Raw genomic sequence first — 90,664 nt, 5'->3', positions numbered from 1 at the left:
TGAACGCCGCCCTCACCCTCCCGCATCACAACGGCCGCACCGAAGGCGTCAACACCCGCACGAAGAGGATCATGCGCCAGATGCACGGCCGGGCCGGGTTCGACCTTCTGCGCCACCGCATCCTGCTTCAGTGATGATCACTTAATGCCACCACCGATTACGGGCCAGAGCCGATCACTGGACGGACCCCGGTACGGGTCGCCGAGCTGCCCGGGCACCCGTTCTTCCTGGCCACGCTGTTCCAGCCGGAGTTGGCCGGTGACGGCAGCCGCGCACCCGGTGATCTCGGCCTTCGCCGCCGCCGTCGCCCGCCACGCCGGCCGCGACGAGGCGGCCTACGCGGGCACGGCCTGACCGCCCTGACGGAAGGTCCGCACGACAGCGGGCTTGTCTTGCGGCGCCCGCCCGAGACTCACTCGTTCAGGGTGGCCACGTCATACCGGGCATGGGATGCTCCCGTGACGAATGCCCAGTAGCGGTCGCCGTAGGACCAGTGCCACCACTCCGTGGGATAGTTCACGAAACCTGTCGCCGTCATGGCGGCGACCAGGACCCGCCGATTGCGCCTCGCCTCCGCCGTGATCCCCGGCGACTCCGTGTGGCACTCCTCGCCGTACTCCGGAGGCGAGGCGTTGACCTCCGTGCCCATCGGCAGCTCTGTTCCGTCCGCGGTGCACAGCGTGACGTCGACCGCTCCGCCGACCACGTGCGGTGCGACCTCGGGCGGTGCGACGTATTTGCCCACCTCGTGGCGCAGCCGCTCCGGCGTCCACCCCGGATGTGTGCGCCGCGTCCTGGCCAGGCAGTCGGCGAAATAGCGTTCCTGCAGCGCGTACGGCCGGTATCCCTCCACGAGGAGCAACCGAAGTTCCCGCGGGAGCTGAGTCTGCGCGGCCGTCAGGCGGTCGACGACGCCGAGCCGGACGTGTGCGTAGGCGCCTTCGGGGTCGGCCAGTCGCGGGTCAACCCGGATGACCTTCTCTTCCCGAAGGTCGACGAGGGGCTCGTCGCACTCCTTCACCGGCATCGCGGCAATTCGCGGGTCGGACAGAAGCACATGCTGCGCCATAGGGCTCTCCATGGGCGATCGGCGAGGTGAGAAGAAAGGTCCTCGCAGCATGGACCAGGCCGCCACAAAACCGCTGTAATCGCCTCTACAGCGATAACTCGCCGTACTCCCGGGAGCCGTGCAGCCGGAATGTCTCCATGGCCTCGGCCTTGGTCTTCTCGGCGGCGGCGAGGTCGCCGAGGGCCTCGTACACCTTGGCCAGGTCGCGGAGGGTGCGCGCGCGGAACAGGGTGGTGCGCAGGCGCTCCCAGATCCGCAGCGCCTCCTCCAGACAGTCCTTGGACTGGTACAGCCGGCCCTCGGCCAGGTGCAACTCGCCGATCGTGCGCAGTGTGCAGGCCTCGCCGAAGGAGTCATGGAGCGTACGCAGGGCCTGCAGGGTTTCCTGCAGCAGCCGCCTGGCCTCGTCGCACCTGCCCTGACGCAGGAGTGCCTTGGCCAGCGCGCGGACGCAGTACGCCTCCAGCATCCGGTCGTCGGCCGCTTGGAAGATGGCCAGCGCGCGCCTGGCGAGGTCCTCGGCCTGGGCCCATTCGCCTCTGGCGCGGTGGTACAACGACATGCTGCGCAGCGTCAGTCCCTGGCCGCGGCGCGCGCCGGCGGCGGTGAACAGTGACAGCGCCTCCTCGAGATCGGCCCACGCGGCGGGGTAGTCCCCGGTTTCCAGGCGCACGGTGCCGGCCAATCGCCTGACGTGGGCCAGCGCCGGGGCGTCGTCCAGGCCGGCCACCAACTCCTGCGCCCTGTCGAGGAAGTGCAGCGCCTCGGGCAGGTATCCCTGCTCCCGGCAGGCGGCGCCGAGCGACGCGAGGATGGCGCCCTCACCGCGGACGTCCTTGGCCGCCCGGAACATCGACAGCGCCTGGCTGAGGTACGCACGCGACTCGGCGTACCTGTCCAGCTCGTAGTGCAGCTGCCCCAGCCCGGCCAGCAGGGTCGCCTCGCCGAGGGCGTTGTCCATGCGACGGGCCGCCGACAGCGCCGCCTCGTGAGTCCTGTGCCAGCTCGCGAACGGGTCGTCGAAGACGTACTGGTGCCCTCCGAAGGCCGTGCACGACAGCGCGGCGGTCAGTTCGACGGCGAGTTCGTCCAGATTCATCGTCGCCGCGAGCTCGACGCCGGCGGTCAGGGAGTCCTGCTCGCCGCGTAACCAGGCGTGCGGATCGGCCACCACCGACCGTGCTACCTCAGGGTCCACCGGACAGGCCAGCCGGTAGGAGGCACGCACCGAGATCAGGTAGGGAGGCGCGGTCTCGTTGATCCGCTCGACCAGCCATATCCATCCGCCCAGGATCCTGGCGACGACGGCGTTGCGCGATTCCGTGTCGTCCTCCGCCAGGGCACGCTCCTTGGCGAACAGGCGGATCAGGTCGTGCATCCGGTAACGGAGCTGTCCTGTCGGGTCCACGCCCTCGACGTCGACGAGGGAGACGTCCACGAGATGTTCCAGGATGCGTTCGGCCTCGTCCAGGTGCGTCTCCAGGGCGGAGGCGGTCACCCAGGCGGGGAAGGACGGCAGGCCCATCAGGCCGAGGCGGCGCAGCGCCGTACGAGCCTGGGGCGGCAGCAGCGCGTAGCTCAGACTGATGCCGGCCCGCACCTGCTGATCTCCGACGGTCAGCTCGTCCAGCCTGCGCCGCTCGTCGGCCAGTCGGTTGAGCAGCCACGCCAGCGGCCACTGGCGGCGTGAGGCCAGCCTGGCGCCCGCGATGCGGATGGCCAGTGGAAGCCGGCCGCACAGCTTGACGATGGCGTCGGCGGCCTGGTGGTCACCCGCCACCCTGTCCTGGCCCACGATTCGCGAGAACATGTCGATCGCCGTGTCGGGGGGAAGGACGCCGAGTTCGACGAATGTGGCCCCCGCGAGACCCACGAGCCGGTTGCGTGAGGTGACGAGGACCGCGCAGCCGGATCCGCCGGGCAGCAGCGGCCGCACCTGCGCCTCGGTCGCGGCGTCCTCCAGGACCACCAGCTTGCGCTGGGTCGCCAGCAGCGTACGGTAGCGGCCGATCCGCTCCTCCAGCGTCGCAGGCAGCCGTGTCGTGGCAGGATCGAGCTCCTGCAGCAGCCGGCCCAGGACCTCCTCGGGACCGGCCGGGGCGTCGGTCGTGCCGCGCAGCTCGAGGTGGAGCTGGCCGTCGGGGAAGTGCTCCGCGACCTCGTGGGCGACCCGCAGGGCGAGGGCCGACTTGCCCATGCCGCCGGCGCCGGAGATCACGCAGATCGGCATCGCCTCCGGCCGGGTCAGCGTCGCGCGCAACATCGCGATCTCCTCTTCCCTGCCGAGGAAGTCGGGTGGCGGCGGGGGCAATTGCCGAGGTCTTCTGCCTCGGACAGGGGCCAGTAGGGCGGGATCCGATCGCAGGATCGCCTCGTGCGCCTGCCTGAGCTCGGGCCCCGGCTCGATGCCGAGCTCCTCGATCAGGACCTGCCTGCCCTCGCGGTACACGGCGAGCGCGTCCGCCTGCCGGTCCGCACGGTAGAGCGCCACCATGAGGTCGCGGCGCAGCCGTTCCCGGGCGGGATGGAGCGCCACCAGCTCGGCCAGCTCGTCGAGGAGCTGTTCGCCCTGGCCCATCGCCAGCTCGGTGGCGATCCGCTCCTCGACGACAGTGACTTTGAGCTCGTCCAGCCGCATGGCCTCAGCACGCAGGAAGGAATCGCCGATCCCGCCGAGCGCCGGTCCCCGCCAGAGCGCCAGGGCGGCGCGGAAGCCCTCGCGTGCCTCCAGATGACGGCTCTCCCGTAAGGCCTGCCGTCCCGACGCCACGAGCCGCTCGAAGACCTGCAGGTCCAGCGCATCGGCAGGCACCTCGGCGAGATACCCGACGCGGTGCGAGACGATCACGTCGGTCGCGCCCGCGCCTGCCAGCGACCGGCGCAGCGATGCGACGTAGGTCTGCAGGACGGCCCGTGCGGTGGTGGGCGGGTTCTCGCCCCAAACCGCCTCGATGAGCCGCTCGACCGGCACGATCCGGCCGGGATCGAGCAGCAGCGCGGTCAACAGGGCACGCGGCTTGGCCCCTCCCAGCCGTACCTGCTGTCCCCCGTTCCATACCTCGACCGGGCCGAGAAGCCGGAACTGCATACGTCCTCCCCAAGGACGAGGGGCCTCATCGCACCGAGACTAAAGGTCATTTATAGGGCGCACCAGGCTCAAGTGGCACTTACAGCGAACTTGGATCGGGGCGGCCCACTCTCTCGGTGTCCGATCACGAACGACTCCGAGAGATGAGGAATCACCATGGCTGAGATTCGCGGCACAGGCAGGCGGCTCGCTGCGGGACTGGCCGCCACGACGGTCGTGGCCGCCGGCCTCACGGCTGTCACGGCCTCTCCGGCCTTCGCGGTGAGCAGGTCCACGATCGTCTCCGCCGCTCAGGGCGAGCTGAACAACGGCACCCGAAATCACGAGAGTCCGGCGGGCAGCGGATGCAACTACTACACGGGCTTCTTCCGCACTTGGAAGTCGCCGGCCGGTTGCCCCAGCTCGAGCGGGGTGCAGTGGCGCAACAGCGAATGGTGTGCCGACTTCGCCAAGTACGTCTGGCGCAAGGCGGGCGTGCCGCACGCCGACGTCGCCGAGACGAGCGGCGGCGTCCTCACCGGATGGGCCAGCTCGTTCAAGGACTACGGAAACAGACACGGGACCTGGCATACCCGGGGAAGCGGCTACACCCCGCAGCCGGGCGACGCCATCGTCTTCGACTGGAACCAGAACGGCGACATCGACCACGTCGGCATCGTCAAGAGCGCCACCGGCACCACGGTTCACACGATCGAGGGCAACAGCGGCGACAAGATCCAGGCCAAGTCGTACTCCCGGACCGACGCCGACATCGTCGGCTACAGCGCCCCGGTCAACGCCACGTCCGGCCCGGAGGTGCCACCGGCAGGCCGGGACTCGGTGGGTTACTACAACCCGGCCGACGGCAGCTTCCACCTCACCAACGACCTGGGCGAAAGTACGGGTTCTTCGGACCACGCCTGGGACACCGCCCTGGAGGCCATTCCCAACGCTGTCATCCTGACGGGCGACTGGAACGGCGAGGGCAAGGACTCCACTGGTTACTACAACCCGTCCGACGGCACCTTCCACCTCAGCGACACCCTCGGACAGGGCGGCTCCTCCCAGCACGCCTGGGACACCGCCCTGGAGAGCATTCCCAACGCTGTCATCCTGACGGGCGACTGGAACGGTGACGGCAAGGACTCCACTGGTTACTACAACCCGTCCGACGGCACCTTCCACCTCAGCGACACCCTCGGACAGGGCGGCTCCTCCCAGCACGCCTGGGACACCGCCCTGGAGAGCATTCCCAACGCTGTCATCCTGACGGGCGACTGGAACGGTGACGGCAAGGACTCCACTGGTTACTACAACCCGTCCGACGGCACCTTCCACCTCAGCGACACCCTCGGACAGGGCGGCTCCTCCCAGCACGCCTGGGACACCGCCCTCGAAACCGTTCCTGGCGCGCAGGTCCTGACCGGCGACTGGAACGGCGACGGCAAGGACTCCACCGGCTACTACGACACTCGCGACGGCACCTTCCACCTGAGCAACGCCCTGGGAGAGGGCCCCTCCAACTACGCCTGGGGCACCTCGCTGGAGACCGTCCCCAACCTCGTCATCCTCACCGGCGACTGGAACGGCGCCTGAGCGTCATGACGATCAAGACCTCGGCAGCCGCATCCGTCGCGATCGCACTGACGCGGCTGCCGAGTCCTACGCCCCAACCGGCATCAAGCTCATCGCACCAGGACATCGTCCTCTGATTCCCCGTGGAGCTCCTCATGAAGCATCGATTCCTCCTTCGCGCTGCCCTCACCGCCGTGACGCTCACCGCGGCGGCCGGACTGTCCGTCGCCCCCGCCCACGCCGACCCCTTACCGCCGGCCGGTGACGTGACCGCGGCCTACCCCGTGGCGCCCTGCGACCCCAAGGGCGTCACTTCCTCGGACAACGCCCTGGCCACCACGCTCAACGGGAAGTTGACCAAGAAAATGCGCGGATACATGACCGGCTACCAGGTCTCCTGCGCCCGCAGGATCGTCGAAACCATCCACGGCCTGGGCATGCACCCGCGGGCGGCGGTCATAGCCATCACCACGGTCATCATCGAGTCGAGCATTCAGAACATCACCCAGGAGGTCGATCACGACAGCCTCGGCCTGTACCAGCAACGCGCCTCCTGGGGAAGCAGAGCGCAGCGGCTCGACCCCGTGTGGGCCACGAAGGCGTTCATCAGCAAGATGAAGCGGGAGTACCCGAACAACGCCTGGATGAACGCACCCATCGGAGAGGTGTGCCAGTCCGTCCAGGTATCGGCCTATCCGGACCGCTACCAGCCGCAGGCCGGCGACGCGCAGATCATCGTCGACCACCTGCGGCAGCCGACGACGAACGGCCGGGACTCAGTGGGCTACTACAACCCGTCCGACGGCAGCTTCCATCTCTCCAACGAGCTGGGCGAAAGTACGGGTTCTTCGGACCACGCCTGGGACACCGCCCTGGAGGCCGTTCCCAATGCCGTCGTCCTGACCGGTGACTGGAACGGCGAGGGCAAGGACTCCACGGGTTACTACAACCCGGCGGACGGCACGTTCCACCTGAGCAACGCGCTGGGGCAGGGCTCCTCCAACTACGCCTGGGACACCGGGCTGGAGGCCATTCCCGACGCTGTCGTTCTGACGGGCGACTGGAACGGTGACGGCAAGGACTCCACGGGTTACTACAACCCGTCCGACGGCACCTTCCATCTGAGCGACACCCTGGGGCAGGGCGGCTCCTCCCAGCACGCCTGGGACACCGCCCTGGAGACCATTCCCAACGCGGTCGTCCTGACCGGTGACTGGAACGGTGACGGCAAGGACTCCACGGGTTACTACAACCCGTCCGACGGCACCTTCCATCTGAGCGACACCCTGGGGCAGGGCGGCTCCTCCCAGCACGCCTGGGACACCGCCCTGGAGACCATTCCCAACGCTGTCATCCTGACCGGTGACTGGAACGGTGACGGCAAGGACTCCACCGGTTACTACAACCCGTCCGACGGCAGCTTCCACCTGAGCAACAGCCTGGGAGGGGGCTCCTCCTCCGACTACGCCTGGGACACCGGGCTGGAGGCCGTCCCCGATGCTGTCGTCCTGACCGGCGACTGGAACGGCGCCTGACGGAGCGGTTGGCAACGCAGAGCGATGTGGCGACCGGGAATCCATCCCGGTCGCCGGCGCTCGTACGCGACGTTCTCCCTGCGGGCGTGGGCGCGATGTGCCGGGGGTGCCGGTAAGAACGCTGTTATGAGCCCCGAACGGGCTGATCTGGGCTGGTGAGAGGCAGGAAGCAGGCTGGTCACAGGCCAAACTCGTACACCACTCCCGTGGACGCAGAAGACCATGGATCGCAACAGCGTCCACTCCCAAAGCGATGCAAGTGCCGTCAGGATGGCCGCGAGGTCGGCGCGAAGTGCCCCAGGCTGCGCCGCAAGGACGGCTCGTGGAACCCCAACCACGGGACTTGGTACGGCAAGGAAGAGTTGCCGGCCGGACCTGACGGGAAGCGCGTCTATCTGCGCGTGGGCGGTTTCAAGACCGAGGCCGACCTGACCGCCTTCTACGAGAAGGCGGGGCGGTTGCTCGACATCCCCGACACAGGCCCGGAGGGTCACGAGGCGCGCATGGAGATCCTGGAGATGATCCGGGCGGCGCACCGCAAGAAGGCGTCGCTGCCGGACTATGACGAGCTGCACCGCAAGTACCGGGCTGGCCAGCCGTTGCAGGCGATGACGTTCGGCGAGTACTGGAAGACATGGAGAGAGCGGCGGAAGCGTCTGAAGGACATCCGCGAGTCCACGCTGCTCAGCTACACCTCCCACTACGAGACGTACATCCGTGAAGTGCTGGAGGACGTGCGGATGGACAAGCTGTTCGTGCCCACGGTCGAGCAGGTGTTCACCCGCATCGACGAGAAGAACGCCGAACTGCTGGCCGCCCGCGAATCCGACGACCCCGAAGTGCGCGCGTCGGTGCGTGGCAAGCGGCCGACCGGGCCCGTGACCAAGCAACGCATCAGGGCGACGCTCCGCACTGTGCTGGCCTCTGCCGAGCGGGAGCACGTCGTCTCGTTCAACGCTGCGGCGCTGGTGAAGATCGATCCCGGCAAGAAGGCGAAAGGCGTCGTGTGGACGCGGGCCCGGGAGGAGGCGTTCAATGCCGCGTACGAGAAGCGGCTCAAGGCGGAACGCGAGGCGGCATTCCAGCCCAAGAAGCGGCTGGAAAGGTTCAAGATTTGGCTGGCGACACCGCGCCCATCACCAGTGATGGTGTGGACGCCCGCCCAGCTCGGCACCTTCCTGGACTTTGCCGTCGGGGACCGGCTGTACGCCCTGTATCACTTGATCGCGTTCCGAGGCCTGCGCCGCGGCGAGGCCTGTGGTACCCGCTGGGTCGACGGTGAGTTGGATGAGGGCCTGCTGGCCACGGTCAAGCAGCTCACCAACGTCGGCGGGGAGGTGAAGGAGGGATCGCCGAAGACGGAGTCGTCGGACGCGGTGGTCGCGCTGGACAAGGTCACGGTCGCCGTCTTGCGGGCGCACAAGGCGCGGCAGAACGAGGAGCGGCTGGCGTGGGGGTCGGCGTGGACGGACACCGGCCGGATCTTCACGCGGGAGGACGGCCGCGAGCTGACGCCTGACTGGGTCAGCGAGCATTTCGAGCGACTGACGTTCGCCGCCGGTCTGCGGCCGATCCGGCTGCACGACCTACGCCACGGCGCGGCCACACTCTCCCTGGCGGTCGGCAACGACATGAAGACGACGTCGGCGATGCTGCGGCACTCGAGCGTGTCGATCACGGCCGATCTTTACGCGACGGTGCTGCCGGAAGTGGCACGGGAAGCGGCCGAAGCGAGTGCCGCTCTGGTGCCTCGGGCGGTCGCCGTAGGGGAGGCGTCCGAAACTGGCGGTCTCCCTTCGGTCTCCGTTTTGGAGGATCGCCGCCTCACGGATTCGGTGGGATCAGGGAATCCGCAGGTACATCCTGAGGTGGAAGAGTAGGGCGGGTGGGACTTGAACCCACGACCCACGGATTATGAGTCGGTTCGATTGGTACCGCTAAGTGTCGCGAGGTGACGTTTCTGATCGCTCTGTCCGCGATCATCCCCCATCATCGTGTCGGGAAGTGGTGGTTGATGTCGCGCTGTATCGCGTACGCGCGAGCAACCACCGAGCAACCACGCGTTCTTGACCATCGGCAAAATGCGCTATTTGTCCACTCCTTTGCAGGCTGCGCAGGGCCAGAACTCCGTGATGAGGCTTGAGCTTCACGGCGTTCGCGCACAGGAGCAACCATCGAGCAGCCACCAGCCACCAGCCAGCGCGGTGTTTGCGAGCCAGGTGAACCGGGCCGGGTTTCTCGGAGGCCACCTCCAACAACGAACTCGGCGCGGTTCATGGACGGTGCTCTGGCAAGATGAGAATGACGTCCGTGCCCTCCGACTTGTTCTGGCTCACGACCGGGTCGTCCGCCACGATCTCGCAAGGTACGTTGCCCTCTGCCATCGTGATCCGCACCGACACGTATGCGAACCCGACCCGCGGGATCTCATAGCAACCCCCGGCTCGCAGCGTCGCGTCGGCGGTCCGTAGCGCCACGTTCCCGACGTATGCCGTGCCGCCGATCCGGTTCCTTCCGCAAGCGGGTCAGCACCACGCTCCTCGACAACGCAGCGGCTACGGTATGGCGGGCGACACGATCGCATCCCGACATGGTCGGGCGGGCCGTCATGAAAGGTGGCGTTCCACAAACAAACCACCGGCCGTCCCCTGTGCGGGATTTCCGGAAAGATCCTCACAGTAAGTGACTTCCGAATTACGGTGTGGCCATGGGAAGTCGCGCACAATAGCCATCATGCAGACGGCACCTTCGGGCTCTACTACTCGCAATGGGGCGTCTACCAGCTCGAACTCGACCTCCTGCCCGGCCCTGAACCCGCAACCCGGTTCGCCCGCCGCCAGCGCGAGGTGAGTTCATGGATGTGGGAGGGTGAATGCGAAGGTGCATGTCTGATCGACCATGACGAACGGCGACTGCTGCTGTTCTGTCACTGCGGCGCCGATCAGAGCTACCGGCTCGCGGCCTTGGCGACGCTCGCCCGTACCTGGCCGGGCTGGCGGGTGGAATGGGCCTATGACGGCCTTCAGCAGCTCAAGGTGGCAGCCGGCCACGCCACCGACCTCGCCGTGACAGGCTCTGCGAATCCGCAGGCGGGCGAAGAATGGTGCAACGTGCTGGTCACCGTGACCCACCAAGGTCGGACACGGGCCCTCCTCGTCGACTCGGCCGAATCGGTCATCCGCAGCGGGGCGAGAAGCCTGGACGACCACCGCTCTGTCTGGCCGACGATCACTTCCTGCCCCGGCAAGGTCGCGGCCGGTGTCCACCTCGACCTTGATGACCGGACCGCCGGGGTCTGGACCTCCTCCACGTTGCGCGGTGCCCTGCAGAACGTGGGGCAGGGGTGGCCTGGCTGGCACTGGTCGAACTGGGAGGACAGGTCAGCCGAGCAGGCGCGCCGGGTCGCCGGAGCCCTCACCGTGCCGGAGCCGGACCTCGCGGAAGGTCTGCGTGCTCTCGCGGCGGAGTTCGACAAGCATCAGGACGTGGACTTCGCCACCAAGTCGGCCTCCCTCCTGCTCGCCTTCACCGACCTTCTGTTCGCCGGTCAGCGGCACGACCGCAGCCCGATCAATGGCACGAGTGACCCTGCGAATGCGCATGCCGGCGAGGTCACCGCGTACAGGACCAGGCCGATCAGCATCGGTCCGCGGCGTCCGTACCGGTCGCTGAGCTGGCCCGCGATCAGCTGCCCGGCGGCCAGCCCGATCATGCACGCGGTGACGGTGAGCTCCGTCCGAGCCGTTGCCGCTCGAATATTGAGTTACGTGCCTTGAGTTGCGGCTATCGGCGTGGCGATGTCCGGGGGACATTGCCGGCGGGGCTGGTGCGGCCGGTGCCCGTTGTGGTGGACCAGGTACTCGCGGAGCACGAAGGTCAAGTGGCGTTCGTTGAGGATCAGGCTGGTCCAGGAGGTCACGGCGCAGGGTGCCGATGACCCGCTCGCAGATGGCGTTCATCCTCGGCGTCCGCAGTAGCGTGGTGATGACCCGCGGATCAAGAAATGCAGCTCAGCGATGCGATCGCCCAGGTCCGTAATCAGGTTGCGGGCTTGCTGCACCGTCCATGCCCCGGACGGGGTGCGCGGTCACTCCGGCCAAGTGCAGCCGTCGGGTGCCGTGCTCGATGAAGACCAGCACATACAGCCGCTTTTAGTATGACCGTCTCGACCGCTAGGAAGTCGCGGGCGATGATTGCGTGGGCCTGGGCGGTCAGGAACTGCCGCCACGTCGGTCCGGCCCGGCGGGGCGCCGGATCGACACCGGCGGCGTGCGGGATCTCCCACACGGTGGAGGCCGCTATCACGTAGCCCAGGCGCGCCAGCTCACCGTGGATTCTCCGGTGCCTTCAGGTCGGGTTCTGCTGCGCCATCCGCACGATCAGTGCTTTGACCGGCCGACGAGTGCAAGGGCGTCCCGGGTGTCGTCTGTCGGTGAAGGTCCACTTACGCCTCACGAGGGTGCGATGCCAGCGTAAGATCGTCGCCGGGGTGACCGGGAACACCTCCGGCTACTGGCGACGGCGGATCAGCCGCGACAATGCCGGCGCAGGACGGTATCCGGCCGGACGAGAAGCCGCAGTCGGTGCAGAATCTCGCGGGGCAGCGAGGCCAGGAGAGCGGCAAGAGAGGCCCGGTCCTCGGGGGCGAATCTCACCCTGGTGTCGGCGACGAGTTGCCGTTCGAGGACGGTGATCAATCGTCGGCAGGCGCAGAGTTCGCGTACCTCGGCGATGAGCGGCACCTTGCGAGCTCGCTTGCCCTTGGTGCCCTTGTCGGCCAGGCCGCCGGGGCTTCGTGTGGTGTGCCTGCGCACGATCCAGGTCGCGCTCGGCGCGCGCCTACAGGCCTACGTCGAAAGCGGCCGTATCCGCCTGGTGACCGGCTTCTTCACTCACGCCATCGAACGCGACGGCGCACAGGTACGGATGATCAGCCGCCCGGACATGTACTTGGCGCTCACCCAGTTCTACGCGGTGGCGCTCTGCCCGCACGTCATGCACAGCGCCTACGGCGACCGCCTCGACGCCGACTTCACGAAACAGCTCATCACCACGGGCGTTGACATGTTCCTGACTTACTACCGCGCAAAGCCGCTGGATTAGGACACCACTCCGCCTCCCCGGGCGTCACGTCCTGAATGCGGGCCTGAATCCTCCACACGTCGCCGAAGGCCGACGAGCCGAGCCCGCTTTTTAGTTCAGGAGCTTTGGAAGCAGCGCGGCCAAGGGCAGGGAAGGGTTGAATTCGGCCTCATGGCTTTCCGGGAGCCTTGCCCTGAAACTTTCAATATGTTTCCAGGCTGAACGATGCGATACGTGCCAGCAAAACGGCATGGGAGCGCCGCCCGTCACGTCAGAGGAGCGAGCCGCGCCTTGACGGGACCTGCATGCCTCGTATTTGCTCCGTCGCATCACCACCCATCGGCAGGAACGGGCGCGGCAAAGCGATGTAAACGATGACACGGTTTTCCGTCATGCCCTCCAATCACGCCAGTTCCGCACGGATGAGAGGACTGATCCAGCTCATGTTAACGCTAACCGAGGCCCTGGCGCCGCCCTCTCGGCGGTGCGACAGGCAGGTGAGTGACGTTGCGACGTAAATCCGTCTTCGCCGCTGTCACGGTCGCGGCGCTTCTCGTGGTGGCCACCGGTGGTACGGCGCTGAGCAGCAGCGAGACCACGTCACGCACGGCGAGCGCCGCCGCGGCGACGCCAGGATGCGGCAAGACTCCAACGCTCAGAAGTGGCACGCACTCGATTCAGAGCAGCGGCCGCACTCGTTCCTTCATCTTGAGAATTCCCGACAACTACAACAACAACAACCCCTACCGGTTGATCTTCGGCTTCCACTGGCTCAACGGCACCGCCAACGACGTCGACACGGGCGGGAGCAGCGGATTCACCTGGTCTTACTACGGGCTCAGGCAACTGGCGAACAACACCGCGATCTTCGTTGCCCCCCAGGGCCTGAACAACGGCTGGGCCAACTCCGGCGGCGAAGACCTGACCTTCGTCGACGACATGCTCAGGCTGATCGAAGCAGACCTGTGCGTCGACACCACGCAGCGGTTCGCCGGAGGCTTCAGCTACGGCGGCGGCATGAGCTACGCCCTGGCCTGCGCCCGGGCGACGGTCTTCCGCGCCGTCGCGGTCTACGCCGGCGCACAACTCAGCGGATGCAGCGGCGGCACCCAGCCCATCGCCTACATCGGGCTACACGGCCTCAGGGACAACGTCCTCAACATCTCTCAGGGCCGGTCGCTGCGCGACAGGTTCGTCAGGAACAACGGATGCACTCCCCAAAACCCCCCCGAGCCGGCACAGGGCAGTCTGACGCACATCGTCACCGCCTACTCGGGATGCCGATCCGGGTACCCGGTCGTATGGGCGGCGTTCGACAGCGGTCACACCCCGGGGCCAGTGGATGGGTCCACCGCCGACGACGGCGCACGGACCTGGACCAAGGAAGTGGTGTGGAACTTCTTCAACCAGTTCCAGAGCACGAACGACACCACTCCGCCGACCGCTCCGGGCACTCCCGCCGTCTCCAACGTGACCGCTACCAGCGCCACCCTGACCTGGACGGCATCCACCGACCAGGGCGGCTCCGGCTTGGCCGGTTATAACGTCTACCGCGTTTCGGGCGCCACCGACCCGCTGCTCGGCCAGTCCACCGCCAACTCGATCACCCTGACGGGGCTGACCGCCAACACCCAATACCAGGTCTACGTACGCGCACGGGACGGCGCGGGCAACCTGTCGGCCAACTCCGCGTTCGTCACGTTCACCACGACCTCCACCGGCGGCGACACCACACCACCCACCGCCCCGGCCGGGCTGGCGGCCTCCGGCACCACCGCCGGCAGCACCAATCTGTCCTGGACCGCTTCCACTGACGAGGTCGGGGTGACCGGCTACGACATCCTGCGCGCACCCGGGACCACCGGCGGCACCTTCGCCCAGATCGGCACCTCGGCCACGACCTCGTTCGGCGACACGGGCCTGACCCCGAGCACCACCTACCGCTACCAGGTCCGCGCGCGGGATGCCGCCGGCAACCTCTCGCCGGTGTCCAACACGGTCCAGGTCACCACCAGCGGCGGCACCACCGGAACGTGCACGGCCACGCCGACCGTGCAGAGCCAGTGGGGTACCGGCTATGTGATCCAGCCGCTGACCGTCACCAACACCAGCACCTCGACGATCACCAGCTGGACGGTCACCTTCACGCTCCCGGCCGGGCACGCGCTGACCGGCTCGTGGAACGCCACCGTCACCACCAGCGGGCAGACCGTCACGGCCAAGAGCGTGAGCTTCAACGGCACGTTGGCCCCCGGAGCCGGCACCACCAGCTTCGGCTTCCAGGCCAGCCGTCCCAACGGCAACACGGCTCTGCCATCCGGATACACCTGCACCAGCGCGTAACCTCGCGACCGGATATCGGCCCAGCCCTCGGCGAACGTCTGGGTGGGGCTGGTCCGCACCCGTTCTTCCTCACCGCTGCTGACAGTGCTGGCGCGCTGGTGACGGGCGCGGCCGGGGAAGGCGTCCCGATCGCCGTCGAAGCCGAGGGGGACGCCTTCCCCGGCCGCGCCGCGACGTTCAGCGAACAGCGCGTCGACCTCGGCGCGGTATCCGTGCCCGCATGCGAGAAGGCCACCCGCGGTGAAAGCGGACGGCCTTCTGGGAGGCAGGAGCCTCAGCTGTAGGAGTAGGACTGCGCGCTGCAGCCGGTGATGTAGGGCCCGGGGTAGACCTGCTGGGTGGAGCAGCCCCAGGTGGCGGTCAGGGTCGTGGCCGAGGAGGGAATGCTGATCGCCGGTCCGTTGGTCCAGCCGACCTGGTCATACTGGTGACCGCCACTGCAGATGGCCGACACGCTCACCGAGGTGCTGCCGCCGGGCAGGCTGATCGTGAACGACCACGTGTGATTCGCCGGGTTCGCGACCATCGAGCTGTAGGGCATCGTCACGCCGTACGAAGGAGGCGCGGAGCCGACCGAGACGTACGAGGCGTACCAGTCGCGGGTGTCGCCGGAGTAGTTGACGTTGAGGCAGTCCACCGTGGCGTTGAGCGTCAGGGTTGAGGCGGCGGCGGGCTGCTGGATGGTCACGACCATCGCGGCGGTGGTGGCCAGCATCACGCCGACCGCCAGTGCCCGGCGGATCAGGCTGCGAGCGAACATGGGGTCCCTTTCTTCGCGCCGTTGACTGTGGAGATTTCGCCAGAGTTGCCGGTCGGCAGGTACGGGTGATGGCGATCGGCGTGGTGCCCACACGCTGGGAGAAGCCGGGCGCTCTGCCGTCGAGGCCGGCGAATCCGTATCCCATGACGTGGTGGTCGCCGGGCACGCACGACATCATGGTGCTTTTATCGGCGTAAGCCACATTGTTCTGGTGGGTCTCGGTGGAACCCGGATAGTACCGTTCCGCTACAAGGAGAGATATCCGCCGATGTACAGAACTTCCTGGTTGCAGTCGACACGAGGGCGCGCATTCTGTGAAAAGATTTTCCATCTCTCCCTGCCGCCGGTCGTAATCCAGAGCGTGCGGCCGCGCGCCTGAGACGCCGCGGGATATGCCTTCTCGAGGGGAGGATCACACAATGGCCACGGACTGGACAGCCCCATATAAAGGACCGCTCTCCGAAACAAGCGGTGAATCACGGTTTCCGTACGGCCCGTAAAAGGGCGACGATCTCGCCCCACGGGTCAACAGGCTGGTCGCAGACCATGTGACGCCGTGCGATGCGGCGGTCGTACCCGCGTCATCACAGTCGTCCGCGCGGCGGTGTTAGTGAAACTTTCAACACGGGGACGCCTGGCGGCGAGCTGTCGAAGCTCGCCGTCCGGGAGATGCTGAACGCCGCGGGGATCGACCCGTACGGCCCGAACGGGTCCGTCTGGCCCATGAGAACCGTAGGATCCGGTGCTGTCAGTCGACGACCGTGCCGCCGGTGAGGTTGACGATCGCCCCGCTGATCGCGTTGCCCCGGTCGGAGGCGACGAAGACGACCGTGCCGGCGATCTCGGCGACGGTGGGGGCCGCCTGTTGAACGTTCGGTCGGTCATGCGGGTGTGGAGCTCCTCGACGGTGAGCCGTAGGCGGCGGCGCGCAGCCGTACACCTCCGCGAGCTGCGCGGTCTCGGGCATGCCCGCCGTGTTGAGGCACGCGACCCGTACGCCCTGTGGCCCGAGCTCCGTGGCCAGCCCCGGGTCAGCGACTCGACCGCTGCCCACGCCGGGGCCATGCCTTCCATGAGGGGAGTGCCGAGTCACCGAATCCAGTACGTCCACGGTGGCGGCGTCGGCGACGCCACCCGAGGCCCGGATCCTTCCTGCGACCGTCTCCGGCGCGGCGCTGGTACGTCCGGCGAGGAAGACGTGCGCTCCCTGGGCGGCTGCGCGAGGCCGGAGTCGTACGGAACGACCCGCACGGCCGCCAGCGCTACGGCAGGTAGCGGTCGACGACTGCTCGCGCCTGAGGCGTTTCCAGCACCTCATGGATGCGTGCGGATCGGTCGAATCTCATCGGGTCACACCTTGTCTTCGGAAAGCAGTGCCAGCTCGGTGATCAGCGAGTTGCTAGGCGCGTTGTGGCGTCGTCATCTGCGCGTGCACCTGCGCCACGAGCCGCTCGACGGTCTCGGGAGCGATCCGTCCGCCGCTGTAGAGCGCCATCTGCTGGAGGGACATGCCGAACGCCGGCGCGAGCGTCTCCTCGTCGGCCCCCTGGAGCAGGCCACGGAGCAGGTCGCCGCCGACCGGGTGCTCGAGCCACTCCAGGACGGTGTTGTCGCCGGAGAGCGGAGCCGCTGTGCGGAGCGCGGCGGCACGCGCGGCCGCGCTGCGCGCCGCCGTCTCGGGGTCGACCGGGATCACCGACACCGAGCTGGTGAGAGCACGGTCCGCGCCCGGGTGGTGAACGCCGCCGGTGAGCGTGACCGACGTGCGCAGGTGAATCTGCGCGGACGACCCGCCGATGAAGAATTTGATCTTCCCGGGATCGACGAGCCAGCCCTCCTCGGGATCCCACAGCGCGAACATGCTCGCGGGCACCGTCGCGGTGACCCGCACCGCGGCACCGGCCTCCAGCGAGACCCGCCGGAAGGCGACCAGCTTGCGGCGGGGCCGCACGCTGCGTGCGATCACATCCTGGCCGTACACCTGGACGACCTCGTCACCGGCTCGATCCCCGACGTTCGCCACCGTGAACGACAGCTCGATCTCGCCGTCGGTCGGCACTTCCGGCCGGCTGATGTCGATGTCACGGTAGGCGAAGGTCGTGTAGCTCAGCCCATGCCCGAACGGGAACGTGGCCCCCGCGCGTCCCTCGACGTAGGCGGGAGTCTGCGCCGCTCGCCAGTAGGGCAGGGGCGCGCTACCAGCTAAGTCGAGGAACGAGACGGGCAGCCGCCCGGCGGGGTTGACGTCGCCGAAGAGCACGGCGGCCACGGCACTGCCGGCCTCCTCTCCGCCGAACCAGCTCGTCACGATGGCGGGTACGGAGTCGGTCATCCACCGCAGCGAGTAGGGGCGGCCGTGGCTGAGCACGACGACGGTCGGCGTGCCCGTGGCCGCGACCGCCTCGACCAGCTCTCGCTGCACGCCGGGCAGCTCGCACGTGGCGCTGTCCAGGCCCTCACCGACGGTGCCGAAAGCGTTGATGCCTGCCTGGTCTCCGACAACGACCACCGCGACCTGCGCGGACCTCGCCGCTTCGACGGCTGCGGGGATGCCCGAGCGGTCCTCGTTCTGGATGGGACATCCGGGCTCGTACAGCACCGTCGCCCCGGGGGCCCGGTCGCGGATCCCGTCGAGGAAGGTGACCACCGGGACGGACTCCACCATCAGGCGGGCCCGGTCCGCTCCCGTCGAGCCGCCGAATTCGGCGGCCTCGTCCGCGCGGGCCGTCGGGTCTGCAGCGAGCGCGAACCGCTTGGCCATGCTGTCGAGCACCGGGTAGCTGTAGTTGCCGAGTTGCCCCAGTAGACGGTCGGCGTTCGGGCCGATAACCGCGATCGTGGCGATGCCCGGATCGAGCGGAAGGAGGGGAACGCCGTTGACAGGCTCGTTACGGAGCAGGACGACCGACCGCTCGGCGATCTCACGGGCCAGGCCGCGCGTCTGCGCGGAGTCGAGAGTCTCCGGCACCGTGTCCAGATCGGCATAGGGCCGCTCGAACAGCCCCAGCTCGAACTTCGTCCGCAGGACCGTGCTCACCGCCAGGTCCAGGTCGGCCATCGGCAGGAGCCCGGACTCGACCGCCTCGATCAGATGGCCGGTCGCCAGCCGGGGGACGAGGTCCAGGTGCACCCCGGCGCGCACGGCCTGGGCGCTGGCGGCGGCGTCGCTGTGCGCGGTGCCGTGCTTGGTGTAGAGCTGGTTGACGGCGCCGAGGTCGGAGATGACCAGCCCGTCGAAGCCCAGCTCGTCGCGGAGCAGGCCGGTGAGGTGCGCGCGCGAACCGGTCACCGGAACGCCGTCGATGTCGACGTACGTCGGCATGATGCCGCGTGCCCTACCGTCGCGGATCACCATCTCGAACGGGACCGCATGCACCTCGCGCAGCTCACGCGGGCCGATCGAGACCGAGTCGGTGTTACGGCCGCCGGCGCTGGCGCTGTAGCCGAGGAAGTGCTTCACCGTGGCGACGAGCGGCGTCCCGGCATCGGCCTCCTGCATGCCGCGGACGAACGCGGTGGCCATCAAGCCGACGAGGTACGGCTCTTCTCCGTAGGTCTCCTCCACCCGCCCCCAGCGTGGGTCCCGCGCCGTGTCGGCCAGCGGCGACAGCGCCTGCCGGACGCCGGTGCGCGCCATCTGCGTCCCGATCGCGGTGCCCATCCGCTCGATCAGCTCCGGGTCCCAGGTGGCTGCTTGGGCGATCGCATCGGGGTACATGGTCGCGCCCTGGATCTTCAGCCCCACCAGAGCTTCCTCGGCGACGAGAACGGGAATGCCCAGCCGCGTGTCCTCGACGTGCTTGCGCTGCAGTTCGTTGACCGCCGCGGCACTCTCGCGCGGGGACCTTTCGAGGGTCGCCAGCGCTGCGACGACGGCCCCCCATCCGGTAGGCGGCGGGTCGTGGACGTCGATCGCCGGTGCGGTGGGCGCGGCGAGTTGCGCGGCCTTCTCCTCGAGGGTCATCCGGCCGAGCAGATCCGCGACCCGGTCGGCGACCGGCAGCGAAGCGTCACGGTAGGGCGGTTCGGAATGCAAGATGAATGTCCTTTCAGTGCGTACGTGAGGTCGCGGCCAGCTCTTGCAGCCGTTCGACGGGCAGGTCGAGGCCGGAGATGTTGATGAACTGGCGCATGGTCATCGACCTGACCATCGCCATGTGCTCCTCGGAGATCGTCGCGTCCGCGAATCCGAGCGCTTCCAGGGTGGGCGCCGAAATGACAGGGTGTTCGAGCCAGGCGCCGATGGTGGAGTCGAGCGTGACCTGCCGGGTGACGATCTCACCGGCCAGTTCGACGCTCGTCGTCACCTCGACCGTGTGCGCGTCCGGGCCGACCTGTATTTCGTACGTGCCCGGTGCGACGACCCACGCGCCGGCGTCGATGTCCCAGTACGCGAACGCCCGCCGGCCGAGCTCGAACCGGACGGTTTCTCTCTGCCCGGGGCTGAGATTGATCTTCGTGAACGCTCGTAGCTCCCGTACGGGGCGCCGCACCGGGCCGGCCGTGGTCGCCACGTACACCTGTACGACGTGCTTGCCCTCCCGCCCGCCGGTGTTCTCCACCTCGACCTCAACCGTGACGCTGTCCGGACCAGTGGCCCGTGCCGACACCGCGCGGGTGACGAAGCTCGTGTACGACAGCCCGTGGCCGAACGGGTACCGGACCGGGGTGCCGAACGTGCTGAACTGCCGGTAGCCGACGTAGATCCCCTCGCCATAGCGGACGTGACCCTGTTCGCCAGGGAAGTTCAGCGAGCTGGCGTGGTCGTGCAGACGCACCGGAATCGTCTCCGCGAGGTGGCCCGAGGGGCTGCGCAGACCGAACAGCAGATCGGCGATCGCGCGCCCGCCACCCTGCCCCAGGACGAAGGCCTCGAGCACGGCGTCGACGTCGTCGTGCCACGGCTCGAGCGAGACGACACCGCCGTTGGACAGCACCACGACCGTCCGCGGGGCGACGCCGGCGACGGCGCGGATCAGCTCGACCTGCTCGGCGGGCAGGTCGAGCGAGTCGCGATCCACGCCTTCGGACTCCCAGCGCTCGCTGAGCCCGGCGAAGACGACGGCGACGTCGCACTGCCGGGCCGCCGCCACTGCTTCGGCGAGGAGCTCCGGCGAGCCGGACGCGTCCAGGCGATATCCGGCGGCGTAGGCAACGGCCGATCCGTGTGCCGCGGCCACCGCCCGGATCTCCTCCACCGGGATATCGACCCGGTAAGCGTTCACGTGCGCGCTGCCCCCGCCCTGGATGCGCGGGCGCTCGGCCAGCTCACCCAGCACGGCGATCCGGGCACCGCCCGTCAAGGGCAGAGTGTCGTGCTCGTTGCGGAGCAGGACGGCACATTCGGCGGCCAGCTCGCGGGCCAATGCATGGTGGGCATCAAGGTCGACCTGGGCCGTGCCTCCGGCGCGCCGGGCATCAAGCACTGCGATGCGGCGCACGCTCACCTCGACGACGGACTCGTCGAGGTCGCCGGCGCGGACGGCTTGGAGCACCTCGTGGTCGCGGCCCGCGTCGCCTCCCGGCATTTCGAGGTCGAGGCCGGCTCGCAGTGCGGCGACGCGGTCGACGACGGCGTTCCAGTCGGAGACGACCGCACCCTTGAAACCCCACTCCTCGCGGAGCAGGTCCGTCAGCAGCCAGCGGTTCTCGCAGGCGAAGACACCGTTGATCTTGTTGTAGGCCGCCATGACGGTGGCCGGTCCGGCTTCGCGCACCACGTGCTCGAACGCCGGCAGGTAGATCTCCCGCAGGGTGCGCGGATCGACGTCCGCGCTGATCGTCTGCCGGTTAGTCTCCTGGTTGTTGGCGGCGAAGTGCTTGACCGACACGCCGGGTCCCTGCGCCTGTAGGTGCCGGACGAACGCCGCTGCGAGCGCTCCGGACAGGCACGGGTCCTCCGAGTAGTACTCGAAGTTGCGTCCGCACAGCGGGGAGCGCTTGATGTTGACTCCGGGCCCGAGCACGAGGTGGACCCCTTGGGCGACCGCCTCCCGGCCGATGGCGGCGCCGACGCGCGCGGCGACGTCGACGTCCCAGCTGGTTCCGACGGCGACCGCCGGAGGAAAGCAGGTGGCCGGGTCGCTGTCGTACATGGCCAGGTGGTCGTGCTCTCCGGACTGTTTGCGAAGTCCGTGGGGCCCGTCCGCCATGGTGACGCCGTCGATGCCTGCCTCCGGCAGGCTCTGGGTGGTCCAGAAGTCACGGCCGGACAGCAGGGCAACTTTCTTCTCCAGCGGGATGCCGTCGAGGGCAGCGGGGTGCTGCTCGTGTGTCACAGGTACTCCAGGAATCGAGAATCAGCGCACGCTGCGGATCTTTGCCGCGGTCACCACGGCACCGAGGCCGAGGACCGCGCCTGACAAGAACAGGACACCGTAGTTCCCGCCGCCGCCGAGCCGCAGGATCACGGAGGCGATCAGCGGGGCGAGGACGCCCGCCAGGGTGCCCGAGAGGTAGTAGATGTTCATGTACTTGCCCGCCTTGTCCTTCTCGGGCATGACGTCCGAGGCGAGGGCGAGGTCGACCGAGTTGAACGCTCCGGTGCCCGCCGACAGCAGGATCCCGCCGACGGCGAAGAGCAGCATCGAGGGTGCGCTCGCGGCGACCGCGAGGCCGGCCACGATGAGCCCGGCGGCGAGGTAGATGAACGGCTTGCGCCGCTTGAACCGGTCGGAGAGCGTCCCGCCGGCAATGGAGGAGCCGACCAGCGCCAGCAGGCTGAGCCCGCCGACGGCCGCGAGCTGACGTCCCGCCTGTTCGGGGGTGAAGCCCAGACGATCCTGCAGGAGGTACAGCTGGTAGGTGCTGAAGAACGTGGACCCGAAGGACAGGCAGAATTTCCCCAGCCAGACCAGCGCGAAGTCAGAGTGCTTGAGGGGGTTGAACCAGATGTTCCTGAACACGTCGAGGATCGATCCGACCTGCGCGTCCTCGGGCGCCGGGCGATCGGGGACCACCACCAGGTATAGCAGCGCCGCGAGGCTGAGGACGGCCACCGGGGTCAGGAACAGCACATAGATGTTTCCGGTCAGAAAGCTGCCGAGCAGCGTCGCTCCGACGCCCGCGACCGCGGCGGTCACTCCACCGAGCGCCCCTACGGTGCCGCGCTGTTCCGCCGGCACCTGTTCGGCGAGGAAGGGGTTGATGGCGGTGCCGATCGCGGCGTTGGCCAGTCCCACGACCACATAGCCGGCCAGCATGACCGTGATCGTAGGGGCGATGGCGATGATCAGCGCGCCCAGAGCCGACAGGATGAGACCCGCCACCAGGAAGGGGCGCCGTCGCCCCCATCCCAGCCGGGTCCCGTCGCTCAGCACGCCCGAGGGCAGGGTCACGACGAGGCTGATCAGGCCGCCGACGCCGAGGACGAAGCCCAGGCTCGCATCCTTGTTCGCCGGGTCGATCAGTTGCACCTTGTAGGCGAGGCTGAACAGAGCCGGCAGCAGCAACGTCAGCTGGAAGCCGAACATCGTCAGCGCGTAGATCGCGATGGTCCAGACACCGACACGGGGCGGGTTCTCCGGGAGCGCGGCGCTCGCGATGAGCTCCTCGTGACCGGCGAGGACTGCCTCGGCGGCGGCTTGCGGCGGTTCGGCAGGGGGAGTGGGAGCGGTCACGATGCCTCCATGGGCGAACGGGGTGGGGCTAGGACGTCAGCGCGTTGGCCTGGGCGATCTGTCCGAGCCAGTGAAGGCTGGGCTTGGGCCGGCGTTCGAAGGTTTCCCGGTCCACGGCGATGAGCCCGAAGGTGGGTTCCCAGCGGCCCCATTCGAAGTTGTCGAGCAAGCTCCAGTGCAGATATCCCCGCACGTCGGCGCCCTCGCTGATGGTTTCGTGCAGCGCCGTGAGCGCGCCCTGAGTGTAGGCGATGCGCCGGGAGTCGTCGGAGGTGGCGATGCCGTTCTCCGTGACGACGATGGGGACGTCGCCGACGACGTCGCGGGTGTGCCGCACGGCGATGCCGAGCGCGTCGGGCCGGTAGGCCCAGCCCATGATGGTGTTGTCCGGGTGGTCGGGGTGCGGGACGACGCCGTTGTCGTCCACGAGCTGGCTGGTGTAGGACTGCACACCGACGAAGTCGTCGCCGCGGGCAGGCTCGAGGTACATGTCTTCCCAGATGTGCTGCACCTCGGCGTGCTTGCTCTCACAGCCGGGGGCGGGCAGGAACGCCTGGTTGGCGACCGTCCAGCCGACCTTGGCACCGGTCGCGGCGCGGACCAGTGGCGCGGCGGCGCGGTGGGCGGCGATGAGGGCCTGTCCGATCTCGGCGTCGGGCAGGGCGCCGACGAACTGGTACTCCTTGCCTTCCGCGAGGCGTCGCTGCTGGCCGTGGTTGACGGCGACGATGTTCGGCTCGTTGATCGTGCAGACCCACGCGACGCCGTCGAGAATGGTGCAGGCCTGCTCGACATAACGGCAGAACGCGTCAACGGCGCCGTCGCCGAGCCACGCCCCGCGCTCGCCGAACCAGATCGGATGGGTGAAATGGTGCAGCGTGACCACAGGGGTGAGACCCAGCCCGAGAGCCGTGTCGATCATGCGGCGGTAGTGGGCGAGTTCGGCTCGGGAGAACCTGCCGGGACTCGGCTCGATCCGGGACCACTCGATGCTGAACCGGTAGGCGTTGCAGCCCGCATCGGCCAGTAGGCGCATGTCTTCCTGGTAGCGGTGATAGCTGTCCGCCGCGTCCCCGCTGAATTGCACCCCGTGGTCCGCGGCGGCGTGCTCCAGCTGCCACCAGTCGTTGTTGAGGTTGTTGCCTTCGATCTGGTGAGCCGCGGTGGAGGCTCCCCACAAGAAGCCGTCCGGAAAGGATCGCGACATTGAGTTTCTCCGTGTGCAGGTACTGACCAGCCACCGTGCATTTCTGCAGGGAGGCGGCGTGTGCTGGTGGTGACGTCAGCCGAACGGTGACGACATCGTCGGTGGCGCTTGGCGCCGATGCGACTCAAGGGGGTCGTCCGGCTTCGAAGTGCCCGTGGAGTTGTCCGCGTGACTCGTCGAGCAAGTCCTCATCCGCTGGGTCGAGGACGGGCCGTCGTGGTTACTTCAGTGTTTCCGTCTGCTTTCGCGTGCAAGCTTGCCGGTTACCGTAGCTTCCTCAACATTCACGCACAAGTACTTGCGCGCGAAAGTTACCCTGCCTACAGTGGGGGCCTCGTCCGCCCGGCAGGCGGAGGCGCGTGGGACGCGGGGCATGCGTCAGGGACGCCGAGCCGCGCCGGCCATGCGTGGCGACGCTCGCACCCACTCAAGGAGACTTCCGTTGAAACGCCTGCCCATGAGCGCCTTGCGCCGGGCCCCCGACATCGTTCTCGATGGCATGTGGGAGTTCCGTCTCCTGCCGTATGAGCAGGAGTGGAAGCGGGTCCAGGTGCCGGACCTGTGGACCATGAGGGAGAAGGCCGACCCGCCCCACTACCTCAACATCGCGATGCCGTTCGACGAGGTGCCCCCCGCCGTCCCAGAAGCCAACCCGACCGGTGTCTACCGGCGAACGGTGGATCTGACGCCATCTGCGGGACGCCGGATGATCCTGCACGTCGGTGCGGCCGAAGGTCACCTGAGCGTCACCGTCAACGGCCATACCGTCGGCACCAGCACCGACTCACACCTGGCGGCCGAATTCGACATCACCGACGTCGTGACGGCGGGCTCCAACACGATCGAGCTCAAGGTGGCCAAATGGTCAGAGGCCACCTATCTGGAGGACCAGGACCACTGGTGGCAATCCGGCCTGTCCCGGACGGTGTTCCTGTACTCCGTGCCGCAGGTGCATGTGGCCGACGTCGCCGTCGTCGCGGACTACGAGGCGGAGCACGGAAGCCTACGCGTGACGGTGGCCACGCCCGGGCTGGACCATCTCCACGAGACCGACTGGTCGGCGCGCATTTCGGTGCTCGGCCGGACACAGACGCGCAGGATCACCCCGCGTGTTGTCGAACCGGCCTTCGCACCGCCGTTGACCGATCGCACCAAGCGGCCCGAGCCGCTGGGCGTTGCCGACGGTGTCATGGATCTGCTCAGCTTGCGCGCGGCCGGCGCCCCCATACCCGCGGAACTGCGCCCGGTGGCTGAGCATGTGATGCCCTTCGGGAAGAAGGCGGGCACCGCGGTGTTCACCCTCGACGCGCTCGACGTGCGTCCGTGGACCGCGGAGACGCCGCATCTTGAGGAGCTGCTGGTCCAGTTGATCTCTCCTGAGGGCGAGGTGGCGGATACGGCACGGCTGCGGATCGGCTTTCGCCGGGTGCGCATCGAGGGGCGTGATCTGCTGGTCAACGGTGAGCGTGTGCTCATCCAGGGTGTCAACCGCCACGATGTGGATCCGCGTACCGGCCGCATCGTCTCCCGGGATCTGATGCTCGCGGAGCTGTCCCTGCTCAAGCGATTCAACGTCAACGCGATCCGCACCTCGCACTATCCCAACGACCCGGACTTCCTCGACCTGTGCGACGAGATCGGCTTCTACGTCATCGACGAAGCCGACATCGAGGGGCATGCCTTTACCGCGACGCTCGCCCACGACCCGCGCTACCTGCCCGAGTTCGTGGAGCGGGTCTCGCGGATGGTGCTGCGCGACCGCAACCATCCCTGCGTGATCGTCTGGTCGCTCGGCAACGAGACCGGTTACGGCCCCAACCACGACGCCGCCGCCGCATGGGTGCGCGGCACGGATCCGACCCGGCCGCTGCACTACGAAGGCGCGATCGCGCGCGACTGGCACGCTGGTCACGCGGCCACCGACCTGGTGTGCCCGATGTACCCCTCGTTCGAGGCGCTGGCGGCGTTCTCGACCGACCCGAGGGCCGACCGGCCGGTCATCGTGTGCGAGTACGCCTACTCCCAAGGCAACTCGACCGGCGGCCTGGCCGAGTACTGGCGGCTGTTCGAGAGCCTGCCGGGCCTGCAGGGCGGCTTCATCTGGGAGTTCAAGGACCACGCGCTCGACCCCGACGGTGACGGCCGCTACCGCTACGGCGGCGACTTCGGCGACGAGCCCAACGACGGCATCACGCTCCTCAACGGAGTCGTCTTCCCCGACCTCACCCCCAAGCCGGCACTGTACGAGGCACGCGGCCTGTTCAGCCCGATCCGCATCACCTCGAGCGCCGAGGAGGCCAGGGCCGGGACGCTGCGCATCCGCAACCGGCAGACCTTCGCCGGCCTCGACGCCTACGAGCTGCGACTCCAGGTGGAAACCGAGGCCGGTCCGACAGGCGCGGTCACGCTCGCCACACCACCCACGACCCCGGGCGCCGAGACCGCAATCGAGTTGCCCGATACCACCCGCGCCCTGCTCAGCACCGCCCTGGCCCTCACCGTGACCGTGCACACGAGACAGGACGCCGTGTGGGCGCCGGCGGGAACGGAAATCTCCGCCCATCAGGTCACCATGCCCCGCCCGCTGCCGCACCTTCCCCGCGGCACCGGCACCAGCCCCGCCGAAGTACGTCACCCGCTGCTGCGCCGGGCACCGCAGCTGTCGCTCTGGCGGGCCCTCACCGACAACGACCAGTCGTTCGCCCTGGACAACCGGTTCGTCCGCAGCGGCTTCTTCCACCTCACCCCCATCGACGTCCGCGCCGACGGGGCCACGACGACCATCCGCTACCGCGCCGCCTTCGGGGACGAAGTCGTGCACACCCGCACCGTCACCGTGCTGGAGGAGGGCGACTACCTCCTGGACGAGCACGTGACGCTGCCCGGCACCGGTGCCGACGGGCTGCGGGTGGGCATGGAGTTCGAGCTCGCCGACGGCTTCGACCGAGCCCGCTGGGTCGGGCTGGGGCCCTGGGAGAACTACCCCGATCGGCGGGACTCCGCCCTGCTCGCCGCATGGGAGAGCCCGATCGACGAGCTCGCCGTGCCCTACCTGAAGCCGCAGGAGAACGGCACCCGCGGGGAGGTCACCGAACTGCGGCTGTCCGGCCCCGCCGGAACCGTGCGGACCCTGCACGCGACACCCCTGCACATGAACGTGAGCCGTCACTCGGTCAGCGAGCTGGAGACAGCCGGCCACTGGTGGGAACTGCGGCCGAGCGCCAAAACCATCGTCCACCTCGACATCGCCCACCGCGGTGTCGGCACCGGGCTGCTGGGCCCCGACACCCGGCCCGCGCACCGGCTGTCAGAGCCTGAATACCGCTGGCAGTGGCGCCTGACGCTCTCAGCGGCCGACCGAGACGACGCCGAGCCCTCACCTCCGGCCTACGTGAGATCATGAGAAAGACTTACGCGTGCAAGCCCTGCCCTCCTCAAAGGTGAAGCTCCCGTGACGCAACGCAAAAAGCGAGTCACCGCAACCGACGTGGCCCGCTCGCTGGGATTGTCCCGCGCCACTGTGGGCTATGTGCTGAACAACACCCCCGGGCAGAGCATCCCCCCCGCCACCCGCGAGCGGGTCATGGCCGAGGCCGCTCGCCTGGGCTACCGGCCGCACCGGGCAGCCCAGGCCCTCGCCAGCGGACGCAGCATGATCATCCTGCTGGTGCTGCCCGACTGGCCGATGGAACACAGCCTGCGCCTGACCCTGGAGACCGCCTCCCACGTCCTCGACGAGGCCGGCTACGCCCTGGTGACCTACACCCGCCACGAAGGAGGTCAAGCCCGGCCCCTGTGGGAGTTGCTCAACCCGGACGTCGTCATCGCCTGGACGGCCATCAGCGCCGCCGAGCGCACCTCCATGCAGGCCAGCGGCATCACCAAGATCCTGCCGGTGCTGCAGCAGGAGCAGGCCGTACTGTCCTCACCCACGCTCACCGCAGGCACGCACCTGCAGATCGCGCACCTGTACGAGCAAGGTCACCGGCGGCTCGCCTTTGCCACCAGCGTCAACGAGCGCTTCTCCCTGCTGGCCCAAGGACGGGCGGCAGCGGCACGAGAGGAAGCCGACCGGCTCGGCGCCGAACTGCTCGACCTGCGACCCGTCGATCACCGCGACGGCAGCGTCGTCCGAGCCGTACGGGAATGGCATGCGCAAGGCATCACCGCCGTCGCCGCCTTCAACGACGACATCGCCGCGATGACCGTGGCCGCCGCGCAGCGGGCCGGGCTGTCCGTCCCCGACGATCTGGCGGTCATCGGTCACGACGACACGCCCATGGCCGGCATGCTCTACCCGTCCCTGTCCAGCGTCAGCATCGACAACGTCGGTCAGGGGCACTACCTCGCCAACCAGGCCCTGCACGCGGCCGAGTATCGCCCCCTGCCCGAAGCGCCGCCAGACCTGCACGCCGCCATCGTGGTCCGCGAATCCACCCGGCGGTAATCCGCATCCCTCGTCCCCTTGGGGACGACAGAGCGGCCTCGCGACAGAGGCCGCCCAGGAGCCACATCATGACGACAACCCCCATCATCGCCGGGTTCCACCCCGACCCGACCATCTGCCGTGCGGGAGACACCTACTACATCGCCAACTCCAGCTTCGAGTACGCGCCGGGAGTGCCGATCCACCGCAGCACCGACCTGGTGACCTGGACGCCGGTGACCAACGCGCTGCAACGTCCCGACCAGTTGACCGTCCACGCCGCCCCGGCGAGCACAGGAATCTACGCACCGACGCTTCGCCACCACGAGGGAAAGTTCTGGCTGGTCACCACGAACGTGGTGGAGATCCACCGCGGCCAGCTGATCGTCTCCGCCGATGATCCCGCCGGTCCCTGGTCGGAGCCGGTCCAGGTGGACGGCGCTATCGGAATCGATCCCGACCTCGCGTGGGACGAGGACGGCACATGCCACCTCACCTGGGCGTCGTCCGGACCCGAGCTGACCGGCATCACCAGCGCGCCGATCGACCCCGCGACGGGCAAGATGATCGCTCCGCCGAGGGTGCTCTGGACCGGCACCGGGCTGGCCTATCCGGAGGGCCCCCACCTCTACCGACGTGACGGCTGGTGGTACCTCATGCTCGCGGAAGGCGGCACGGAACGGGGGCACGCGGTCACCATCGCACGTTCCCGCTCTCTGCATGAGCCCTTCGAGGCGGCGCCCGCCAACCCGATCCTCACCCATCGCAGCACGAGTCACCGCGTGCAGAACACCGGCCATGCCGACCTCGTCCAACTGGCCGACGGCTCCTGGGCGATGGTGTACCTCGGGGTACGTCCCCGCGGCCAGAGCCCGATGTTCCATGTCAACGGCCGCGAGACGTTCATCGCGGGCGTGGAATGGATCGACGGCTGGCCGGTGGTCGATGAGGAACGCTTCACGCCCGATCCGCCGGACCACTCGTTCGTCGATCGGTTCGACTCGCCTGACCTCGACCCGCGCTGGGTGTCGCCGAACGTGTTCCCGCACACGTTCGCCAGGTGGCAGGCGCCCGGCCGCCTGGTGCTGACAGCACCTGCCGAAGGCGAGCCGCGGCCGGTGCTGGCGGCACGAGCACGCGATCTCGAGTGGACCGCGGAGGCCCGGCTCGACACCTCCCGGGGCAGCGGGCGCCTGCTCGTCGGCATCGACGGTTCCCACTGGTACGGGCTGACGGCCGACGCCGGGACGGTGGAGGCCACGCTCGTCATCGGACCTGCGAGCACGACCGTCGCGCGGGTGCCGGTTCCCCCGGGCGACGGCGTGAGGCTGCGCATCTCGGTCCGGGAGCCCGCGGCGGCCGGCCTCATGCCGCCGCCGCAGCCCGACATCGTGGAGCTGGAGGTCCTGGCCGCTGACGGGACGCCGCAGGTCCTCGGCGCTTTCGACGGACGCTACCTGTCAACGGAAGTCGCCGGCGGCTTCACCGGTCGCACGTTCGGTGTCGAGCCGGTCGCCGGCGAGGTCGTGCTCCACCAGGTCTCCTACCGCGCCCACACCTGACGGGCGGCTCGCGCCCCAGCACATCGGCCCCGCGCCCGCCCTCCATCACCACCGCACCCTGTCTTTCACACCTGTCCGCTGAGGAGCTTTCCCCATGTCGTTCGTCACAGCGCCGTTCCCCGCCGAAGCGCCCTACTTCCGGCGCGAGTTCACCTCCGGCGGGCCGCCGGACCACGCCCGGCTCCAGGTGACCGCCCTGGGCATCGTCGAGCCGTACCTCAACGGCACCCGCGTGGGCGATGAAGTGCTGGCGCCCGGCTGGACCTCCTACCGGCACCGGCTCCAGGTCAGCACCTATGGCGTCACCCCGCTGATCCGCTCGGGCGCCAACGCCCTGGGTGCGATCGTCGGCGAGGGCTGGGCCGCCGGACGCCTCGGCTACGAGGGCAAGAGCCACCACTACACGCAGCGGCCCGCCCTGTACATACGGCTGGAACTCACCTACGGCGAGCACACGGTCATCGTCACCACCGACGAGCAGTGGACGGCCGGCACCGGCGCGGTGCTGGCCGCAAGCCTGTATGACGGCGAAGACTACGACGCACGCCGTGAACCGGACGGCTGGAACCTGCCCGGGTTCACCGGCGCCTGGTCGCCGGTGGAACTCCTCGACTGGGACCTCGGCGCACTCGTACCCACGGTCGCCACCCCGATCCGCCGGGTCGAAGAGCTGACCCCGGTGGAGACGTTCGTCAAGGACGGCAGGACGATCGTCGACTTCGGCCAGAACATCTCCGGCTGGATACGGCTGACCACCACCGGTGAGGCGGGGCAGAGCGTGACGATCCGCCACGCGGAGCTCCTGCGAGACGGTGCCCTCGACACCGAAACCCTGCGCACGGCCCGATCCACCGATCGCTACACCCTGCGCGGCGGCGGCCAGGAAGTCTGGGAGCCGCGCTTCACCTTCCACGGCTTCCGCTACGCCGAGATCGACGGCCCGTTCGACGAGGTCAAAGCCGTGGTGGTGCACAGCGACATGCGCCGGACCGGCTGGCTCGACACCTCCCACGACCTGCTCAACCGCCTGCACGCGAACGCGGTCTGGTCGATGCGGGGCAACTTCGTCGGCGTGCCGACCGACTGCCCGCAACGCGACGAACGGCTCGGCTGGACCGGCGACCTCAATGCCTTCGCTCCCACCGCGACCTTCCTGTACGACGTTCGCGACGTTCTCGGCTCCTGGCTGGAAGACCTCGCCGCCGAGCAGCGGGAGAAGGGCTACGTGCCCTGGGTGGTGCCGGACGTGCTGTCCACCCCTTCCTCTCCTACCGCCCTGTGGAGCGACGTGGCGGTCAGCCTGCCCTGGGTCCTGTACCAGGAGTACGGCGACGAGGAGATCCTGCGGCGCTGCTACGACTCCATGGCCGCCTTCATCCGCGACGTCGAGACCAGGCTCGACGACAAGGGGCTGTGGAGCAGCGGCTTCCAGTTCGGCGACTGGCTCGACCCCGACGCGCCCCCGGAGAACGCCGGAGGCGGCAAGACCGACCGGCATCTGGTGGCCGCCGCCTACCTGGCCAAGACCACACGCGAGATGGCCGACACCGCCCGGATCCTGGGCACCGCCGATGCCGCACACTTCGCGTCGCTGGCCGAAAGGACGCGGGAGGCATTCCGCGCCGAATACGTCACCAAGAACGGCCGCGTCGCCGGCGAGACCGCCACCGCCTACGCGCTGGCCATCTGTTTCGACCTGCTCGACCCCGCCCAGGAAGCGCACGCCGGCACCCGCCTGGCCCAACTGGTAGCCAAGGCCGGATTCAAGATCTCCACCGGCTTCGCCGGGACCCCGCTGATCCTGCCCGCCCTCAGCCGGACCGGTCACCTGGAGGAGGCGTACCTCATGCTCCTGGAGACCGGCTGCCCCTCCTTCCTGTATCCGGTCACCATGGGCGCGACCACGATCTGGGAGCGCTGGGACGCCGTCCGCCCCGACGGCAGCCTCAACTCCACCGGCATGACCTCGCTCAACCACTACGCCCTCGGCGCGGTCTGCGACTGGCTGCACAAGACCGTCGGCGGGCTGACCCCGCTCGAACCCGGCTACCGGCGCATGCGCATCGCCCCCCAGCCCGGAGGCGGTCTCACCCACACCACCCTCACCCACACGACTCCCCACGGCGAGGTCCGCATCGGCTGGCGCGTCACCGACCGGTTCACCCTCGACGTGAGGATTCCCGACGGCACCGATGCCCTGGTCGAGCTGCCCGACGGCCAGACCGCCGAGATCACCGGCGGCAGCCACTCCTTCGACTGCGAACTGCCCGGCCGGGACGGCCCCCGCGAGCCGTACACCATGGACACCCCCTTGAAGACGCTCGCCGGCAACCTGGCGGTGTGGCGGGCGCTGACGGAGGTGTTCGCCAAGCACTTCCCCGGCATCCCCCTCGACGGCACCGCCCCCGAGGCGGCCGCATATTCGCTCAACCAGATCGTGGGCTTCGTCCCCGGTGCGTCCGAAGAGCTGAGGAACGACCTGGAGACCGTGCTGGAAGGTTCGCGGTGAGTTCCCAATCAGTGGAACACCCGCGTCCGCTGCCGCCCACCGGCCGGTGTACTGACCTTCGCCGGGACTCGCCACTTGTCAGGAGGAACCATGGCCCTACAAGGCCAGCGCTTCGCGTTCACCAAGATCCTCGTCGGCGACGTCGAAGCCGAGGTGGGCTTCTACTCGGCGGTCCTGGGCCTGGTCACCAAGCACCGGCTGTCCGCCGGAGAAGGTGAGGAGGTGATCCTGTGCGCCGAGGGCCACGAGGAGCCTTCCCTCATCCTGCTCCACCGCCCGCACCAGGCACGCCCCGAGCCCGGTGAAGCCGTGCTCGGCTTCGTCGTCGACGACGTCGAGCAAGCGGTGCGGGCGGCGGAAGGCGCCGGGGGAGTCGTGCGGGTCACGCCCAGGGTCGTGCCGCAGGCCGGCGTGACCGTCGCGCAGGTGGAAGACCCCGACGGACACCTGGTGGAACTGCTCCAGCACCAATGACCGGCCGGTGCGACGACGAACAGGGCCGAGCGTCCAAGAACGCAGAGGAAAGGGAAGACATGATGTTCGATCTGTCGGGCCGCACCGCGTTGGTGACTGGAGCCGGTCAGAACGCCGGTGCGGGCATCGCCCGCGCGCTGGCCGCGCAGGGCGCCGCCGTGGCGGTCAACGATCTGGTGCCGGAGCGCGCCGAAGCGGTGAGCAAGGAGATCACCTCCGCAGGCGGACGCGCCGTGCCCGTCGTCTTCGACGTCACCGACCTGGAGGCGGTGCGGGACGGCGTCGGGCGGGCCCGCGCGGAGTTCGGCCGTCATCTCGACATCCTGGTCCACAACGCGGGCATCCCCGCCGACTTCGGGCAGGGACCGTTCCGCACGCTGGCGCCGGACCGGTGGCGGGCGCCGGTGGAGATCAACCTGTTCGGGGCCATGAACTGCGTGTTGGCCGTCGCCGACGACATGTGCGAGGCGGGCTGGGGGCGGATCGTGCAGATCTCCTCCGGAGCGGCGCGCACCGGCTCGGCGGCGGGCATCTCGCTGTACGGGGCGGCCAAGAGCGGGGTGGAGGGCTTCATCCGGCACCTGTCCCAGGAGTTCGCCCCGTTCGGCGTGACCGCCAACTCTCTCGCGCTCGGACTGCAGCGCAACGCCGCCGGAGACAGCACGGAAGAATTCGCCAAGCGGATCCCGACCCGCAGGCTCGGCACTCCGGAGGACGTCGGAGCGGCCGTCGTCTATCTCGCCTCGCCGGAGGCCTCCTGGATGACCGGCCAGACCCTCAACCTCAACGGCGGCAGCGTCACGAGCTGAACCCCGCGGCGCGTGCGGGGCGGCTCAACCCCTACGGTGGAGGGGATCGTGAGGAGTGCCATGCCGTCCAGGAAGACCGTCGCACCTGCCGCCGGCCAGGTGGTGGCCCGGGTGGTCGACGAGATCACGCAGATGATCGTGTCGGGGGAGTTGCTGCCCGGCCAGCAGATCCGGCAGGAGCACATGGCGGCCGCCCTCGGGGTCAGCCGGCTGCCGGTGCGCGAGGCACTGCGCCAGCTCGCCGCGGACGGCCTGGTGGTGCACGAGCAACACGTCGGCTTCGCCGTGACCCGGCTGAGCCGATCGGAGTTCGACCAGGTGTATCTCATGCGCAGGCTGCTGGAGACGGAGGTGATCCGCAGCCTGCCCCAGCCCGGCACCGACGAGCTCGACCACATCGCGGCCCTGGCCGAGGAGGTCGAGCGCGCCGCCGCCGAGACCGACCTGCCGCGCATGCGCATCCTCAACACCCGGTTCCACTTCGCGATCTTCGACTTGAGCGAGCTGAACCTCGTCGTGGGCCAGATCAAGCGCATCTGGACGTGGGCGCTGCCCTATCACGCGGTCTACCTCCACGACGAGGCGGGACGGGCGCGGATCCTGGCCGAGCACCGGGAGATGGTCGCCGCGCTCGGTGCCGGAGACGTGGAGCGGCTGGTGGAGCTGATGGACACGCATCGGGCGGGATCGGCGGACCAGCTGAGCCTGATGCTGGCCCCAGGCGTGGCACGCTGACCGTCCGCTCAACGGAACATCGTCCCCTTTGGCGGGCTCCGACCCCATAGCGTGAACCGGACCGAAGGAGGAGTCCGGTTGACGACGAGCATCCATCTTCCCCCGCACCGCCTCAGCGAAGCCGCGCGACGGCTTCGCGACGACGTCCGGAGCTTTCTGGACGGCGAGCTGGCGGCAGGCACCTTCGTCCCGCGCTGCGACGCGTGGATGTCGGTGGCCGATCCCGCCTTCAGCCGCCGCCTGGGCGCGCGCGGCTGGATCGGCATGACGCTGCCGAGCGCCTACGGCGGCCATGACCGCTCCCCGCTGGAGCGGTTCGTGGTGACCGAGGAGCTGCTGGCCGCGGGCGCGCCCGTCGCCGCGCACTGGATCGCCGACCGCCAGATGGCGCCGTCCATCCTGCGGCACGGCAGCCCCTCGCAGCGCGAGCGCTATCTGCCGGCGATCGCCCGCGGCGAGTGCTATTTCGCCATCGGGATGAGCGAGCCCGACGCCGGCTCCGACCTGGCGTCCGTACGCACCCGCGCCCGGCAGGTCGACGGCGGCTGGGAGATCACCGGCACGAAGGTGTGGACGACCGGGGCGCACTTCGCCCACGCGATCGTCGTCCTGGCCCGCACGGACGGCTCGCCGGCGGACCGGCACGCGGGGCTGTCGCAGTTCATCGTGGACCTGCCGGCACCGGGCGTCGAGATCCGGCCGATCCGCACGATCGACGGGGAGCACCACTTCAACGAGGTGATCTTCGATGCGGCCGTCGTCGCCGAGGACAGCCTGCTGGGCGAGCGCGGCGCGGGCTGGCGGCAGGTCACCGCCGAGCTGGCGCACGAACGGTCCGGGCCGGAACGCTACATGAGCACGGTGCCGCTCCTGCGAGTGTGGGCGGAGCACGTGCGGCAGCAGGGCGACGCGTCCGCCGAGCGAGAGCTGGGCGGGCTGACGGCACGCGCCTGGACCCTGCGCCAGATGTCGCTGTCGGTGGCGGCGGCCCTGGCCGAGGAGCGGCCGCCGGAGATCGCCGCCGCGCTGGTGAAGGATCTCGGATCCCGCTTCGAAGCCGACGTGGTGGAGACCGTGCGGAGGCTGGCAGGCATCGAACCCCGCAAGAACGGATCGGGCCTGGAAGGACTGCTCGCCGAGGCGTTCCTGCACTCCCCGGCGTTCACCCTGCGCGGCGGAAGCAACGAGATCCTGCGCTCGGTCGTGGCACGCGGACTGGGGGTCAGATGAACGACGATCTGCGCACGGAGATCCGCGCCGCGGTGACCGCCATCCTGGACCGGCGGGGCGAGGACCGTACCGGCAGGGCGTGGAAGGAACTGAGCGAGGGCGGATTCCACCTCATCGGCGTTCCCGAGGAGGCCGGCGGCAGCGGGGGCGGTCTTGGCGAGCTGGCGGTGGTGGTGGATGTCGCGGCCTTCCAGGCCGTGCCTGTGCCGGTGGCGGAGACCGCTTTCCTCGCCGGCTGGCTGCTGGCCCGCGCCGGGCTGTCCGTGCCCGCGGGCATGACCGTCGCCTCGCTCGACGAGGCGCGCGGGCACCGGCAGGACGGTGTGCTACGGCTGTCGGGGCGCCTGCGCGTGCCGTGGGCCCGGCACGCCGGCCACATCGTCACGATGGCGCGCTGCGCGGAGGAGAACCTGGTCGCCGTCATCCCCGGCGATGCAGGGGCGGAGCTGGTGACGGCGGAGAACCTGGCGGGCGAGCCGCGCGACCTGCTGGTCCTGGACGGAGTGGCGGCAGCCGCGTCCGCCGCCGCGCCGCCCGGCCTGGACGCCACCGCGCTGCTGAGGCGGGGCGCGCTGGCCAGGTCCGTCCAGCTCGCGGCGGCGGCCCGCGCGGTGCTGGTCTCCGCCCGCCGCCACGTCACCGAACGCGAGCAGTTCGGCCGCCCGCTGGCCCGCTTCCAAGCGGTGCAGCAGCACCTGGCGGCGCTGGCCGCGCAGGTCACCGCGATGCAGGTGAGCGCGCAGGCCGCCGTGGCCGCGGTCGAGCACGAGGACGCGGACGCCGCCGTGGCCGTCGCCGCGGCGAAGGCGACCACCTCGGCCGGCGCGCGGCAGGTCGCCGCGATCGGCCATCAGCTGCACGGCGCGCTCGGCTACTCCAGCGAGCACCACCTCGGAGCGGTGACCACGCGGTTGTGGGCTTGGCGCGAGGAGTTCGGCAACGAGAGCCACTGGCACGACCACCTGGCCACCGCCCTTCACGACCGCGCCTGGTGGCCACTGCTGACCGGGGACGCCAGGTGAGCGGCGCCGCCCGCGGCGTACGGGTGCTCGACCTCAGCCGGGTCCTGGCCGGGCCGCTGTGCGCGCAGATGCTCGCCGACCACGGCGCGGAGGTGGTCAAAGTGGAGGCGCCCGCCGGCGACGAGACCCGCCGGTGGGGCCCGCCGTTCGTCGACGAGGCCGAGACGACCAGCGCCTACTACCAGGGCCTCAACCGCAACAAGGCCAACGTCGTGCTCGATCTGCGCACGCCGCCGGGCCGTGAGGTGCTGCACGATCTCATCGCCCGGGCGGACGTGGTCGTGGAGAACTTCAAGGCGGGCACGATGGAGGGATGGGGGCTGGGGTATGAGTCCCGGCTCGCGCGGGAGTTCCCCTGGCTGGTCTACTGCCGCATCACCGGTTACGGCGTCGACGGCCCGCTCGGCGGCCTGCCCGGCTACGACGCCGTGCTGCAGGCATACGGCGGGCTGATGAGCCTGAACGGCGAACGCGACGGCGACCCGCTGCGCGTGGGGGTGCCCATCGTGGACCTCACCGCCGCGCACCAGGCGTTCGCGGGCGTGCTGCTGGCGTTGCTGGAACGCGCCGACAGCGGGCGGGGCCAGCTCGTGGACGTGACGCTGTTCGACGCGGTCCTGTCGATCCTCCACCCGCACTCCGCCACCTACCTGCAGTCCGGGCAGGTGCCCGAACGGACCGGGGCCGCGCACCCGACCGTGGCGCCCTACCAGGTGTTCCGGACGAAGGGGCAGGGCCGCCTGTTCGTCGCCGCCGCCAGCGACGCCCAGTTCGCCGCGCTCACCGAGGTGCTCGGACGCCCGCACCTGGCCGGCGATCCGCGCTTCCGGCGCAACAAGGACCGGGTCAGCCGCCGGGCGGAGCTGCTGGCGGAACTGGAGCCGCTCTTCCTGCGCCGCGATGCTGGCGACCTCGCCGAAGAGCTGGCGGCGCGCGGCGTGCCGGCGAGCCCGGTGCACGACCTCGACGGCGCGCTGTCCGCGCCGCACACCCGCCACCGCGCCATGGTCGTCCAGGACGGGACGTACCGCGGGATCGGGGTGCCGATCAAGCTGAGCCGGTCGGCGGCGGCGCCGCCGCGTGCCCCCGCGGCGGCAGGGGCCGACACCCGCCGCGTCCTGACCGGGCTGGGCTACAGCCCGGAGCGGATCTCGGCGCTGGGCCGTTCGGGGGCCTTCGGGCCGTACTCACCCTGACGAGGCCCGGGCGGCGGCGACCGTGCGGACGCCGTCGAGCACCATGCGGAAGGCCTCCCGCAGCAGATCGGCGACGTCCTGGCCGGAGTCGGAGGTGATCCACCGCATGAAGACATGCCGGGTGGCCTGCACCACGAGGTAGGCGGGCAGCGAGCGTTCCAGCGGGCGCTCGCCCCACCCGAGGCGCTTGCCGAGGAACTCCGCCACAGCCTCGGACAGCTCCTCGTCGACCTCCATCCAGCGCAGCCGGTACTGCGGGCTGGCGGCCATCACCGCCAGGAAACGGCGCTCGGAAGGACCGACGGTCTCCTCCTCGAGCGCCGACATCCACACCCCGACCAGCACCTCGATGAGATCCCCTTCGCAGGGTGCCTCCCGCAGAGCCCTGATGACCAGCTGCGAGCTGTGGCGGAACAGCGGCCGGACGACGTCCTCCTTCACCGGGAAGTGGCGGTAGAACGTGCGGGTGGCGATGCCCGCCGCCTCGGCGATGCGCTCGACCGTCGCCGAGGTGTCGCCGTCGGAGACGAAGATCTCGGCCGCCTTGCGAGCGATCGTCATGCGCAGTTCTTCAGTACGCCGCTCCGTCAAGCTCTGCCGGATGGGCTTGGTCATGGGCAACACCTCACAGCCTCCCAGTCTCCCAGAGGCCCGGCACCATCCCGATCCGCATTTCGTATGCGGAAACTGGATCCAATGTGTTTACACCGCTGCAACCGGGTCGTAAGCTCACGAGGTGTCAGTTTGTGCCATGCAGGCACAATGTGCAACCGGCGATGCGGCCGGGGAGGCGGAGCATGACCACGGCACAGAGCCCTGGCTCACCCATCACCATGATCGACAGGGTGGCGTCCCTGCTGCAGGTCTTCGACGGTCACCCTCGGCTCACCCTGGCGCAGATCGCGCGGCAGGCCGACCTGCCGCGTTCCTCGGCGCACCGGATCCTGCAACGGCTGGTGGAGCTCGGCTGGGTGGAACGGCAGGGCTACCAGTACCGCCTGGGCCTGCGCATGTTCGAGCTGGGCAGCAAGGTCGTCCAGCGCGAGCGCCTGCACCAGGCGTGCCTTCCGTTCATGTACGCCCTGCACCGCTCCACCGGCTTGACGGTGCACCTCAGCACGCTGATGTCGGGCGAGGTCCTGCATCTGGAGCGCATCGGCGACTGGCCGGAGAGAGGGGAGACCTGGCGTCCCGGCGGCCGCCAGCCCGCCGTGCACTCGGCCGCGGGCCGCGCCATCCTCGCACACCTCACCGAAGCCGACTGGCCGGACCTCACCTTCCCCCCTCCGGCCACCGTGTACGGCGTCCGCACCCGCACCCAGCTGCGACGCGACCTGGAACGCGTGCGCGACCGCGGCGGCGTCGCCGTCGACGTCCAGGGCTCCACCGCGGGCATCACCGCGGTGGCGGCCTCCATCGGCCCATCCGGCGGCAGCCTGCGCGCGGCCCTGTCGCTGTGCGGGCCCGCCGAGACGATGCCGGTCCAGGAAGCCGGCGACGCCGTGCGCATCGCCGCCATGGACATCTGGTACGCCGCCTCCGGCCTGACCCGCCGCCCCGCGCGTGTCCCAGCGATCACCCGCGCCTGCTGAAACCCCCCATGCGAAGGAACCACCGACCCATGACGCTGATATCCCCGGACCAGCCCACCTACGTCCTGGCACCGGTGACCGACGTCGACCGCCAGGCCCTCGACGCGGCCATCGACGTCGCCGAGCCGGGCGCCCTGCTGATGGCGCTGGTCCACCACAGCGGGGACACCGCTCTCCTCGACGAGTTCAGGGCCAGACTCGACCAGGAGCGAAGCCGCACCCAGGCGATCATGGGGGGGTACCCCGCGACGGTCGCGGCCGAGGTGCGCGAGCGCGCCCGGCACCTGCTCGCAGGACCGCTGATCCCCCGGATCGCCGTACCCGACGACGCGCTGTTCCGCCGGATGGCCGAGCTGTGCGTGGACGACACCGTCGGCGAGGAGTACGTCCCCCACCTGCGCGAGCAGGGCGGCTTCGAGCCCGCCCGCCGGGTCGTTCCGGCCACCCGCAAGCCGCCGGCCGGCTTCACCGTCGCGATCATCGGCTGCGGCATGATCGGCCTGAACGCCGCGATCGAACTCGGTCAGGCGGGCTTCCGCTACCAGGTGTTCGAAGAACGCGACGACCTCGGCGGAACGTGGTCGCGCAACACCTATCCGGGCGCGGCCGTCGACACGCCGAGCCACTTCTACTCCTACTCCTTCGAGCTCAACCCGGGCTGGTCGAAGTACTACCCGACAGGACCGGAGTACCTGCAGTACCTGCACCACGTGGCCGGCAAGTACGGCCTCTACCCACACATCACCTTCTCGGCCAAGGTGCTCGGCTGCCGCTGGCAGGAGGACGACCAGATCTGGGAGATCACCGTCCGGCACAAGGACGGCTCGGTGCGCACGCATCAGGCCAACGCCGTGGTCACCGCGACAGGCGTGCTCAACGTGGCGGCCATCCCCGACATCGACGGTATCGACACCTTCGACGGTGAGACGATGCACACCGCCGAGTGGCGCCATGACGTGGACCTCAGCGGAAAACGGGTGGTCGTCCTGGGCACCGGCTGCACGTCGGTCCAGGTGGTGGCCGCGATCGCCGAGCAGGTGAAGTCTCTGGACGTCGTGATGCGCCAGCCGCACTGGGTCATCCCCGAGCGCAAGGTCGCCGCCGACGTGCCCGAGGGCATGAGGTGGGCGCTGGAGCACATCCCCTATTTCCACCAGTGGTTCCGGGTCAAGACCTACTGGTGGGCCGCCGACAAAGGCTATTCCATCCCGCGCATCGACGAGGAGTGGTACGCCACGCACGTCTCCTCGTCCCCGGCCAACGACATGGTGATGCGGGTCTGCCTGGACTACCTCGACCGGTCCTTCGCCGACCGTCCCGATCTGAAGGAGATGCTGACGCCGGACTTCCCGCCGTTCGCCAAGCGGATCGTCAAGGACCCCGGCTTCTTCGAAGCCGTCAAGCGCGACAACGTGTCGCTGCACCGCGGCTCGTTGCGGCAGATCCGCCCGGACGGCGTGGTGACGACGGAGGGCGAGTTCATCGCCGCCGACGTCATCATCTGGGCCACCGGCTTCAGGCTCGAATACCTCGGCTTCCTCGACGTCGTCGGCCGCGGCGGCGTCAGACTGGCCGAGGAATGGGCCGAGGAGAACCCGAGAGCGTACCTCGGCATCACCGTGCCGGGCTTTCCCAACTTCTTCGTCACGGCGGGCCCGAACGCCGCGCCCAATCACGGCGGCGGCCACAACGTCACCAGCGAGGAGCACGTCCACTACATCGTGGAGAGCCTGCAGTACCTCGTCGAGAACGGCCACACCGCGATGGAACCGACGCGGGAGGCGACCGAGGACTACAACCGGCGCGTCGATGAGGAGCTGGACAAGACCGTCTGGAAACACGGCGGCACGGCGAACGGGTACTACCGCAACAAGGCCGGACGCGCCTGGGTGGCCTGCCCGTGGCGGCTGGTCGACTACTGGGCCATGCTGCGCGCGCCGGAGCCAGGCGACTACGTGTTCACCTCCTCGCCCGGAAGGCCCGGAAGGCGCGCAAGGCCCGGAAGCTGATCGTCATGCGCGAGGGGTGCGGGGCACCCCGCACCCCTCGCGTGGTCACTCCCCGCGGAACACCGGTGGCCGGCGCTCCAGGCTCGCCGCGATGCCTTCGGCGCAGTCTTCGGTCGCCCACAGCCGCGCCTGCTCGGCCAGCTCATGCTCCAGCGCTTCGGCGACCCGGCGCGCGAGACCGGCCCGCAGCGTCGAGCGGATCGACCGCACCGCCAGCGGGGCCGCCGACGCCAGCTTGTGGGCCCAGGCCAGCGCGTGCTCGCGCGGCCGGCCGGGCTCGGCGAGCCGATCGGCCAGGCCGATGCGATGTGCCTCCTGGCCGCGCACCGGCCGGGCGCTCAGCAGCATGTCGGCCGCCGCCTGCCGGCCGACGATCTCCGGCAGCGTCACGCTCAGCCCGAACCCCTGATGAAAGCCCAGCATCGCGAAGTTCGCGACGAACCGGGTGTGCTCATCGGCGACCCGGAAGTCGGCCGCGCAGGCCAGCCCCAGCCCTCCGCCCACGGCGGCGCCCTGAACCGCGGCGATGATCGGGGTCCGGATCTCGAACAACTGCGCCGCCCGCCGGTACAGGCGCTGCGCCACGGCGACCCGGTCGCCGTCGAAGGCGCCGCCCGTCCCAAAGTCGGCGCCGGCGCAGAAGTGCCTACCCTCGGAGGTCAGGACGAGCACCCGGCAGTCCGCGCTGCCGTCCAGTTCGCGGGCGGCGTCCACGAGCAGCCCGATGAGCTGCTCGTCGAAGTAGTTGGCGGGCGGCCGGCGCATCTCCAGGAGCCCGACCCCGTTCTCCACCGTGACCGACAGATCCTCGCTGTCTGCTCGCACGAGCGGCCTCCGCAACGTCGGGGATGAGTACGCCTCCCACCCTGCCCGACGCCGGTCGCCGCCTCCGCCGAAGCGTCCGCTCAGTGGACGTCCGCCCTCAAGACGGCGGGCACCAAGAGGACAGTACCTCTCCATGACCTCCGACATCGCCAACCTCCTGCACGCGTTCGCCCGCCTGGCCGACGAAGGAACCCCGCACGACCTCGGCACCCTGCTCACCGACGACGTCGAGTGGACGATGGCCGGAGCGCGCTGGCGCGGACGCGAGCAGACCGTCGCCGGGCTGACCCGGATGCGCGAGCTCGGCCACGCCGGCCCCGACTCGGGCAACCGGCACGTGATCACCAATCTGGAGGTGCACACCACCGGCGACCGCGCCACGGCGCTGTCGTACTTCCTGCTCGTGTCCGCCGGCCCGCCCGCGGCGATCGTCGCCATCGGCTCCTACCGCGACGAGCTCACCCGCGGCGGGGACGGCCGCTGGCTGCTGGCACGCCGCGAGGTGACGACCTGAGACGCACAAGCCGTCCACTCACCGGAACACCGTCCCGCAACGGCGTCGCCTCCGCCCTAGCGTCGGGTCACCAGCCCGCAAGCGACGCCGCTCACCGCAGGGGGACAGCACATGACCACCACCGATCCTCGCCTCAGCAAGGCTCTTGATCGCGCGCTTGACCTGGGGGAGATCGGCATCGCCGTGGCCGCCTACCACCGCGGCGAGCTGATCGCCGACGCGGTCGCCGGAGTCACCGACACCGCCACCGGCGCGCCCGTCGACGAGCGCACCCTGTTCCCGGTGTTCTCGGTGACCAAGGGCGTCACCGCGACCGCGCTCCACCTGCAGGCCGAGCGCGGGCTGGTCGACCTGCACGCGCCGATCGCCCGGTACTGGCCGGAGTTCGCCACGGGCGGCAAGCAGGCCATCACGGTCGAGCAGGCACTGTCGCACCGGGCGGGCATCCCGCAGATGCCCGAAGGCGTCACCCCGGAGCTGCTGGCCGACTGGGAGTGGATGACGGACCGGATCGCCGCCTTCACCCCGCTGTACGAGCCGGGCACGACCAGCGCCTACCACGTCCTGGTGTGGGGCTGGATCGTCGGCGAGGTCGTACGCCGCACCGATCCGGCGCACCGGCCCTTCGACGTCTTCGTCGCCGAGGAGATCTGCGCGCCGCTCGGCGTCACCGACTTCCACCTCGGCGTCCCCGATGACGACCTCGCACGGGTGGCCACCCTGTACGGCGGCAACACGTTCGCGATCTCCGACGAGCACAACATCAGCCCCCAGGCCGTCTTCCCCGGCTCCGACGTGCACAACCAGCCGGCCATGCAACAGGCCGTGGACCCCGGGGCGGGCGCGATCGCCACCGCGAACGCGGTCGCCAGGATCTTCGCGATGCTCGCCGAAGGCGGGCAGCTCGACGGCGTCCGGCTGCTGTCGCCCGACCGGGTCGCCACATTCACCCGCCCACGCACGGACCCGCACGCACCCGACCAGGTGCTGACCATCCCGGTGTGGTTCGGCGCGAACGGGTTCTGGCTCGGCGGCGAGCCGGGCGCCTCCGACCCGCTCGTGGGCGATCACCGCTCCGTCATCTACAGCCCCGGCGCGGGCGGCTCCGTCGCCTGGGCCGACCTGCGCGACCGGCTCGCGGTCGCGATCTGCCACAACAACATGGACGCCCCGGTGAGCGCGGGACCCGGCAGCACCTTCGAGCCCGTGGTGCGCGCCATCCGCGAGATCGTCGCCGAGCGTGAAGGGAGCCTGCGATGAGCACGCCCAAGGACCTGTTCGGCGGCGGCGTTGCCGTCATCACCGGCGCCGGTGCGGGCATCGGCGCCGGCCTGGCCCGGTACGCCGCCCGCGAGCTCGGCATGACGGTCGTGCTCGCCGACGTCGACGCCGCCGCGATCGCCGCTCTGCGCGCCGAACTGGAGCAGCACGGCGCCCGAGCCCTCGACGTCGTCTGCGACGTGCGCGACCCCGACGCCGTCGAGCGCCTGGCCGCGACCGCCTTCCGAGACGCCGGTCCCGTCAGGCTCCTGGTCAACAACGCCGGCGTCGAACAGTTCGGCTACCTGTGGGACACCCCCGTCGCCAACTGGGAACGCCTGGTGTCGATCAACATCAGCGGCGTCTTCCACGGCATCAAGGCGTTCCTGCCGCGCATGATGGCCGAGCCCGGCCGCTCGTGGGTGTGGAACCTGTCGTCCATCGGCGGGGTCAGCGCCGCCCCGCTGCAGGCGCCGTACATCATGAGCAAGCACGCCGTCCTGGCGCTCACCGAATGCCTGCGCCAGGAGGTCGAGCTCGCCGGCCACGGACATCACGTCCACGTCCAGGCGGTCCTGCCCGGCGCCGTGGCCTCGAACATCTTCGAGTCCGCCGGCGCCGTCGAGGACGGAGACGTCGCCGCCGCCGAGGACCACCGCGCGGCCATGCTGCAGATCAAGGCCCAGGCGATGGACCCGTTCGACGCCGCCCGGGTGTTCTTCGACCAGGCCGCCGCGGACGAGTTCTACCTGCTGTCGCAGCCCTTCGTCGCCGACGCCATGGCCGAGCGCGCCGACACCCTGACCCGCCGCCGCGCCCCGCGCCTGCCGCAGGGCGAGTTCACCGTCCCCGCCTCATGACCTCGCCCGCCGAACTGGACCCGGACGCCGCCGCGATCGCCGCCGCCCTGGCCGGCGTGCCGCCCATGCGCGAGCGCGGCCTGGCCGCGATCCGCCACGCCATGAAGACGATGCCGCTGCCCGCGGACCTGCCCGTCATGGCCGTCACCCAGGACCATCTGATCGACGGGCCGTGGGGGGAGATCCCGCTGCGCGTCCACCGCCCCACCCTCGACGAGCGCGCGCCGGTGCTCGTCTACTTCCACGGGGGCGGCATGTGCCTGGGCTCCAACCACTCCTTCGAGCCGCTGGCCAGGCACCTGGCCCAGCACAGCGGCGCCACGGTGGTGTCGGTCGGATACCACCTCGCGCCCGAGTCGCCGCCCCCCGCCCAGTTCGACGACGCCTACACCGCCACCGTCTGGACCGCCGAACACGCCGCCGACCTGCACATCGACCCGGACAGGCTGGCCGTCGTCGGCGACAGCGCGGGCGGCACCCTCGCGGCGGCGGTCGCCCTGGCCGCGCGGGACCGGGGCGGACCGGCGATCAGCTGCCAGGTGCTCGCCTATCCCGGTATCGACCGGGACCTGGCCGCCCGGTCGATGTCGCAGTACGCGCAGGCGCCGATTCTCAGCCGGGACGATGTCCTGTTCCTCAACGAGAACGCCGACGCCGGACGGGGCCACCCGGACAGCCCCTACCGCATCCCCGCCTACGCCGCCGACCTGAGCGGGCTGCCCCCGGCCATCGTGGTGACGGCCGCGTGCGACCCGATCAGGGACTGGGGCGAGCGTTACGCCCGCCGGCTGCGCGAGGCCGGCGTCCAGACCACCCACACCCGCTACCCCGGCACCTATCACGGCTTCCTCGCCCAATCGGACCACCTCGCCCGAGGCCGGCTCGCCGTCGCCGAGATCGGCGCGCTGCTGCGCGCCAAGTTCGCCCACCCGCTGCCCTTCTGACCTAGGAGAACCCGTGGCCGATCCGTTCGCCGACGCCCGCGTGCTGGCCGCCAAACAGCTGTCGAGCGGCTACACCTGGGCCGAATGCCCGCGCTGGCGCGACGGCGCGCTGTGGTTCAGCGACATGTACGCGCACCGCATCGTCCGCCTGGACGACGACGGCACCCCGCACATCGTGCTGGACCTGTCGCGGCGCACGTCCGTCAACGGCACCGAGGTCATCCCCGGCGGGTTCGGCTGGCTGCCCGACGGCAGGCTGATCGTCACCTCCATGCACGAGCGGCTCGTCCTGGCCTTCGACGGCGAGCAGGTCACCGTCCACGCCGACCTGCGGAAGCTGGCGAGCGGTCCGATCAACGACATGGTCGTGGACGGCGACGGCCGCGCCTACGTCACCCAGCTCGGCTTCGAGCTGTTCCAGGGGGAGGAGCCGCGCGACTCGCCGCTGCTGGTCGTGGAGCCCGCCGGCACCGCACACGCTCTTACCGACCTGGGCGGCATGTCCGGCGCGAACGGCATCGCGATCATCGCCGACGGCAGCCGGGTGCTGACCGCCGAGGCGTTCGCCAACCGCATCACCGTGCTGGACCGCGACAAGTACGGCCGCCTGACCGGCCGGCGCGTCTTCGCCGAGACGCCCTCCTTGCCGGACGGCATCTGCCTGGACGACGACGGCGGGGTCTGGGCCGGAATGCCCGGAGTGGCCGTCGCGCGCTTCGCCGAAGGTGGCGCCATCACCGACGTGGTGCCCTTCGACCCCGCCGAGGCCCTGCCGCCCGCCTGCGTGCTCGGCGGCGCCGACCGGCGCACCCTGTACATCTGCGCCGGCCTGGACGTCATGGACTGGGAGGAGTCCCGGCGCAACCGCCGCGGCACCATCTGGCAGGTCCCGGTCCAGGCGAGCGGCGGGGCGAACCGCCCATGACCGAGAAGGGATCCACTGTGGACCTGCTTTCCTTCCATGACCGCGTCGTCGTCGTGACCGGCGCGGGGCGCGGCATCGGCCGGGCGCACGCCCTGCTGCTGGCCGCCCGCGGCGCCGCCGTCGTCGTCGCCGACCTCGGCGCCCGCGTGGACGGCTCCGGCGTGCAGGGCGACGACCCGGCCGCCGACGTCGCCGCCGAGATCCGCGCCGCCGGCGGGCGGGCCGTCGCCTGCCGCGCCGACGTCGCCACCGAGGACGGCGCCGCCGCCGTGGTCGAAGCCGCCCTGGCCGCGTACGGCCGGCTCGACGCGGTGGTGAACAACGCCGGCATCGTCCGGACCGGGCACTTCGACGAGATCCCGATCGAGGAGTACCGGCGCCACCTCGACGTGCACTTCTTCGGCTCGCTGTACCTCTGCCGCGCCGCCTGGCCGCACCTGATCGCCTCCGGCACCGGCCGGGTGGTCAACACGGTCTCCGCCGCGATGCTCGGCAACCCGCTGATGACCCACTACGGCAGCTCCAAGGGGGCCGTCTTCGCCCTCACCCGCAACCTCGCCATCGAGGGCGCCCCGCACGGCGTGCTGGTCAACGCCCTGGCGCCCGGAGCCGGCACCCGCATGGCCGAGAACTCGGCCGACTCGCTGTCTCCCGACGTCATGCAGTACCTGCGCACCCAGCTCCTGCCCGAGCACGTGGCCCCCGTGGCCGCCTACCTCACCCACCCCTCCTGCCGGGTGAGCGGCGAGGTCTTCAACGCCGCGGGCGGCACCGTCAACCGGCTCGCCGTCGTCACCACCGAGGGCATCCACGAGCCCGGCCTGACCATCGAGACGGTGGCCGAAAGGTTCGACGACATCATGGCCCTCACCCCCGAGGCGCGCCCGGAGACCGTCACCGCACCACAGCCCCATTCTGCCTGAATTCCGACGGAGAGATGATGACCACCCACATCGAGTTCCCCTTCGCGCCCCGGCCCCCGGCCGAGGCCGTGGAACACCTGCGGCGCCTCATGGCCGACCGCCCCATGACCAAGGTCACCATGCCGTACGGCGGCGACGTCTGGATCGTGCACCGCAACCGGGCGGCCCGGCAGATCCTCAGCGACCGGCGCTTCGTCCGGGAACCGTTCCGCACGGGGGAGCGGGAGGTGCCGTTCTTCGTGCCCTTCCCCGACTTCCTGCGCACGACGCTGCAGTTCGAGGACCCACCCCAGCACACCAGGCTGCGCAGGCTGGTGCAGAAGGCGATCTCGCCGCGGCGCGTGCGCGACATGCGCGACTCGGCGGTCGCTTTCGCAGGCGAGCTGATCGACGGCATGATCGCGCGGGGCGGCGTGCGTAACCTCGTCGCCGAGTACGCGGTACCGCTGCCCATCGAGATGCTCAGCTCGCTGCTGGGCGTGCCCTCGTCGGATCGGGAGAAGTTCGAGCGGTGGAGCTCCTCCACCCTGTCGGTGGCCGGGAAGTCCGAGCAGGAGATCGCCGCCGACATGGGCGAGCTGGCCGCGTACATGACCGGCCTGATTGCCAAGCGGCGGGCCGAACCCCGCGACGACCTGCTCAGCTCCCTGGCCCACGCCCACGAGCGCGACGAGACGCTCACCGACGCCGAGATCTTGCCCATCGCGTTCCTGCTCATCGTCGGGGGCTTCGACAACACCGCCAACTTCCTGACCACCGGCGTGCTGTCGCTGCTGCGCTCCGACGAGCAACGGGAGCTGTTCCTGACCGACCCCGACGGCCTGGCACCCACGGCCGCCGAAGAGGTGCTGCGCCACGGCAACTTCATGATGGGCGGCCCCGTAGGAGGCGGAGGCGGCCTGGTGCCGTTCGTCGCGACCGAGGACGTGGTCATCGACGGGCAGCTGATCGCCGCCGGGGAAGCGGTCAGCCTGGACCCGGGCGCCGCCAACCACGACCCCGACGTCGTACCGGACCCGGGCCGCTTCGACATCACCAGGACCGACAACCCGCACCTGATGCTCAGCTACGGCATGCACCACTGCCTTGGCGCGCCGCTGGCCCGCATGGAGCTGCAGGTCGGGCTGGCCGAGATCTTCAAGCGGCTGCCACAACTGCGGCTGGCGGGCGAGCCCGTGGTCCGCCACGACGTGCTGACCCAGCCGATGACCGACCTGCCCGTCACCTGGTGAACGCAAGGAACAGCGCATTGCCGAAAGTGTTCTACACCCAGCCCGACGGCCGCCAGGACGTGATCGAAGCGGCCGCCGGTGACTCGGTCATGCAGACCGCCGTCCGCAATGGCGTCTCTGGCATCGTCGGGCAGTGCGGCGGCTCGCTGTCGTGCGCGACCTGCCACGTCTTCCTGGCCGAGGAGAACGCGGACGACTTCGCCCCCGTCGGCGACGACGAGGACGAGATGCTCGACTGCGCCGCCACCGAACGCCAGGACAACTCCCGCCTGTCCTGCCAGCTCATCCTGCGCGAGGGCCACGAGGTCCACGTGACCATCCCGGAAACCCAGCTGTGAACCTGCTCATCGTGGGCGCCGGCCAAGCCGGCGTGCAACTCGCCGGCAGCGCCCGGGACCTGGGCTGGGAAGGCCCTATCACCCTCGTCGGCCAGGAACCGCACGCCCCCTACGCTCGGCCCCCGCTGTCGAAGGCGTTCCTCAAAGGCGAGGCCCCGCTCGCATCACTCGCGCTGCGCAGCGCCGCCTTCTACGCGGACAAACGCATCGATCTGGTGACCGGGGAGCACATCGACCGGATCGACCTCGCCGGCGACGGCACGGGCATGGCCACCTCCGCCACCGGCCACCGCTGGAGGTTCGACCGGCTGGTGCTGGCCACCGGCGCGCGCCCCCGCCGCCTGCCGATCGAGGGCGCGGGCCTCGACGGCGTGCTGTCGCTCCGCGACGTCCGCGACGCACAGGCCCTCGCCGGGCGCCTGGCCACCGCTACCGCCGTGGTCGTCATCGGCGGCGGCTTCATCGGCCTGGAGGTGGCCGCCACCACCGCCGCGGCCGGCATCCCGGCGACCGTGGTCGAAGCCGCGCCCGCCCTAATGAACCGCGTCGTCAGCACGGCCACGGCCGACATCGTCGCGACCGCGCACCGCACCGCCGGCATACAGGTCCGCACTGGGCTGCGCCCCGTCCGCCTGCGCGGCACGGACGGGGCGGTCGCCGCGGTGGAACTGGACGATGGCGAGGAACTGCCCGCGGACCTCGTCGTGGTCGGCGTGGGCGCCCAGCCCCGCGACGAACTGGCGCGCGCCGCCGGGCTGCGCTGCGACGACGGCATCGTTGTGGACGCCCGCTCCCTGGCCTCCGACGGCCACACCATCGCCATAGGCGACTGCGCGAACCTCCCCGACCCGTCCCCCTGGTCGCACGACGCTCCACGGCTGCGGCTGGAGAGCGTCGACAACGCCGTCGAGCAGGCCACCTCGGCCGCCGCCACGCTGGCCGGACTGGACCGCCCCTACCGCGGCGTCCCCTGGTTCTGGTCCGACCAAGGAAAGCTCAAGCTGCAGATCGCCGGACTGGCCCGCCCGGACGACGAGATCGTCCTCCGCCCCGGCCGCCGCCCGGGACAGCACACGGCGCTGCGCTACCGCGGCGCGCAGCTGGTCGCCGCCGAATGCGTCAACAGCCCCGCCGACTTCCTCGCGATGCGCCGGGCCCTCAGCGAGGGCATCTCCCTGCCACGGACGACGGCCACGGACACCGATATGTCACTGAAAGAACACTTCGCCATCGCACGGTCCGCCGACCTGAAGGAGTCGCAATGCCCATGACCGGCCAGTACGAACCGAGCCCGGCCGGCTGGGTCGCCCTGCAGGTGGAGCTCTACGAGCGCACCGGTGGCGCGGAGGGTGCACATCAATGATGAGATCAGCTCCGAAATGGCCTATCGGCAAGCAGGGGTCGACGAAATCACACGTCTTCTCGAGGAATTCGGCGAAGATCTCATGCGGTTGGCCAAATGGGACCCTGAACCCATGCAGAGGCTCTACCGAGAGCAGAACCGTTGGCGCCAGGCTGTCCGTGGCGTGGAAGGCAAGTTACAGCGTCTCGTCAAACAGCGAGAGGCAGACCGGGTAGACGGAGACGGAGGACAGGTCCTTTCCATCGAAGCAGGACGACACCGCTCGAAAGGAAAGACATGAGAGGTACGGTGTCCCCCAGGAGCCGCGTCCTAATCCGATAGCTGCTGGTTCGGATCCTGCGGGGCTGCGTTTCTCCGCCTCAGCCTCAGAAACTCCCGCCGCGCCTGTGCGCTGGGACGACATGGGATAGATGCGGGGTGTGGCTCGGTCACGCGGTGATCTCATCTGCGAGCACGGCTGCGCCGGTCAGCATTGGCCGGGCTGTCTGCGCTGCCGCTAGTGGGGCTACCAGCAGGACGGAATGCATGCATTGGTGCTGAGCACGATACTGGTGTGCTGTGAACGTCCGCGGGCCCCCTTTCGTGTGTATTCCCGTCTTCGTCCTCAAGTTCTCTCACGGTGCTGTGTTGTCGAGGCGATCAGGAACTGTGTCCTGACTGCCGTACTTACTTTGCGTGGGCGTTCATTTGCCCAAGTCTTGGTTCGTCGCGTTGTCTCAACTCTGGACTCTGAGCCGGTATTTACAAGGGTGACAGGAGCAGGTTGGCTTCCGCCCGGCGCGGCAGTCGTGACCAGGGGATATCGCTTGACGGGTGCCATGAAGGTGGGCGTCGATACGGCCGCCCGGCCTCACAGCACGCCCGTTGGGGCGTCTTGTGGGTGGCGGGCGATGGACAGAGGCGCAGCTCGACGAGAAAGGCTAGCCACGACGATGAACGGCACCATGTACAAGACCTGTTCCTGTCGGGATGTGGCGAGCGGGAAGAAGCTCGGCAAGAGCTGCCCGAAGCTACGCCGCCCTGGAGGGAAGGGGGAGCGGTGGAGTCCCACGCACGGCACGTGGGCTTACCAGCAGGAGCTGCCCGCGCACGCGGACGGGCGGCGGCGCAACCCGCTGCGCCGCCAAGGCTTCGCTGCGGTGGAGGAGGTGGAGGCGGAGCTGGAGCACGCCTGCGCGCTGCTGGCGCTGGATGAGGATCCGCATGTCCGGCGGAAGATCACCGACCTGATGCTGGCCGTCCTCAAGGACACCAAAGTGCTCCCGCCGGTGGAGGAGGTGCGGCGCAAGGTCCGTACCCATCAGGATCTGAACCCGGCCGTGACGGTCGCGGAGTGGATGGCCGAGTTCCTGCGCCGCAAGCGGAAGATCGATCAGACCACGCGCCGCTCCTATGAGGCGCACATCCGGCTGTACTTCACTCCCTACCTGGGTGACATCCGGCTGGACCGGCTGCGGGTCTCTGACATCGCGGGCATGTTCGACGCGATCGAGGAGTTCAACGATGTCATCGTCACCGCCCGCGCCAGCGACGATCCTGACGAGCGGGCCAAGGTGCGGTACCGGCGGCCGGTCGGGCCGAGCACCATGCACCGCATCCGTGCGACCCTGCGGCATGCGCTGAACATCGCGATCAAGCAGGACCGGCTGATCGATTTCAACCCCGCCGCGGTGGTCGAATTGCCGGATGCGGACAAAGGCGCTGGTGTGGACCGACGAGCGGGTCGCCGCCTGGAACCAGGATCTGCATCAACGGCTGGCCGCCGAACAGCAGCGACGCGGCGGCCGGGTCAACCCGATCAACGTTTACATCTCCACCCCGCGGCCCTCACCCGTCATGGTGTGGACCCCGGCACACACCTCGGCCTTCCTCGCCCAGGCGGCCGGTCATCGGCTGGCGGTGTTGTATCGGTTGATCGCTCTACGGGGGCTGCGCCGGGGCGAGGCGGTGGGGTTGCGGTGGAAGGACATCGACCTGAACGCCGGGACGGCGGGGGTGCACTGGCAGATCACTCAGCTGGGTTGGGAGACCATCCAGGGCAAGCCCAAGACCGAGGCCAGCGATCGGACTATCGCCCTGGACGCCGACACCGTCACCGCACTGCGCGGTCACCGTAAGGCGCAGGCCGCCGAGCGGCTGGCCGCAGGGGAGGTATGGCAGGACAGCGGCTTCGTCTTCACCGACGAGATCGGCCGCCCGCTTCATCCGCAGCACGTCAGCGATCAGTCCTACCTGCTGTCTTACGAGGCGGGTCTACCGCCGGTGCGGCTGCACGACCTCCGGCATGGGGCTGCGTCACTGACGGAGTCGACCTGAAGGTCGTGCAGGAGACGCTCGGGCATGTCTCCTCCGCGTTCACGCGTGACACCTACACCAGCGTCTATCCGGAGGTGGCCTGCGCGGCGGCCGAGTCCACCGCCGCGCTCATCAGCGCCGTGCCGGACACCGGTCACGCTCGCTTGATCACTTTGCCTGCTCGCGTCTGAGCATTCAGTAGTCCACATGGGGCCCGCAGCGCGAGCTGCGGGCCTCGTCTTTCTGGGGAGAGAGACCAGCGGATGAAAAGTCTGCTCGGTCACAAGGCGAGGGCGGGGGGAACATGCTCAGGAACCAGCAGTTGACCACACCGGTGCTGTGGTTTGGGGGAGCGGGCCGTGCAGGCGTTCCGGCTTGATCTTCTCTTGATGGCCGCTGAGGTCTGTCGTGACGACAGCGGTCTAAATGATCTACCGGGTTGCACAACCCGCGCCGCCGAGCAATCAGCGAGCAACCAACCATGATCAAAAACGAGCTCCGAGGCCGGCGAGAACCGAGAAACCCCAGGTCGAACGCGGTGTTGGTGAGTAGGGCGGGTGGGACTTGAACCCACGACCCACGGATTATGAGTCCGATGCTCTGACCGGCTGAGCTACCGCCCCTGGATTCAGTTGTCTGACATGCGGCGCGGCTCCAGCAGGTCTTGCCACGCCTCATGCATGGCTAAGGCTAGAGCATCGGATCCGGTAGTGCGTGCCGCCGAGCGGGAGACGGGTCTCCGCGGACATCATTCCATGCTTTGCGGCGTTGTTGGAGCCTGAGTCGATCATATCCATCGGCCCCCTGCCAGGGGAAAACAGGTGTGGTGGGGGGCGGTGGATTTGCTCTGTGGGGAGGAGGGGCGGCGGGGCGGGGGCGATATGAGCATTCGTGAGGCCGGGGCGCTGAGGGCGTCCCGGCCTGGTCTCGTGCATCGTCAGGCGCCGGTCTCGTTGCTTCGTCAGGCGCCGCCTGCGGGGATCGTCATGGGCGGTTCAGGCCCAGCGTGTACGAGCCCGACCCGCTGTACGCGTGCACCCGGTACCGGTAGTACCCGGCGGTGCCGTTGTAGCTGATCGTTTCGTCGGGGTTCGGGCTGTCGCCCCGGGCCACCACGGACCAGGATGAGCCGTTCCACTTCTGCAGGTAGACGTCGAAGTCCGCGCCCGCGGGGCCGTCCAGGCAGGCCGCGTGCGTGCCGGAAACCGTCGCCTGGTAGTAGCTGCCGTTCGGCTGGTACGCACTGGCGTTCGAGGTCAGCGAGCCGTTGTACGTCTCCTCGTAGCTCTGGCAGCCGGTCGGCGGTGGGTCGGTGCCGCCTGCCGTGACCAGGGTCAGGCCGCCTGTCGAGAGGATCTCGCCGACGGGCTGGAAGTACGTGGTGCCGCCGACGGTGCAGTTGCCCGAGCCGCCTGAGGTCATGCCCTGGGCCTGGTCGCTCGAGATGAACGAGCCGCCCGAGTCGCCGCCCTCGGCGCACACCGTGGTTCGCGTCAGGCCCGTCACCGTGCCCTCCGGGTAGTTGACGGTGGCGTTCAGCGCGGTGACGGTGCCGCAGTGCCACTGCGTGGTCGAGCCGGAGCGGCACACCGAGCCCTGGGGCTGGGTGACGGTCGCGCCGCGTACCGGGAGGATTCCGGCGCTGTAGCCGTTCACGACGCCGGGGGCGGTCCACTGGGAGTTGGTGGCGACCCACGCGTAGTCATTGCCGGGGAACGACGAGATCTGGACGGTGCCCTGTGCCACGCGGTTGTAGCCGGTCGTGGTCACGCCCGTGCCGCCGCAGTGGCCGGCGGTGGTGAAGCCGAGCTGGGTGCCGCGTCTGGCCGCGAAGCCGATCGAGCAGCGGTAGCCCTCCGAGGTGTAGTACGCGTCCCCGCCCCGGATGTCATAGAACAGCCGTGGGCGCTCGGCCGACGGCTCGATCTTCACGGCCGCCGCGTCCACGCCGCCGGCGGCGATCCAGGAGCGAGCCGCCTCCGGGTCGCTCGCCGCGACGACGACCGCATTGTCCTGGGGCGAGATGGCCCAGCTGTGGACGGCGGCGGGCGGCGCGGTGCGGTCGAGGCTGTCCTTGACGGCGGAGAGCTGGGCGAACGACCGCGGCACGATGCGGGCCACGGCGCCCGTGCGGGTGATCTCGCCCACGTCGGCCGGGTCGACGCTGGCCACGACGAAGGTGCTCTCGGCGCCCTCGTACCAGACCCCGGCGAAGCGGTCGCCGAGCCTCTTGCGCAGGCCGGGCGCGGCGGAGTTGCCGCGGGCCTCGTTCGCCAGGCGGTTGATCGCCTGGTCCTTGGTGATGCCGAGATCGCGCTGCACGGCGTCCACCACGCCGGACGGCGGTTTCGCGGACGAGGAAGACGCGGATGAAGACGCGGATGAAGACGCGGTCGAAGGCACGGTACGCGTCGCGGGTGGCGCGGATGAGACGGCAGGGGTCGCCGTCACGACTAACGCGCCGATCGCGGTCGCGATCAGCACAGGGGTTCGGAGCATGGTGGTCTCCTCGCTGCTGGGGGTGCCGTCACGGTAACGGCGCGACCCGGCGCGGAGGAGTACTACTTTGCCCCTATCGCCGTGTTATGGCGCGGTGCCGTAGCCCGGATTCCGTACCAGCCAGTCCTGGTAGACCGGGCTGCGGCCGACCGCATCCAGGTGGGCCTCCTTGGCCTGCGTCACCACCCACGCGGCGTCGGGGGCGGTGGGGTGGCGGCCGAGGAGCTGCCGCCACCGCAGCGGCGCGCCGGCCAGCGGGACCATGACCAGGCCCTGGGCGGCCTGGTGGGTGGCCTGGCAGAGCACCACCGCCCGGCCGACCTGCGCGAGGTGCGTGCACGTCGGCACGTCGGTCTCGTAGATCGTCCCCGGCGTGAACCCGGCGCGGGCGCACGCCATCGCGAAGCAGTCGGCGAAACACCCGTCGCCGGGCGTCACCGCCCACTGCTCGCCGGCGAGATCGGCCAGCTCCACCTCCTTCTCCTTGGCGGCGGGATGGGCCTCGGCGACCAGGCAGAATACGGGGTCGAGGCTGATCGTCTCCCAGACCAGCGCGCCGGTGGGAGTGCCGGAGTCACCGCAGGCGCCGGTCAGCACGTAGTCGAGGCGGCCGAGCTCGACCATGCTGGTCAGCTCGTGGGACGACCAGGAGGTGTACGTGCTGACCGGCCGCACCGCGGCGAGCCGGTCGACCAGCCCTCCGAGGATCGGGCCGTTGGTGGCGCCGATGCGGTAGCCGGGGGAGGGGGCGTTGGCGAATCGCACGGCTTCCTCCTGCAGTTCTTTGGCAGCGGGGAGGAGCACCCGTGCCCGGGCGAGCACGAGTTCGCCGAGGCGGGTGGGCCTGGCGCCGTGGCGGTCGCGCTCGAACAGAGTGCCGCCGAGCACCCTCTCGATGCGCTTGAGCTGGGCGGTGAGGGCCGGTTGTGCCAGCCCGAGCAGGGAGGCGGCCTTGCTCACACTTCCCGCGTCCGCGACCGCGCGGACGATCCTGAGGTGCCTGAGCTCGAGGTCCATAACGGGAAGGTAAAGCTCGGGCATCTTACACACAATCCCTACATGTCAGGAAATGTGACAGATATTGTCGAGGCGCTCTGGGGTAGGGGAAGCCTCATGACGACGATGGGAATTGATCCAGCCCAGCTCAGCGACGAAGACGTGATACGCGAGCTGCGGCAGCTGCACGCCACCCGGAGTGACACCTTCTTCCACGGCTCGGACGACGCCCTGGCGCGGCACACCTCACGGACCAACGAGCTCGAGTCCGAATACCTGCGCCGCTACCCGGACCGCGACGTCGACCCCTCCCGGCTGAGAGAGGGAGCGAGGCAGCGCTGATGTCCGAGGGCCACGATGCCCACGAGGTCCACGATGTGCAGGCGTTGTCGGACGTCGACATCCACGTGTACGAGGCCGTCGCCGCCCAGGCGGTCGAGTCGGGGAGCGCCGGTCTCGAAGGGCTGGTCCGGGCGTCGGGGCTGGCCGAGGACGAGCTGCGGGGAAGCCTCGCGACGCTGATCGGGCACGGGTACGTCGTCCCCAAGGGCGACGGGTACGGGCTCGGGCCGCACACCTTCGAGGTCGAGTACTGAATGCGCCTGGATCCGTCCGGTCGGCCGGGCGGCGCCTGGAGGGTGATCGGTTCCGTCAGCCGGACAGTGCTCGGAGTACGGCGGCCTGCTCCGCCGTGACCCCCGCCGCCCGTTGCCGGGCCGCCTCTCCAGGCGTGAACCCCGCCGCGCACCAGGCTGCCACTTCCTCCAACGGGACGGTTCCCCACCAGGCGGCCATGACCTCGACGGCGCACCGCCGGGTACGAGCCGCCTCCGCCGCCGTGAATCCCAGCGCCCGGAAAACCCGGGCGTCCCCCTGGTCCACCCGCCGCCGCGCCCATTCGGCCGCCTCGGCGCCGTCCCACCCGGCGTCGGCGTAGGTGCGTGCCACGTCGGCCGGTACGCCGGAACGCAGGAGCCGGCGCATCGTGTCCGCCCAGGCGGGGGCGGACAGTTCGGCGGGCTCGGACGCGGTCGGCCCGGTGAGCGGGGACCGGCCTGACGACCGGGGGTGGGGCGGTCCGGGACGCGGCCCCAGGCGGGACAGCCCTGGCAGGCGGGCCAGGTGGGTGGTCCAGGAGAGGCGGTGAGGACGCTCACCGGCCAGGTGCCTGCGGGCCGCGTCGTGCGGGGCGACCCCCATCTCATGCCAGCGCACCGCCTCCGCCGGCGTCATCCCTGCCCGTTGCCAGGCGATGACCGTCTCGGGGCCGGCGGCGGCGGTGCGCCACAACCGCGCGTCGGCGGGTGACGTCACCCCGGCCTCGCGCCACGCGGCGGCCTCGCCGGGGGTGAAACCGGCCGCCCGCCAGCGCCGCATCTCGCCCTGTGTGAAACCATCCCACTCCATCACGTATCCCTCCCTGTCCGCCCGGCTGAGGACGCCGCCCTGCCAGGTCGCGTCGCATGAGATTCCGGCGGGGCGTCGCCGTGTCGGGTTCTGCCATGCGGGTGTTCGGCCGGGCCCGTCGTGTCGGGTTCCGCCACGTGGGGGTTCCATCGGGCCCGTCTGCCGGGTTTCGGAACGCGGGCGTTCCGTGGGCGTTTGGCGCGTGTGCGTTCCGGCGGGGCGCCGTGTCGGTCCCGGTTGCCCGCGCGTCCGCCCGGAGCGCTGTGTCCGCGCCCGTCACGCCGCGGCCTCCGTCGGCGGAGGCGGTACGCGGATCGTGCTCGCCCACCGGGGCGCCGAGCCGCGGTCGCCGAACAGGCACACCACCACGGCCTGCTGCCGGGGACGGCGGTCGGGCCACGGCGTGTCGCCGTCGGTCAGGACGATCACCAGATCGGCCCCGGCCGCCGCCTTCAGTCCCTCACGCAGGTCCGTGCCGCCGCCTCCGGCCAGCTCGACCTCGCTGGCCCGGCGTACGCGCTGGACGGGGTACGCCTGGGTGTCGCAACAGATCGCCTCGATCCAGCGGTGACCGGCCGCGCGCAGCAGGCCGTCCAGCTCGGCGAGGGCCTGGCCGAGCACGTCGCGCGCGATGCTGCCCGAGGTGTCGATCACGACCGCGACCCGCGGGACCGGGCGTACCAGGGCGGGCAGGACGATCGACGGTGCGGCGGCCGCGCGCCTGGACGGGCGGCGGTAGCTGTAGTCCACCCGGCCCGCCGCCTGGGCCAGGCCCCTCCTGACCAGGGCCGCCAGGCGGGTCCGCCAGTCCACCTCAGGGCGGAGCGTGGCTTCGGCCCAGCGCCGCCAGCCGCCCGGCGCGGTGCCTCGCGAGTCGATCGCGGCGGCGACGGCGCGGGCGAGGAGCTCGCGTTCCAGTGCCGTCATCGCGCTCGGCCCGGTGAACGGGGCCCGGCCGCACGCCTGCACGTGGGGTGGCACGTCGATGAGGTCGAGCAGGTCCGCGTACCGCTCGGCCAGCAGGCCGGCGGGCAGGCCCAGCGTCTCGGGGGAGACGGCGTCGGCGGGGCCGCCGTCGAGGTCGTCGTTGACCTCGGCGTCGGCGGCGCGGTCCCAGCGCAGCCGCAGGCCCGGATCGCGATACGGCTCCGCGCGGGCGTGGTGGCCCCGCAGCAGGTGTCCTACCTGGTGGATCAGCCACCAGCCGAGCTCGGGGACGGGCGTTTCGCGTACTGCGTCCGGGTTCAGGTGCACGTTCCAGTGCTCGTCGGCGGGGAGGCGGGGCGGGGCCGTGTCGTGGACGAGCGGCGTGAGGGCGAAGAGCGCCTTGGTGAGGTACGGGGCGTGTCCCGCCGCCCAGAGCCGGGCCGCCGCGAAGCGCTCGGCGGTGGTGTCCTGGCGATCTGTCATGGCATGAGTCCGGCGGAGCGGAGGATCGGGGCCAGGTCCAGCACCGCGGTGGGGAGGGCGGCGCCGTGCGGCCGGCGGGCGGCGAGGTCACGGGCCGCAGTGGCCGCCACGTCCGGGGTTCGCCCGGCCACCCGGGCGATGAGCGTCCACGCGCGCTGCCACGTGTCAGTGCCGCCGTCGGCGGTCACGTGCGCCACCACGGCGGCGAGGACGGCGTGCATCCGGTCCACCCGGTCGGGGAGCGGCGCGGCGGCCGGGTCGGCGAGGAGGGTCTCGGGATCGGGCAGGTCCAAGTCGCGCAGCCAGGACAGCAGCTCGAACCCGGCCGCCTCGCCGACCGCACCGACCACCAACTCGGCCCGCACCCGCTCGCGCCTGGAGCGGCTGACCTCCGGCACGGGTGGAGGCTCGTGGGTGGTGCAGGCCAGTGCCGTGGCGGCCAGGTCCCAGGTGCGGGGGCTGGGCCAGGCGCGGGCCGGACCATCCGGTACGGCGAGCACCAGTTCCGGACGTACCCGGAGGAAGGCGCCCACCAGCGCCCGTGCCCGCCCCACCTCCGCCGCGGACGGCACGGACCATCCGGCAGGGTCGGGCACCGGGAAGCCGCCCGCGAACCCCTCGGCCACCGACGCCGCGCTGAACTTCCAGTCCAGGTGGATCAGCCGGTTGGCCAGCGGCGCCGACAGGTCCCAGCCGTCCGCGGCTTGTTCCGGTGGGTTCGCGGCGGCCACGATCCGCACCGACGGCGGCAGCACGAGGTCGCCGACCGTACGCTCCAGCACCACCCGCAGCATCGCGGCCTGGACGGCGGGCGGCGCGGTGGTGAGCTCGTCCAGGAACAGGATGCCCGTCCCGGTCGCGGCCAGCCGCTCGGCCCAGCGCGGCGGCGCGAGCCACGTGCCCCCGTCGCGCAGCACCGGCAGCCCGGCGAAGTCGCTCGGCTCCCTGATCGAGCCGACCACGACCTCCACCGGCAGTCCGAGCCGCCGGCCGAGCGCCAGCACGGCCGACGTCTTGCCGGTGCCCGGCGGCCCCCACAGGATGACCGGCAGGTTCGCCGCCACCGCCACGGACAACGCGTCCACGAAAGCCTCCTCGCGTCAACCAAAATTGACCCCCAGGGGTCAACGTAGGTTGACGTGAGACGGAATGTCAAATCACCGGACGCGCCGGATCTCAGGTCTCCAGGACCTCGTCCGCCCCGATCTGCCGCACGAACGCGTGCTTGGCGGCCCGCGCCGTGCCGATCACGTACGCGCCGCTCGGCTTGGCGAGCTGCACGGCCAGGTGGCCGATGCCCCCGGCGGCGCCGTGGACGAGCACCCGCTGCCCCGCCGCGACGTCCTCGAACGCCTCCAGGCGATCAGCGCCGGCATCGGCAGCGCCGCGGCCGGCACGTGATCGACCCCGCCGGCTTGCGGGCGAACTGCCGCGGCCTGACCACCACGTACCCGCCGTACAGCGGGAAGCCGACCACGCCCGAGACCTCGCAGCCGGGGGTCAGCGGGAGATCGACGTAGTCGGGCGGGTAGGGGACCCGCCGCAGCTTAACCCTGGGCACGCTGGAGCACGACGGCGTGGTCTCCCGCACGGTCTACCCGGCGCTCCCGCCCAGGGTGGACTACGCGCTGACCGAGCTCGGCCGCAGCGCCATCGGCGTGTTGCGGGCCATCGGGGAATGGGCGGGCGAGCACGCCGACGAGGCCGTCGCCGCGCGCGAGACGTACGGCAGGAAGGACCAGGAGCCGGTCAGAGCCGTCTGAGGCGGGCCCACAACACGAACGTGCCGCCGAACACCGCCATGACCAGCCCGGTCCACAGGTTCACGACGCTCCCGAGCACTCCGGCGATGATCAGGATCACGCCGTACACCAGGAACAAGCCGCCGATCACCAGGCGAATGTCGCTCACAGGATCACTCCGTACAGCACAGTGGCCAGGATCAGGGCGCCCACGCCGAGCAGCACGGGCGAGCGGTACCACCTCGCGTCCCCGGCCAGCGCGTCGTCCTCCAGCTCGACGCCGCTGAGCCCGTACACGAGCCCGCGCAGCTCCGCCTCCGGCTTCTGGGTGGTGACCAGCGTGACCGCCACGGACACCACCACGTCCACGGCGAACGCCAGGCCCGCGCCCCAGAAGCTGGCGTTCAGCTCGGTGCCGAAGTCCACGTACCCGGCCTTGTACGAGAGGTACGACACGAACGCCGCGAGCGTGCCGGCCAGCAGCCCCCAGAAACCGGCCCACGGCGTCATGCGCCGCCAGAACAGTCCGATGATGAAGGTCGCGAACAACGGCGCGTTGAAGAACGAGAAGAGGGCCTGCAGGTAGTTCATGATGTTGGAGTAGCCGGCCGCGATGAACGCCGTCCCGATCCCCAGCGCCACGCCCACGACGGTCGCGATCCGGCCCACCCGCACGTAGTAGTGGTCGTCCCGGTCCTTGACCAGGTGCGCCTGCCAGATGTCGTTGGTGAACACGGTGTTGAACCCGCTGATGTTCGCCGCCATCCCGGCCATGAACGACGCCAGCAGCCCGGTCACCGCGATCCCCAGCACGCCGTTCGGCAGCAGGTCGCGCATGAGCAGCGGGATCGCGTTGTTGTACGCCTGGGTACGGCCCAGGTCGCCGAACAGCACCAGCGCGATCATGCCCGGCAGCACCGTCACCAGCGGGATGAACAGCTTCGGGTACGCGGCGATGATCGGCGTCAGCCGGGCCGCGTTCGTGTTCCTGGCCGACAGGGCCCGCTGCACCTCGGCGAAGTTCGTGGTCCAGTAGCCGAACGACAACACGAAGCCCAGCCCGAACACGATGCCGATCCAGTGCGCCTGCATGGGGTTGTCGCCCGTGCCCATCCCGGCCCACGTGTGCAGGCCGCCCTCGCCGAGCGCGCTCTGCCGTACCCGGTCGAACAGGCCGGTGATGCCGCCCACCTTCATCAGCCCGAGCACGGTCAGCGGGATCAGGCCCGCGAGGATCACGAAGAACTGCAGGACCTCGTTGTAGATGGCCGAGGAGAGCCCGCCGAGCGTGATGTACGACAGCACGATCACCGCCGAGATCACCACCGACACCGGCAGCGGCCAGCCCAGCAGCGCCTCCAGGACCAGCGCCAGCGCGTACAGGTTCACCCCGGCGATGAGGATCTGCGCGATCGCGAACGTGACCGCGTTCAGCAACTGCGTGGCCCCGTTGAAGCGCCTGCGCAGGAACTCGGGCACACTGCGCACCTTGGAGCGGTAGTAGAAGGGCATCATCACGATGCCGAGGAACACCATCGCCGGGACCGCGCCGATCCAGTAGTAGTGCACGGTCATCGCCCCGTACTGGGCGCCGTTGGCCGCCATGCCGAGGATCTCGATCGCGCCCAGGTTCGCCGACACGAAGGCCAGGCCGGTGACCCATGCCGGAAGGCCGCGTCCGGCCAGGAAGAAGTCGAGGCTGGAGGTGATCCGTCGGCGCGCGGCGAAGCCGATGGCGAGCACGGTGGCGAAGTAAATGGCTATGAGGACGTAGTCCAGAAGATTCACGTCGAGCCGCACGGAGAGCCGCTACCCGGAGAAGTCACGACTTCACATGGAAGGCGTAATGTCGTGATTGTGGACGTCGCCGATCTGAGCCCCGCGCAGGCCCGGGAGCGCTTCCGCGGAGGTGAGCGGGTGCCCACCGCCGGCTGGTGCCGGGGCTGGACGCAGGCCAATCTGATCGCCGTGCCCGCTCGCCTCCGGTACGACCTGCTGCTGTTCGCCCACCACAACCCCCAGGCGTGCCCGGTGCTCGACGTGGGCGAGCCGGGCGCCTGGTCCACCGCGCTCTTCGCCGGTGACCTGCGGACCGACCTGCCGGGATATCGGCTCTACCGCGACGGCGCACCGGTGGCCGACCTTGACGAGGTGGTGGAGGAGTGGCGCGAGGACCTCGTGCCGTTCCTCATCGGCTGCAGCTTCACCTTCGAGCGCGCCCTGCTCGCGGCCGGGGTGCCGGTGCGGCACCTGGAGCTGGGGACGAACGTGCCGATGTACGTCACCGACGTCCCCTGCGAGTCCTCCGGCAGCCTGTCGGGGCCGCTGGTCGTGTCGATGCGGCCGGTGCCCGACGAGCTGGTGAAGACCGCGGTCGAGGTGAGCGGCCGCTACCCGCGGGTGCACGGGGCGCCGGTGCACGTCGGCGACCCCGCCGCGATCGGGATCCGCGACCTGGCCCGGCCGGACTTCGGCGACCCGATGGAGGTGCGGCCGGGGGAGGTGCCGCTGTTCTGGGCGTGCGGGGTGACGCCGCAGGCGGCGGTGATGGCCAGCGGCGTCGAGTACGCCATCGGCCACCTGCCGGGCCACATGGCGATCCTCGACGTCAGGGACGAGGACTACCGGGTGGACTGAGGCGGGATGCCCGCCGCCGTGAGCTGCCCGCCGACCGGCGGCGCGCCGCGCCGGTTGTCGATCTCCAGATGCGGTACGACCGGCGGCTCGTCCACCCTGATGTTCCTCAGGTAGTCGTCGAACGCCGCCAGCTTGCCCGCGTCCCGCCCGTACCCCCTCGCCACGAGCCGCTCTCGCAGGGTCGGGCCGTCGGAGCGGACCCAGATCAGCCGCACCGGCTCCCCGCCCAGCTCCGCCACCCACTCCGCCCACCTGGCGGCGTCGTGGACCTGGGTGGTGAACGGGCCGTCGAGCATCACCGGGCAGCCGTGATCGCGGATCCGCCGGGCGAGCCTGGTCAGGCCCGCGTATTCGTGCACCTTGATGTACCGGTCGTACCAGGGGCCCTCGCGTTCGCCGACCGGCCGGCCGTGGGCTCTGAGGACCTCGGCCACGAAGTCGCCGTACACGGTGTCCTTGTCGAGCAGCGCCGGCACGGGGGAGAGGCGGGCCAGCAGCTCGGCCGCGACCGTGGACTTGCCCGCCCCCGGCGGCCCGCTGATCACCCACACCGTGCTCATGGGATGACAGTATGGTCGGCGCCTACGCGGATTTGCGTACGCGGGTGCCTCGTCTCGGCGGACGACCGCGGGCGCCGGGCCGGTCAGACTCCTTGCCCATGCTGACCGTGTTCACCCGGGCCTTCCGCGCGCCGGTGCTGCGCAAGAAACTGCTGTTCACGCTCGCGCTCATCGCGCTGTTCCGGCTGGGTCAGGTCCTGCCGGCGCCGGGGGTGGACGTGGTGGCGGTGCGGGCCTGCGTGGGGTCGGCCCAGGGCGGGCTCTTCGACCTCGCGCAGATGCTCAGCGGGGGCGCGATGCTGCAGCTGTCGGTGTTCGCGCTCGGCGTCATGCCGTACATCACCGCGAGCATCGTGATGCAGCTCTTCGCCGTGCTGGTGCCCCGCCTGGACGCGCTCAGGAAGGAGGGGCAGCGCGGTCAGGCGAAGATCACCCAGTACACGCGGTACCTGACCGTCGCGCTGGCCCTGCTCAACGCCGGCACCGTCATCGCCCTGGCCCGCACCGGGCAGCTGCTGCCCGGCTGCGCCCGGCCGCTGCTGCGCGACGACGGCCTGCTGCCGGTGATCGTGATCGTGCTGACCATGGTGGCGGGGGCCTGCGCGGTCATGTGGCTGGGCGAGCTGATCACCGAGCGGGGGATCGGCAACGGCATGTCCATCCTCATGTTCACCCAGGTCGTGGCGGTCTTCCCGGGCTACATGTCGAGGATCTTCGTGCTGACGCCGGTCGGCGCCGTGGCGATGACGGTGGCCGGGTTGTTCCTGGTGGCGGCCGTGGTGTTCGTGGAGCAGGCGCAGCGGCGGGTGCCCGTGCAGTACGCCAAGCACATGATCGGGCAGCGCATGTACGGGGGGAGGAGCACGTACATCCCGATGAAGGTCAACCAGGCGGGCATCGTGCCGGTCATCTTCACCACGTCCCTGCTCTACCTGCCGACGCTGGTCGCGCCGCTGCTCGGGGACGAGGCCGGGGCGTGGGTGCAGCAGAACCTCGCCACGGGGACGCATCCGCTCTACATGGCCGTGTACGTGTCGCTGACCGTGGCCTTCGCCTACTTCTACGTGTCGATCACCTTCAATCCGGTGGAGGTGGCCGACGGCATCCGGCGCTACGGCGGGTTCGTGCCCGGCCTGCGGCCCGGGCGGCCGACCGCCGAGTATCTGGCGTACGTGCTGTCCAGGCTGACCGCGTCCGGGGCGGCGTACCTGGCGGTGCTGGCGTTGCTGCCGCTGGTGGCCTTCGCGATCCTGCGGGACCCCGGCACCCAGCAGAACTTCCCGTTCGGCGGGACCAGTGTGCTGATCATGGTGGGGGTCGGTCTCGACACCGTCAAGCAGATCGAGGCCCAGCTGCAGCAGGGCCACTACGAGGGCTTCCTGCGGAAGGGCCGGTCATGAGGGGAGGGCCAGGCCGGCGCGCATGGCGAACACCACCAGCTGCGCACGGTCCCTGGCGCGCAGCTTCACCATGGCGCGGCTCACGTGGGTCCGCACGGTGTCGGGGCTGATCACCAGCTCCTTGGCGATCTCCTCGTTGGACCTGCCGGTGGCCACCCACGCCACCATCTCGCGCTCCCGGGGCGTGAGCGTCTCGATGCCCTCGACCGGCTCCGTGCCGTGCCGGCCGAACAGGCCGATGACCTTCCTGGTGATCGCCGGCGACAGCAGGGCCTCGCCGGCGGCGACCACGCGGACCGCGTTGGCCAGCTCGTCGGGGGCGCTGTCCTTGAGCACGAAGCCGCTGGCACCGGCCTGGAGGGCGGCGAAGACGTACTCGTCCATGGCGAACGTCGTCACCACCACGATCCTGGTGCCGCGCAGCTCCGGGTCCTCGGCGATCGCCCGCAGGGTGGCCAGGCCGTCCATGCCGGGCATGCGGATGTCGAGGAGCAGCACGTCCGGCTTGGCCTGCCGGATCAGCGTGAGGGCCGCGCTGCCGTCGCCCGCCTCGCCCACACACTCCATGCCGGGCTCCCGCTCCAGCAACGCCCTGAGCCCCATGCGCACGACCGCCTGATCGTCCGCGATGGCCACCCGGATCACGCGGCCTCGGCTTTCGTCCCCACTCACCGCTCCCACCTCATCCCCACGCCCGCCACCGGCCACTCCGCGCCCGCTCTCACGGCCGTCCCGCCACCCGCCGCTCCGCGCCCGCCCCCGCCACTCGCCGCATCGCGTCCGTTCCCACGCTCGCACCTCGGGTCGCCGGTTTCGTGCGGGCTTGTGCGGGCTTGTGCGGGCTTGTGCGGGCTCTCGCATTCTGCGACCGTTGGCCGGTGGCGCGTCGCGATCGCGGCCGTGGGTTGCCGGTTTTTCGCGCGCTCGCGAGGGCGCGGTTCGCGGCTGCGGCCGGTGGTGCTGCGTGCTCTTTCTCACCGATGCCGCTCCATGGCGGGTCGGCAGCGGTCGCGGAGGCCGGTGCGTCGGCAACCGACGGCTTGGTGTTCGCCGTGCCGTCTGGTTCTCCCGACGGTCCCGGCGATCCGCCGGGCGTGGTCACGCCGAGACCTGCGGGAACCTGGCGATCACCTGGAAGCCGCCGCCCTCGCGTGGCCCGGCGGCGAAGTGGCCGCCCGCCTGGGTGACCCGCGCCCGCATCCCCGAGAGTCCCCGGCCCTCGGCCGCGCCCGTCCAGCCGACGCCCCGGTCGGACACCTCCAGCACGAACGCGCACGGATCGTTCGCCACCCGGACGAGCGCCCTGGTCGGGCCCGCGTGGCGCAGGACGTTGGTGAGCGACTCGCGCACCACCCGGTAGACGGCGCCCTGCAGGTGGGCGGGAACGGAGAGGTCGGCGGGCTCGACGTCCACCGGCAGGCCCGCGGTCCGGACGCCGTCGATCAGGCTCGTCAGGTCGCCGCCGGGCGGGTCGATCCCGTCGAGTGCCGCCCGCAGCTGGGCCAGCGCGGTCGTGCTGGTCTCCTTGATCGCCCGCAGCGAGGCCCGCGCCTGCTCGGGGTCGTCGTCCAGGGTGACGAGCGCGATCCCGGCCTGCATGGCGATGGCCGCAAGCCCGTGCCCGGCGGCGTCGTGCACCTCACCGGCGATCCTGGCCCGCTCCAAGGCGACGGCGTCCGCCTCGGCCGCCGCGCGCCCGTCCTCGGCCGGGGGAGCCGTGACGGCGCCCAACCCGCCGCCGAGCGATCCCGCAGCACGCGGCCCCGCCCACACCGCACCGTCAGCCGGCGCCCCGTGCAGCCCCGCCCCGCCACGGTCGAGCGCCGTTCCGCGCAGTCCTGCCACCGCCGGCCCGGCGCCGTCGGTCCCCGCCCCGTGCAGGCCTGTGCGCGCCGTCCACGGACCGTCGGCCGCCGTGCTGCCGGGTCCTGACCGTGTCGGCGTCGTGCCGCCTGAGCCGGACGAGCCCAGGGCGGCTCCGGAGGCCCGGTCGCGCGGTTCACCGAAGGGGGCGTCCCGCAGAGCAGCGGGGCGCAGCGCTCTCAGGGGGGCGGCCTGCGCGGTGGGGATGCCCCATGTCACGCGATCCGGGTCGCCGTGCGGCGCCTCCGCGGCCGGCGCACTCAGCGGCGGCGGTGGCTCGGCGTCGGCGGCCGCAGCCGCGGCGGCCGCGCGGGCCTGGGCGAGGCCGCTGAACGACCACGGGACGGCCAGCCAGCCGGCCCACGCCAGCATGACGACGACCGGGACGTCGCCTAACCGGGCCAGGCGCGACAGAGCGGCGAGCGGCCTGCGCAGGCGGCCGCGCCGGTGCGTGTGCTCCGTCTCCATCCCCCACCCGGCCAAGGCTCGTCGTAGCCCCGATCCTATCGAGTTTCACACCTTCCGGTTCGACGCCGGCCCATCCAGCCCCCAAGAGATGATCTTGTTGGGGGTGATCCGGATGAGCTCGCCGGAGAAGCCCCGGAACGGCGGCTCCTGCCCCGTCAGCGCCTGCGCCGTACCCCGGATCTCCACGCCCCGCACCACCCACGTGCTCACCGAGGCGAGATCGTCCACCACGAACGCCACCGTGCTCCCCGCCTGCACATTCCTGAACTTCTTGGACTTGCCCAGCTCGTGCCCGCCGATGTCGATCGTGCCGGTCTCGGCGTCGACGAAGAAACCGGTCGGGCTGTTCTGGACCTGGCCCTCGGGCGAGACGGTGGCGAGGCGGCCGAGCCGCTGCGTGGCCAGGTAGTTCAGTTCTTCTCGCGTGAAAGTCATGAGGTCAGCGTGCAACCTCAAGTTATGTTGAGGTCAACCCTCGTCAGCCGGAGCCGGACGTCAGCCACCGCAGCGGGTTGTCGCGGGTGATGAGGCGGATCGTCTCCTCGCTCGTCCCGGCGTCGCGCAGGCGGGGCAGCAGCGCGTTGAACAGGTGGACGTAGCCAGGCCCGCCGTACTTGCGGACCTGCGCGATCCGGCTCAGCCCGGTGCTGATCAGCAGCCGCTCGGCGTGGCCGTCCTCGATGAGGCCGAGCGCGATCCTGGCCGCCTGATCGACGCCCAGTCCGAGGATCCCCAGGCTCACGTACGCCCCCGCCTCGGCGATCTTGCGTGCTGCGCCGACGTCGGTCCCCGCGTAGCCGACGGCCACCCGCGGCCCAGGCAGGTTCTGGCCGAGGAGGATCTCCAGCAGGGCCAGAGCGTTCTTTCCGTGGGTGGCGACCGGCAGGCGGGACCGGAGTGAGGCGTGCGCGGCGGCGATCAGGCAGCGCTCCTCGAACGGTGTGGGTTCGGGCCCCCAGCAGCCGACCTCGCCGATCACGCCGGGGAACACGCCGGTGCCGTCCACGCCGTTGGAGATCTCGTACATCAGCCTGCCGGTGAGCGCGTCCACGTCGTCGTCGCGCACGTCCGTGAACGGCTCGGCGAAGAGCCCGGTCGACGCGATCACCGGTACCCGGCTGCCCGCCGCGACGCAGGCCAGGGCGGCGGCGTCGCGGCCCATGCCCATGCAGGTGAGGTCCACCACAAGGCCGAGGTCGCCGCTCTGGCGCAGCTCGCGCAGCTCGGCGGTGACGGTCGCCTCCTCGTCGAGCCAGCGGTGCGGGTCGGAGTCGATGCCGACCGCCCAGCGCATGTCGGTACGCAGGTGCTCGTGGGGGAGGACGGCGCCGGTGACGGCGGCGGCATGTACAGGGCCGGTGACGGTGCGGAGTAGGACCTCGGGCATAGCAGACATTAACCGATGTTTGCCGTAAGGCCCCAACCAGGTTGGAAATTTTACGCTTCGTGGGGTTTGGTGGTTTGCTAGTCGGCTGCAAGTGGTAGGCGTGGCGGAGTCGTATCCTGGGGGGCACACCGACTGGCGGGGGGAATTGTGCAGATTAAGAACTCCGACACCGGCGACGCCGACGTGATCAAGGAGGAGGCCGCCGACCAGTCGCCCATGCCCGAACGCCGTGAGGGCATCCACGGATGGCTCGACGGCATCAGGTCCACCCGCACGGGCGCGCTCACGCTGAAGATCGTGGTCGGCGTGATCGGCACGCTCATGGTGGTGGGCGGGCTCATCATGGTGCCGTTCCCCGGGCCGGGCTGGCTGGTGGTGTTCGCCGGGCTGGCGGTGCTGGCGACGGAGTTCCACTGGGCGCACAAGCTGCTCGAGTTCGGCAAGCGCACGCTGCACGCCTGGACGCAGTGGTACAAACGGCAGGGATGGGGCGTCCGCATCGTCGTGCTCATCGTGACCCTGGCCGCCGCCGCCGTGATCGTCTACTTCGGCCTGCGCACGCTCGGCTTCGACGTCATCGCGATCGCCACGCGTTACATCTAGACCCGGTCGGTATGGCCGCCCGAATCGGGCGGACGGCTGTCTATCGTGCGGAGCGTGATCGCCGCCACCGCCATCGCGCTGTCTCTGACCCTGTCCCTGACCCTGTCCGCCCCGGCCGCGGCCCGGGCAGATGTCCCGCTCCCGGGCACAGGTGGCATGAAATATCAGGAAAAAACCGGCGATCCCGTACGGCTCACCGCGTACGGCCTCGGCACCGGCCGCGCCTACCTCAGAGCCGCCAAGGGCGCCGCCTTCGCCTGGGAGAAGGGCCTGTCCGAAGTGTCCGTCGCGCCCGGCGGCCGGCTGGCGGCAGGCGTGCCGACGGGATACCGGTCCGGCTACGACGCCCTCGTCGTCACCGACCGCACCACCGGCACGTCCACCAGGATCCGCACGGTCAAGAAGCCGCTGACCGCCTCCTACGCCTCCTGGTCCCGCGACGGCACGAAGGTCGCGCTCACGGTGGAGCAGAAGGTGAGCGGGAAGTGGCGGGTGCTCGGCTTCACGGTCGTGGACGTGGCCGCCAAGAAGGCCCGCACGGTGCGGGTCTCCGGACTGAGCGCGCAGGCGGGGTTCTGGTGGAGCCCCGACGGCAACCTCGTCTCCCGGCACGGCACGGGCCTGCGATTCCACCGGCCTTCCGACGGCGCGGTCGTGCGCACGCTGCCGGGCGTCGGCCTGCCGACCGGCCCCGAGGACGCGTTCTCGCCCTCGGGCAGGCGCCTGGCGACGTGGTGCCCGTCGCGGCTCAGGGAGCGGCTCTGCCTGGTGGACCCCATCGCCGGCAGGATCGCCCAGCGGGTGGACGTACGGCCCGAGGCCGTCTTCGGCTGGTGGGACGAGAGCCACGTCATCGCCGTCATGGCGCACCGGGGCGCCTACCGGCTGTCGGTCGTCGATCTGAAAGGCGAGGTCACCCGGGTGCTCGCGAGCGTGCCGGCCCGGACGTGGGCCGCGGAGCTGTGGCTCTCCTTCACCCGGACGTCATAGGTAGAGGCCGGTGCCGTGGTCGGTCTCCTGCGTGGCCACCGCGTGCAGGTCGCGCTCGCGCATCACCAGGTAGACCTGCGCGTGCACCTCCACCTCGAACTGGTCCTCAGGGTTGAACAGCACCTTGTCGCCCACCTTGACCGAGCGCACGTTCGTGCCCACGCCGCACACCTCGCCCCAAGCCAGCCGGTTGGCCATCTTGACCGTCGCCGGGATGACGATGCCGGAGCCGCTGCGCCGCTCCTCCGCCTCCTGCTCCAGCTTGATCATGACCCGGTCGTGCAGCATCTGAATCTCGAACTTGGGCTGTTCCACAGGCTCAAGTCTACGAGTCACGGCACCCGCCGACTCCCGGTATGCGCGATCATGGCAGTCTGAGCTCGGCGAACACCGGCCGGTGGTCGGTGCCGTCCAGCGACAGCACCTCGAACGCGCGCACGGCCATCCGCGAGTCGGCCAGCACGTGGTCGATCGTCACCCCCGGTGACTGGACCAACGGGCCGTTCTGCGGCCAGGTCGCCACGAATCCCTTGCCCATGACGTCGGCCGCGTCCCGGTAGCCCGCCTCCAGCAGGTCGCGCATCGGCAGGTGGTCGAGCGTGGCGTTGAAGTCGCCGGCCAGCACCCGCAGCTCGCGGCCGCCGCGCGGCAGCGCCTCCAGCCCTCCTTTCCAGCACGGCTGCCGCCCGAGCCGCTTGGGCGCGCACGGATGCACCGAGACGATCTCGATCCGGGCCCCGCCGGGATGCTTCAGCCAGGCCCTGGCCTGCCCGAACGCGCCTATCTTGATCATCGGCCCGCCCTGGAGCGGGTGGCGCGCGTACACCGCGGACCCGCCGACACCGTTCAACGGCCACGTGACGGCGTGCGGGAACACGTCGCGGATCCCCGCGTCGTCCAGCCGCTCCATCGCGGCGGGCGTGAACTCCTGCAGCGTCAGCACGTCCGGCCCCAACCGCTCGACCAGCCGCATCAGCTCCGTCGTGTCGGCCTGTCCTACCATGAGGTTGGCCGCAAGCACCCGCAGCACCGGGCCTTTGGCGTCCGGATTGCCGTCGGGGAAGGCCCGGGGCAGCACGACCGGTGTCAGCGCCAGCACCGCCACGAGCGCGGCGGTGCCCGCCGCCCACCGCCGCAGCAGCACGGCCAGCAGCCCGCTCACCACCACCGCCGCGGTCGCGTACGGCGTGTACGCCACCAGAGGCACCCACGGCCAGTCCGGCTCGAACCCGCTCAACCGCACCACCGCCCACAGGGCGAAGGGCATCACCGCGATCCAGCTCACCCATGTCCGCACGCCCTGTATCGCCACAAGTCCTGACATGGGTTCACGCGTGAATAAGGTGTGCACCATGCGAGACGTGGAAGCCCGGGTCCTCGACGCCGTCGACGAGGCCGAGACCGTCACCCTGCTGGCCGAGACCGTGCGGGTCCCCAGCGTCACCGGCACCGACGCCGAGTCGGAGCTGCAGCACCGCTTCGCCCGGCTCCTCACCGAGGCCGGCATGGACGTGGACGTCTGGAAGCTCGACCTCGCCGACCTGACCGGCAGGCCGGGGTTCCCCGGCACCGAGGCCCCCAGGGCCGAGGGGTACGGCGTCGTGGCCGTGACCGGGGGCGAGGGCCCGCCGGCACTCGCGCTCCAGGGCCACGTGGACGTCGTCCCCACCGGCGACCTGGCCAAGTGGGAGGGCAGCGACCCGTTCGCGGCGCGCATCGCCGGCGACGTGTTGCACGGCAGGGGCGCCTGCGACATGAAGGCCGGCCTCGCCGCCAACCTGGCCGTGGCCAGGGCGATCCACCGGGCCGGAGTGCGCCTGGCCAGGCCGCTGGCGGTGCACTGCGTGATCAGCGAGGAGGACGGCGGGCTCGGCGCCTTCGCCACGCTGGCCAGGGGGCACACGGCGGAGGCCGCGGTCATCAGCGAGCCCACCAGCGGCGCGATCATCACGGCCAACGCGGGGGCGCTGACGTTCCGGCTGGAGATCGCCGGCCGGGCCGCGCACGGCGCCACCCGCCACGAGGGCGTCAGCGCGATCGAGGTGTTCTGGCCGGTGTTCGAGGCGATCAGACGGCTGGAGGCCGAGCGCAACCGCGACGTTTCCGGCCTCTTCCGCGACACCGCCATCCCCTATCCGATCGAGGTCGGCGTCGTCCGGGCGGGCGACTGGGCCAGCACGGTGCCCGACCTGCTGGTCGCCGAGGGACGGCTCGGGGTGCGGCTGGAGGAGGACCCGGCCGACGCGCGGGCCGCGTTCGAGCAGGCGGTCGCCGAGGTCGCGCACCCCTGGCTGCGCGCCAACCCGCCCGTGGTGACGTGGCCGGGCGGCCAGTTCGCCAGCGGCCGGCTGCCCGCCGGGCACGAGCTGCTCGACGAGGTGGGGCGGGCAGTCGCCGACACGACCGGTACGCGGCCGCCCGAGGCCGCGGCGCCGTACGGGAGCGACCTTCGGTTGTACGCGGCCGGCGGGATCCCGACGCTGCACTACGGCCCCGGAGACGTGCGCTACGCGCACGCCCCCAGGGAGCAGGTCCGGCTGGCCGAGCTGCACACGGTCACGCGGGCACTGGCACTGCTCGCTGTGCGCCGCTGCGGAGCATTCTGACCGGCCCGAACGGGCTCAGCAGCGACGGCGGCGGGTCGCGGAGGCCCGCCACCCGCGGGAATCGCCGGGCATCCCCAGGTCGCCGCGGACCGTGATCTCCCACGGGGCGTCCACGATCCCGGCGACGCGCCGGAAGAACGCCTGCGGCCGCATGTCCACGTCGAGCACTCCCCTTGGCCGCGGGGACGGCCGCCGGCATCCATACGAGCGTGCTGACTTCGCCCGACTTCGCCCGGCTTCGTCCGGCAGAGGGTCGGCCGTGGACCGCGTTCATTCCACGTCGTCAGTGCGTACCGAGGGCGCGTCGGTCGGTGGGCTTCACGCGTTGTGCCCTTCGAGGTAATTGGACTACAGTCCGGTTTGTGGAGGATTCGGGAAACGCTGAGCCGCGGTCTGGTTCGTCGAAGGAGCGGCTGGAGTTGCTGCGCGCCCGCCCGCCCAAGGAGCGCGCCGACGCGGCGCGCAACCGGGAGAAGGTGCTGGCGGCGGCGGCGCGGCTCTTCGCCGAGAAGGGGGTCGAAGCGGTTTCGATGGACGCCATCGCCGCGGAGGCCGGCGTGGGCAAGGGGACGCTTTTCCGTAGATTCGGCGACAAGTCCGGCCTGGCCGTGGCGCTCCTCGACGCCCGCGAACGCGACCTCCAGCAACGCATCCTGTCCGGCCCGCCGCCCCTGGGGCCCGGCGCGCCCGCCCGCGACCGCCTGGCCGCCTTCGTCGCCGCCTACCTGCGTTACCTCTTCGACCATCTGGACCTGGTCCGAGTCTCGGAAACCGCCAGCCCGGGCGCACGCTACCGCATCGGCGCCTACCGTTTCTGGCACCGCCACGTCGCCATCCTCCTCGCGGAGTCCAGCCAGCGGATCGACGCCGACGCGCTGTCGCACGCGCTGCTGGCGGCCGTGAGCGCCGAGACGGCAGGCGTCCTCCGAGCCCAATACGGCGAGCCCCGCGCCATCCAGGCCATCACCACCTTGGCCTTCTCCGCCACCACCCAGCCCTGACACCCTTGACCGTCTCCGCGACCGCGGTGGGCCTGTGCCGGGGACCGGACTGCGCCCCATAGGCGGCCGCGCATCCACGGCCGGTCGCCGCGCCGCCAGCCTGCGCACGCCGGCTCGTCAGCCTGCGCCCGCGCGCCGTGCGTGCGCCTGCCGTAGGTCCGTCGGGATCCACGCCCGCATGCCACTACTGCCGGCTGTGCCCCCTCCGCCACGGCGCATTCCCGCGCTCGTGGCCGCTGCCGGAGTGCGCCTGCCCTCGGGCCTGTGCCAACGAGGGGGTGTCAGGCGGTGGCCGGGGAGACGCGGCGGCGGGATTCCGGGACGATCAGCGGGGTGCCGGACTGCGGGTCCGGGATGATCTCGCAGCGCAGGTCGAAGACCTCGTGGACGAGGTCGGGAGTGACGATCTCCGTCGGGTCGCCCTCGGCGACGATCTTGCCGGCCCGCATCACGATCAGATGCGTCGCGTACCGGCACGCCTGGTTCAGGTCGTGCAGAACGGCCACCATGGTCCGCCCCGCCTCGTGCAGATCCGCGCAAAGATCGAGGACCTCGATCTGGTGGGAGATGTCCAGGAACGTGGTCGGCTCGTCCAGCAGCAGGATCGGCGTCTCCTGGGCCAGCGCCATCGCCAGCCACACCCGCTGCCGCTGCCCCCCGGACAGTTCGTCCACGATCCGGTCGGCGAGCTCCGCCACGTCGGTGGACCGCATGGCCTCGGCCACGGCGGCCTCGTCGGCCCGCGACCACTGCCGCATGAGCCGCTGGTGCGGGTAGCGTCCCCGGGCCACCAGGTCCGCCACGGTGATCCCGTCCGGCACGATCGAGGTCTGCGGCAGCAGGCCCAGCCGCCGCGCCACCTCCTTCGACGGCAGCGACGTGATGACGCTCCCGTCCAGGTGGACGGCCCCGGTCTTGGGCTTGAGCATCCGGGCCAGGGCCCGCAGCAGGGTCGACTTGCCGCACGCGTTCGGGCCGATGATCACGGTGAAGGACTCGTCGGGGATGGCCACGCTCAGGTCCGTGGCCACGACGCGCTGGTCGTAGGCGAGGGTCAGGCCGGTGCCGGACAGACGTACATCGGGCATCAGCGGCAATCCTTCCCAGGAGCAGGCATCAGTGGCGGTCCTTTCGCAGGAGCAGGGCGAGGTACGTGCCGCCGACGGCGGCGGTCAGCACGCCGACGGGCAGCTGGGTGGGCGCGAGCAGCCGCTGCGCGGCCAGGTCGGCTCCCGTCAGCAGCACGGCCCCCATCAGGGCGGACGCCCCCATCGTGACCCCGGGGGAGCGGGTCAGCCGCCGCGCGAGCTGGGGCGCGGCCAGGGCGACGAACACCACTGGGCCGGCCGCGGCGGTGGCCACGCCGGACAGCAGCACGCCGGCCGCGATGGCCGCGGCCCGCACCGGCTCGACCCTGATGCCCATGGCCTTGGCCGCGTCGTCGCCCATCTCGATCATCCGCATCGGCCGGGCCAGGCGCAGGCACACCGGCACGAGCACGGCCAGCGCCAGCGCGACCGGGATCGCGTGGTCCCAGCCGCGCCCGCTGAGGCTGCCGGTGAGCCAGGCTCCCGCGGTGGCCGCGTCGTTGACGTTCGCCCGGGTGAGCAGATAGGAGTTGACCGCCAGCAGCAGCGCGTTCGCCCCGATGCCGACCAGGACGAGCCGGTAGCCCTGCACGCCGCCGCGGAAGGCGAGCCCGTACACGAGCGCGGCCGTGATCACGCATCCGGCCATCGCGCCGCCCGCGATGGTCGCGGCCGAGCCCCCCGCGACCACGGCCATGATGCCGCCCGTCGAGGCGCCGGCGGTGAAGCCGATGAAGTCGGGGCTGCCCAGGGGGTTCCTGGTGAGGCTCTGGAAGATCGCGCCGCTGAGCCCGAACGCCGCGCCCACCAGCAGCCCCGTCACCACCCGGGGCGCCCGCAGCTTGCTCACGATAAGCTCGGCGACCGGCGTGCCCTGGCCGAAGAGCGCGGTGACGATGTCGGGCACGGGCACGGTGAACTCGCCCGTCGAGAGGGCCGCCACGGTGACCGCGCAGGCGACCAGGACGAGGGCGAGGCCGACGAGCAGGGCGCGGGGCGCGAGACGTACGGAATAGGGGCCGACCCGGACGATCACAGCGCCGCCACCCGCTTCCGCCTGGCCAGCATGATGAAGATCGGCGCGCCGATCACCGCCCACACGATCCCCACCTGCACCTCTCCGGGCCGGGCGATGAGCCGGCCCACCACGTCCGCCCCCAGCAGCAGCACCGGCGCGGCCACCGCCGAATACGGCAGCACCCACCGCTGGTCGGGCCCCACCACGGCGCGCACGGCGTGCGGCACGATCAGCCCCACGAACCACAGCGGCCCGGCCGCGGCGGTGGCGGCGCCGCACAGCAGCGTGACGGCGACGCCCGTGAGGATCCTGGTGCGGTTGACGGCCACGCCCAGCGCCTTGCCCGCGTCGTCGCCCAGCGCCAGCATGTTGAGCGGCCGGGCCAGCAGCAGCCCGAGCACCAGTCCCGCGACCATGAACGGCGCCAGCCGCACCAGCGTGTCCGCCGTCTGCCCGGCCAGCGAGCCGGTCAGCCAGAACCTCATCCGGTCGAACGTCTGCGTGTCCATGCGCAGGATGGCCGAGGCGATGGCGGTGGCGACCATGCCGAGAGCGACGCCGGCGAGCGTGAGCCGGACCGGGCTGGAGCCCGAGCGGCCGGCCGAGGCGAGCGCGTACACCATGACCGAGGCCAGCGCGGCCCCGCCGAACGCGAACCACACGTAGACCACGGGGTCGCTGAGCCCGAAGACGCCGAGCGCCAGCGTGACCCCGAGCGCGGCCCCTTCGTTGATGCCCAGCAACCCCGGGTCGGCCAGCGGGTTGCGGGTCAGGCTCTGCATGAGCGCGCCCGCCAGCCCGAGTGTCGCGCCCACGCCGAGGCCGAGCAGCGTACGCGGCACCCGCAGCTCCCGGATCACGGTGTGGTCGTTGGACCCGTCGGGCGCGACGAAGGCGTCGATCACCGTGGAGAACGGCACAGAGCGCGCGCCCAGCGCGACGCTCGCCATCGCCATCAGGGCCAGCACCGCCAGCGCGAGGACCAGTCCGGTGGCCAGCACCGCGGGATGCGCCCACACCGGCCTCTTCACGGCCTCGGCCGCCTCCGCGGCGGTCACCGCCGTGTCCTCAGCCGGGCGCACCCGACCCCCTCTCGTCATCGTCAAGCTTAGGCAAGGCTAATCTAATGACCTTGTAGCAAGGCAAGCCTAACCTAAGGAGATGGACATGTCGGGACCGGTACTGGCGCGCAGGGGCTTCCTGTCGGCCGCGGCGGGGTTCGCGGCGGCCCTGACGCTCTCGGCGTGCGGCGAGGGCGCCGAGACGCCCGCCGCCCCCGCCGGTTCCTCCGCGGCCCAGAGCTGGTCGTTCACCGACGACCGCGACAAGAAGATCCAGCAGCCCAAGGTCCCCTCCAGGATCGTCGCCCAGGTCGGCGCGGCCGCCGCCCTGTGGGACTTCGGCGTGCGCCCCATCGCGGTGTTCGGCCCGCACAAGCTCAAGGACGGCAGCAAGGACCCGCAGGCCGGCAACGTCGACATCACCAAGGTCGAGGGCCTGGGCAACGTGTGGGACGAGTTCAACGTCGAGAAGTACATCGCGCTGCAGCCCGACCTCCTGGTCAGCAGCATGTACATCAAGGGCACCCTCTGGTACGTGCCCGAGAAGTCGAAGGACACCATCGAGCAGGTCGCCCCCACCGTCGGCATCATGCTCACCGGCAAGAGCGCCACCCAGGTGATCGGCAAGTACGAGGAGCTGGCCAAGTCCCTCGGCGCGGGCATGGAGGGCGTGCCGGAGGCCAAGGCCCGCATGGAGGCCGCCACCAAGGAGCTCGCCCAGTTCAAGGACCTCAAGATCCTCATGATGTCGGGCGGCGCGGACGCGATGTGGGTGGTCAACCCGCCCGAATACCCCGACATCGTGCACCTCATGGCCGCGGGCCTGGACGTCGTCAAGCCGTCCAAGGTGGACGAGGGCGGCTTCTTTCAGACGCTGAGCTGGGAGAACGCCGACGAGTACGACGCCGACGTGATCCTCTACGACACCCGCACCCAGGCGCTCAAGCCCGAGGAGATGCTGAAGAAGCCCACCTTCGCCAAGCTCCCCGCGGTCGTGGCCGGCCAGCTCTACCCGTGGAACGCCGAGGCGCCCTACAGCTACCAGGGCTACGCGGCCTTCCTCGAGGGCCTCGTGGCCAACCTCAAGAAGGCTAAAAAGCTCCCCTGACCTCGACGATCTCCCCGAGGGGGAACTCGAGGTAGTCGCCGGCCTCCTCGCACCAGGCGTCGAGCGCGGCGCCCTTGAGCTCCCCGTGGCTGATCGTGGCGGTCAGCCCGTCGCTCAGCGTGATGCCCGCCCGCACCCCCCGGTCGACCACGAAGCCCAGCAACGACTGCTGCGCCGTCGGCAGCCTGGTCGCCATCCTGCCGATGATCGCCCACGTCCGGCCGCTCGTGTCGGCCTCGGCCCTGCTGGCGGCGATCAGCCGGCGGGCGTGCTCGTGCGGGTCGGGCGGCGGCTCGGCCAGCAGGTGGGCCGGCGGCTCCAGCCCGGCGCCGCCCGGGTGGTCCGACAGCTCGGCCACCTGGCCGCCGGGCAGCAGGATCAGTTTGCCGTTGTTCGGCTCCTCGCCCGGGGACAGCTCGGCGCTCCTGGCCCGGCGGACGGTGATCTCGCCGGTGTCGGAGACGGGGACGGGGGAGTAGCCGGCCTCCCGCAGCGCGGACAGCGTGCGCTCGGCGCCCGCCGCGCTCACCAGGACGGTGGGGGCGAGCAGGCGCAGGCCCAGCCGGACCAGCCGCCGGTGTGCGGCGATCTCGGCCAGCAGGCCCGTGTCGCCGGCCTGGATGACGCATCCGACCGTGGTGACCGTCACCTCGCCGTGCCTGCGCGCGCTGTCGCGCACCAGGTATTCGAGCGGCTGCGGGATGGCGCCCACCGCGGCCAGCTCGTCGAGCAGCTGGTCGGCGTCGTAGCCGCGGTCGAGCGCCCGGCGCACGCTCTCGGCGGTGAAGCGCCACACCGAGGCGGCGCCGCGGGACTCGCGCTCGGCCACCCGGTCGAGCAGCGCGGCCAGCTCGGCCGAGGGAGGCCCGGTCACGACGGCCGTCAGGTCGGGGCCGAACAGGGCGCTCCTGCGCACGCTGGCGAGGGCTCTGGTGGACACCTCGACCAGCACCGGATCGTGCTCGACCATGGGCACGGCGTCGTCGTTCTCGTCGCCGGGCTTGGCGGTGAGGCCCGCCAGCGCCCGGCCCAGGTCGGTGAGCGCGTCGTTGGCCAGCAGGCCGAGCAGCCTGGCCTCGTCGAGCACGGCCGGCGCGCAGTCGAGCAGCAGTTGCCGGTCGAGCAGCGGCGCGTGCCAGTGGACGCCTGCGATGAGGCTGTCGCGGTCGGCGAACGCCGTGCCGGCGGGCAGGCACGCCAGCACCGACAGCACCGAGCGGCGCACCCGGGCCACGGCGCTGCCCGCGGGGTCGTCACCGAGCACGGTGGCGTACTTGCCGTCGATCTTGCGGAGCGAGGAGCGCTCCATGCGCCACCAGGCCGACAGCAGCACCCGCAGCCGGGCGGAGCCCTCGTCCAGCCGCCAGCGGTCGAAGCGCTCGGTGGGCACCAGGCCGCCGGACGGCTCGTCCCAGGCCAGCAGCCGGGCCACCGCGCAGATCTCCAGCAGCAGACGCGTCTCGTCCTCGTCGCAGCCGGTCTCCTTGGCCACCCTGCGCACCTCGCGCACGCCCACGCCGCCGGTCTTGAGCAGCGGCAGCGGCGTCTTGGAGGCGTTGTCGAGCAGCGCCGCGCACCGCTCGACCACGTGCGGCGCGGCCAGCGTCATCAGGTGGTCGACCTCTTCGGGGTCGACCGGGATCGTGGCCACCTCGGGGGCCGCGGGCGTGAAGGGCGGGTGGTAGCCGGGGCCGCGCAGGCGGAGCGCCACCTCGCGGGGGATCTCCGCCACGTGCCAGCTGGGGCGGAAGAGCAGGCCGTGATCGGCGCACCACTTCTCCGGCGTGCCGGGGGTGACGAACCTCCCGCCGTCCACGGGCAGCGCCGGCCCCTCCCAGGCGAACCGGTCGAGCAGCGCCATCGTGCCCTCGGGCGCGTGCGCCGTCAGCGCCTTGACGCGCGCGGCGTCGCCGAGCGCCTCGGCCACCCGGGCGATCGTGCGGCGCTTGTGGCCCTGGGCGGGCAGGCCGAGGTTGCGGGCGAGGGCGCGCAGCGCGTCGTTGCTGATCGTCCAGGAGTTGAGGTAGTGGTCGAGTGGTTCGCCGAGGCCGAGCGGCGCGGTCCACCAGCGCCGCACGCCGTCGGCCAGATGGATCACGCCGTCGTCGCCGGGCCAGGCCAGCGCGTGGTCGTAGAGACGCTCGAGCCAGGGGATCACCTCGTCGGCCGGCGTGTCGAGGAAGGCCGCGAGCCGCTCGGCGGTGGGGCCGGGCATGGCCAGCGCCGCCTCGGCCAGCTGCAGGCAGGGCAGCGGCAGCCGCTGCAGGGTCTCCATCACGGCGAAACCGTTGCCGAGCCGCTGGGCCAGCGTGTCGAGCCGGCGCGGCCACGGCGCGGCGATGGCGTCGGGCCTGTTCGCCAGGATGCGGGCAAGCCTGTCTTCGTCTAGTGTTCGCAGCCAGCCGAGCAGGTGATCTTCCATCTGTCAGCACTCTCATGGGGTCGCGCGCGGGACTCACCGTGAGCCATGACCATCCACGGTAATGCAGATCACCCCCGGTCAGGAGAGGACTGCCCAGACGATCTTTCCGTGGGGTGCGAGTGCGGACCACCCCCAGCGGAGGCTGAGCGATTCGACGATGTGGAGTCCGAGGCCGCCGGTGTCAAGGGGGCCAGGGTATCGCAGCACCGGCACCGATGCGCCTGGATCGGTGAACGCGCTGGTCACGAGCGGTCCCCGGCGGACCAGGGACATGTGGACGGGGCACTCGCCGCGCGACTCGGTCAGGTGCAGGCCGTGCCGCAGCGCGTTGGTCGCCAGCTCCGAGACCACGAGCTCCATGTTGTCGATCAGCTCGGCGAGCCCCCACCCGGTCAGGGTGCCGACCGTGAAGCTGCGGGCGGAGTGGACCGAGGCAGGGGTGGGTGGGAGCACGAACGTGGCGCTCGCGGACGGACCGGGGACCAGCAGATCGCGAGCCGCCTCCGGCCACCAGCCGATCGGGGGCCACCAATCGAAGCTGGTCCACTGGCTGGGCGCCGTGGTGGATTGCACGTAGATCATTCTGCGGCAAACTCTCGTGCAGGTGCAAGAGCGAATGCACGTGCAGACAACTCGTGCACGCGCTACGGTTGCCTCAAAAGGTCGATATGGGGGAAAGGGGACTCGTTTGCGGCCATGATCTTTCGGCCGTGAAGTGACAGACTGTGTCGCAAGGAAACGACCAAGGAGCAGCACGTGTCCATTGATCCGCCCGGTTCCGGTTCGACCGTTCGGCGCATCATGCTGGGGGCGAGTCTGAGGCGCCTCCGTGAGCGCAAGGGTCTCGACCGGGCACAGGCCGGATTCCACATCCGGGCGTCCGAGTCCAAGATCAGCCGCATGGAGCTCGGCCGCGTCGGCTTCAAGACACGTGACGTGGAAGACCTGCTCACCCTGTACGGCGTCGTCGACGATGCCGAGCGCCGAGCCCTTCTGGAGATGGTTCGCGAGGCCAACACCCCTGGGTGGTGGCACAAGTACTCCGCCGAGCTGCCCTCGTGGTTCACGACCTACGTGGGCCTGGAGGAGGCCGCCAGCGTGATCCGCACCTATGAGGTGCAGTTCGTGCCCGGCCTGCTGCAGACGGCCTCGTACGCGCGATCGGTCTTCGAGCTGGGCAATCCCGATGCGGGTCCGGACAGAATCGAGCGCCGCGTGCACATGCGCATGCAGCGCCAGGAGCGCTTCACCCAGAAAGACGGACCCCGGCTGTGGGCCGTCATCGACGAGGCTGCGCTCATGCGGACCATCGGTGGGCGGGAGGTCATGCGCGAGCAGCTCCAGCATCTGCTGGAGGTCGCTGCCCTGCCCAACATCACCATTCAGGTGATGCCCTTCAGGTTCGGCAAGCACGCCGCTGAAGGGGGTGCGTTCAGCATCTTGCGGTTTCCCGAGTCCGACTTGTCGGACGTTGTCTACGTCGAGCAGCTCTGGGGTGCCCTGTACCTGGACAAGCGTGAGGACGTCGATCCGTACCTCACGGCCATGGAGCAGTTGTGCGTGGAGAGCACCACGCCAGGGGGCACCGTCGAGCTCATCGGCGGTCTTCTCAGAAAGATGTAGATGAATCAGACCTACAACGGCATGCCCGCGACCGACCTGACCCAGGTCGCGTGGCGCAAGAGCCGCTACAGCAACTCGCAGGGCAACTGTGTGGAGCTCGCGGAGCTTCCCGACGGGGGCATCGCGGTGCGCAACTCGCGTTTCCCCGAAGGCCCTGCCCTCATCTATACCCGTGATGAGATCCGGGCCTTGGTGCTCGGGGCGAAGGACGGAGAGTTCGACGGCCTGCTCGTTTAACACCGTGTTAACCTCCGGTGCGCCTGCTTAACGGGGGCGCGCCGGAGGCGTAACCGCCCGGCCTCGTCCTCCGGCGAGGATTCGGGTCATGCTCGATCAGATGACCCTGTATCCGATCGCCGACGACGTGCTGTTCGCACCGGGCGGCAAGGTCGTGATTCGCACTTATGGTGTGGCGCCCGCGACGACGGGCGCCACGGTCTCGTACCGGACGTGGGTGACCGGCGTCCGCGACCAGCCCCGGTACTGGCACTGGGGCCACTTCGAGGACGCGACCTCGGGACACCGCAGGGTGCTCGAGTGGCTCACGGGCCGAGGGCCGCAGCCTTCCCAAGCGCTGGCCTGATCGTTATCCTCAAGCCAAGCAACCGCTTGGCCGCCTCGGTCGGAGTGCGCTCGTGTTCCCGGCCGTCTCTCAAGGGGACCTCAGCCGGACAGCCCTCGGCCGCATTCCCGGAAGGACCTCAGCCGACGTGCGGCGGAGGTCGGGGCGGACGGCGGGATCCCGGCGGAGGAGGCCTGTGGTGCGGCGCGCGATCCACCTGCTCGAGGAGGTCGACTTCAGACCGATGAACTCCAGGCGGCCGCTGGAGTACCTGACCTGGCTGACCGACTACAAACGCGAGGACGAGACCCGCACCGCTCCCGCGCTCACCTCCGGCAAGTCCATCAGATCTCGCGAGATCGACCTCGTCGGCGCCTTCTACGCCGTCGGCATCACCGGCCACCCTCAGTTCAAGGCCGTCACGCTCTGGGACTGCCACGGCGGCTGGGAGGGCGGCTGGCGGCAGATGATGGAGATCTACCGCGGGGTGGACGCGAAGCTGTTCCTGTCCGACATCGACGACCTGCGCTTCTCCGCCTTCTCGCGGCCGCTCGGCGCCGTGCCGGGCTGCCCGCCGCTGGCCGAGGCGCCCGCCGCGGAGCTCTACCTCTTCGAGAGCGCCCGGGTCCGCCCCGGCGCCGCGCTCGACTACCTGGCCGCGGTCCGCGCCGAGCGCGCCCCGCTGCTCGCCGAGCACGGCCACACCCTGGTCGGCCTGTACGAGGTGCTCTTCTGCGACACCGAGGCGGTCACCCTGTGGGCCGTCTCGCTCGACGACCACCTGGTCACCCAGCGCGCCCGCGACGCCGCCCTGGGCCTCGACGACGAGGTGCCGCCCGACTCCCGGCTTCTGGACTGGGGAAAACGGGCTCGCGACTACCTCGACGGCCCTTGGCGTGAGACGCTTCTGGCACCGTTCCCCGGCTGCCGCCTGGCACCAGGGGCCCCGCCGGGCTAGCGTCGGCTGCGGAGGTGGCCATGACGGACTCATACCTCTACAACGGGCAGAGCCCCGACGAGCACGTCGCCTCGTGCCCCGACTGCCGCGCGGCCATCGCGCTCCTCGACCAGCCCGGCCCGGCGGTGACGCCGCCGCCCACGCTGCGCGAGGCGGTGCTGTCCAAGGCGCGCCGCCGCCGCAGCCCGGCCCTGACGGCGGTGGCGTCCGTCGCGGCGCCGTACGCCGAGCAGGTCGCGCTCATGGACGACCTGCTGGCCGACCTGAGCGCGGACCAGTGGGACGCTCCCGTCGCCAAGCACGGCACGGTCCGGGGGCTGGTGGAGCACCTGGCGGACAACGACGGCGCCATCGCCCGGTTCATGGGCGTGCCGGTGGCCGGCGAGACGACGCTGCACCGGCGCTGGCGCGGGCAGGCGGGCCACCTGCTCGAACGCGTCTCCTCCAGCAACGAGGTGCTGCTCGGCGTGGAGGTCGCCCTGGCGGGCGCGCGGCCGGCCCGCGCGCCGCTGCGCCAGGCGCTCGTCCAGCGCACGTTCGAGACGTGGACGCACGCCGACGACATCAGGGCCGCCACCGACCGCTCCAGGGCCGCACCGCGCGACGAGCACGTGCACATGATCGCCGGGTTTGGCCTGGCGCTGCTGCCGCGTGCCTTGAAGGGGCCGCGCCGGAACGTGTCGGCGACCGTGGTGCTGACCGGACTGGGCGGCGGCACCTGGACGATCCCGCTCTCGCCCGTCCCCGACCACGTCGCCGTGCTGATCTCGGCCGACGCGGTGGGTTTCTGCCGGCTCATGGCCAACCGGTGGCCGCCGGACGCCTTCCCGTACGCGGCCGAGGGCGACAGCGCCCTCGCCCGCGACCTGATCCAGGCCGCCGCGACCCTGGGGTGCGATTGATGAGCGACGTGGAACTGTGCGCGCGCATCACGGCAGGCGACATCGACGCTCTCGCCGACGCCTACGACCAGCACGGATCGCACGTGTACGGCGTCGCGGTCGAGATCACCAAGAGCCGGGAGCACGCCGAGGAGATCACCCAGAGCGTCTTCGTGGCCCTGTGGGAGCAGCCCACGTCGTACGACGCGGGCTTCGGGTCGCTGCGCGGCTGGCTGCTCAGCAGGGCGCTGCACGAGTCGGCCCTGCGGACCAAGGTCAGCTGACGGGCGCGTTCCAGGCCAGCAGCACCGGCTCGGCGTGCTCGAAGCCGAGCCGCGAGTAGGTGCCCGTGTCCAGCTTGAGCAGCCTGCCGTCCGCGGGCTCCAGGCCCAGCCAGCGGGCGGCCAGGACGCGCAGGAAGTGGCCGTGCGCCACCAGCGCCACCCGCCCGCCGGCCGCCCTGGCCCGCGCGATCACCCGGTCGGCGCGGGCGCCCACCTGCGCGGCGCTCTCGCCGGGGTGTTCGGCGTCGCCGGGGATCACGCCGTCGCGCCAGAGGTACCACCCGGGGCGGGTCTCGCGGATCGTCGGTGTGGTGATGCCCTCGTACCCGCCGTAGTCCCACTCCCACAGGTCGGCGTCCACCTCGTAGTCCGCCAGCCCGGCCAGTTCCGCCGTGCGCCGGGCGCGCTGGGCGGGGGAGACCAGCACCAGGTCGAACGTCCGCTCCTTGACCAGCGGCGCCAGCGCCCTGGCCTCCTCCTCGCCGTGCTCCGTCAAAGGCAGGTCGGTGCGTCCGGTGTGCTTGCCCGCCTTGCTCCATTCGGTCTGACCGTGCCGGAGCAGCAGCATCTCGTCCATGGACTCCATCATCCGGCACGCTTGACCTCAACCAAGCTTGAGGTAGCAGGGTGAGCGTATGGAAGCGATCAGATTGCACGCCTACGGACCCGCCGCGAACCTCCGCCTGGAGACATTGCCCGATCCGGTGCCCGGGCCCGGGGAGGTCCGCATCGCCGTGCGCGCCGCCGGGCTCCACTTCATCGAGACCCTGCTCCGCCAGGGGCGGCCGGTCGGCCCGCACCCCGCGCCACCGCTGCCCGCCATCCTGGGCGGGGAGGTCGCGGGCGTGGTGGAGTCCGTGGGCGAGGGAGTGCCGGCGGACCTCGTGGGACGCCGGGTGGTGACGGCCGACGTGACCTCCGGCGGGTACGCCTCCCTGGCCGTGGCGGGCGCCGCCACGCTGACCGAGCTTCCCGATCACGTGGACCCCGGCGCGGCGGTGGCCATGAACACCACGGGCGCCACGACGTTCGGCCTGCTGGAGCTCGCACCGCTGAGCGCGTCCGACATGGTGCTGGCCACGGCGGCCGCCGGGGGCATCGGGACGTTGCTCGTGCAGTACGCGCGCCGCGCCGGAGTGCGGGTGATCGGCGCGGCCGGCGGACCGGTGAAGGTGCGGCGCGTCGAGGAGCTCGGGGCCGACCTGGCCGTGGACTACCGGCAGCCCGGCTGGGACAAACTCGTGCGGGAGGCGTTCGGCGAGGTCACCGTGGTCTTCGACGGCGTCGGCGGGGAGATCGGGCGAGCGGCCTACGGGCTGCTCGGGCGGGGCGGGCGGCACGTGGTGTTCGGGTCGGCCGCGGGGGAGTGGTTCTTCCCCGACCCGGAGGAGGCCGCCGCGCGGGGCGTGACCGTGTACGACGGGATCGCTCACCTGCTCGGCCGCGACGGGGGCATGGACGAACTGCGCGCCCGGGCGCTGGACGCCGTCGCGGACGGATCGCTCACGCCCGCCGTCCAGTCCTTCCCCCTGGCCCGGGCCGCCGACGCGCATGAGGCCCTGGAGAGCAGGAACACCATGGGCAAGGTCATCCTCGTGCCGTAGCCAGCTCCTCGACGACCGGGGCGAAGGCGGAGAGATCGCGCTCGTTGTGCACGACGAAGTACGAAATATCGTGCTCGTCCCGCCAATAGCGGAGCTTGTCGACTATGTCGCGATGTGTCCCGAGCAGCACCTGGGGCGTCTCGTCCAGTGACGAGCTGTCGGCCGCGCTCCACGCGTCCTCAGCCTTCCGTTCGCCCACCTGGACCACGCTCGTGCCCAGCTCCAGGCGGGCGTAGCGGTCGCCGGCCGCCGCGCGGACGTGCCGCAGCTTGCCGAGGAACGCCTCCAGCCCGCCGTCCCTCCTGTCGGGCCCGCTGCCGTCCCGCCTCACCCGCATCCCGATGTTGACCACGTCGGCCTGCTCGGCCGCCAGCCGCAGCACCCGCGGGCCGCCCCCGCCCAGCACCAGCGGCGGATGCGGCCGCTGCACGGGCTTGGGCCGCTGATCGAGGCCGTCGATCCGGTAGTGCCGTCCCTCGAACCGGAACGGCCCGTCCCCCCAGAGCCCCTTGAGCGCGGCGATCGCCTCGCCGAGCCGCTCCACCCGCACCCCGGGCGCCTCCAGCGCCATCCCGGCCCCCGCGTAGTCGCCCGCCATCCACCCGGTCCCGATCCCGACCTCCAGCCGCCCGCCGGACAGGAGGTCGAGCGTCGCCGCCTCCTTGGCCAGCACCGCCGGATGCCGGAAGTCGTTGGCGAACACCAGCGTCCCGACGCGCAGCCGGTCGGTCGCGCAGGCGGCCGCGGTCAGCGCCGCGATGGGCCCGAACCGGGGCCCGACCAGATGATCGGGCACCAGCAACACCTCGAACCCGGCCCCTTCCAGCCGCCTTGCCTTCTCGGCCCACTCCTTCCCGGACTCCGCCTCCCGCACCACAGCCCCGAACCTGAACGGCCGCACGTCCCCTCCCCGCCGTTGTCGAGCAAGCGCTTGGCTGCCACTGTACGGGGAAACCGGACCCGCCGTCGCCGTCAGCTCGCTGGACGGGCCGCGGCCCCACCAGCCGCACCGGGCCCGCGCCGGCGGACGAGGGCCCGGCAGCCGCCCCACGGCCGCCCCACGCCCACCCATGGCCGCCCCGCCCACCCCCACGGCCGCCCCCGCGCCCGCCGACGTGGCCTGGTCCACATCCTCCTGGCCCAGACGCCCCGCTCCGGGTGCGATGCTGCTCGCGCCGCGAACTCCAGGGCGGACATGTGGTGCTTCTTTCCCTGGCGTCCGGGATGCCCGGTGGATCTGGGCGAGGGGTCGCCGCGCAGGTGCTGGGGACGGTGGCTGGGGCCTGCCGGGGCCGGCGCGGGCGGGGGCGTGGGGGATCGGCTCAGAGCCGGAGGATCGGACGGTGAGGCGGGTGCGGGGTATTCCGCCCCGGGATCAGGCGCGGTGAGGGGCGGCGGGCAGGGCGAGGGTGATGCCGCCCGCGGCGGCGGCGAAGACCAGCCAGGCCGTGCCTGCCGCCAGGTTGCCCAGCTGGGCGATCCAGGCGACGGGGACGAGGAACGGCGCCACGATCATGGCGATCGCCGCCCACTTCGGCGCCGCGCTGCGCAACGCGGCGATGCCCAGCAGGACGAAGCCCAGCAGGCTGGCGAAGAACGAGAACCCGAGCGCCGAGGTCGGGAGTCCCTCGTTCATCTCCGTGACGAGCCGGTCGATGGTCGGCACGTCCAGCCCGATCTTGTGTGCCGCATAGATCACGTCGTCGGTGTTCAGGCCGACCGGCAGCGCCAGGATGAAGGCGAGGATCATGCCCACCAGGCCGAGCACGGGCCGCCCCGACCTGGCGACCTTGCTCACCCCCAGGATCATGGGGATGACGGCGGCGAAGCTCAGGACGCTGACCCAGCTCCAGAGCGGGTACGCGTCGACGTCGGCGATGAAGGACCGGATGTACGCCTCGCCCTCGGCGGTGGTGTCGTTCGGGGCGAGCAGCAGCGACAGCGCGAGCGCGAGGGGTGCGGCCACCGCGCACACGATCATCGCGTACCGGGTGAAGCCGGCGGTGGCAGGGTGTGTCTCGACTGTGGTCATGCCCCCGAGCGTCGGCCCGGGCGGCGGCGCGCGCATGAGTATGGGGCTACTCAATTCGTGTCTTACCAAGCGCTTGCTTCAGATGCGAGACTTGGGGCCATGGAGATCCCGGTGCGCCAGGCCACCGACGACGAGGTGGCGTTCTTCCACGAACACGGCTGGGTGCGGCTCGGCCGGCTCATCGACCCCGGCAGCGTCGCCGAGCTGCGCGAGCGGGCCACCGGCTACCTCGGCGGCCGGGAGAAGGACAAGCGGACCCTGGTCGACCAGGCCTTCGGGCAGTCCAGGGACATCGCGGCGAGCGACGAGATGTTCGGCGCGCTGACCATGAGCCCCCAGATGGGGCGCAACGCCGTACGGCTGCTGCGCGGCGTCCGGGCGGTCCGCGTCCAGGTCACCAACCTCCTGGTCAAGGAGGCCGGCGAGCACGGCGCGACCGAGTTCCACCAGGACTTCCCCTGGATGCCGATGGACCGCTCGGCCATGCTGACCGTGTGGCTGGCGCTGGCCGACGTGCCCGCCGACATGGGCTCGCTCAGGTTCTACGACGGCTCGCACCGCTACGGCCTGCTCGGGCGCAGCTTCACCCGCCCCGGGGACGACCAGCTCAGCCAGCATCCGTGGCTCAAGGAGCTGGAGTTGTCGCCGCCGCTCGACCTCAAGGCCGGCGACGCCACCGTGCACCACGCGCTGACCGTGCACGGCGCGCCCGCCAACCGCCACGACCGCCCGCGGCTGTCGTTCACCGTCACGTACTTCGACGCCGACGCCCTCTACACCGGCATGCCGTACCGGCAGACCGACGGACTCGGACTCCAGGTCAACCGGCCGTTCGAGCACGAGAGGTTCCCGTGCCTGAGACCGTGAGAGGACCGGTCGCCGACCTCGGCGCGACGCTCATGCACGAGCACGTCTTCGGGCTGAGCCCGGAGATCCTGTGGAACTGGCCCGACATCCCCGAGGGGTGGGACCCGGAGGCGCGGGCGCGGGAGGCGGCGGGCAAGCTCGACGCGCTCAAGGCCGAGGGCATCGACACGATCGTGGACCTGACCGTGGTGGGGCTGGGCCGCCACATCCCGTCGGTGCAGCGGGTGGCCGAGCTGACCAGCGTGAACATCGTGGCCGCGACCGGGCTCTACACCTACGACACGCTG

General features: G+C 70.7%; 84 protein-coding genes, 1 tRNA gene and 1 pseudogene (1 of these 86 running past the window's edge). 49 read left to right on the top strand and 37 right to left on the bottom strand.

Translation table 11 applies throughout. The annotated features are described in order from the left end of the window. Positions 1-412: 412 nt before the first annotated feature. Entirely contained in the window at positions 413-1,069 is a 657-nt protein-coding gene (locus tag ID574_RS34235) for a M15 family metallopeptidase (protein WP_188193110.1), read from the bottom strand. Between the two features lie 85 nt (positions 1,070-1,154). Beyond that, positions 1,155-4,157, bottom strand: coding sequence for an AfsR/SARP family transcriptional regulator (locus ID574_RS34230; RefSeq protein ID WP_188193109.1), 3,003 nt, complete (start codon positions 4,155-4,157; stop codon positions 1,155-1,157). A 156-nt stretch (positions 4,158-4,313) separates the two neighbouring features. Between ID574_RS34230 and ID574_RS34225 the strand changes: the two genes are divergently transcribed. The 4 genes from ID574_RS34225 (at position 4,314) to ID574_RS62980 (ending at position 11,022) form a co-directional block, all read left to right on the top strand. After that, positions 4,314-5,732 (top strand): CHAP domain-containing protein, encoded by a 1,419-nt coding sequence (locus tag ID574_RS34225; RefSeq protein ID WP_188193108.1) that lies wholly within the window; start codon positions 4,314-4,316, stop codon positions 5,730-5,732. A 134-nt stretch (positions 5,733-5,866) separates the two neighbouring features. Next, positions 5,867-7,246 (top strand): hypothetical protein, encoded by a 1,380-nt coding sequence (locus tag ID574_RS34220; RefSeq protein ID WP_188193107.1) that lies wholly within the window; start codon positions 5,867-5,869, stop codon positions 7,244-7,246. A 362-nt stretch (positions 7,247-7,608) separates the two neighbouring features. After that, positions 7,609-9,126 (top strand): tyrosine-type recombinase/integrase, encoded by a 1,518-nt coding sequence (locus ID574_RS34215; RefSeq protein WP_188193106.1) that lies wholly within the window; start codon positions 7,609-7,611, stop codon positions 9,124-9,126. A gap of 735 nt (positions 9,127-9,861) precedes the next feature. Then, positions 9,862-11,022 (top strand): hypothetical protein, encoded by a 1,161-nt coding sequence (locus ID574_RS62980; RefSeq protein WP_442939350.1) that lies wholly within the window; start codon positions 9,862-9,864, stop codon positions 11,020-11,022. A gap of 750 nt (positions 11,023-11,772) precedes the next feature. Here ID574_RS62980 and ID574_RS60370 read toward each other — a convergent pair. After that, entirely contained in the window at positions 11,773-12,060 is a 288-nt protein-coding gene (locus ID574_RS60370) for a hypothetical protein (RefSeq protein ID WP_223167341.1), read from the bottom strand. Here ID574_RS60370 and ID574_RS34195 point away from each other — a divergent pair. Both ID574_RS34195 and ID574_RS34190 read left to right on the top strand, forming a co-directional pair. Beyond that, positions 12,047-12,349, top strand: a complete 303-nt coding sequence (locus tag ID574_RS34195; RefSeq protein WP_188193103.1) for a hypothetical protein — start codon at positions 12,047-12,049, stop codon at positions 12,347-12,349. The genes ID574_RS60370 and ID574_RS34195 overlap by 14 nt on opposite strands. 486 nt (positions 12,350-12,835) lie before the next feature. Further along, entirely contained in the window at positions 12,836-14,671 is a 1,836-nt protein-coding gene (locus ID574_RS34190) for a cellulose binding domain-containing protein (protein WP_188193102.1), read from the top strand. A 274-nt stretch (positions 14,672-14,945) separates the two neighbouring features. Here the strand turns inward: ID574_RS34190 and ID574_RS34185 are convergent, their stop codons facing one another. The 6 genes from ID574_RS34185 to ID574_RS34160 all read right to left on the bottom strand — a co-directional run bounded on the left by ID574_RS34185 (position 14,946) and on the right by ID574_RS34160 (position 24,257). Beyond that, entirely contained in the window at positions 14,946-15,431 is a 486-nt protein-coding gene (locus ID574_RS34185) for a hypothetical protein (RefSeq protein WP_188193101.1), read from the bottom strand. A 748-nt stretch (positions 15,432-16,179) separates the two neighbouring features. Then, positions 16,180-16,485: a Rossmann-fold NAD(P)-binding domain-containing protein gene (locus ID574_RS34180; protein ID WP_188193100.1), complete on the bottom strand. Its 306-nt coding sequence runs from the start codon at positions 16,483-16,485 to the stop codon at positions 16,180-16,182. Positions 16,486-16,830: 345 nt separating this feature from the next. Further along, positions 16,831-19,467, bottom strand: a complete 2,637-nt coding sequence (locus ID574_RS34175; protein WP_223167340.1) for a glycoside hydrolase family 3 N-terminal domain-containing protein — start codon at positions 19,465-19,467, stop codon at positions 16,831-16,833. A 13-nt stretch (positions 19,468-19,480) separates the two neighbouring features. After that, positions 19,481-21,709, bottom strand: coding sequence for a beta-glucosidase (locus tag ID574_RS34170; protein ID WP_223167339.1), 2,229 nt, complete (start codon positions 21,707-21,709; stop codon positions 19,481-19,483). A gap of 21 nt (positions 21,710-21,730) precedes the next feature. Beyond that, on the bottom strand, positions 21,731-23,050 hold the full coding sequence (locus ID574_RS34165) for an MFS transporter (protein ID WP_223167338.1): 1,320 nt from the start codon (positions 23,048-23,050) through the stop codon (positions 21,731-21,733). 28 nt (positions 23,051-23,078) lie between these two features. Next, a complete protein-coding gene (locus ID574_RS34160) occupies positions 23,079-24,257 on the bottom strand; it encodes a glycoside hydrolase family 1 protein (protein WP_188193099.1) in 1,179 nt (392 codons plus the stop codon). A gap of 442 nt (positions 24,258-24,699) precedes the next feature. Between ID574_RS34160 and ID574_RS34155 the strand changes: the two genes are divergently transcribed. The 10 genes from ID574_RS34155 (at position 24,700) to ID574_RS34110 (ending at position 38,220) form a co-directional block, all read left to right on the top strand. After that, a complete protein-coding gene (locus ID574_RS34155; protein WP_223167337.1) occupies positions 24,700-27,660 on the top strand; it encodes a glycoside hydrolase family 2 TIM barrel-domain containing protein in 2,961 nt (986 codons plus the stop codon). 48 nt (positions 27,661-27,708) lie between these two features. Continuing rightward, entirely contained in the window at positions 27,709-28,704 is a 996-nt protein-coding gene (locus ID574_RS34150) for a LacI family DNA-binding transcriptional regulator (protein ID WP_188193097.1), read from the top strand. A gap of 68 nt (positions 28,705-28,772) precedes the next feature. Beyond that, complete coding sequence (locus tag ID574_RS34145; RefSeq protein ID WP_188193096.1) at positions 28,773-30,245, top strand: glycoside hydrolase family 43 protein; 1,473 nt, start codon at positions 28,773-28,775, stop codon at positions 30,243-30,245. 94 nt (positions 30,246-30,339) lie between these two features. Next, positions 30,340-32,754 carry an alpha-L-rhamnosidase gene (locus tag ID574_RS34140; RefSeq protein WP_188193095.1) on the top strand — a complete coding sequence of 805 codons (2,415 nt, stop codon included), beginning with the start codon at positions 30,340-30,342 and terminating at the stop codon, positions 32,752-32,754. A gap of 90 nt (positions 32,755-32,844) precedes the next feature. Next, entirely contained in the window at positions 32,845-33,228 is a 384-nt protein-coding gene (locus ID574_RS34135; protein ID WP_188193094.1) for a VOC family protein, read from the top strand. 59 nt (positions 33,229-33,287) lie between these two features. Further along, entirely contained in the window at positions 33,288-34,037 is a 750-nt protein-coding gene (locus ID574_RS34130) for an SDR family NAD(P)-dependent oxidoreductase (protein ID WP_223167336.1), read from the top strand. Between the two features lie 60 nt (positions 34,038-34,097). After that, complete coding sequence (locus ID574_RS34125) at positions 34,098-34,772, top strand: GntR family transcriptional regulator (protein ID WP_188193093.1); 675 nt, start codon at positions 34,098-34,100, stop codon at positions 34,770-34,772. Positions 34,773-34,850: 78 nt separating this feature from the next. Continuing rightward, positions 34,851-36,002 carry an acyl-CoA dehydrogenase family protein gene (locus ID574_RS34120; protein ID WP_188193092.1) on the top strand — a complete coding sequence of 384 codons (1,152 nt, stop codon included), beginning with the start codon at positions 34,851-34,853 and terminating at the stop codon, positions 36,000-36,002. Beyond that, positions 35,999-37,024, top strand: a complete 1,026-nt coding sequence (locus tag ID574_RS34115; protein WP_188193091.1) for an acyl-CoA dehydrogenase family protein — start codon at positions 35,999-36,001, stop codon at positions 37,022-37,024. Before ID574_RS34120 ends, ID574_RS34115 begins: the two co-directional genes overlap by 4 nt. Continuing rightward, complete coding sequence (locus tag ID574_RS34110; protein WP_223167335.1) at positions 36,994-38,220, top strand: CaiB/BaiF CoA transferase family protein; 1,227 nt, start codon at positions 36,994-36,996, stop codon at positions 38,218-38,220. Before ID574_RS34115 ends, ID574_RS34110 begins: the two co-directional genes overlap by 31 nt. Here ID574_RS34110 and ID574_RS34105 read toward each other — a convergent pair. Further along, complete coding sequence (locus ID574_RS34105) at positions 38,212-38,835, bottom strand: TetR/AcrR family transcriptional regulator (RefSeq protein WP_080038458.1); 624 nt, start codon at positions 38,833-38,835, stop codon at positions 38,212-38,214. The genes ID574_RS34110 and ID574_RS34105 overlap by 9 nt on opposite strands. A gap of 182 nt (positions 38,836-39,017) precedes the next feature. Between ID574_RS34105 and ID574_RS34100 the strand changes: the two genes are divergently transcribed. Both ID574_RS34100 and ID574_RS34095 read left to right on the top strand, forming a co-directional pair. Next, complete coding sequence (locus tag ID574_RS34100) at positions 39,018-39,812, top strand: IclR family transcriptional regulator (RefSeq protein WP_188193090.1); 795 nt, start codon at positions 39,018-39,020, stop codon at positions 39,810-39,812. A gap of 29 nt (positions 39,813-39,841) precedes the next feature. Next, entirely contained in the window at positions 39,842-41,821 is a 1,980-nt protein-coding gene (locus tag ID574_RS34095) for a flavin-containing monooxygenase (protein WP_188193089.1), read from the top strand. A 45-nt stretch (positions 41,822-41,866) separates the two neighbouring features. On the opposite strand, the gene ID574_RS34090 is transcribed toward ID574_RS34095, so the two are convergent. Next, the gene (locus ID574_RS34090; protein WP_223167334.1) at positions 41,867-42,646 is read right to left on the bottom strand and encodes an enoyl-CoA hydratase/isomerase family protein; all 780 of its coding nucleotides are present in this window, start codon (positions 42,644-42,646) and stop codon (positions 41,867-41,869) included. Positions 42,647-42,779: 133 nt separating this feature from the next. Here ID574_RS34090 and ID574_RS34085 point away from each other — a divergent pair, with 133 nt between their 5' ends. The 12 genes and pseudogenes from ID574_RS34085 (at position 42,780) to ID574_RS34030 (ending at position 53,491) form a co-directional block, all read left to right on the top strand. Then, positions 42,780-43,160, top strand: a complete 381-nt coding sequence (locus ID574_RS34085; protein WP_188193088.1) for a nuclear transport factor 2 family protein — start codon at positions 42,780-42,782, stop codon at positions 43,158-43,160. 111 nt (positions 43,161-43,271) lie between these two features. Then, positions 43,272-44,420: a serine hydrolase domain-containing protein gene (locus ID574_RS34080; RefSeq protein WP_188193087.1), complete on the top strand. Its 1,149-nt coding sequence runs from the start codon at positions 43,272-43,274 to the stop codon at positions 44,418-44,420. Then, positions 44,417-45,280: an SDR family NAD(P)-dependent oxidoreductase gene (locus ID574_RS34075; protein WP_188193086.1), complete on the top strand. Its 864-nt coding sequence runs from the start codon at positions 44,417-44,419 to the stop codon at positions 45,278-45,280. Before ID574_RS34080 ends, ID574_RS34075 begins: the two co-directional genes overlap by 4 nt. After that, positions 45,277-46,224 (top strand): alpha/beta hydrolase, encoded by a 948-nt coding sequence (locus ID574_RS34070; RefSeq protein WP_188193085.1) that lies wholly within the window; start codon positions 45,277-45,279, stop codon positions 46,222-46,224. Before ID574_RS34075 ends, ID574_RS34070 begins: the two co-directional genes overlap by 4 nt. A 13-nt stretch (positions 46,225-46,237) precedes the next feature. Continuing rightward, positions 46,238-47,149, top strand: coding sequence for an SMP-30/gluconolactonase/LRE family protein (locus ID574_RS34065; RefSeq protein ID WP_188193084.1), 912 nt, complete (start codon positions 46,238-46,240; stop codon positions 47,147-47,149). Positions 47,150-47,166: 17 nt separating this feature from the next. Then, entirely contained in the window at positions 47,167-48,072 is a 906-nt protein-coding gene (locus ID574_RS34060) for an SDR family NAD(P)-dependent oxidoreductase (protein ID WP_188193083.1), read from the top strand. A 17-nt stretch (positions 48,073-48,089) separates the two neighbouring features. Then, positions 48,090-49,304, top strand: coding sequence for a cytochrome P450 (locus ID574_RS34055; protein WP_223167333.1), 1,215 nt, complete (start codon positions 48,090-48,092; stop codon positions 49,302-49,304). Positions 49,305-49,330: 26 nt separating this feature from the next. Next, on the top strand, positions 49,331-49,642 hold the full coding sequence (locus ID574_RS34050; RefSeq protein WP_223167350.1) for a 2Fe-2S iron-sulfur cluster-binding protein: 312 nt from the start codon (positions 49,331-49,333) through the stop codon (positions 49,640-49,642). Next, the gene (locus tag ID574_RS34045) at positions 49,639-50,913 is read left to right on the top strand and encodes an NAD(P)/FAD-dependent oxidoreductase (RefSeq protein WP_188193080.1); all 1,275 of its coding nucleotides are present in this window, start codon (positions 49,639-49,641) and stop codon (positions 50,911-50,913) included. Before ID574_RS34050 ends, ID574_RS34045 begins: the two co-directional genes overlap by 4 nt. Positions 50,914-51,526: 613 nt before the next feature. Further along, positions 51,527-52,414, top strand: a pseudogene (locus tag ID574_RS62975) (hypothetical protein); the annotation flags it as partial. A gap of 277 nt (positions 52,415-52,691) precedes the next feature. Next, positions 52,692-53,321: a site-specific integrase gene (locus ID574_RS60365; RefSeq protein WP_223167332.1), complete on the top strand. Its 630-nt coding sequence runs from the start codon at positions 52,692-52,694 to the stop codon at positions 53,319-53,321. Positions 53,322-53,326: 5 nt separating this feature from the next. After that, positions 53,327-53,491, top strand: a complete 165-nt coding sequence (locus ID574_RS34030) for a hypothetical protein (protein ID WP_188193078.1) — start codon at positions 53,327-53,329, stop codon at positions 53,489-53,491. Between the two features lie 358 nt (positions 53,492-53,849). Here ID574_RS34030 and ID574_RS34025 read toward each other — a convergent pair. The 3 genes from ID574_RS34025 to ID574_RS34015 all read right to left on the bottom strand — a co-directional run bounded on the left by ID574_RS34025 (position 53,850) and on the right by ID574_RS34015 (position 56,816). After that, positions 53,850-53,923, bottom strand: a tRNA-Ile gene (locus tag ID574_RS34025). A gap of 361 nt (positions 53,924-54,284) precedes the next feature. Then, on the bottom strand, positions 54,285-55,622 hold the full coding sequence (locus ID574_RS34020) for a S1 family peptidase (RefSeq protein ID WP_223167331.1): 1,338 nt from the start codon (positions 55,620-55,622) through the stop codon (positions 54,285-54,287). 261 nt (positions 55,623-55,883) lie between these two features. Then, positions 55,884-56,816 carry a LysR family transcriptional regulator gene (locus ID574_RS34015; protein WP_188193076.1) on the bottom strand — a complete coding sequence of 311 codons (933 nt, stop codon included), beginning with the start codon at positions 56,814-56,816 and terminating at the stop codon, positions 55,884-55,886. Positions 56,817-56,921: 105 nt separating this feature from the next. Here ID574_RS34015 and ID574_RS34010 point away from each other — a divergent pair, with 105 nt between their 5' ends. Continuing rightward, positions 56,922-57,137 carry a DUF6158 family protein gene (locus ID574_RS34010; RefSeq protein ID WP_223167330.1) on the top strand — a complete coding sequence of 72 codons (216 nt, stop codon included), beginning with the start codon at positions 56,922-56,924 and terminating at the stop codon, positions 57,135-57,137. Further along, the gene (locus ID574_RS34005; protein WP_188193074.1) at positions 57,137-57,391 is read left to right on the top strand and encodes a hypothetical protein; all 255 of its coding nucleotides are present in this window, start codon (positions 57,137-57,139) and stop codon (positions 57,389-57,391) included. Before ID574_RS34010 ends, ID574_RS34005 begins: the two co-directional genes overlap by 1 nt. Positions 57,392-57,446: 55 nt before the next feature. Here ID574_RS34005 and ID574_RS34000 read toward each other — a convergent pair whose 3' ends face one another. The 5 genes from ID574_RS34000 to ID574_RS62475 all read right to left on the bottom strand — a co-directional run bounded on the left by ID574_RS34000 (position 57,447) and on the right by ID574_RS62475 (position 61,173). Further along, the gene (locus ID574_RS34000; protein WP_188193073.1) at positions 57,447-58,205 is read right to left on the bottom strand and encodes a hypothetical protein; all 759 of its coding nucleotides are present in this window, start codon (positions 58,203-58,205) and stop codon (positions 57,447-57,449) included. A 273-nt stretch (positions 58,206-58,478) separates the two neighbouring features. Further along, a complete protein-coding gene (locus ID574_RS33995) occupies positions 58,479-59,612 on the bottom strand; it encodes a vWA domain-containing protein (protein WP_188193072.1) in 1,134 nt (377 codons plus the stop codon). After that, positions 59,609-60,697 carry an AAA family ATPase gene (locus ID574_RS33990; RefSeq protein WP_223167329.1) on the bottom strand — a complete coding sequence of 363 codons (1,089 nt, stop codon included), beginning with the start codon at positions 60,695-60,697 and terminating at the stop codon, positions 59,609-59,611. The genes ID574_RS33995 and ID574_RS33990 overlap by 4 nt, the downstream gene beginning before the upstream one ends. Before the next feature lie 91 nt (positions 60,698-60,788). Continuing rightward, positions 60,789-60,935: a zinc-binding dehydrogenase gene (locus tag ID574_RS62480; RefSeq protein ID WP_336245580.1), complete on the bottom strand. Its 147-nt coding sequence runs from the start codon at positions 60,933-60,935 to the stop codon at positions 60,789-60,791. A gap of 40 nt (positions 60,936-60,975) precedes the next feature. Continuing rightward, positions 60,976-61,173 carry a hypothetical protein gene (locus tag ID574_RS62475; protein ID WP_336245579.1) on the bottom strand — a complete coding sequence of 66 codons (198 nt, stop codon included), beginning with the start codon at positions 61,171-61,173 and terminating at the stop codon, positions 60,976-60,978. Between the two features lie 16 nt (positions 61,174-61,189). Between ID574_RS62475 and ID574_RS33980 the strand changes: the two genes are divergently transcribed. Continuing rightward, entirely contained in the window at positions 61,190-61,375 is a 186-nt protein-coding gene (locus ID574_RS33980) for a winged helix-turn-helix transcriptional regulator (protein WP_262496080.1), read from the top strand. Here the strand turns inward: ID574_RS33980 and ID574_RS33975 are convergent. Next, positions 61,362-61,523, bottom strand: coding sequence for a hypothetical protein (locus tag ID574_RS33975; protein WP_188193071.1), 162 nt, complete (start codon positions 61,521-61,523; stop codon positions 61,362-61,364). The two genes, ID574_RS33980 and ID574_RS33975, sit on opposite strands and share 14 nt — an antisense overlap. Next, on the bottom strand, positions 61,520-63,154 hold the full coding sequence (locus tag ID574_RS33970) for a sodium:solute symporter family protein (RefSeq protein WP_188193070.1): 1,635 nt from the start codon (positions 63,152-63,154) through the stop codon (positions 61,520-61,522). Before ID574_RS33970 ends, ID574_RS33975 begins: the two co-directional genes overlap by 4 nt. 54 nt (positions 63,155-63,208) lie before the next feature. Between ID574_RS33970 and ID574_RS33965 the strand changes: the two genes are divergently transcribed. Next, positions 63,209-63,991 carry a putative hydro-lyase gene (locus tag ID574_RS33965; RefSeq protein WP_223167349.1) on the top strand — a complete coding sequence of 261 codons (783 nt, stop codon included), beginning with the start codon at positions 63,209-63,211 and terminating at the stop codon, positions 63,989-63,991. On the opposite strand, the gene ID574_RS33960 is transcribed toward ID574_RS33965, so the two are convergent. Then, a complete protein-coding gene (locus ID574_RS33960) occupies positions 63,976-64,551 on the bottom strand; it encodes a P-loop nucleotide/nucleoside kinase family protein (RefSeq protein ID WP_188193069.1) in 576 nt (191 codons plus the stop codon). The genes ID574_RS33965 and ID574_RS33960 overlap by 16 nt on opposite strands. 98 nt (positions 64,552-64,649) lie before the next feature. Between ID574_RS33960 and secY the strand changes: the two genes are divergently transcribed. Continuing rightward, positions 64,650-65,951 (top strand): preprotein translocase subunit SecY, encoded by a 1,302-nt coding sequence (gene secY, locus ID574_RS33955; RefSeq protein ID WP_188193068.1) that lies wholly within the window; start codon positions 64,650-64,652, stop codon positions 65,949-65,951. Here secY and ID574_RS33950 read toward each other — a convergent pair. The 4 genes from ID574_RS33950 to ID574_RS33935 form a co-directional block, all read right to left on the bottom strand. Continuing rightward, a complete protein-coding gene (locus ID574_RS33950; protein WP_262496079.1) occupies positions 65,946-66,623 on the bottom strand; it encodes a response regulator in 678 nt (225 codons plus the stop codon). The genes secY and ID574_RS33950 overlap by 6 nt on opposite strands. 426 nt (positions 66,624-67,049) lie before the next feature. Continuing rightward, positions 67,050-68,282 (bottom strand): sensor histidine kinase, encoded by a 1,233-nt coding sequence (locus ID574_RS33945; protein ID WP_188193067.1) that lies wholly within the window; start codon positions 68,280-68,282, stop codon positions 67,050-67,052. A gap of 45 nt (positions 68,283-68,327) precedes the next feature. Further along, a complete protein-coding gene (locus tag ID574_RS33940; protein WP_188193066.1) occupies positions 68,328-68,717 on the bottom strand; it encodes a PPOX class F420-dependent oxidoreductase in 390 nt (129 codons plus the stop codon). A 43-nt stretch (positions 68,718-68,760) separates the two neighbouring features. After that, the gene (locus ID574_RS33935) at positions 68,761-69,669 is read right to left on the bottom strand and encodes a phosphotriesterase family protein (protein WP_188193065.1); all 909 of its coding nucleotides are present in this window, start codon (positions 69,667-69,669) and stop codon (positions 68,761-68,763) included. A gap of 147 nt (positions 69,670-69,816) precedes the next feature. Between ID574_RS33935 and ID574_RS33930 the strand changes: the two genes are divergently transcribed. Both ID574_RS33930 and ID574_RS33925 read left to right on the top strand, forming a co-directional pair. Further along, positions 69,817-70,272 carry a TIGR02611 family protein gene (locus ID574_RS33930; protein ID WP_188193064.1) on the top strand — a complete coding sequence of 152 codons (456 nt, stop codon included), beginning with the start codon at positions 69,817-69,819 and terminating at the stop codon, positions 70,270-70,272. A gap of 54 nt (positions 70,273-70,326) precedes the next feature. Beyond that, entirely contained in the window at positions 70,327-71,262 is a 936-nt protein-coding gene (locus ID574_RS33925; protein WP_188193063.1) for a TolB family protein, read from the top strand. Here ID574_RS33925 and ID574_RS33920 read toward each other — a convergent pair. Further along, complete coding sequence (locus tag ID574_RS33920) at positions 71,257-71,577, bottom strand: GroES family chaperonin (RefSeq protein ID WP_188193062.1); 321 nt, start codon at positions 71,575-71,577, stop codon at positions 71,257-71,259. The genes ID574_RS33925 and ID574_RS33920 overlap by 6 nt on opposite strands. 49 nt (positions 71,578-71,626) lie before the next feature. Next, the gene (locus ID574_RS33915) at positions 71,627-72,586 is read right to left on the bottom strand and encodes an endonuclease/exonuclease/phosphatase family protein (protein WP_188193061.1); all 960 of its coding nucleotides are present in this window, start codon (positions 72,584-72,586) and stop codon (positions 71,627-71,629) included. Between the two features lie 28 nt (positions 72,587-72,614). Here ID574_RS33915 and ID574_RS33910 point away from each other — a divergent pair, with 28 nt between their 5' ends. Next, the gene (locus ID574_RS33910) at positions 72,615-73,868 is read left to right on the top strand and encodes an ArgE/DapE family deacylase (protein ID WP_188193060.1); all 1,254 of its coding nucleotides are present in this window, start codon (positions 72,615-72,617) and stop codon (positions 73,866-73,868) included. 15 nt (positions 73,869-73,883) lie between these two features. On the opposite strand, the gene ID574_RS33905 is transcribed toward ID574_RS33910, so the two are convergent. Further along, positions 73,884-74,027, bottom strand: coding sequence for a hypothetical protein (locus ID574_RS33905; protein WP_188193059.1), 144 nt, complete (start codon positions 74,025-74,027; stop codon positions 73,884-73,886). 203 nt (positions 74,028-74,230) lie between these two features. On the opposite strand from ID574_RS33905, the gene ID574_RS33900 reads away from it, so the two are divergent. Further along, positions 74,231-74,869, top strand: a complete 639-nt coding sequence (locus ID574_RS33900) for a TetR/AcrR family transcriptional regulator (RefSeq protein WP_223167328.1) — start codon at positions 74,231-74,233, stop codon at positions 74,867-74,869. 281 nt (positions 74,870-75,150) lie between these two features. On the opposite strand, the gene ID574_RS33895 is transcribed toward ID574_RS33900, so the two are convergent. From ID574_RS33895 to ID574_RS33885, 3 genes are read right to left on the bottom strand one after another with little or no spacing between them, the layout of a single operon-like run. Further along, on the bottom strand, positions 75,151-75,957 hold the full coding sequence (locus ID574_RS33895) for an ABC transporter ATP-binding protein (protein WP_188193058.1): 807 nt from the start codon (positions 75,955-75,957) through the stop codon (positions 75,151-75,153). A gap of 28 nt (positions 75,958-75,985) precedes the next feature. Continuing rightward, positions 75,986-76,993, bottom strand: a complete 1,008-nt coding sequence (locus ID574_RS33890; RefSeq protein WP_188193057.1) for a FecCD family ABC transporter permease — start codon at positions 76,991-76,993, stop codon at positions 75,986-75,988. Further along, complete coding sequence (locus ID574_RS33885; RefSeq protein ID WP_223167327.1) at positions 76,990-78,057, bottom strand: FecCD family ABC transporter permease; 1,068 nt, start codon at positions 78,055-78,057, stop codon at positions 76,990-76,992. Before ID574_RS33885 ends, ID574_RS33890 begins: the two co-directional genes overlap by 4 nt. Positions 78,058-78,142: 85 nt before the next feature. On the opposite strand from ID574_RS33885, the gene ID574_RS33880 reads away from it, so the two are divergent. Beyond that, positions 78,143-79,144, top strand: coding sequence for an ABC transporter substrate-binding protein (locus tag ID574_RS33880; protein WP_188193055.1), 1,002 nt, complete (start codon positions 78,143-78,145; stop codon positions 79,142-79,144). On the opposite strand, the gene ID574_RS33875 is transcribed toward ID574_RS33880, so the two are convergent. Further along, positions 79,128-81,566 carry a helicase-associated domain-containing protein gene (locus ID574_RS33875; protein ID WP_188193054.1) on the bottom strand — a complete coding sequence of 813 codons (2,439 nt, stop codon included), beginning with the start codon at positions 81,564-81,566 and terminating at the stop codon, positions 79,128-79,130. The genes ID574_RS33880 and ID574_RS33875 overlap by 17 nt on opposite strands. Positions 81,567-81,644: 78 nt before the next feature. Then, positions 81,645-82,148, bottom strand: coding sequence for an ATP-binding protein (locus tag ID574_RS33870; protein WP_188193053.1), 504 nt, complete (start codon positions 82,146-82,148; stop codon positions 81,645-81,647). Between the two features lie 219 nt (positions 82,149-82,367). Between ID574_RS33870 and ID574_RS33865 the strand changes: the two genes are divergently transcribed. The 6 genes from ID574_RS33865 (at position 82,368) to ID574_RS33840 (ending at position 85,874) form a co-directional block, all read left to right on the top strand. Then, positions 82,368-83,189: a helix-turn-helix domain-containing protein gene (locus ID574_RS33865; RefSeq protein ID WP_223167348.1), complete on the top strand. Its 822-nt coding sequence runs from the start codon at positions 82,368-82,370 to the stop codon at positions 83,187-83,189. Continuing rightward, positions 83,190-83,426, top strand: a complete 237-nt coding sequence (locus ID574_RS33860; RefSeq protein ID WP_188193051.1) for a DUF397 domain-containing protein — start codon at positions 83,190-83,192, stop codon at positions 83,424-83,426. A gap of 88 nt (positions 83,427-83,514) precedes the next feature. Beyond that, positions 83,515-83,772, top strand: coding sequence for a 3'-5' exonuclease family protein (locus ID574_RS33855; RefSeq protein WP_188193050.1), 258 nt, complete (start codon positions 83,515-83,517; stop codon positions 83,770-83,772). A gap of 178 nt (positions 83,773-83,950) precedes the next feature. Then, complete coding sequence (locus ID574_RS33850; protein WP_188193049.1) at positions 83,951-84,709, top strand: hypothetical protein; 759 nt, start codon at positions 83,951-83,953, stop codon at positions 84,707-84,709. A 20-nt stretch (positions 84,710-84,729) separates the two neighbouring features. After that, a complete protein-coding gene (locus ID574_RS33845) occupies positions 84,730-85,611 on the top strand; it encodes a maleylpyruvate isomerase mycothiol-dependent enzyme family protein (RefSeq protein WP_188193048.1) in 882 nt (293 codons plus the stop codon). Beyond that, a complete protein-coding gene (locus ID574_RS33840) occupies positions 85,611-85,874 on the top strand; it encodes a sigma factor (RefSeq protein WP_188193047.1) in 264 nt (87 codons plus the stop codon). Before ID574_RS33845 ends, ID574_RS33840 begins: the two co-directional genes overlap by 1 nt. Here the strand turns inward: ID574_RS33840 and ID574_RS33835 are convergent. Continuing rightward, positions 85,867-86,451 (bottom strand): histidine phosphatase family protein, encoded by a 585-nt coding sequence (locus ID574_RS33835; RefSeq protein ID WP_188193046.1) that lies wholly within the window; start codon positions 86,449-86,451, stop codon positions 85,867-85,869. The two genes, ID574_RS33840 and ID574_RS33835, sit on opposite strands and share 8 nt — an antisense overlap. A 58-nt stretch (positions 86,452-86,509) precedes the next feature. Here ID574_RS33835 and ID574_RS33830 point away from each other — a divergent pair, with 58 nt between their 5' ends. Then, on the top strand, positions 86,510-87,478 hold the full coding sequence (locus ID574_RS33830; RefSeq protein ID WP_188193045.1) for a zinc-binding dehydrogenase: 969 nt from the start codon (positions 86,510-86,512) through the stop codon (positions 87,476-87,478). Here ID574_RS33830 and ID574_RS33825 read toward each other — a convergent pair. Then, positions 87,462-88,379 carry a TIGR03621 family F420-dependent LLM class oxidoreductase gene (locus ID574_RS33825; protein WP_223167326.1) on the bottom strand — a complete coding sequence of 306 codons (918 nt, stop codon included), beginning with the start codon at positions 88,377-88,379 and terminating at the stop codon, positions 87,462-87,464. The genes ID574_RS33830 and ID574_RS33825 overlap by 17 nt on opposite strands. A gap of 474 nt (positions 88,380-88,853) precedes the next feature. Further along, positions 88,854-89,510 carry a hypothetical protein gene (locus ID574_RS33820; RefSeq protein WP_188193044.1) on the bottom strand — a complete coding sequence of 219 codons (657 nt, stop codon included), beginning with the start codon at positions 89,508-89,510 and terminating at the stop codon, positions 88,854-88,856. Positions 89,511-89,609: 99 nt separating this feature from the next. On the opposite strand from ID574_RS33820, the gene ID574_RS33815 reads away from it, so the two are divergent. Both ID574_RS33815 and ID574_RS33810 read left to right on the top strand, forming a co-directional pair. Then, the gene (locus ID574_RS33815) at positions 89,610-90,377 is read left to right on the top strand and encodes a phytanoyl-CoA dioxygenase family protein (protein WP_188193043.1); all 768 of its coding nucleotides are present in this window, start codon (positions 89,610-89,612) and stop codon (positions 90,375-90,377) included. Beyond that, positions 90,362-90,664 carry the 5' end (the start) of a phosphotriesterase family protein gene (locus ID574_RS33810; protein ID WP_223167325.1) on the top strand. 654 nt of this gene lie beyond the right edge of the window, so the window shows 303 of its 957 coding nt (coding positions 1-303); its start codon is at positions 90,362-90,364; its stop codon lies off the right edge, out of view. The genes ID574_RS33815 and ID574_RS33810 overlap by 16 nt, the downstream gene beginning before the upstream one ends.

Source organism: Nonomuraea sp. SYSU D8015, assembly GCF_008065375.1.
Lineage (GTDB): Bacteria > Actinomycetota > Actinomycetes > Streptosporangiales > Streptosporangiaceae > Nonomuraea.
Note: the sequence above shows the minus strand (reverse complement) of the source record. Positions and strands in the feature narration are given on the sequence as shown.

What these genes read in the sequence shown, in the direction of transcription:
- ID574_RS33960 (WP_188193069.1), bottom strand. Translation starts at nt 64,551, where the DNA reads ATGAGCACGGTGTGGGTGATCAGCGGGCCGCCGGGGGCGGGCAAGTCC.
- ID574_RS60365 (WP_223167332.1), top strand. Translation starts at nt 52,692, where the DNA reads ATGCGGACAAAGGCGCTGGTGTGGACCGACGAGCGGGTCGCCGCCTGG.
- ID574_RS33945 (WP_188193067.1), bottom strand. Translation starts at nt 68,282, where the DNA reads ATGGAGACGGAGCACACGCACCGGCGCGGCCGCCTGCGCAGGCCGCTC.
- ID574_RS34145 (WP_188193096.1), top strand. Translation starts at nt 28,773, where the DNA reads ATGACGACAACCCCCATCATCGCCGGGTTCCACCCCGACCCGACCATC.
- ID574_RS33880 (WP_188193055.1), top strand. Translation starts at nt 78,143, where the DNA reads ATGTCGGGACCGGTACTGGCGCGCAGGGGCTTCCTGTCGGCCGCGGCG.
- ID574_RS34230 (WP_188193109.1), bottom strand. Translation starts at nt 4,157, where the DNA reads ATGCAGTTCCGGCTTCTCGGCCCGGTCGAGGTATGGAACGGGGGACAG.
- ID574_RS33915 (WP_188193061.1), bottom strand. Translation starts at nt 72,586, where the DNA reads ATGTCAGGACTTGTGGCGATACAGGGCGTGCGGACATGGGTGAGCTGG.
- ID574_RS34100 (WP_188193090.1), top strand. Translation starts at nt 39,018, where the DNA reads ATGACCACGGCACAGAGCCCTGGCTCACCCATCACCATGATCGACAGG.
- ID574_RS34085 (WP_188193088.1), top strand. Translation starts at nt 42,780, where the DNA reads ATGACCTCCGACATCGCCAACCTCCTGCACGCGTTCGCCCGCCTGGCC.
- ID574_RS34005 (WP_188193074.1), top strand. Translation starts at nt 57,137, where the DNA reads ATGTCCGAGGGCCACGATGCCCACGAGGTCCACGATGTGCAGGCGTTG.
- ID574_RS34075 (WP_188193086.1), top strand. Translation starts at nt 44,417, where the DNA reads ATGAGCACGCCCAAGGACCTGTTCGGCGGCGGCGTTGCCGTCATCACC.
- ID574_RS33895 (WP_188193058.1), bottom strand. Translation starts at nt 75,957, where the DNA reads ATGCCCGATGTACGTCTGTCCGGCACCGGCCTGACCCTCGCCTACGAC.
- ID574_RS34185 (WP_188193101.1), bottom strand. Translation starts at nt 15,431, where the DNA reads ATGTTCGCTCGCAGCCTGATCCGCCGGGCACTGGCGGTCGGCGTGATG.
- ID574_RS33940 (WP_188193066.1), bottom strand. Translation starts at nt 68,717, where the DNA reads ATGACTTTCACGCGAGAAGAACTGAACTACCTGGCCACGCAGCGGCTC.
- ID574_RS34070 (WP_188193085.1), top strand. Translation starts at nt 45,277, where the DNA reads ATGACCTCGCCCGCCGAACTGGACCCGGACGCCGCCGCGATCGCCGCC.
- ID574_RS34125 (WP_188193093.1), top strand. Translation starts at nt 34,098, where the DNA reads ATGCCGTCCAGGAAGACCGTCGCACCTGCCGCCGGCCAGGTGGTGGCC.
- ID574_RS34235 (WP_188193110.1), bottom strand. Translation starts at nt 1,069, where the DNA reads ATGGCGCAGCATGTGCTTCTGTCCGACCCGCGAATTGCCGCGATGCCG.
- ID574_RS33910 (WP_188193060.1), top strand. Translation starts at nt 72,615, where the DNA reads ATGCGAGACGTGGAAGCCCGGGTCCTCGACGCCGTCGACGAGGCCGAG.
- ID574_RS34015 (WP_188193076.1), bottom strand. Translation starts at nt 56,816, where the DNA reads ATGGACCTCGAGCTCAGGCACCTCAGGATCGTCCGCGCGGTCGCGGAC.
- ID574_RS33835 (WP_188193046.1), bottom strand. Translation starts at nt 86,451, where the DNA reads ATGGACGAGATGCTGCTGCTCCGGCACGGTCAGACCGAATGGAGCAAG.
- ID574_RS34135 (WP_188193094.1), top strand. Translation starts at nt 32,845, where the DNA reads ATGGCCCTACAAGGCCAGCGCTTCGCGTTCACCAAGATCCTCGTCGGC.
- ID574_RS34080 (WP_188193087.1), top strand. Translation starts at nt 43,272, where the DNA reads ATGACCACCACCGATCCTCGCCTCAGCAAGGCTCTTGATCGCGCGCTT.
- ID574_RS34105 (WP_080038458.1), bottom strand. Translation starts at nt 38,835, where the DNA reads ATGACCAAGCCCATCCGGCAGAGCTTGACGGAGCGGCGTACTGAAGAA.
- ID574_RS34055 (WP_223167333.1), top strand. Translation starts at nt 48,090, where the DNA reads ATGACCACCCACATCGAGTTCCCCTTCGCGCCCCGGCCCCCGGCCGAG.
- ID574_RS34010 (WP_223167330.1), top strand. Translation starts at nt 56,922, where the DNA reads ATGGGAATTGATCCAGCCCAGCTCAGCGACGAAGACGTGATACGCGAG.
- ID574_RS33935 (WP_188193065.1), bottom strand. Translation starts at nt 69,669, where the DNA reads ATGCCCGAGGTCCTACTCCGCACCGTCACCGGCCCTGTACATGCCGCC.
- ID574_RS34115 (WP_188193091.1), top strand. Translation starts at nt 35,999, where the DNA reads ATGAACGACGATCTGCGCACGGAGATCCGCGCCGCGGTGACCGCCATC.
- ID574_RS33860 (WP_188193051.1), top strand. Translation starts at nt 83,190, where the DNA reads ATGAATCAGACCTACAACGGCATGCCCGCGACCGACCTGACCCAGGTC.
- ID574_RS33995 (WP_188193072.1), bottom strand. Translation starts at nt 59,612, where the DNA reads ATGACAGATCGCCAGGACACCACCGCCGAGCGCTTCGCGGCGGCCCGG.
- ID574_RS34160 (WP_188193099.1), bottom strand. Translation starts at nt 24,257, where the DNA reads ATGTCGCGATCCTTTCCGGACGGCTTCTTGTGGGGAGCCTCCACCGCG.
- secY (WP_188193068.1), top strand. Translation starts at nt 64,650, where the DNA reads ATGCTGACCGTGTTCACCCGGGCCTTCCGCGCGCCGGTGCTGCGCAAG.
- ID574_RS33875 (WP_188193054.1), bottom strand. Translation starts at nt 81,566, where the DNA reads ATGGAAGATCACCTGCTCGGCTGGCTGCGAACACTAGACGAAGACAGG.
- ID574_RS34140 (WP_188193095.1), top strand. Translation starts at nt 30,340, where the DNA reads ATGTCGTTCGTCACAGCGCCGTTCCCCGCCGAAGCGCCCTACTTCCGG.
- ID574_RS33870 (WP_188193053.1), bottom strand. Translation starts at nt 82,148, where the DNA reads ATGATCTACGTGCAATCCACCACGGCGCCCAGCCAGTGGACCAGCTTC.
- ID574_RS34225 (WP_188193108.1), top strand. Translation starts at nt 4,314, where the DNA reads ATGGCTGAGATTCGCGGCACAGGCAGGCGGCTCGCTGCGGGACTGGCC.
- ID574_RS33830 (WP_188193045.1), top strand. Translation starts at nt 86,510, where the DNA reads ATGGAAGCGATCAGATTGCACGCCTACGGACCCGCCGCGAACCTCCGC.
- ID574_RS33840 (WP_188193047.1), top strand. Translation starts at nt 85,611, where the DNA reads ATGAGCGACGTGGAACTGTGCGCGCGCATCACGGCAGGCGACATCGAC.
- ID574_RS34130 (WP_223167336.1), top strand. Translation starts at nt 33,288, where the DNA reads ATGATGTTCGATCTGTCGGGCCGCACCGCGTTGGTGACTGGAGCCGGT.
- ID574_RS33855 (WP_188193050.1), top strand. Translation starts at nt 83,515, where the DNA reads ATGCTCGATCAGATGACCCTGTATCCGATCGCCGACGACGTGCTGTTC.
- ID574_RS33865 (WP_223167348.1), top strand. Translation starts at nt 82,368, where the DNA reads ATGCTGGGGGCGAGTCTGAGGCGCCTCCGTGAGCGCAAGGGTCTCGAC.
- ID574_RS33845 (WP_188193048.1), top strand. Translation starts at nt 84,730, where the DNA reads ATGACGGACTCATACCTCTACAACGGGCAGAGCCCCGACGAGCACGTC.
- ID574_RS33815 (WP_188193043.1), top strand. Translation starts at nt 89,610, where the DNA reads ATGGAGATCCCGGTGCGCCAGGCCACCGACGACGAGGTGGCGTTCTTC.
- ID574_RS34095 (WP_188193089.1), top strand. Translation starts at nt 39,842, where the DNA reads ATGACGCTGATATCCCCGGACCAGCCCACCTACGTCCTGGCACCGGTG.
- ID574_RS34220 (WP_188193107.1), top strand. Translation starts at nt 5,867, where the DNA reads ATGAAGCATCGATTCCTCCTTCGCGCTGCCCTCACCGCCGTGACGCTC.
- ID574_RS33820 (WP_188193044.1), bottom strand. Translation starts at nt 89,510, where the DNA reads ATGACCACAGTCGAGACACACCCTGCCACCGCCGGCTTCACCCGGTAC.